Below are 112,799 nucleotides of genomic sequence, written 5' to 3'. Positions count from 1 at the left end.
CAACTCGCAGAAGAGAGCAGGACTCGTCGCATAGACAGCTGCAATATTGTTGCTGTACTTGATCGCTTTGGCCGTGAAATTTTCCCGCGACAGCCGAACCCGATGCCGAGACGCTAAAGCACGCGGCACCAGTGCTCAATTGTCCGTAGGTAAGTGGCGCAGATACAAACGGATACAGCTACTATACGAAGGTTTGTGCCGAAGATCGCAACACTGTCGCAGGATCGGCAAAGGCGCACCCGCGCCGTGCCCCCCTTCTATCGGCGATCGCGCTCAGGATCGTGGGCACGCTGTCGCCTTGCTACGAAACCACTGCATCGAATCGCAATCCTCCCGCCAGCACGCGCCAGCGGAACAGCGGCGAATCCGGCGGCGGCGAAAGCTCGGGCGTCCATCCCGTGAGCTTTTCCAGCGCGTAGGTATCCATGACCACCCCGCGCCAGACGCGCTCAACCCGCGCCAGCGGCTGCCGCTTCGCCGTCGTGAGATCCCACAGCGGCAGGCGATGGTCCGGCTCGCGCGCGACGTTAAGGCCGGGATGATCCTTGACCCGATTCATGCCGGGATCGCGAAAGCCCATGAATCTCCCGCGCTCGTTGATCTGGACCACAGGCACCTGCCCGTTGAAATGCCAGCGCAGCATCGCGTAGGTGCGATAGTCCGACGTCGCGATCCAGGTCGCGCCGGTCGCCTGCAACTGCTCGCGCACGCGCGCCGCGACCTGTTCATAGCCGGCCTCGCCGCCGACGGGATCGGTCCTGCCGATCAGATTCCAGGGTGCGGCGACGTAATAGAAGAACACACCGACCACGAAGGCGATACCGGAGATAACCGCCACCCTCGCCCACCAGAACGTCGCCTTGACGATCCGGTCCGGCCAACCCTCGCGCGGCAGCATGACGAGATTGATGGCGGTCGCGGCAAAGCCGGCGGGCCACAGGAACATCGGCCATGTGTCGCCGACGCGGAGCGTCAGCGACTTCCAGAGGAAATACAGGAAGGGCACCACCACGGCGGTCGACAACAGGATCGCGACCGGCTCGCGGTTGCGATAGCCGCGCCAGGCGGTCAGCGTCACGCCGGAAAGCACCACCGGCAACAGCACGAAGCCGACGAGGCCGAATTGCAGCCCGATGAATTCGCCGACGGTGCGGAACGACAATGGATGGGTCGCGACCGCACGCACGAACTGGAAGCGGAACGACGCCCAGTCGTGTTCTGCATTCCAGATCAGCACCGGCAGAAACACAATCACCGCAATCAGCGCCGCCAGAAACGGCCAGGGGCTGAACAACCAGCGGCGGCGCCAGTCCGGTACCAGCACGAACGCCGCGACCGCCGGCAGCAGCATGATCGCGGTGAATTTCGACAGCAGCGCCAGTCCTGCGAACAGACCGGCGGCCAGCCACCAGCGCGGATTGCCGCTCTCATGCAGCCGCACCAGCGACCACAGCATCGCAACAGCAGAGGGGATCATCGCCGTGTCGGGCGAGACCTTTGCCATCAGCAGCCCGTAATACAGCGCCGCTTCCGGCAACAGCACCGCGAAGACAACGGCGCGCACATCGTGCGTCACGCGCCGAACGATGTCGGCGAGCAACAGCTGCGTGACCAGCATCGCGACAATGCCGCCGAACCGCACGCCGAGATTTGTGTCGCCGAAGATCGCGGTGCCGAACCGGATCAGCCACGCGATGCCGGGCGGATGATCGAGAAAGGAAAGCGCGCTCTCCTTCGACCAGGTCCAGTAATAGGCCTCGTCGGTCCGCAGATCGAGCACGCCGGCATAGACCAGCCGCATCGCCGTCAGCGCCGCGATCAGCAAGGCAACCCAAAGCCATGGTGGCGCGGCAGAGCGATCCGGTTTGGTTGGGCTGATATCGGGCGGGGCTATCGTCACGGCGCTTTCTCTTCGACTACCAACGGAGTGTCAACGTGCCGCGACGGAAAAATCGTCGTCCCTGCCTAGTGTGCAATAGCGCACGGGCGCAGGGACCCATAACCACCGATCGTGGTAAGGAAAATCGCGTGGGCCACAGGGTCATTGAGAGGCCGCGGAGTATGAGTCCCTGCGTTCGCAGGGACGACGGTGGTATTCAACGATGGAATAAAACACTAATATCGCCGATATAGACCCTATGGATCGCATGACCGCCCTATCCCGAGAACAGCTAACGACCTTGCTCCGCGGCATCGGCCTGCGTCAGGTCCGCCTTGTCAGCGGCCTGATCCTGTTTGCCTATCTGGTCAGCCATTTTCTCAACCACGCGCTCGGCAACGTCTCGATGGAGGCGCTGGCCGGCGGCGTCTATCTTCACACCTCGTTCTGGCAATTCCTCCCGGTCGCGATCCTGTTCTACACCGCGTGCCTGGTGCACAGCGCGCTCGGCATCTGGGCGCTCTACGAACGCCGCCAATTCCGCTGGAAGGCGATCGAGCCGCTGCAGCTCGTGCTGGGCCTGAGCGTGCCGATGCTGGTGATCGCCCATATCATCGGCGTGCGGCTCGGCCAGACGCTGTACGGACATGAGAAGCTCTATCCGCAGGTGCTTTTTCTGTACTGGATCTCGGCGCCGTACCGATTCTGGCTGATGCTCGCGGTCATGACCATCGCCTGGGTGCACGGCTGCATCGGCCTCTATCTCTGGCTCCGGATGAAAGCGTTCTTCAAACGCGCCGCGCCGTTCCTGCTGGCGGCGGCCGTGCTGATCCCCACCCTCGCCATGCTGGGTTTTTATCAGGGCGGACGAAAGGTCATTGACGACGACAGCCGCGAATGGCGGGCGGAAAACCTGACGCAGCGGCAGGTCGGGACGCGCGAGCAGCAGGCGGTGCTCGATCGCATCACCGACTACGCCCTGATCGGCTATTTCGGATTGCTCGGCATCGCGCTGCTGGCCAAAGGCGCCCGCGCCATCAATGAGCGCCGCCGCGGCATGGTCAACCTGTCCTACGGCAACGGCCGCACGGTCCGGGTGCCCAAGGGCCTCAGCGTGCTGGAGGCCAGCCTGCGCAACAACGTGCCGCATGCCAGCGTGTGCGGCGGCCGCGCGCGCTGCTCGACCTGCCGCATCCGCATCATCGGCGACTGCAGCGGGTTGCCCGAGCCATCGCAGCGCGAGGCCTTCGTGCTCGGCCGGGTCGGCACCTCGGATCCGTCGATCCGGCTGGCCTGCCAGTTGCGGCCGGCCAGCGACCTGTCGTTCTTCCAGCTCTTCCTGCCGCACACCACTGCCGACGGCCACGGCTCGAACCCGACGCGGATCGGACAGGAGCGCTATCTCGTCAACATGTTCGTCGACATGCGCGGCTCGACCAGGATGGCGGAAAAGCGCCTGCCGTTCGACACCGTCTTCATCGTCAACCGGTTCCTCGGCGCGGTGTCGCAGGCGGTGCTCGAGAGCGGCGGCATGCCGAACCAGTTCGTGGGCGACGGCATGCTGGCGCTGTTCGGACTGTCAAGCAGCCGGCAGGAAGCCTGCCGTCAGGCGTTGCGCGCGGCGGCGATGATCGCCGCCAATGTCGACGAACTGAATAAGTTTCTCGAGCATGATCTGCGCGAGCCGATCCGTTTCGGCATCGGCATCAATGGCGGCGAAGTGATCGTCGGCGACATCGGTTATCGCGACCACATGGTGTTCACCGCGCTCGGCGACGCCGTCAACGTCGCGGCGCGGCTGCAGGACATGACCAAGGGCCTTTCATGCGAGGTCGTCGTCTCGGATGAAGTTCGCGCAACCGCGGGCCTTTCCGCCGATGCATTGCCGCAGCACGACGTCGAGATCCGCGGCCGCAACGAGCCGATGATCGTGCGCGCGGTCACGGATGCGCGGATGCTGCCGGCGCTGGTTAACGAAGAGCAAAGCGCCGCAGCCTGAAATGCTTACAGCGATAGCGTTTTGGAGCCTGTGTGATGTTTTTCACACCTGAATAATCGTTCAGAAAATTGTCGGCAAACGCGGCGCCGTTTTCTCGAACCCGCATCTTTGGGCGCACGACAGATTGGCGATGGGTAAGACTGAAACTTGAAACCCGCGCCAAGACAAAACGTCGACCGCGCACATTTTGGAGAACGACCATGCTTCGCAAAGTGACTCTCGCGCTTGTTGCCGCCGCTTCCCTCAGCGCTATGGCGCTGGCTCCGACCTCCGCGTCGGCGGGTGGTGGCTTCATCTGGCCGCATCATCATCACCACCACCACTGGGGTCATGGCTTCGGCGTCGGCTTCGTCGGTGGCGGCTATGACGGCTGCTACGTGACCCGCCGCGTGCTGACGCCGTTTGGCTTCCGCTGGCGGACGGTGAACGTCTGCTACTGATCCGGCCGCAGACCGTTCGGAAGCCCCGGTCGCCCGCGCGGCCGGGGTTTTCCGTATGCGATATGCCAGGCCGGAGGCCCGCCGCCACCACCCTTCAAACGGGCAACTGGCAGCGGGTGAAACCAAGTGCCAATTTTGGGAATTGCCGCCGCCCGGCCGCGTCAAATGAGCGCAAAACCGCCAAAACGGCGGAAATCGGCGGCGAATGGGCGGTTTTTTGCCGAAACGGCCATTCCGTTTGCGCTACCCAGCCTGCCCCAACCCGCGTATCCTGATGCTTCGGGCATGCCGGTATGTGCGGGGACCGGCGGCTCGTTTACTTTTTTTGATTCCGCGGAGACGACGTGAATGGCTAAAGGTACGGTAAAGTGGTTCAACCCGACCAAGGGATACGGGTTCATCCAACCCTCGAACGGCGGCAAGGACGTGTTCGTTCATATTTCGGCAGTTGAGAAAGCTGGTCTTTCGACACTCAATGAAGGGCAGTCCGTCGAATACGAAGAGATCGCCAACCGTGGCAAGACTTCGGCCGAGAACCTCAAGGTTTAGCGCGAACGCGCGATCGGCAACGGCGCGCTCTCGGACTTAAAATCCGGGAGTTGGGCTAAAAAAATTCTCAAAAACTGTGAGCGTTCGGCGGAGCGGGCACCGCTTCTGCACGCACGATGGTTGAATCATGCGCGAAAAACCGGCCGCTCAATCTTCCGTAACCCATTTTTGAACCGTCATCACGTCGGGTGGCTGCAGATAGCCGCGCGGCCAGAGATCGACGACCCACTCGACCTTGGTGGCGCGCTCGACCAGCACCGCGGTGTTGTGCGGCGTCTGCAGCACCAGCGTATTGCCGCGATATTTCGGATCGCCGATCGCGTGATGCTTCAAGAGGCCCCACTCCTGCAGTACCAGCAACAGGCTGGTCGTATTTCGCGTCGTGTCCCAGCAATCGTAATTGTGCTTGTCGTCGAAGTAGCGGAAATCCGCTTTCGCCACGCGCTTGTTGGTGCCGAGGATCGGCCCCATGCGACGGTCGAACCACACCACCACCTTCTGCACGGCGGCGCGTTCGGCCGCGGCCGAGGCGCGCCCCGCCGCCATGATTTGTGTGATCGCGCTGCGGTCGCCGGCCGAAAAATCGAGGATTTCGCGACGCCGGCAGACGAAGCCGTAGCAGACGGTCATCGATGTGGCCGAGGGCGGATAGATCGAAACCGAGCTGTAGAGGTAAGCGATCGCAGAGCTTATCTCGACCGCCTTCGCGGTGGAGACGCCAAGCAGCGCGGCGAGGAGCGCGCCGAACACGGCCGCCAATCCCGCGCGCATCTGCCTTCCCGGTATAGGTTGTCCGGCGTCTCGCATGACCCCTGCTGTTCCCAAGCGACGGCGTGCCCGACGATTAGCGCGGCTCCCTCGCGCTGCCAACCAGCAAGCCCGCAATCTGTGGATCACGCCGTGGAAATTCCGTCTGCTGTGTTTTCCGTGCGCCAGTTGCCAGCGCTAACCGACCGGCAACGGCGCATCGCGCTTGACCTCTTCCATCACGGCGTAGGTCCGCGTCTCGCGCACGCCAGGCAGCGCCAGCAGGGTTTCGCCGAGAAACCGGCGGTAGGCCGTCATGTCGGCGACCCTGGCCTTGATCAGATAATCGAAGCCGCCCGCCACCATATGGCATTCCAGCACCTCGGGTGCTGTCTGCACCGCCTTGGCGAACCGCTCGAAGACGTCGGGCGTGGTCTTGTCGAGCATCACCTCGACAAACACCAGAAGGCCCAGGCCCAGCCGGTGCGGATTGAGCCGGGCGCCGTAGCCTTCGACAAAGCCGTCGCGCTGCAGCCGTTTCAGCCGCTCGCCTATCGAAGTCGGCGACAGCCCGATCCGTTCGGCCAGTTCGACATTGGCGATGCGGCCATCGCCTTGAAGAATGGAGAGGATTTTGCGGTCTATCTTGTCAATTTCAACCATTTATTTGGACATCCTGCAAATCTACCGAATTTCCTAAGGCAAAATTCCATATTTGTCTATCGAACTACGGTTCGACCGGCAGTAAGCTCGCAGAACGAACCAAGAGAATCGCATGCCGGCCGATCCGCCATCCCCTCCGCCCTTCAGCGCGCCCTACGCGCCTGACGATCGTGTGATGGCCGCCCGCTTGCTCGGAGCCGTGGGGCTGGATCCGGCGCAGGAGGCGCGCGTCGATCGCACGGCAACGCGGCTGATCGAGGCGATCAGGGCCAATGACGATCCGCTCGGCGGCGTCGAGGACATGCTGCGCGAGTTTGCGCTGTCGACCAAGGAAGGGCTGGCGCTGATGGTGCTGGCGGAAGCGCTGCTGCGCGTACCGGACGCCCGCACCGCCGACCAGTTCATCGAGGACAAGCTCGGCCAGGGCGACTTCATCCATCACGAAACCAGGTCGAGTGCGTTCCTCGTCAACGCCTCGGCGTGGGCGCTCGGGATGTCTGCCCGCGTGATCCAGCCCGGCGAGACACCGCAGGGGACCATCGGACGGCTCACCAAGCGGCTGGGCGCACCGGCCGTGCGGGCGGCGACACGGCAGGCGATGCGACTGATGGGCAGTCATTTCGTGCTGGGCGAGACCATTGAAGCCGCGCTGTCGCGGGCGCAGCCGGATTCCTCCCGCCATCAACGCTACTCCTTCGACATGCTCGGCGAAGGCGCGCGCACGGCCGATGACGCCACGCGCTATTTCAATTCCTATTCAAGCGCGATCGAGGCGATCGGACGCACCGCCGGTGACCGCCCCCTGCCCGACCGCCCGGGCATCTCGGTCAAGCTCTCGGCATTGCATCCGCGCTTCGAGGCCGTGAGCCGCCCGCGGGTGATGCGCGAACTGGTCCCGCGCCTGATCGGTCTCGCCCGGCAAGCCAAATCCTATGACCTTAATTTCACGGTCGATGCCGAGGAGGCGGACCGGCTGGAATTGTCGCTCGACGTGATCGCGGCAGCCCTCGGCGATGCATCGCTGGCAGGCTGGGACGGCTTTGGCCTGGCGATCCAAGCCTACCAGAAGCGCGCCTCCGACGTGATCGCTTACGTCGATCGTCTCGCACGCAGCCTCGACCGCAAAATGATGGTGCGGCTGGTCAAGGGCGCCTATTGGGACACCGAGATCAAGCGCGCGCAGGAACGCGGGCTCGACGGCTATCCCGTGTTCACCCGCAAGGCGATGACGGATCTGAACTACGTCGCCTGCGCGCAGCAATTGCTGGCGCTGCGGCCGCGGATCTTCCCGCAGTTCGCCACGCACAATGCGCTGACGGTCGCGGCCATCCTCGAACTGGCACCAGACCAAAGCGGATTCGAATTCCAGCGCCTGCACGGCATGGGCGAGGCGCTCTATGCGAAGCTTGGCGAAGACCGCCCCGACATCGCCCATCGCACCTACGCGCCGGTCGGCAGCCACCGCGATCTGCTGGCCTATCTGGTGCGGCGATTGCTGGAGAACGGCGCCAACTCGTCCTTTGTCGCACTCGCCGCCGACGAGGCGGTGTCGGTGTCGCAATTACTGCGGCGCCCGGCCGATATCATCGGCAGCGCCGAAAACGCCGCGCATCCCAACATCCCGTTGCCGCGGTATCTCTACGGACCCAAACGGAAAAACTCCCGCGGAATTGAATTCGGCGAACGCGCGGCGCTGGAGCAACTCGCTTCGGCCGTCGCCGCCGCACCGTTGCCCGCAACGGGGAGCGTTGCCGACGCGACCGGGACCGAGGCCAATGCCGCGATAGGGGCGGCGCGCGACGGTTTCAAGCATTGGGCCAGAACGCCGGCCGAGACGCGCGCGGCGGCGCTGGAGAAGGCCGCCGATCTCATGGAACGGCGCGCGGCGCACTTCGTCGCGCTGCTGCAGCGCGAGGGCGGCAAGACGTTGGACGATTCAGTTTCGGAAGTCCGCGAGGCCGTGGACTTCTGCCGTTACTATGCCGCGCAGGGACGCGAACTGTTCGGCGAAGGCAAGACGATGCCGGGACCGACGGGCGAGAGCAACATGCTCTGCCTGCGCGGCCGTGGCGCCTTCGTTGCGATCTCGCCATGGAATTTTCCGCTGGCGATCTTTCTAGGCCAGGTCACGGCGGCCTTGATGGCGGGCAACGCCGTCGTTGCGAAGCCGGCCGAACAGACGCCGCTGATTGCGGCTGAAGCCATCAGGCTGCTGCATCAAGCCGGCGTGCCGGCGTCCGCGCTGCATCTGTTGGCCGGCGACGGCCGGATCGGCGGTGCGCTGGTGGCGCATCCGGATATCGCCGGCGTCGTCTTCACCGGCTCGACCGAGGTCGCGCGAACGATCAACCGTGCACTCGCCGCCAAGGATGGACCGATCGTCCCGCTGATCGCCGAGACCGGCGGCATCAATGCGATGATCGTCGATGCCACCGCCCTGCCCGAACAGGTAGCCGACGACGTCGTGACCTCGGCATTCCGCTCCGCCGGCCAGCGCTGCTCGGCGCTGCGATTGTTGTTCCTGCAGGACGACGTCGCCGACCGCATGATCGAGATGATTGCGGGCGCAGCGCGCGAACTCGTCCTCGGCGATCCCGCAGATCCCGCCACCCATATCGGCCCGGTGATCGACGCCGAGGCCAAGCAGCGGCTCGACGCGCATATCGAACGGATGAAGAAGGAAGCCCGGGTGCACTTTGCAGGCAGCGCACCACAAGGCAATTACATCGCGCCGCATATCTTCGAATTGTCCGATGCAGGCCAGCTCACGGAAGAAGTGTTCGGCCCGGTGCTGCATGTGGTGCGCTACCGCGCCGATAGGTTCGACGAGGTGCTGAGATCGATCGAGCGTTCGGGCTACGGGTTGACGCTCGGCATCCATTCCCGGATCGACGATACGGTGGAGGACGCGATCGAGCGCCTCCATGTCGGCAACATCTATGTCAACCGCAACATGATCGGCGCCGTCGTCGGCGTGCAGCCGTTCGGCGGCCATGGTTTATCCGGCACCGGGCCCAAGGCCGGCGGGCCGCATTACCTGACGCGTTTTGCAACCGAGCAGACGGTGACCATTAATACGGCTGCAGCCGGCGGAAATGCAGCGCTGCTGTCTGATGGGGAGTAGTTGCATCGCCCACCCGAGATGGGTCAAATGGCATCCGAATTCCAGCTTTTTCGCTGGCGGTAATTCCGACCCACGAAAAAAAATCAACGAGCCACACGGAGCGGCGGCACTATGGAAAAAGGTATTTTTGACGGCCTCAGGGTTCTGGACTGCGCGAGTTTCATCGCAGCGCCTGCGGCCGCCACCGTGCTGTCGGATTTCGGCGCCGACGTCATCAAGATCGAGCCGCCCGGTACCGGCGATCCCTATCGCAACCTGCCGAATTTGCCGGGCTACCCGCATAGCGAGCACAATTTCGCGTGGATGCTGGAAGCCCGCAACAAGAAGAGCCTCGCACTCGATCTCTCGAAGCCCGAGGGTCAGGCGGTGCTGCACCGGCTGGCCGCGCAGGCCGACGTCTTCATCACCAACTATCCACCGCAGGTGCGCGAGCGGCTCGGCATCACCCACGCTCATCTGGCGCCACATAACGAACGCCTGATCTACGCGTCCTTCACCGGCTATGGCGAAAAGGGCGAGGAAGCCAACAAGCCGGGCTTCGACAGCAACGCCTACTGGGCGCGCTCAGGCCTGATGGACCTGGTGCGGGCGGATGAACACACCACGCCGGCGCGCTCGATCGCCGGCATGGGCGACCACCCCTGCGCGATGGCATTTTACGGCGCGATCGTTACCGCGCTCTACAAGCGCGAGCGCACCGGCAAGGGCTCGCATGTCAGCTCCAACCTGATGGCCAATGGCGTCTGGGCGGCTTCGGTGCTGGCGCAGGCCAAACTGGTCGGCGCGAAATTCGGCGAACGCCGCCCGCGCGAGCGCGCGCTGAACGCGGTCACCAATCACTACCAGTGCAAGGACGGACGCTGGCTGATCCTCTCTTTGCTCAATGAGGACCGGCAATGGCCGACGCTGGCGCGCTGCCTCGGCCGCGAGGATCTCGTCACCGATGCGAGGTTCGAGACCAAGAAGGAGCGCCATGCGCGATCGCTCGAACTGATCAAGATTTTTGACGAGACGTTTGCAACCCGGGACCTTGCCGAGTGGCGCAAGATCCTTGATGGCAACGGCCTGGTGTTCGGTGTGGTCGGCATCCTCGACGACATCCCGAACGACAGGCAGATGATCGAGAACGAGGTGCTGGTGCCGTTCGAGAACGACACCATGCTCACCATCAGCAGCCCGATCTGGGTCGACGGCAGCAAAAAAGTTCAGCCGCGCAAGCCGCCCGGCCTCGGCGAGCACAGCGACGAGATCCTGCGCAACGCCGGCTATGACGAAGCCGCGATCGGCCAGTTGCGCGCGTCCGGCGCGGTGGCGTGAGGATGCAAGCCATGCCCAGCTATCGCCTGCATTACTTCCCGGAATCGGGAAACAGCTACAAGCTCGCGCTGATGCTGACCCTGTGTGGCCAGAGCTTCGAGCCGGTCTGGACCGATTTCGGCGGCGGCGTGACGCGGACGCCGGAATGGCGGCGCGACGTCAACGAGATGGGCGAAATACCGGTGCTCGAGGTCGATGGCGAACGCCTCACCCAGACCGCGCCGATCCTGCTGAAGCTGGCAAAGCAATTCGGCCGGTTCGGCGGCGAGACCGAGCAGGAGCAGTTCGAACTGCTGCGCTGGCTGTTCTGGGACAACCACAAGCTCACCGGCTACATGGCGACCTACCGCTATTACCGCGCGTTCACGCCGTCACCGGACGAACATGTGCTGAAACATTTCCGCAGGCGTCTCGACGACTTCCTGTCGATTCTCGACCGGCACATGCAGAAGAATGCATTCGCGATCGACGAGCGGCCGACGGTGGCGGATATTTCGATGATGGCCTATCTGCATTATCCCGCCGACGAGACCGGGTACGACCTCGCGGCCAGCCATCCCGCGATCAACGCCTGGCTCGGACGAATGGCGCAATTGCCGGGCTGGAAATCAGCCTATGATCTGCTTCCCGGCAAGCGCCTGCCGCACTACGCCAAGTGATCACCCAGGCAATTTTCAGCGGTTGAGCCACGCCCAGGCGATGCCGAACACAACCAGGCCCGCGATGACCGCGACAGCAATCGCCCAGACGCTGACCCTGATATTGCCGATCACCTGCCGATTGGCTTCGTTCTCCGCGATCTCGCGATTGCGTTGCCTGTCCTGGTCGGGAGAGCTCATCGCCAATCTCCGCATCAGCTCGCTGATGCCCTCACTTAGCACAGTTCGCCAAGACCTTCAGCGGCTTTTGACGAAGCACATGCCGATGCGCGAGATTTTTCCGGCGGCCTGACAGCTCAGGCCCTCGGCGCAGCTCCAGTCGCGGAAACTTCCATCATTGCTGGCAGCTGGCTTGCCCTGCACATAGCAATGCGCGCCCCAGCCGTCGTAATAGTTGGTGCCGGCGAGTTCGGTACTGCCGCGCAATTGCGGACGGCTGGCGAATCCGCGCGAGTAGTCCGGTGATCTGCCGTCGCGCAGGCTTACGAGAATATCGCGGCGGCGGATCTGGTCCCCGAAGAAATGCGGCGACGCCGGCACGACGGTCGAATTCGACGGCTTTTGCGCGAACCAGTCGACGCCGGGGAAGTGAAAGCCGCCGATGCCCCGCGTCTGGTGGCAGCCGGAACAGGTCACGTCGTTGAGCCTGCGCTCGAAGCCGGCAGGAGAGCGGATGTTCTGCAGCTTCACGCCACTTTCCACAGCCTTCTTCAGCGCAGCCACGACGTCAGCCTCGCTGAACACGGCGCCCTCGCCTTGCACCAGTCCGAATTCGGGCTCCAGGTCCGATGGATCGAACCCGACCGGCGTTGGCGCAATCGCGCCGTTGGCGAGGAATTTTTCCGGGATCAACGCGGTGCCGCGATCGAACGCGGCGAGATTGACGGGATCGAGCAGCCACTTCCTGAACTCGCGCTTGAGGCCATCGTCCGCCAGAAGGCGCGCGCGGTCGATCTGGTTCTCCATCGGAGATTCCGCGAAGACGCGCGCGTCCCGATCGTAACGAAACACCTTCAACAGATAGTCGGTGCGGAAATCACGAACCGCAGATTTCGGCGCATGCGCGATCTGGAGATTGGTCTCGATGCGGTCGATGTTCTGATAGTCGATCAGGTCGAGTGGGCCATCCTTTACCGACAGTGCTTCGCCGATCGGCGCAGCGAGCCAGCGATTGGCGATTTCGGGACAGGTGACCGTGGATCCCTCACCTTTCGCTTTCAGCACGACGTTCAGCGTCATCGGCAGCCGCGGTGGCGAAGCGTCGTCACCGGCCGCCTTGTTCATCCGCGTCAGGCGGTAGATCAGACGAATCTCGCCGCAGCTTGCTTCCGCAACGTAAGTGCGGTCCATGCGGTTGACGATGCCGGCCAGCACGAACCGCGTCTGTGCCGAATAGAGCAGCGCGCGATCGAACAATTGGAAATCAAAGCCCTCGCCGACGCCGATCGTCTCCTTTGGCAGGTTCGCGCCGTGCCGCGCGATATAGCGATCGAACTCGCCATCGATGGCCTGCCGGACCGGCGCCATTGACGGCGCGACGAACAGCGCGCTGTTGGCGAGCGGGAGATCCGCCGACCGCTCCGGCAGCAGCATGCGATCGAGGCGGAATCTTCCGCCATCGAGTTCGCGCAGTGTCGTGGGATCGGTGATGGCTGTTCCGCGCTCCAGCGCGGCATCCTGTGCCGCGCGCGCCGGCAGAGCGCCGCACAGCAGAACAAGTACGATAGCAAGAATTCCTGGCACGCGGCTCATGCCCCAACTAACACCGCGCAATGAGACCTATTCAAGAAAAAAGGCGCTTCACATCGCCGTGAAGCGCCCTGCTGTTCGTATGTCGTCGCGCTAGCGAGCGACGATCAGGCCTTTGCTGGTCACGACCACCCAGCGGCCGTCCTGCTTGCGAATGGCGTCGACACGGCCGAGGCCGGGAATGGGATCGCCGGCATAGACCTCGTACATACCGCGACGGCTCTCGATCAGGGCACTGCCATTGGCGACGTCCCGCAATACCCAGCCTTCGACGGTCGGCAGCCGGGCAACCTCGGGCTTGGGCGGAGCAGCTGGTGTGGGCGCTGGCGCGGCCGCAGCCTGCTGCTGCGGTATCGAGCCCGTCACTTCCTTCGCGGGAGCCGGCGTGGCGGCAGCCGTTGTCGCGGACGCCTGGGCGGTGCGGAGCTTCTCGACGGTCTCGCTCAGCTTGGCTAGTTTCGCGGCGGGCTCGGCCTGCGCCTTCTCGACCTTGTCGAGGCGGTCGCTAGCCTTGTTGATCTGGCCTGTCGTCGTCTTGGAATTATGCTCCAGGCTTGATTTGAGCGCGACGATCTCGGCATCGATTCGCGCCACCGAAGCTTCGAGCGCGCTGTCCTTCACTGATGCTTGCACTGATGCTTGGGTCGAAGCCTGGGCCGAATCTCCGGCCATCAGCTTTCCAACGCCAGCGGTTGCCAGCGCGCCACCCAGCGCACCTGCCACCGTCGCCAGCGCCACAACAGCGGCCATCGCGCCGATCCTGCGCTTGCCAGACGATCCCTCCGCCGGCGCGGCCTTGGCATCGGCACCAGCGCGGTCGCCGGGCGACATGATCGTCACGTTGCCGGGAAAGCGCGGCGCTTCCGGCTTTACGGCGTCGATCTTGGGAAGCTCAGCCTTTGAGGCCTCGACCTTTGGCGCTTCCATCTTGACGGCATCCACCTTGGGAGCGTCCACTTTGGGAGCGTCCTTGGCCACATCGGGCTTCGGCGAGGTCTCGTCCTGCTCGGGCGCGAGTTTTGCCGCCTCGACCTCCACCGCGGCCGTTGCCCGCTCGGTCGACGCAGACATGTCGGGAGTGGCCGGCGCGGCGCCGAGGGCTCCGGTTTCACCGCTGGCGGGCTGGGGCTGCTGATCGCTCACGTTGGATTCTCCAGAATTGATTGACCATTTGGTAACTTTTAATGCTTGCCAAATCCTTACCGGCGGCGGCCTTACCGAAGTTTTAGGAACTCATCCGGCCTGTTTTGGGCCCCCGAATGTCGGCCACCCCAGTCCGATTCCCCATGCTGCCCTGCGGCATCCTTGCCGGTTCCGTTTGCGCCGGTCGGTTTCCCGATTAACATGGACCGACCAGCCAGAAAGGCAGGGTCACCATGACCATCGAGAAATGCATCAACGAGTTTGATGTAGATGACGTCATTTTTGAGGAAGGCTCGAGCGGGCGGGAACTGTTCGTCGTGCTCGACGGTCAGGTCGAGATCGCCAAGATGAACGGCGCCAGCAAGATGGTGATCGTCACGCTCGGCAAGGGTGAGTTCTTCGGCGAGATGGCGGTCATCGACGGCTCGGCCCGTTCGGCAACGGCGATTGCGGCCGCCCCGAACACCCGCGTGATGCGGATCAATCACGCCCGCTTCGTCTACCTGGTCAGCCAGCAGCCCGCCTTTGCGCTGATGATCATGGATGCGCTCAGCAAGCGCTTGCGAGCCTCCAACACGGTCGCCTTCAAAGCCGCGGCCACTTCATGAGCGAGCGCAGACCGAGCCCCTTCAAGACGCTGTTCGACAGCGACGTCTGTACGCTGATCGAGGCGGCCGAGGACGTCTATCAGATCCGTTTCAAGAACCGCGCGGCGAACGCCTATCTGGTGCGCGGCAGCTCGCGCACGATCATGGTCGATGTCGGTCTGTCCTCGAACTATCCGCATCTGCTGACATGCCTCAACCATATCGGCGTGAAGCCCGACGATATCGACATGGTAGTGCTGAGCCACGAACACCTCGACCATATCGGCGCGGCCTATCATTTCCACGGCAGCGCCTTCATCGCCGCGCATCGGCTCGCCGCCAACAAGATCATGCTGCGCGACGACTTCTCGATGCTGCGCAAGATGTTCAACGAGCCGAACGTGCCGATCAACGTCGATCTCTGGCTGGAAGAAGGCAACCTGATCGACCTCGGCAATTTCCGCCTCAACGTGATGTACACGCCCGGCCACACCTCGGCCTGCATCACGCTGTTCGACCAGGACAAGGGGCTGTTGTTCGCCGCCGACACGCTGATGCCGGGCGGCGTGATGGGCGGCGTGTTCGGCTCCGGCAGCATCGCCGACTACATCCAGTCGCTGGAACGGCTGAAGGGCCTGAATTCGAAGATCCTGCTGTCGGGCCACGGGCGACTATCCGACACCCCGCAGGACGACGTGCGGATCGCGATCCAGCGCTCGCACGGACTACTGTCGGACACCGCGCAATTGTTCGACGCGCTGGATGCTCGATCGAATTTCGAACCGATCATGCAGTCGGTGCGTGACCTCAACAAGCTCGACGACAGCTAGACTGATCAGGCTGCCGCGACAATTCGGACTACCGCAGCAATGGTGGCCTCCGGTTTTATTCCCGCGCATTTACATATCTAGTGTGATTCCTGAATCACATTCGGCAGCGTCAAAATGTGATCCGCCCATTTGACAAATCCGGCGGTGGCCTGTTCAACAGCTCCCAACAACCATGCCTCAACAAGACACCAGGGAGAGAAACACCATGAAGTTGTACGACTCGGTCGGGCCGAACCCTCGCGTGGTCCGCATGTTCATGGCGGAAAAGGGCATCGAGGTGCCGAAGCAGGCGGTCGATCTGCGCAAGGGCGAAAATCGCGAGGCCGAGCATTTGAAGCGTAACCCGCACGGCCAGATGCCGACGCTCGAACTCGACGACGGCAACTATCTCTCCGAAATCACCGCGATCTGCGAATATCTCGAAGAGAAGCATCCGGCGCCGCCGATGATCGGGACGACGCCGGAAGAGCGCGCCGAATGCCGGATGTGGACGCGCCGCGTCGATCTCAACATCTGCGAGCATATGGGGAACGGTTTTCGCTTCGGTGAAGGTCTGAAGTTTTTCGAGAAGCGGATTCCTTGCGCGCCCGAGGCCTCGCCCGGCCTCAAGATGATTGCCGCCAACCGCCTGCAATGGCTCAACGGCCAGATGGCCGACGGCCGTGACTATCTCTGCGGCAAGCGCTTCACGCTGGCCGACATTCTGCTCTATGGCTGGCTCGATTTCGCCGGTCAGGTCGGCCAGCCGCTCGATACGGCCAATGCCAATATCGTAGCGTGGATGGCCCGCGTAGGCGAGCGGCCTTCGGCGAAGGCGTGAACCCACACTTGCATCACGCGCAGCTCAAGGCATTCCGGCCGGTGCATGATGCGTTCGGGCAATTGGACCCGAGCAGTGGCAGGCATTGAACCTGGTCCGTGACTAGCACATCCGAAGATGGCGACCTTGATTGTAGACAAGCTCCCAAAGTTCGCTCGCGTTCCAATGCTCACTTTTCCCGTTGAGCTTTTCTGCAACCGCAACCGCGAAATCATCGGCATCTGGAGGCTCTCTTGAAATGATCCGGCAGCAACCCAATGACGGGTTCGTCGGCATCGACGTCGCAAGCCGCCGACAAATACGCGCAGCCAACGCGACTGCATCGGCTGGATGCACGCCCTGCTCGTCGCGCAACATCTGCGTGATTATTCGTTCTGCTTTGCCTGCATTAATACGAATTTCTGTCATTTTAGCCTCCTCTCTGACGAAGCCACTCTGCTCGCCGCTTGGCGCTGTCACCGGAGGTGCCTGCCAGTATATCCCACAGCCGTAGTAGGCTCATCGGCAATAGTATCAAATGCGGCAACAGGACGGGCAGAAGGCACATCACGATACTGAGGATGACAACCGCCACACGACTGAGCATGCCGAGTGCGCGTAAACTCATCTCCCTCGTTAGCAAGAGCACCATCATCGGGGCTGCGTATCCGACAAGATCGATCACCCTGATCATGGCTTGCCCTCCTCTGGCTGGCGGACAACGGATAATGCTCACCAGTAACCTGCGCCTCGCGACTACCCATGTCGCGAAGCACTCCCGAAAAGGTTGCAAAATGAATCCGAATTGAGCCGCTCGCAGCGAGCGTCCAATCAGAGCGAAGTCATTGTTATCGCGTTGACTTCGACCTGATGAAGGAGTTCACTTCCGAGATATTATTTTTATTGACGGGCAGGCATCGATGGTCATTGAACGATCGGAGCCCAATCTTTCCCATCTGCATGGCGAAGCGCCCCCCGCGCGCGCCGCTAACCTTGAGTGGCGGATGGGGTCGCTCGTGCTGGACCCGGTCGCGCGCATTCTAATTCATGACGGCACCCCCCTACCCCTGGGTGAGCGGGCTGTTTCCATTCTGCTAATGCTGGTCGAGCGATCAGGTCAGCTGGTCAGCAAGGAAGACCTGATCGCGTTTGCCTGGCAGGGCCTGGCTGTCGAGGACAGCAATCTCACGGTTCAGGTTGCTGCGCTGCGGCGGGCTTTGGCGCTGGTCTCCGGAGGGAGATCCTGGATCGAGACTTTGCCGCGGCGCGGCTATCGTTTCGTCGGTACCGCCGTACGATCCGGGGACAACGATCCCCCGACACCGGATGAACCACGGGCAGCCCGGTCGTCTTATGAAATGGCAAACCTACCCTCGTCCAAACCCGTGGACGATCAACAAGACCTGCCGACAGTGTCCGGGCTCACCGATGCACGCGCGCACCATATGGTTGGACGCGCCGCCCCGCTCGATATGCTGGACCGGATGGCACAGCGCATGCTGAGCGGCCAAAGACAGATTGCGTTTGTCACCGGAGAGGCCGGCATCGGAAAGACGGCCTTTCTCCAGATGGCGGTGGACCGACTGTCGCAACAGGGCGTCGATTTATTGTGCGGGCGCTGCACCGAGAGGTTCGGCACCGATGAGGCCTTTCTGCCATTGATCGACGCGCTGGTGACACGTTGTCGCAGCACGAATGGCGCAGAACTGCAGACAGCAATTCGTACCCACGCGCCAACCTGGATGCTGCATATACCAGGACTGATTGGTGCGACGGAGCGCGCCGCATTTCAGCGCGAAGTATTCGGTGCGACCCGCGAGCGCATGCTCCGCGAATTTTGCGATCTTGTAGAAGCACTGAGCGCCGATCGTCCATGGGTAATCGTTCTCGAGGATCTGCATTGGAGCGACCTGGCAACGCTGGACGCCCTTTCCCGCTTCGCGCGAGGAGATAGCAAGGCCTCGGTGCTGATCCTCGGTTCCTATCGACCGGCAGACAGCATCATCGGCCAACATCCCATTCGGCGCCTGCATCAGGATCTGGAGATACACGAGCGCTGCGGCGAGTTGCGCCTCGATCGATTGTCTCGAATGGAGGTGGAGCGACATCTCGCACTGCGGTTCCGCGATGATGCAGTGGCGTCCGCATTGTCCGACCCCGTGTTCGAGCGAACGCAGGGACAGCCGCTGTTCATCGCATCGTTGATCAAGTTTTTCATCGATCAGCGAGTGGTCGTCGAAACTGACGGTGCCTGGCGCCTGTCATCGGAGGCGGCGATTCCGCAAGATGGCATACCGACCGACCTGCTGAACATGATCAATTATCAGGTAGGCCGCCTCACGGAGGATGAACGGCGTCTTCTCGAAGTCGCCAGCGTAGCGGGCGGAGATTTTTCTGCCGCCCTGGTGGCAGCCGGCTTGTCACGCGATGCCGTCGAGGTTGAGCGTGAGCTGGAAGCACTAACCCGCAAGGATCACACGCTGGTCCCCTCGGGTGTGTCTGAATGGCCGGATGGCACGTACTCGGGATCGTATGCTTTCCGGCATATCCTGTATCAAAACGTCGTTTATCAGCATCTCGCGCCGGGACAGCGCGTGCAAACGCACAGGCGCCTGGGCAAGAGGCTGGAACAGGCATATGGCGATCTGACCTCGGAAATCGCGCCGGTGCTCGCGCTTCATTTCGAACAGGGCCGGGATTTTCCGAGCGCCTTGCGCTACCTGGGACAGGCGGCAGAGAGTTCTGCGAAGCGCCTTGGCCACGCGGAAGCGGCCAGCTATCTAACGCGTGGGCTTAGTATTCTCGATCGCCTTGATGCGCCGGATAAGTTCAAACTGCGCATTTCTGTGTTGCGCCATCGTAGCCTTGCGCTTCGCTCATGTGGCGATCTTGCTGGTTCGGTTCGTGATCTCAAGGAGATGATTGTCTACGCTGGACACGCCGGCGAGCTTCGACAGGAGGTCGCCGGCCTTGTTGCCGTTAGCCGGTTCTGCTTGCACGCAGATCGACGCCTCTGCCTTCAGGCGGCCGAAGAAGTGCTGATTAAAAGCCAAGCCCTGGAGGACGACACCTTCAAGGCCCTGGTACAAGGCAGCAGCGCAAGCATCAACCTGTATCTCAAGGGATGGCACGAACAGGATGCCGCGCGTTGCATGAGAGCAATGGAATTGAGTGCCGGCGCACAGGACCACGGCACGTTGATCAGGCGTTATGGAATCGAGGGAATTCTTGACTGTTGGCGCTCGCGGTACCGGGAGTGTCGTCGCTCGGCGACGCATGGAAAGCGATTGGCCAGCGAAGCCGGGGATATTTACGTCTTTGTCCTTTTCAATGTGCTGGAGTCCACCGCGCTCCTCCATCTGGGCGAGTGGCGGGATTTGCAGCGCGAAACTGCAGCGGCCCTGGAATTTGCGAGAAAAAACGGAAATAAACAGGCTAGCGGATTGTGTCGATTGACGCTCGCATGGTTGCACGTCGAAGCAATGGATTTTGAGGGAGCCCACGCCCTCTGCGAAGGCGTCGACGAGAACACTCTCAAAGAAAACCAGTTTGCTTATTTCTTTCAGCGAGCGGTCCTGGCGAAAGCTTTCGTGGGATTGCGCGATCCGCAACGAGCAAGCAAACAGTTCAATGACGTTCAGCGCCGCCTCGAACAAGATGGAATTCCGCTGGATTTTACAATATCCACGCAGCTTTATCACTGTTTGGGGGAATATTGCCTGCAGATTGCCGAATTTGATCAGGCGAGAAGATGGGCAATCCAGCTGCGCGACTACGCCGCCCCGGCGCCCGATCAGAACCATCTCGCGCTCGCCCATGGTCTGTTAGCACGGATCGCTTTTACTACCGGCGATCGGGACGAAGCTCGGGAACACTTGTCGCGCGCTTTGTCGATCGTTGACAATGCCAACTTCCCTCTCGCTGCATGGCGAGTTTATCTCGGTGCCGCGAAGATATTCGAAAGTATCGGTGAAGCTAACGATGCTACCGCCTGTCGGATGCGTTTTGAGACCGTGATCCGAACTCTGGCTCGAAATTTTGAGCCAGATGATGCCTTGCACAGGTCACTGTTGAACGCTCTGACGAATTGAACGGCATGATCGATCTCGGCGTCTGCGGGCAAGATTTGGGCGGCCAGGACCTGCCGCCGGCCTGCGCACGAAAAACGAGTTTTCCCGGGATCTTCTGAGCAGGAAATCACTATTCGCCGGTGACGGCTTTCACCACTCTGCCAATTTCGACCACGCGGCGGGCAGTATCGTCCGATGCTTCTGGAAGAGCCGGGTCGCCCATGCCGAGATTGAGCACCGCGGTTTTTCCGCCGTACTCAATGGATATCTGGCGGGAATTGACCGGAGCGGGCTCGCCGATATGCGAGGGCAGTGTCTCAACCGCCGCCGCGGACAGCGCGGCGGCGAGCTGGGACTGCTGCTCGGGTGTGAGTTGCCCCTTCAGATGGGGCGGACTGACCTGGCCGCCGCGCAGGCGTGCAACGTCGTAGCTGCAGTCTGGCTTGATGGTCCAGATCGTGCCGGTCGTACCTGCAAATCCGTCCTGCGTGTCTTTGACAGTCAGCATTGGTTTCACCGGACAATCCGCCGACTGCGCTTGATGCGGCAGCGCCATGCAAGCAAGCGCCGATGCGAGCAACCATGACGCTATTCGTGCGGTTCGAAGTTGCATCCTTGAACTCCTGAGCGTCGGATGGGGCGATTGTAAGGCTTGCGTCCTTGTCGTTGTGACGGGGCGGACGGACCGTCCGCCCCGTCATTGGTTTACTGTCGCACCGTGGTGATGCCCCGCCCGGCTTCGTCACGCGACGTCCCGATGGTTGGCGCAGCAGGCGCGAGATTGGCGCCCACCGTAGTCGGTTCGTTGATCGCCGCGCTCTGTCCACCGGCCTCTGTTACCGCCGCCGTGAGGGCCGACGGACCACCGGAGGGTTCGAAAGCCTCGACCATGAGTGTCCCCGCGCTCAGGGATAGCGACCCGCCGGCAATCCATATCTTCCAGTAGATCGTATGGTCACCTGCCGGGAGATCGATCGCAAACATGGTGCCGACCTGAGCCCATTGGTTCGCCGTTGGCAGACTGAGGCTGCGGAATGAATCAGTCCACACAATGTTGACTGGTGCTGCGTTGTAGACCCCGGTCTGGAACTGGACCGGTGCCGCACTGCGGGCGCTGGTGTTTGCCGAGATATGCACCTTGCCGGGTTTATCGAGATGAATGCTTGCCTGCAGTATGTTGGAGTTGGCTGGCACGACCTTCACCGGCGTCCAAGGGAACGAAGCGTCGGCGCTGACCGAGGGTCCCCCGACCTTGGGATCTTCGGGCCGCGGAATCTTGCGAGAATCTGCGGCGTTCGCCAGCGCGCGGAAATGCGGCGTGCCGTTGGTCAGATTGCCGTCATTGTCGTCGACGATGAAGCTCAGACGGACGGCGTCGGCGATGTCGGACGGATTGGCCGCCGCAGCGCCGAGCACCAGCCGAGTTGCGATGGCGAAGGATTCATCCTCCGAGAAGGTCTGCTTGAGCTGCTGAACCAGCTCCCAGGTGAAGCCGCCATACGGCCGGCCTTGCGTATGCACGTTACCGAGCGACGGCCACAGGATCACGTCGCTCGCCGACCGCAGGCAGGTGCCCGCCCCAAAGAAGTCGCGGCCGACGCAGGGTTGACGTGTGGCGAGAACCGCCATCGCGTCGCCGAACCCTTCGCTGTAGCCGCCGTTGACGATACCGCCTTTCACGGCATCGATGCCGTGGCCGTACTCATGCATCACCACGTCGGCATAGGCGGTGTTGGGACAACCGTTGCCGGCCTTGAAGAAATTGATGGATGACCCGTTCCAGAATGCGTTGCAGGTATCATTGATATTCGTCAGCACCGGCAAACCGGGAAGCTCGGCCGGTCCGAGGATGTTGCGGGCAAGACCACGGGCAAAATTAGCCCAATAAAAAGCGGAGTCCTGCGCCAGTTGATCCTCGTTGCTGGCGCCCAGATGAAGATTGATCGGTTGAGCCGCTGGCCCTGTCTGGGCGCTCTCCAGTCCAGCACCCGATTGATTGTTGACGATGAACCACGGTCCGCGAAGCTTCGCCCTGATTTCGGTGCTGCCTCCTGGCGTGGTATAACCATAGCGGCCTTCGGCGTTGGTGATTGCCTTCTCATTTGGGAGAAGACGAGAAACCTCAAGCGACGGAAACGCTCGGCTCTCGGTCGCCTGGAACGGGCTCGCGGCCCAGATGTTGCCGCTCACCACGCCGTTGTGCGTATGATAGACCTCGCTTTCCCAGTTCAGGACGCGAGGCTCGCCAACTGCCGCAACCCAGTATTTGCGAACGTTGGGATCGCCCGCGGCTCTCGGCCCGAGCGTAAACGTCCACGACAGATTGCCGTTCTGCTGGTCGTCGACCCATATCTGCAATTCAGGCTTGGGATCTGGCCCGGCGGAGGCGGCACCGGCATCCCTGCGGGCAACCTGAATGGCTTCCCCGGTGGAAACGGTCGGCTGGGTAGCGTCGACCTTGCTCGGCATCGCGCGCTTGCGCGTCGCCTGGATCTGCCCGTTGCCATCCACTATGGTGAGATAGTCGCTGCCCTTGGACAACGGCACACCGCGGTATGCCAGCGGGAACACCGTGATGAATTTTTCGGTCGAACTCGCGACGCGATCTGCGGCAGTTGCCGGAGCCACGTTCGCGCCACCCGGTTGATCAGTGCCTCCAACATGACTGGTTGGCGCTGCCAACAGCGAGAACCCTTCCGGCAGATCGGTTTGAACCGCTGCTGCCGATGCAAAGCCAGCCGAATTTGCGCGCACGCTGGGAGCAGCCGACGGCAAGACGACCGATCGCTGCGCCGAAGAATACTGGCTCTGAAGTTTGCTTCCATCGGGATAGCGATTCTCCGCGGGGGCTGCCGCAACCGGACTCGTCGGCCGCTGCTGCGCTGAAGCCGGGATGACTGCCGCAGCGATTACAGAAATCGTTCCTATGAACTTGGCGGAATTCCAGATCACATCACGTTGAGACATAACGGGCCTCCTTTGATGCCTGTTGCTGGTTATCGCGAGATGTAGCCGGGAGTATTCTCGAGCTGGCACAACGCCAAACCAGAGCTGCTGAACGATATGCGAGTTGATGAAGCAGGTAGAACACAGCGCATACTGCATACTCCCTCAATGATCAGCCTATTCCTTCGTTCAGAGGTTGTAGTATGAGCTGCTTCACAATCGCGGGCGTACTCGGTTTTTTGCCGGCACATGAACGTCACGCTGGCCGAATACCGCAAGCACGCCTACTCGAGCTGGCCCCGCGCAGGTAAATCTGCGCAAGACGATCTATTCGCGAATTACGCATCGTGGCTGGCCGGCGGAGTGCTCGTGAAAATTATAAGAGCAACTATCCAGGTTGCTGGATAGCGATACCTGCAGCGCAACTTGATCGCGCGAGGCTCATCACGAGTCGTACAATATCGAGAAGTTCAAGAGAAAGGCCGGCGGGCGTTACGCCGCCGACCTTGTCTTGCAACTGCCGGCTCGTGGGTCCGGTTCCGTTGCTTGCATTGCGGTTACCTGAACTATTTTGATCAGTGACACACAGAGCCGGCTGACGCCATTGCGCGTAGGTATTGCCGAGGCGTACCGTGGTAGGCCCACACCATGGCAACGGATGAGCCGACTTATCCATTGGTTTAGGCTGGTGGTGAGTTACATCACCACCGGCGCATCCGGCAATTCATTCGGCCCTGCGCCCTGCGCCGGGAAGTGCGTCGCCAACTCGCGCGACACCGCCTCGATTCCCTTGATCACGCCGCCTTCAAAATTTCCGCCCCTGAACTGCGTCTCCATCTCGACGCAGATTTTTTCCCAGCCGGCGTGGCCGACCCTGGCGTCTATGCCACGGTCGGCAACGATCTCGAAGTCGTGGTCGGCGAGCAGCAGGTAGATCAGGACGCCGTTGTTGTGGAGGGTGTCCCAGATCCGCAATTGCGAAAAAATATCCACCGCCCGCTCCCGCGCGAGCTGATTGCGAAACAGCGGCGCGCCGTCGAGCGCGCCTTCCACCACGAAACGCACCTGTCCGGAATGGGTGGCTTCGCCTGACTTGATCGCCTGCTCGATCCTCGCCAGCGCTTGCGGCGGAAAGATCCGCCGCAGCCGCCAGCGGTGTTCGAGGAGATGCCTGCCGATACGCCTGATGCTCATGTTACCAGCTCCCCGATGCGCCGCCGCCGCCAAAGCTGCCGCCGCCGCCACTGAAGCCGCCGCCCGAACTGCCGCTACTGCTGCTGCCCCAGTCGCTGCTGCTACCACCTGACCAGCCGCCCCGCGTGCCGCGGCTGCCGCCGGAGGGCATCAGATCGATAAACGCGAAAACGAGGAAGGCAAGCACGCCGACGACCGCAGCCACTCCCAGGCTGCCGAGCAAGAGCCACGCCAGGACTCCGACGAACCCGCCGGTCGCAGCCGAGCCGACCAGACGCCCGAGCGCCGCCCTCAGCGCGCTTCCGACAATGAACACGAAGGCGAGGACGAACGGATTGAACGGATCGATACCATTGAGGAAACCAGTGTCCTGCCAATGCGGCGGTTCCGGCTCCGGCAGTTTCTCGCCCTCGGCGACCCGGACCATCCGGCCGACGCCCGCGGAGACGCCGCCGGCGAAATCGCCGGCCTTGAATTTGGGCGTGATGTCTTCGTCGATGATGCGCTTGCTGGTGACGTCTGTGAGCGCGCCTTCGAGGCCATAGCCGACCTCGATGCGCAGGCGGCGGTCGTTCTTGGCGATGACGAGCAGCGCGCCATCGTCAATCTTCTTGCGGCCGATCTTCCAGGCCTCCGCGACCCGGAGCGAGTACTGCTCGATGGCCTCGCCGTCGGTCGTCGGCACGATCAGCACCGCGACCTGGCTGCCTTTTCGCGTTTCGAGATCCTTGAGCGTCTGCGTCAGCGCTGCGATGTCGCCGGCACTGAGCGTGCCGGTCTGATCGACCACCTGACCGCTCAGCGGCGGCACCGCCACGAGCGCAAGCGCCGAGCAAGCCCAGCACAGCAGCAGCGCAAGAATGGAGGCTCTTGCAGCGTTCATCGCGGGTCGTCTGCTCACCCCGTTACTTCGCGGGCGCCGGCGTCGGGTTGAAGTCCACCTTCGGTGCCGTCGAGATCGACTTCTCGTTTTCGACCGTGAAGTTCGGCTTCTCCTTGTAGCCGAACATCATCGCCGTCAGGTTGTTCGGGAAGGTGCGGATGCCGACGTTATAGTCCTGCACCGCCTTGATGTAGCGGTTGCGCGCCACGGTGATGCGATTCTCGGTGCCTTCGAGCTGTGACATCAAATCGCGAAACAGGGCGTCCGATTTGAGCTGCGGATAGTTTTCGGTCACGACCAACAGCCGCGACAGCGCGCTCGACAGTTCGCCCTGGGCTTCCTGGAATTTCTGGAACGCGGCGGGATCGTTCAGCACCTCCGGCGTCGCCTGGATGCTGCCCACCTTGGCGCGGGCATTGGTGACCCCGAGCAGGACGTCCTTTTCCTGCTGCGCGAATCCCTTCACCGAATTGACGAGGTTGGGCACCAGGTCAGCGCGGCGCTGGTATTGGTTGACGACCTCCGACCAGCCCGCCTTGACTTGCTCGTCAGTGGTCTGAATAGCGTTGTAGCCGCAATTGGTCAGGCTCAGTGTCGCCAGCGCCGCCAGCACGGTCCATAATCTGCGCATCGAACTCTCCCTAAAGGAAATCAAACGCGAGTCTATCAGATTGGTTGCGTCAGGTATGCAGGCGTGAGACGGCCTTCGGTCTATTTCGCAGGCGACGGCCCTTGCGTATCATTTGCCGAAATTACAACATGGCCGCCAACGATAAGGGAAACGCGAGGGCGTCATGGAGTTCGAGACCATCGTCGTGGAACGACCGGAGCCACGCATCGCTCGGATCGTAATGAACCGGCCCGAGGCGCGCAATGCGCAGAACCTGCAGATGACCTACGACCTCAATGCCGCCTTCGACCAGGCGGTGCAGGACGACGCGATCAAGGTCATCATCCTCGCCGGCCGCGGCCCGCATTTTTCGTCAGGGCATGATTTGCGCCCGGGGGCCAAGAACACCGCCGGCGTCGATTTTCCGCCGGTCGGAAATTGGGGCGGGTTCGCCGAACCCAATGCCCACGGCCGTTTCGCGCGCGAGCAGGAAATCTATCTGCAGATCACACGGCGCTGGCGCAATCTGGCGAAACCGACGATTGCCGAAGTGCACGGTAAGTGCATTGCCGGCGGCCTGATGCTGGCATGGGCCTGCGACCTGATCGTCGCAAGCAGTGACGCCGAGTTCTGCGATCCCGTCGTGACCATGGGCGTCTGCGGCGTCGAATGGTTCGTGCATCCATGGGAGCTTGGTCCGCGCAAGGCCAAGGAATTGCTGTTCACATCAGACGTGTGGAGCGCCGAGGAAGCGCACCGGCTCGGCATGGTCAACCACGTCGTACCGCGTGACGAACTTTCCTCCTTCGTGATGAAGCTTGCTGAAAGGATCGCAGCAAAACCTTCGTTCGCGCTGAAGCTTACAAAAGAAGCGGTCAATCGCTCCGTCGACGTGATGGGGCAGCCGGCGGCGATCGAGCAGGCGTTCGCGCTGCATCAGCTCTGCCACGCGCATAACCTTCAGGAATTCGGAATGATCGTGGATCCCGCAGGCCTGCATCCCTCCGTCAGAAAACCGGCGCAAGCAAAATAGAACGAGCAAAGCAGATCATATGGACCTTACCCCAAGTGACGAGCAGCGGTTGCTGCGCGAAAGTGCCGATCGCTTCGTCAGCGAGACCTATACCGCCGATCACCGCCGCAAGGTCGCCAGCGATCCGCTCGGCTTCAGCGCGGACATCTGGAAACAGTTTGCCGATCTCGGCTGGCTGGCGCTGCCGATTTCGGAGGCCCATGGCGGGCTAGGCGGCGGCGCCATCGAGATCGGCATCCTGATGGAAGCGTTCGGGCGTGGCCTGGTATCCGAGCCATATCTCTCGACCGTGGTGATCGGCGCGTCGCTGGTCTCGGAATGCGGCACAGAGTTCCAGAAGCAGGCGCTGCTGCCAAAGATCGCCGACGGCTCGCTGTATCTGGCGTTCGCGCATTCGGAACGCCAGGCGCGCTTCGATCTGGCCGATGTCAGAACCACGGCGAAGAAAACGCCGGACGGCTGGCGCCTCGACGGACACAAGACCGCCGTGCTGGACGGGCAACGCCGCCGGACAGATCATCGTCTCGGCCCGCGTCGATGGCGGCAACGGCAAACCGGGCGAGCTCTGCCTGTTCCTGGTACCGCAAGGCGCGCGCGGCCTCGCCTTACGCGACTTTCCGCGGCTCGGCGGCGGGCGGGCCTGCCAGCTCGAACTCCGGGATGTACAGCTTCCTGCCGACGCCCTGCTCGGCAATGGCAGCGACGCGCTGCCCGCGATCGAAGCCACGATCGACCGCGCGATGGCTGCGCTTGGGGCTGAGGCCGTCGGCATCATGCAAACGCTGCTCGACCAGACGCTCGAATACACCAAAATTCGAAAACAGTTCGGACGGCCGCTGTCCGCCAACCAGGTTATCCGGCATCGCCTTGCCGATGTGGCGATGCAATGCGACGAGGCGCGTTCGATGGCACTGCGTGCCGCACTGATGGCCGACGCCGAGCCGGTCGTGCGCAGCCGCGCCGCCTCGGGCGCGAAAGCCAAGATCGGCAAATGCGCGCGCTTCGTCGCCGAACAGTCCGTCCAGCTTCATGGCGCCATGGGCGTCACAGAAGAGCTCGACATCGGGGCCTACTTCAAGCGGCTGCTCGCCTTCGACACGTTGTTCGGCGGCAGCGCCCATCACTATCGCCGTCATGCCGCCCTCGGCGGCCGCGCCGTTCAGGCCTGAAGGGAGCCTACCATGGATCTTGCTTTCAACGCCGAAGAGCGCGCCTTCGAGAAAGAGGTGCGCGACTTCATCGCGGCAAACCTCACGCCCGAGATGAAACGCGCCACCGCGCTGACGCCCTCGGTGTTCTCCGACCCTGATATCGGCATGGCGTGGCAGCGCGCCCTGCATAAGAAAGGCTGGGGCGCGCCGGGCTGGCCGGTGGACCATGGCGGACCGGACTGGACATCGGCGCAGCGCTGGATTTTCGAGACCGAATGCGCCCGCGCCGGTGTGCCGAATGTGAATGTCATGGGCGTCAAGATGGTCGGCCCCGTCATCATCGGCTTCGGCTCGTCCGAGCAGAAGAATTTTTACCTGCCGCGAATTCTCTCCGGCGAGGACTATTGGTGTCAGGGTTATTCCGAGCCAGGCTCCGGCTCCGATCTGTCGTCGCTGAAAACCCGCGCGTTGCGCGACGGCGACGACTACATCATCAACGGCACCAAGATCTGGACCACGCATGCCCATCACGCCAACCGGATGTTCGCGCTGGTGCGCACCAGCGAGAGCGAGCGTCAGCAGGACGGCATCTCCTTCATCCTGATCGACATGAAGAGCCCGGGCATCACCACGCGGCCGATCCTCACCATCGGCGGCGACCATGAGGTCAACCAGGTGTTCTTCGACGATGTGCGCGTACCCGTCGCCAACCGCGTCGGCGAGGAAGGCAAGGGCTGGACCTACGGCAAATATCTGCTCGAATTCGAGCGTGGCGCCGGCATCGCCTCGGCCAAATTGCGCGACGCACTGAAGACGATTTCCGACCTCGCCGAATCCGACTTGACCGGCCGCGCCATCGACGATCCCGATATCGCATTGCGGATGTCCGAGATCGAGGTCGATATCGATACGCTGGAGATGACCGAACTGCGGGTGCTCTCTGCGCTGCAGACCGGACAAAATCCCGGCGCGGTGTCGTCGCTGCTAAAACTGCGCGTCAGCGAAATCCGCCAGGCGGTGACGCGGCTCGGCGTCGACGTGATCGGCAATGACGGCCTCTATGTCGAGCCGGTGCGGCCGCTCTACCGGCTCAACGAGGCGCCGGGCATCCCTGAGGAATTGCTGCCGATCGTTCCGGAATATCTCAATGGCCGGGCGTACACGATCTTTGGCGGCTCGTCGGAGATCCAGCGCGAGATCGTGGCGAAGATGGTGCTGGGGATCTAGGCAGCCGGGTAGGCATTCAGGGAGCGGATACCTCGACGGGAGTCGGAGCCCCATTTTCGTCGCTGTCGAACATGATGAGGACGCGCAGCTTCGAGCCGTTCTTGTCCAGTGGCAGCAACGCCTCCGGCTTCCGCTTGGATGCGAATTGCGTGAGCTCGGACAGCGGCTCTACGTTTTCGCTTTTCCCGTCCCACGAATAGATCGCATAGGTGCCAGGCTCAGATGCTGCGGGGCCGGCGAGAATGAGGATACCGCCTTCAAAGGCGGCGAGATCGCGCACCCCGCGACCTTGCCCGAGCGGCAGGCGGAACGCCTCGTGTCGCTCCCTGCCACCGTCGAACAACGCATCGAGCGGAGCCGACAGCACGACGGCCCTGCTCTTGCCTTTGTCGTCCTTAAGCACCGGCCCGCGAAATCCGGCGAACAGCGTGTCGTCCTTGATCGCGATGCCCTCGATCGTCACCCCGTTCTCATCCAGCCGCTCGTCGACGAACCCCTTGAAGGCAGACTCGGCAGCGATGATCTTCTTCAGCTTTGACGTTCGCTCGACTTTCGCGTCGTCGCCATGTTTGGCGCGAAAGCGGACGATCTGGCTGCTGGCGGCGATCTTTGCATCGATCTTGTCGCGATGCTTCTCCGGATCAAGCTTCTTGTCGCTGTCGCGCGGATGGCCGTGCGAGCCGATGACGTAGAAAAAGCCCTTCGAAAAGGCGACGCCTTCGCCGTCGAGTTCGAGTTTCTTCTTCTTGAACTTGTTGCCGATCAGTTTGATGGCTTTGCCTGGGACCAGTCTGCCTTCCCAGAGTTCAACGAACTGCGCGGCTTGCAGATTGTCGTCGATGACGAGGCAGGAGCGCGGAAAGTCCTTCGGCGTCGTACACGCAATACCGCTGACGTCTTCGGATGGCTCGTCATCCTTCCCGATCACGTCGGGCTTGACCTTCCAAGAGTCATCGTCCTTGCCGGCAGCCGGACCAATCAACAGCATCGGCAAAACACAAACGATCGCGGCAATCCTGCCCAAATTTGCAAGCGACATCGTCGTTCTCCCCGAGGTGAGCCCGGCACATCGACAAACGTAAAGGTTGTATTCCTCTTTCGCGAGGAATGAAACCGAAAAATACGGCGAGGTTCGCGGGCGCTACGCTCCCGCTTTCGCATCCCGGATCGCCTGCCACACCTTCGCGGGCGTCAGTGGCGTGTTGAGCTGCCTGATGCCGAGTTCGCTCAACGCATCCATCACGCCATTGGTGATGCAGGGCGGGCCGCCGATGGCGCCGGACTCGCCGCAGCCCTTGGCGCCGAGCGGATTGGTGCGGCAGGGCGCGGAATCATCCAGCGTCACGGCGATCGGCGGAATGTCGTCGGCGCGCGGCACGCAGTAATCCTGGTAGCTCGCGGTCAATAGCTGCCCTTCCTCGCTGTAGGCGACGCCCTCATAGAGCGCCTGGCCGATGCCTTGCGCGACGCCGCCATGGACCTGGCCGGCCACCAGCATCGGGTTGACGGCGATCCCGACGTCGTCGACCGTGGTATAGCGCACCACCCGCGTGATGCCGGTTTCGGGATCGATCTCGACCTCGCAGATATGCGTGCCATTCGGCCAGCTTGGCCCGTCGACCTCGCCTTCGGAATCGACTGACAGCCGCGCGCCGTCTTCCTTCTTCGCGATTTCGAACAGGTTGATGCGCTTGTCGGTACCGACCACACTGAGCCAGCCATCGCGATACTCGATATCCTCAACGGACGTTTCCAGGACGTTCGAGGCTTTCTCGCGCGCCTTCTGGATCATGTCATTGCTCGAGACCGCGACCGCCGTCCCGCCGACGAACAGCGAGCGCGAGCCGACGCTGCCGAAACCGATGGCGAGGTCGGTGTCGCCCTGCACCACGTCGATCTTGTCCATGGCAATGCCGAGCGTATCGGATATCATTTGCGTGTAGGCGGTCTGCAGGCCCTGCCCCATCGCCATGGTGCCGGAGTGCAGAACGATGCGACCTTCTGCGGTCGCGTGCAGGCTGACCTTCTCGGTATGCGCGCGCCCGCCGGTCCATTCGATGTAGCTGGTGAGGCCGCGGCCGTAGAGCAGGCCCTTCTTCTTCGCCGCCTTCTTGCGCGCGGCAAAACCGTCCCAGTCCGAAAGCTCCGAGGCGCGCGACAGCATGTGCGCGAAGGCGCCGGAATCGTACACCTGGCCGACGGCATTGGTGTAAGGCAGTTGCGCGGGCTTGATGTAGTTGACCTTGCGGATGGTGCGCGGGTCCATGCCGATCTGCCGCGCGGCGGCATCCATCAGCCGCTCGACGATGAACACCGCCTCGGGGCGCCCCGCACCGCGATAGGCGCCGACCGGCGCGGTGTTGGTCATCACCGACTTCACTTCGAAATGCACCAGCGGCAGGTCGTAGACGCCGGTTTGCACGAACGGGCCGAGCACCAGCGGGATAATGTTGGCGGTCCCCGACGAGTACGCCCCGGTGCCCCCGATCGAGCGCACGCGGTAGGCGAGCACGCGGCCTTTGGCGTCGAGCGCGAATTCGCCGGTCGAAGTGAGATCGCGGCCATGGGTGCCACCGACGAATTCGTCGGTGCGGTCGCCGCGCCAGCGGATCTTCCTGTTCAGTTTGGTCGCGGCGTAGGCGACGATGCCGTCCTCGGGATAAAGGCTCGTCTTCTGGCCGAAGCCGCCGCCGATATCCCCGACCAGCACACGCACGCTGTCTTTCGGCCGCTTCAGAATGGATTCCGCGAGCAGGTCGCGGGTCGAGCCGGGCGTTTGCGACTGCACGTGCAGGATCAGCCGTCCGGTCTTCTTCTCGATCTCGGCAATCGTCGAACGTGGCTCCATCGCCGAAGGCACCAGCCGCTGGCTGACCAGATCGAGCGAGACCGTGTGCGCAGCCTTGGCAAAGGCTTCCTCGACCTTGGCGGCGTCGCCATAGCTCATGGCGGCCACGACGTTGTCGGGCGCCTCCGGCCACACCGCGGGTGCACCTGATTTCACCGCCTCGACCGGATCGACCACCGACGGCAACACCTCGTAATCGACCGCGATCGCTTCGGCCGCCGTCTGCGCCAGCACCCGCGACGTCGCGACCACAGCGGCCACCGCCTCGCCGGCATACCGCACGACTTCATGCGCCAGCAGGCGCCGCGGCGGCACCGTCATCGGCTTGCCGTCCGGCCGCTGGAAGATCGCAAGGGTCGGGAGGGTGCCGATATCGTCCTTCACCAGGTCGGCACCGGTATAGACGGCCTCGACCCCGGCCATTTCAAGCGCGGCCTTGGTGTCGATCGACTTGATCCTGGCGTGCGCATGGGGCGAGCGCAGCACGTACAGCCACAGCGCGCCCTCCTCCGGCCTGTCGTCGATAAACTGTCCCTTCCCGGTGAGCAGTCTCTGGTCTTCCAAACGCTTGACCGGCTGGCCCGCACCAAAACGCATATTGCCGGGAAGAATATTCATCAGTTTGTCCTTCGAGCTTCTTGTCGGATTGGGCGGGGTTTTAGCGGGTTTTCAGGTCGAGACAACTCGGCCCGGCCGGATGAGGTAATGCGGTTTATGCAACTCGCAAGCCAGTTACCCGAGGTCCAGCAATGCCTGTTCGACCACCTTGCGCTGCTCGGCGGTCAGAGGTGCCTGCGGCGGGACGGGATCGCCGACCGCGTAACCCTGGATGTCGAGGCCGGCCTTGATGCAGGCGGCGAGGTTGAAGCGGGCAAAGGCCTCGTTGATACGCCACAGCCTGCGTTGCAGCCCCATCGCCTCATCCCAGCGCGCCGCCCTGCAGAGGTTGTAGAGTTCGACGCTCTGCCGCGGGATGATGCAGGCGGGGCCGGCCATCCAGCCCAACCCACCGATCAGCATCACCGCCGCCGGGATGTGGGCGGACGCGGAGAAAACTTTGATGCTGTCGCCGCAGCGGTTCATGATCGACAACAGCCGACCGGTATTGGTCGAGGCATCCTTGATGTAGCCGATGCGCGGATGGCTTGCGAGCCGCGCGATCACATCGAGCGTCAGATCGGAGCGCTGGAATTGCGGGTTGGTGTAGATCACGACGGGAATGTCGACGGCGTCGGCAATGGCGCGGAAATAGGATTCCACCTGCGCGTCGGCGACCGGGAAATACGCCTCCATGATCGCGAGGATGCCGTCCGCGCCGAGCTTTTGATGCGCCTTTGCCTGCGCCACCGCGTCCGCTGTCGACGTCGAGGCGACGCCGGCGATCACGGGCACACGGCCATCAGCGGCTTCGATGGTCGTTCGTACAACGATCGCGCGCTGCGCCTGGTCGAGATAGGCGAACTCGCCGGTCGATCCCAGCGGCGTCAGCCCATGCACCCCCGCCTTGATGAGGTCATCGCAGAGCCGGCCCAGCACCTCGTTACGGATCTGGCCTGACGCATCGATGGGCGAGACCAGATAGGGAAAGACGCCGTGGAAATCAGCCATGGTAGGAAATGTGCCCCGCGCGGGAGAGTTTGTCCGTCATGGCTATCCGGAATGCCCGGGCAAGGCAACGTTCCCTGAAAAGCCGCGCGTTGCAGTCATTTGCGCTCCCTGATCCAGCCCTCGACCGCCGGCAGCGCACGGGCTTTGAGGTCGGCAGAGATCGCAATTACTTCCTGCGCCCGGCCCGCCATCATGCGGCCGCCTGAAGTCGCCTGAGCCGGCACGAAAGCTGCGATTTCGGCAGCATGGCGCTCGTCGCTGAAGTTCGTCATGAAGTTTGGGATAAACAGGTCGCGAAATTGCGCACCCTGCTTTGCGAACAGCGCGTCGTAGTTCTTCTGCAGAAAATCCCAGGCCAGGTCAGGCTGCTCTCCGGAGGAAGCAACCGAACCGATCAGGCCGGTGACGATCGTGCCCGGCACTTCGTCGCCAAGAGTCAAGTCCAGCGTGGCGCGCGCCAGCCCCGGATCGCGCGCGGCGGCGGCTGCAAAATAATAGCGCAGCCGCTCATTGGTGACGGTGCTCTTGCGCGCCAGCGTCAGCAGCGTGTCATACATCGCGCGATCCGCCGTGATACCGACGACATGGGTGACGGAATCGCGCAAGGCCGCCGGCAGCGATTGCGGATCGCGTAAGAATCCGGCGAACCGCCGCTTTGCCTCCGCAATGACCGCTTCGTCGCCGAGTTCACCGAGTGTCCAGATCAGGCTGCCGCGCAGCAGGGTATCGTCGTCGTCGCCCGAGCCGCTGCCATCCCAGCCGAGCCGGTCGAACACGGGACGCAACTTGGCGCCGACATAGCGCTGCAGCGCCGGACGCTCGGGCCGATCGCGCGACAGACGATTGAGCGCGGAGAACACCGTGATGACCTGATCCCATACCGGGCGGCCGTCATCGACGCGGACGTTGTCGACCAAAGCGAGATAGGACGACGGCTCGGCGCGGCCGGCCTGTACCATCGCCCAGCCGTCGGCGAGGAAATTGACGCGGTCTGCGGCCGGCATCTGCGGCAGCGCCTTCGCCAGCGCGGCCATGCTCGCCGGCCCGTACTCGACGCGGTAGTAACCGATGTCACCGAGATTGACCTTGATCGCCTCGCCGCAGGATCCGGCCGGGACTTCGGTCGAGCCGTTCAGCAGCACGACATCGGCCGATTGCGCCATGGCTACCTTCCCGACCGCAACCGGTATTGGCCAGTTGCGCGACGGCAAGGCGGCCGTCCCCGCCGGCGCGACCACGAAACGACCCTGCCGCAGCGTCAGCCGCTGCGCATCGCCATTGCAGGGGGTTTCGGCCGATATCAGCGGCACGCCGTCCTGTTCGGTAAAGGACGCAGCGATTTCGGCCACGGGCTTGTGGCCCGCGCGCTCCACCGCCCGCCAGAGATCGGCGGTGGTAGTGTTGCCATAGGCATGCGCGGCCATGTAGGCGCGGATGCCGTCGCGGAACGCCGCTTCGCCGAGGTAATTCTCCAGCATGCGTATCAGCGCCTGTCCCTTGTTGTAGGTAATGGCGTCGAACGCGATCATGGCCTCGCTCTCGTTGGCGATCGGCTGCTGGATCGGGTGCGAGGTGCGCCGGGCGTCGAGCGCCATGGCGAACTGCTTCTGGCCGTAACCGTTCAGCCAGCTTTGCCATTGCGGATAAAACTGCTCGGCCGCTTTCGTCGCCATCCAGGTCGCAAAACCTTCGTTGAGCCAGAGATTGTCCCACCAGGCCATGGTGACGAGATCGCCGAACCATTGATGCGCCATCTCATGCGCGATGATGGAAAAGATGCCGCGCCGCGCGCTGTCCGGATTTGTTGCGGGATCAAACAGCAGCCGGCTCTCGAAGAAGGTGATGCCGCCCCAGTTCTCCATCGCGCCGCCGAAGCCGCCGGGCACCGCTATCAGGTCGAGCTTGGGCAGCGGATATTTGACGCCGAAATAGTCGTTGAACCAGACGAGCAGTTTCGCCGCGCTGTCGAGCGCGAACTTCCCCTGCGCGGCCTTGCCGGTGGTGGCGACGACACCGATCGTCACGCCTTCGGCTTCCGCCGTGATGCGCTCCAGTTCGCCCACCGTCAGCACGAACAGGTAGGTCGACATCTTCGGCGTCGGCGCGAAGGCGACATTCTTCAGGTTCGGCTCGAGCGGCTCTTCGCGCACGACCGGCATGTTGCCGACCGCGAGGAAATGGCGCGGCACCGTCACGGTCAGGGTGAAGCTCGCCTTGAAGGCGGGCTCGTCCCAGCACGGAAATATCCGCCGCGCGTCCGCCGGCTCGAGTTTGCTCGTCAACAGCCGCTTCGCGCCGCTGTCGGTCGGATAATCGACGAAGAAGAAACCGCGATCGAACTTGTTGATCCGCGCCGTAAACTCGATGCGCAGCCGATGCGCGCCCGCTGCAAGCGGCCGCGCGAAAGTAAAGGTCGCCGTCTCGGCCGCGGCATCGAGCGCGACATCGGCGCGCTCGAGGCTATCGTCGGCAGTTACGGAAGCAAACGTCGTGTTGACGGCGTTGAGCGTCAGCCGCGCCGTCGGCTCGCGCACCTCGATGTCGATCACTTCGACGCCGGGAAGCGCGAGGCTCTCCGCGTCGGGTCTCAGCTCGATGGAATAGCTGATCGGAACAACTGTCTTCGGCAGCTTGCCCGGCGTGGCGTCGAAGGAGAAAACCGGCTCGGCTCGCACGGCGCCTGTTACGACGATCATCATCACGATCATTGCGCCGCAATAGCGCGCCAAGGGTGCCGTCACGATAAGCTTCACACGCGCTCCTGTCGCAGTCGCCGCTACAAGGACAAATCATACCGCAGCGTCGCCGATCGTGAAACAGACGTGACCGGCCGCCAGAAAGACCCAAAGATGTCCACAGATGTTCACAGGTTCTAACGATTTAACTCACGATTATTTCACGACTTTCTTCCCAATCTCGCCGCATTGGCCAACCGCGAAAGCAGTTTTTATGGCTATGCAGACAGTTGCTGACGCATCCGCTTTCCGAACTTCCGAGTTCAATACGCGCGACTCTGCTCGAACAGCAGCTCCCGGCTTTCGTCACTTCCTCGGGACTCCAAATCCATCGCAGCGCTTCCGCGCGTTCGGGATCGACCCGCTCACTTCACCGGAATATCTGCCGAAACTCCGCGCACTGATGCATCGCCTGTCGCGCCGGATGGATGCCGAAATACACTGGCCACCCCACCGCAGTGGACCGGCGGAGCACTGGGAAAACCCTCTGATCCCCTCAGGTTACACCTATCTGTTGCAGTTTGTGGCGCACGATCTGGTTCATTCAGCGATCCCGCTTTCAGTTTCGGGGGGCCTCGGCGCCGGCACCGCCAATGCACGCCGTTCGCCGCTTCGGCTGGAAACCCTGTACGGAAGCGGTCCTGTCGGATCGCCGCATATCTACGCGCTCGACGCGCCGAGTGACGACCGGCGCACCAAGCTGCGGCTCGGGCGAATGCGCTGGAAAGAGAACGAGCCCGCGACCGGTTGCCCGTTTCGCGACATCGCGCGGACCAGGGCCGAGAATGTGACGGGGATCGACCGCAGCATCGCAGGCGTCCGGGTTGCCCTCACCGAAGCCCTGGTCGCCGACCCGCGGAATGACGATCACGCCGTGATGTCGCAACTGACTGCGCTGCTCGCGCTGCTGCACAACGCCCTGATCGATCTCATACGCCGACAGGAACGCAACAGCGGGCCGAACGGCCAGTTCGGCGCCGCCTATAAGCGCTTCCTGTGCGCCCGCGAGGCCGTCACGCTGATCTACCACAACATTCTCCGCAACGATCTGATGCGGCGGGTCATTCACCCCGCGATCTATGCCGCCTATAGCGGGCCGGATCCGCACTTCATCGATCGGCCTGATGAAGCCGGCCAGGGTATTGCGACCGGCGACTGGGAAATTCCGTTCGAGTTCTCGCACGGCGCGTTTCGCTTCGGCCACGCCATGGTCCGACACGAATACTGCATCAATGATCTGTCGATTCAGGACCTCTACAGCACGCTTGAAAAGACTTCCGCAAACGATCCGGTCAACATGCCGCTCGATGAAACCTGGATGGTGCAGTGGTCGCGCTTCTTCGAGATCAATGAAACCAAGCCGAACTTCAGCCGGCGCATCGGACCGTATCTCAGCGACGGGTTGGGCAACGACCAGATCTTTCCGGCGTTCGACGAGACCGAGCGGGTTGGCCTGCTCTACCGTGACCTGCTCGGCGCCGGAATCGCCGGCATGTGGTCGGTGGACGCGCTGATTGCCGAGATAGCAACGCGGAAACCGCAGTTCATCGCCACGTCACGCCTGCTTGCCGACCGCGCCTATCGCGTCAGCCAGCTCCGCGATTGGCTGGTCGCCGCACCGGCGTATGGCGCGCTGACGGCCGAAGATATCGAAACCCTTTCGAACGATCCGCCGCTGCCCTTCTTCATCCTGTTCGAAGCGATGCAGCAACCGCAGGCAGCGGGCCAGCGCCTTGGACCGCTCGGCTCGATCATCGTATCGGAAGTGATCTTCGGCGCGCTCGCAGGTGATCCTCGCTCATCTCGCGACGACGCGCTCGCAGGTCAGCTTGCCGATTTGTCGCGCGAATACTATCCGACGAATTTTTTCCAGGAAATTCCCGACATCTCAACCATGGCGCAGTTGGTAAAGTTCACCACCGAAATTGCCCAACTGCAGCAGGCCGTGCCTGCATTCTTGTGAAACGGAATTGTTCCGTCTCACTCAACCGGAGGAGTATGACCATGCAGCGTATCGAAAGGCTACAGGTGACCAACCATGAGCGTTGGGGCAAGCTGGTGAAGACCTGGGCGACCGGCACGAACTACCTCGAAGACGACAACGTCTATCCGCTGCCGGAGACGATGGACGAGTTCAAGGAGCAACTCGCCAAAGCACAGGTATTCGCCACCGTGCCGGATCGCTTCAAGCACATCACGTTCGTGAAGCAGGAACAGGACACGATCACGGTAAAGCTGCCGCCGAAGGTGATGATCGAGGATTCCGAGGCGCTGCTCAACCAGCCCGGAGCTACTTATCCGCTTCCGCCGTTCTACAAGCGCCTGTTCAACGGTATGGATCCCGTGATCCCGGAGAGCGAGAAGTTCAGGGTGCATGCCGAACGTATCGGCGACTACACCATAAGCGCCTGCGCCTGAAGTCCACGAGCGGCCTTTTCACCAGTACAATGGCGCAATGCCTTCGACCGGAAACCCGGCGCCGCGCAAGCTGCGGCGCAGGGTTTCCCACCGCACCTTGATGTTGATGGGGTGCGCTTGCAGAAGCCAGCGTGTGATGGCCACGTCGGTCGGCGCTTCTGACCCAACCCAAAACGAGCGAATGCCGTTCAGAAATCGCTGTGCTTCCTCGCGCGCCAACTCGGGCTGCCCCAGTTCGAACAGCGCGGCCGCACGCCATGCGGGCAGCGTCTGAATGACATTGTTGGCGCGGTCGCAGGCCTCTATGGCGCTCGCATAGTCGCCGCACAGGCAGTGAATGATGCAGTGATAGCCCCATTCGAGCCGTGAGGGCGCCAGCGAAAGCGCAAGCGATTGGCTGGCGCGCAGCTGAGCTTGTTCGATCGAGCCGCAGAAAGCGCAATAGTGAGCGCTGGACAGCAGCGTCCACGGATCGTTGTCGTTCAGTTCGCACGCGAGGTCCATGTGCGGCGCCGCCTCGGCCTCGCGCAGCGCAAACGCATAAGACCAGCCGCAGCATAGATGCGCCCTGGAATCGACCGGATCGAGTTCAACGGCGATTTTCGCCAGTTCAAGCGTCGCCTTTGCCTTGTCGAGATTGCGAATGACCCCGGGATGCACGAGATGCTCGATGTTGTTCATCTGCACAAGGCTGCTGTAGAACGGCGAGAAAGCAGGATTTTCCCGGATCGATTCGCGAAAGATCGCGACCGCCCGCTGCCAGCTTTCCTTGTCGAACTTCGCGATGAGATTCTGGCCGCGCAGCCAGCGGTCGTGAAGATCGAGCGAAACGTCGGGCTCGCCTGCCAGCCGCATCAGCCGCTCGGTCGACAACTGCACGTTCAAGGAAGTCGCGATGCGGCGGATGATGCGCTGCTGGGTTTCAAACCAGTTGCCGAGACCGAGCCGGAAGCTTTCGCTCCAGACATAGATCCCCATGGTATCGTCCCGCAACACCATCACGATATTGATTTCGGCGCCCGCCTGGTAGGCGGTGGTTTCGATGCAGTATTGCGGCGCCGTGCCCGAGGCGGGAAGCACGACAGCCGCGGGCGGGCGATCAACCACGCTCCATTCGCGGAAGCGCACGAGACAGGCGGCGAGATGCTGGGAGAACCCCTGCACCAGATGGCTGTGGTCCTCGTCGACGCCATGCATCGCAAAGGGCAGCAGCACCAGGCGCGTCCTGGCCGATGCATTGACCGACGGCGTCATCGGGGCCACCGGCTGGAGGGCCATCCCCCTGACCATCCTGACGGCGAATTCGTCATTCGCCGCCGAGGCGGGCCGTTCGGGCGGCGTGCGCTCCAGAATGCCGAGCTTGATGTTCGCGACGAGCTCTTCCGTGGCCGACGACGGCTCCATCGCGTAGTCGCGGTCCAAGAGGTCCCACAGCGCCTTGTAAAGGCGCAGCGCGCCGGCGACATCGCCCTCTTCCGCATGCGCCCGCATCAGATAGCGGCAGGCATATTCATGGGTCGGGTCGAGATTGACGATCGCGGCCGCAATCCTTTTTTTGGAGTCGGCGGGAACGCTTGCGGAGGTCAAACCTTCGTCAAGATTTCGCATCAGCCGTTCATGGATGGTCTGCCGCTTGGCCAGTACCCAGACCCGGAACGACGGATCGAGATCGTCCATCCCTTCGAGCAGCCGGCCGTCGAGCTGCGGAGTATCGAGCAGCAGCGGGTGAACGTGCCCACCTTCGGCGAGCTGAATCACGCTTTCAATGTCGACTTCAATTCGTCCGACGGCGATGCCGATCATCAGCCGCTCTGCGACGAAGCCGTCATATCCAGCCTCTTCCAGCATCGAACGCAACTCACGAACGACCTGGCGCAGCGAGGCGCGCGCCTTTTCTTCGTCCGAACGACTCCAGAGCAGGCCAACCAGCCGCTCGCGGCTCTCCTGCTTCATCTCCGACAGCGCGAGGTAACTAAGGACCGCGCCGGCCTTGCGGGTTCGCAGTTCGATCGGCCGGCCGTTGAACCGCACCCCGAGCCGTCCGACCAGCGACACCGAAATACGCGGAGCATTTTCGGGCGCTGCCGTGGCCTTGTCTGCTGTCATGGCGTTTGTAGTGGCCGGCATACAACGGGTTTCCGAGACCGGTTAATTAGTTCCAGCCAGTCTATATCAAAGAGACACCCCCGGTATAGGTTGCGCCGCCGCCGGTTCGCCCAATCGTATCCTGCAACCGGGCCGTGACGATTTCGGATGGCTCGAGTTGCAGCCCTGGGGCAATCACGCGGACTACCGGAACGGCGAAGCGCTGGCGCGTCAGATCGAGGCAGAACGTCTCGATCCCCAGCTTCTCCAAACGCTGAACGATCAATGCAAATATGACGCCCGCTTCAGTTGTACGAAGGGGCAGATGGTCCGCGTACTCCGCGACCGGCTGCAACAGGCTGCACTGATCGGCATTGATCGCCGCGCGCTGCAGGTGGATGCGATCCTGGGCGTTGAGCGCGTCATCGCCGCGCTCGCTGCGTTTGGTTGCGACGACGGCGTCGGCGAGTTCGTGCTGACACATTTCGAGCGTAGCCGAACGGACCGCGGCCTCGAGCGCCGGCCGCGCGGCGAGGCCGAAAGCAAAACCGAAACCGTCCGCCCGGCAGGAGACGGCCGCGACGCAGGGCACGCCGATATCGGTCGTGATATCGAGCAACCATGTCCGGCGCTGCACCGAGGCACCATGCCGGAGCTGCCGCAACAATCCTTCCGCCACGACGCCGGCTTCATGCTGCGGCGGAATCGATCGGGCCAGTTGACCGCCCCGCCACCACAGGCTGGCCGCATCGCGCTCGATCAATTCCAGCAGGCCGTGTAGTGCTGCGGCATCGCGTGACGGAGCGGCGGCCGATCCGATGCTCAAGGGGAATGGCGGCGCGAAGTCGCGCTGCGCCGGCGGGCGGCGCAGGCAGATATCGGCCGGAAGCCACACTTCACCGCCGTCGGTCAGCCTCGTTGCGCGGCACCAGGAAAGCACTCGCTCTGGTTGCATGCGGCGTTCCGAAACGGCAGCCACCAGCTCCAGCGCCTTCGGACCGAGTTTTCCGGCCCGGTCGTCGATGCCGAGTTTGAGCAACACGTCGGTCCCGGCCTGCAATTGAGACAGATACTCGATTCCCTCGCCGATGCAGCCCTGAAATGCATCCCGCAATGTCAGACCGACGCCGGAAACGCCGACCATCGGGCTTCCGTCATGCAAGGAATCGGCAAGCGCTGGATCGAATTGCGCGCCAAAGCTGAACAGGCCGGGCGCGTCGGGTGACGCCAGTTCGAACACCCGCGCGAATCGGGACGCTGCGATGAGCAGATGAGCGCGATTCGCGGTCTCCGGATCAACCGGGTTGCTGGATTCCGAGTCATATTCCAGCGCCTGCAGAATATGTCTGGCATCGTGATCGCCGACGGCGTCCGCTTCGTTGCCAATAAGCAACGATGCCGCGCGAGCAAACAATTCCTGCATCGAATTTTCGCTACCGCTCACGGTGACCTCACGACTTGACGTGCATTCTCCGAACGAGAGGCCAGCCCGCCCTCGCCCTGGAGGAACTTATGCTCGCGAAAGCCTTAGTCATAGCCATGGCTGCGGATATTGCCCGTTCAGACTATGCCAAGCCGACCTTGATTCGTAGCCGCAGCCGCGAGTGGCTGATCGCCTGCCGTTGGGGACCGGAGGGCGAATATCTCTCGATTGCGACGGCCGGCCCGATCACGGAGCCTCTCGCACTGGTTGCACCGCAGGGAATCGCGCCGATCCACAGCCTGATCGGCGTGCTGGTTTCCGAATCGGAATCGCAATCCACCAGCACGTTCCTGTTGGTGCGCCAGTTGCCCGGCGCGATCGAGCTTGCCGGTACATTTTTTCCGGCCGATGGCTACCTGCTGCTGCAGAACCACGGCGACATCCATCTCGTCGGCAAGGCGCGCTACTCGCACAGCTGCGGCTGGCTCGACGGCAAGGAGATCCGCAAGGACATTCCCGATCCCGCACCCTATTCGGCCGAGGCAATGTCCTGGCATATCGAAGCCACGCGCTGTGACTGGATCGGCGAGTTCATTCCTGGCGTGAGGCCGCCGGAGCGGCTTGCGATTCGCGCGACCGGCTGACGACGCCTCCAACCGGATGGCGGGACGCCACGAGATCGCCGTTCGACTTCGTGCCGAAGACTATCTTCGCGAGGGAAACTTACGCCGCTCACCAAGATCGACAGTATTGAACGGCGTGACCGTGGCCTTCGCTACGGGAGTTCGACTGGCGATGCTCTCAACCAGCTTCGACGAATCCAAGCCGGGAGATTCGGCCTGGGAAGATTCGAACAGTGCGCCGACGGAAACACCCAGCACGGAGGCGACTTGCGACAACCGGCGGGCGCCAACCCGGTTGGCGCCCCGCTCGTATTTCTGCATCTGTTGAAAAGTAACGCCGATGCGTTCCGCGAGCATTGCTTGGCTCATGCCACGGTTGAGCCGCAACATACTAATCCTCGTGCCCACCATCGCATCGAGCGGGCCAGACTTCCTCGTCGACATGGGCAGGCTCCCAACTGTTCAAGCGGGAACCTTAACACAACCTCAGAGAGCTTCTGGTACTAATTTGCGCTCACAGGAAGCATTTTTACGGGCTGCTCGACATCGACGTGGTCTATCGTCAACCGGCCCTTCGGGTCGATCGCCGCCTTCATGGCCGGCGGGTGGCCGGTTTCGAGAAAATGCTGAAGGAGGGCACGGCTCTCGTCCGAAAGCGCGAACACCCCGCGCATCAATTCAAAGAACCCCGGCTCTTCCGCTACATAGAGCAGTTCACGCAGTTCCGCGCCGGTATATTGCCCCAATGCCGTCAAAAGCCATTCGGTTTGGTCATTCGGATCGCTCTCAGGCACTCGATTCAGGTAGTAGACGACCGATTCCGCACTCATTTCATCCCCCGGTACCTCGTGATAGCTTACAGGCCCCCCGTTCCCGGACGGCTTTCTGGCAGCTAGCTCCCGAGGCTAACACTGCGTGGAGCTTCGTGATTTCAGCGTGATCGCAGGCGCGATGCCCCCGCGACTCCGTTACGCGGTTCCCGTCTGGTCAGCGATGTACCGAACTGGTGCAGCTGGGCGCAGCCTGGCGCAACATTCTCCCATTGCACGATGAGCGGTCGGGATTTCCCGTAGCCTCAACCGCCGCACCACGAACTCAGAAAGCCTTCGCGATGGCGCGCTGGGCGTCCTGCTGAATCGTTTTCAAATGGTTCTGGTCTCGGAAACTCTCGGCGTAGATCTTGTAAACGTCTTCGGTGCCCGATGGCCGCGCGGCAAACCATCCCGCCTCGGATTCGACCTTGATGCCGCCGAAGGATTGATCGTTACCGGGCGCCCGGGTCCGAATCGCGCTGACCGGTTCACCGGCAAGCTGGCGCATATCGAGTTGCTCCGGCCCGAGCGCCTTCAGCGCGCTCTTCTGCTTCGGCGTCGCCGGCACGTCGATCCGCTCGTAATAGGGCACGCCGAGTTCGGCCGTGAGGGTGGCGAACAACTGGCTTGGGTCGCGGCCGGTTCGGGCGAGGATTTCGGCGGCGAGCAGCCCCATTACCATGCCGTCCTTGTCGGTCGTCCAGACCGAGCCGTCGTGCTTGAGGAACGAAGCGCCGGCGCTTTCCTCGCCGGCGAATCCGAACGCACCGCTGCCGAGGCCTTCGACGAACCATTTGAAGCCGACCGGGGTTTCGACCAGCCTGCGGTTCAACTTGCCTGCGACACGGTCGATGATCGAGCTGGAGACGATGGTCTTGCCGATCGCGGCCTCGCTGCCCCATTGCGGCCGATGCTCGAACAGATACGCGATCGCGGCGGCGAGAAAATGATTCGGGTTCATCAGCCCGCCCGTGCGCGTCACGATGCCGTGCCGGTCGGCGTCGGTGTCATTGGCAAAGGCGACGTCGAACCTGTCGCGCATCGCAATCAGGCTTGCCATCGCGAACGGCGAGGAACAATCCATGCGGATTTTTCCATCCCAGTCCGCCGTCATGAAACGAAACGTCGGATCGACGGCGGTGTTCACAACACTTGCATTGATTCCGTAATGCTCGATCAACGGCTGCCAGTAATGAACGGCGGCGCCGCCGAGCGGATCGATGCCGATTTTCACTCCCGATGATTTGATCAGCGCCATGTCCACGGCGCTGCCGAGATCGGCGACATAGGGGCGGATATAATCGTGCAGATGCGTCGAGGGCGCCTTGCGGGCGCGCTCATACGGCACCCGCGCAATGCCCTTCATATCGGCTTCCATGTAGGCGTTGGCGGCCTTTTCGACCTTGGCCGTCACATCCGTGTCGGCCGGGCCACCATGCGGCGGATTGTATTTGTATCCGCCATCCTCGGGCGGGTTATGCGACGGCGAGATGACGACGCCATCGGCAAGTCCGCTGGTCCGCCCCTTGTTGTAGCTCAGGATCGCATGCGAGATGACGGGCGTCGGGGTGTAACCGCTGCGCTCGTCGATCATGATGTCGACGCCGTTGGCGGCAAACACTTCCACGGCACTCACCAGCGCCGGCTCGGCGAGCGCGTGGGTATCGATGCCGACGAACAGCGGACCGGTGAGCCCGGTTTCGCGGCGGTGGTCGCAGATCGCCTGCGTCGTCGCCAGAATATGATTTTCGTTGAAGGAGGTCTTCAGCGACGTCCCGCGATGGCCCGAGGTTCCGAAGGCAACGCGCTGGGTGGGATCGGACGGATCCGGCTTCGACGCGAAATAGGCCGTTACCAACTGGGGCACGTTGACAAGGGAGGCGGAATCGACCGGTTTGCCGGCAGCGGGATTGGGGGCAGTCACATGACCTCACGGAATGGGTGGTTCGCCGGATTATACGTAGAAGCGACGGCGTGGGCAAAATTGGGCATGACCCCTCCCAAGCAAGCCGATGCAGTCGCCTCCAGAGCCTTTTTCCGTTCCAATGGAATCCGAAAGGAGCTCCAGATTTTTGATTTGACGCGTTTTCCTGACGCGAACCGGTCTCCACCCCGGATCAAATCCGGGGCAGGCTTTCGCTGGAAAACGCTCTAGTAAACGCCGCGGTGCCGAGACAGTTTCCTGTCGCCCGGCGCGAAATACGGATTGTTCAGGCACAGCCCCCCGCGGCCCGATGCCGACGCCGCGCATTGCGCCAGCGAAGTAAAGCTGCAGTCGTAATAGCCGCCGCTAATACCGTAGACTTGCTGGCAAACCGGGTAGTTTGGATCATAGGTTTGGGCGCGCGCGGGCGCGGCGACCAGCATCGTTCCGATCGTCAGAATCGTGCAAGCCAATACGCGCATTGGGGACTCCTTCGGGGCAGGTACAAGACAATGTGAAGCTTGATTGCTTCCTGTCCGCCAATAGATAGGAAATGATACAGAAGGCTGCCACCTCAGATGAGGCAGACGATTGACGCTCCCCACACGGCCGCGCCGTCGGCATCGTGGTCGGCGAGCTCATATGAGCGGACCGCGCGCTCGATGCGTCCATCTTGGTAACGGCAGTCACGCCGGCAGGCTGCTCGATCCGTATCGCAGTCTTGTTGAGGCAGGGCTGGCCGGCTCGTCGCAGCGCGCCTGGTAATTCTTCAACGCGAGGCGCATGTCATCGGGCAGCGCAATCGCTTTGTGATCCACCAGCGAGGTCGTCACGGTGACGAAGGTGGCGCGGACGCACTCGGCGCCATCCTTGAACGCGTGAACCGTGAGCTTCAGCGAGGTGCGTCCGATATCGCGCACGATGACCGCGACGTCGAGCACCTCACCCATGCGGCTGGGCTTGGCGAAATCCGCCGAGACGTGCGCATAGCCAAGGCCGGTTCGCCGTGTTCCGACCAGTTCATGATAGGGCAGTCCGAGCGCATCGCCGTACCAGTCCTCGATCACGCCGTTGAACAGGTTGAGATATTCCGGCGTGTAGACGATTCCGGCCGGATCGCAGGAGCCGAAGCGCACCGGAAGGCGCGTGCGCCAGATGCCGCCCGGTAGTTCGGAGAGTGTCATGGATTCAAAACGGGCCATGCGGGGCGCTCATTTTAGTTTAGGTATAAAGTATTATTCTATAACCGGGCGGACGCGCAAAGTCGAGCGTTGAAGTCTCCCTACGCCGTGCCCCGCCCCTCAATCGAAAGTTCAGCGTTGAGACGCATAGCCCCATTTTGAAGGAAATTTGGGTTGTTTCCCGCACAAGCGGGCCCCCGCGCCGCTTGCCCAGCCGCGATGTCCTCCGCTACGGTCGAGGTGCGGGCAGGCAACCGAATCCGGCGACGAGATCGTTCATACCACTCTCGTTCCGGGACTTGATTTGGTCCTAAAGGATTTACACGTTCGTTTCGGAACCTTTGATGCCGATCCGCTCGGCTGCACTGGGAGTTTCGGAGGCATGGATTGATGGCCGGCAGGGAGATCGCACTGATCGACGAAGAGAACATGGCCGAGGAAGACTCGGACAACCGCGCCCAGGTCAGGGTATGGCTTCGCCTCCTCGCCTGCACGTCCTTGATCGGGGCCGAGCTTCGCCGTCAGTTCCGGGAAGAGTTCGACTTCACGATGCCGCGCTTTGACGTGCTGGCACAGCTCGATCGCGAGCCTGTCGGGCTGGTGCTGGGTGAGCTGCCAAAACGCCTGATGGTCACGGCCGGCAATCTGACCCCGATCGTGGATCGCCTGGTCGAAGACGGCTTCATCACGCGGTCGCCGTCGCCGCTCGACCGTCGCGTGCAGATCGTTTGCATGACGGCGGAGGGCAGGAAGGCGTTCAGGCGGATGGCAAAAAAACACGGCCTCTGGCTGGCCTCCCTGCTTGCCGAAGTCCCGAAGGGGCGGCTCGACGGATTGGTCAGGGAACTCGACGACCTGAAGAACGCCGTGAAGCGTGCGACGGATCAGGCCCGCGCCTGATTCTGGAGCATGATCTCCGCGCAAACGCGTTCAGCGTTGGTCGCGAGGGAAAACCGGTACCCACTTTTCCGGATCATGCTCTAACGGCGCAGTCTGTATCCCGCGGCATCGCGATCCCAGATGTCGGGCGTCCTTCCGGCCTCGCGTAGCGCGACCTTCCGGATCTTGCCGTTCTCGGTCAACGGCATTTCGGCGACGATCCGGACAAAGCGCGGCACGGCGAAATACGCCATCTTGCCCTCGCAATGCCTGACGACATCGATTCCCTCCAGCACATGGCCGGGTTCGAGCTGGACGGCCGCCGCAACTTCATCCTCGCCGAGTTCGGACGGCAGCGGATAGATCGCGCAGGCCGCGATCGCCGGATGCTTTAGCAGCACCTGCTCCACCTCCCAGGATGAAACATTCTCACCGCGCCGGCGGATCGAATCCTTCATCCGGTCGACGAAGCGGTAGTGGCCATCCGGATCGCGCACGACGCGATCGCCGGTATGAAACCAGCGATTTCGCCACGCCTCGGCCGTCTTTTCCGGCATTCCGAAATAGCCCGTCGAGAACGCAAGCGGCTCGGGCGTACGCAGCAGCAGCTCGCCGGCCTCCCCGTCAGGCACAGGCTCGTCGTCGGGGCCGGCGATGCAGGCCTCCACGCCCTCGACGAGATGGCCCATGGTGCCGGGGCGATCGGACGGGATGGAGCTTGCGAACACGAAATTCGTTTCGGTCGAACCGTAGCCGTCGAGCAGCGGCACGCCGAAGCGTTCGAGAAACGGGCCGTGAAATTGCCCCGGGACGCCACCGCCGAGCGCGACCCGCAGGAAATGCGCAGTGTCGTCGGCGGATGTCGGTTGCGCCAGCAGCATCACGGCCATCGCGCCGAGGAGATAGCCGACGGTCGCCTGATGCCGGCGCGCCGCCGCCCAGAAACCGGAGGCAGAAAATTTCGGCTCGAGCGCGTAGGTGCAGCCGTTCAGGAGCGCCTGATAGAACGCATTCAGCGCATTGGTGTGGAACAGCGGCAGCGTCGTGAACAGCACATCGCCTTCGCGGATGCCGAGCGCGCGCGCCGAATGGACGCCCCACCAGAACATCTGCGCCTGCGGGCAGCAGACACCCTTGGAGGGACCGGTGGTGCCCGACGTATAGAGGATCGCAACCGTGTCGTCCGGCCGCACGGGCGCGGGCGGGGCTCCCTCGCCGAGTGCAGGCAGTGGCGAGACCGATCCTGATATTGCCGGGGGCACGGCGCCCTCTCCGATCATCCAGACAATATCCGGCGGCGCGACGTCGCTTTCCAGCGTTTCGATCGCCGGCATGAAGCCAGACTCGATCACCAGCAGTTTTGGCGTGGCGTTACGCAGGATGTGGCTGAGCTGGATGCCGCGCAGCGCGGTGTTGATCGGCACGGTCACGGCGCCCATCCAGGCGCAGCCGAGATAGACTTCCAGGAATTCCGGCCGGTTCGAACATATCAGCGCGACGCGGTCGCCGGCCTGAACTCCGGCGCGCATCAGGCGGGCCGCAGATGCGGCGGCGATCGCAGCCGTTTCGGTATAGCTCCATCGTGTTTCGCCGAACACGAATAGCGTGCGGTCGCGGTATCGCGCGGCCTGCCGCGTCAGAATGGTCGAGAGAACCCGGTCCGCCGGTGGGAAGCGTTCAGCCGCTTGCGACCAGATCGGCACACCCGACCGCTGCCTGGCCGTGCCGCTATTGCCTGCCTGCACACGTGCCTCCTAAAGGTTTCGCCGGGCAGATCTGCAATAGATCGCACTTGGCCGACGAGATAGTTTAGGCTTAAAGTATTCACGAAAGCTGCCGCCGCGGCAAGGGCTGCGTGCGGGTTCCGGCCGCCATCCCTTTGCGGCGGCTGGAGGCCTCAACAGGAGCTGTGTCCGCATGAGCCTCGATACGTATCGATCGCCATCCGATGCCTTTGCCGCCACGGCCAAAAAGCGTCCGGACGCACCATTCCTGCTGGCGCCGGCAAGCGCGGGACTGCCCTACGCGCCGCAAGGATTCAGAATCGAATACGGCGCCTTCAAGACCGAGGTCGATCGGCTAAGCGCGGAATACGCGGCCGCCGGCTACGGACGCGGGGCGCGGGTTGCCTTGCTGCTCGAAAATCGCCCGGTTTTCTTCCTGCATTGGCTCGCGCTCAATGCGCTCGGGGTTTCGATCGTTCCGATCAACCCCGACGTCCGGCCCGACGAATTGTCCTTCCAGCTTGAGCTCTCGCAGGCCGATCTGCTGGTGGCGGCATCTGATCGCATGCAGGTGACGAACGGAGCGGCACTCGGACGCGCGCGCCTGATCGATACCGACAGCCGCATTCCGTCGTGCCAGACGGACGTCGTCGCGCAGCATGCCGAGTTCAACGGCGAATGCGCGCTCTTGTTCACCTCAGGCAGCACTGGCAAGCCAAAAGGCTGCATGCTTTCGAACCGCTATTTCCTGCAGGTCGCAGACTGGTATCTCGCGCAAGGCGGCGTGGCCGCGCTGCAGCCGGACCGCGAGATCAACCTGACGCCGCTGCCGATGTTTCACATGAACGCGCTCGGCTGCAGCGCGGTCGGCATGATGGTGCTCGGCGGCGCCGTGGTTCCGCTTGACCGCTTTCATGCCAACCGCTGGTGGCAGTGCGTGGCCGATAGCGGCGCGACCGTCGTGCATTGTCTCGGCGTCATCCCGGCCATTCTGCTGCAACTGCCGGTGACCGAGGTGGAACGACAGCACCGCGTGCGTTTCGCCTTCGCGCCCGGCGTCGATGTCCGCCACCGCGCCACCTTCGAGGAGCGCTACCGCATCCCGATCGTCGAGGCCTGGGCGATGACCGAGACCGGCGGTGCGGCAGCCACCACCACCTCGCGCGAACCGCCCGGCTTTGGCGCGCGCTGCGTCGGCCGGCCATCCGAAGGCATGGAGTATCGCCTCGTCGACGATCTTGGCGCCGACGTCGCGCCTGGAAAGCCCGGCGAATTGTTGGTCCGCGCCAAGGGCGAAGATGCCCGCGCGGGATTCTTCAGCGGGTATCTTAAGGACGAGGAAGCCACCGAAGCGGCGTGGCAGGACGGCTGGTTCCATACCGGCGACCTCGTCTTCGCCGACGAAGACGGGCTGATGTATTTTTTCGATCGCAAGAAGACCATCGTGCGGCGCAGCGGCGAGAATATCGGCGTGCTCGAGGTCGAAAGCGCGCTGTACATGGATACGCGCATCGGCGGCTGCGCGGTGACCCCCGTTCCCGACGACATCCGCGGCGAGGAGGTTTTCGCTTTCATCGTGCCGAATGCCGAGATCGACGACGCAGATGCGCTCGCGGCCTCTATCGTCAAGACCTGCGCCGAGCGCCTCGCCTATCACAAGGTGCCCGGCTATATCGCCATCGTCGACGAACTGCCATTATCGTCGACGCGCAAGCTCGCCCGAGGCGAGATCAAGACGCTCGCGGCGGCGTCCGTCAATGACAAGCGCGCAATCGACATGCGCGCGCTCAAGGCCAAGCTGCGTCACGGCTGAGCCGCGGGCCTGCCGCCGTCACGGCAGCAGCTTGTACTTGCCGTTTTCGATCTGGACCAGAATACGTGAGCGGCTGTCCACACCGTGACGATCGGCCGGCGTATAGGTATAAACGCCATGTGTACCCACGACTTCCTTGGTCGTGAACAGCGCCTCGCGCAGCGCGTTGCGGAATGCCGGCGTGCCGGGCACCGCACCCGCCGCCTTGGCGCGCTTGGCGGCATCCATGAATACCAGCCAGCCATCGAAGGCATAGGGCGAAAACCCGTCGGTCGGCGCCTCGCCATTGGCCTTCTCATAGGCAGCGCGGAATGCAAGCCCGACCTTGCGGATCGGATTGCTCTCGGCAAGCTGCTCGGCTGCCGTTATCGGTCCCGTCGGGCAGATGATGCCCTCGGCCGATTTGCCAGCAAGCCGCAGCAAGTCGGCGCTGATCATTCCATTGTTGCCATAGAGCGGTCCCTTGTAGCCACGTTCGGACAACGTGATCACCGGCAGCGCGCCCGGCGTCCCGGTGCCACCCAGCATGATCGCATCGGGCCGCGCCGAGATCGCACGCAGCACCTGCGCGGTGACTGAATTGTCGGAACGCGCATAGCGCTCATTCGCGATCACCTTGATATTGGCCGCTTCAGCAGTTTGTAGCAGGGCGTTATAGAACAGATCGCCGAGAGCATCGGAGAAGCCGATGAAGGCGACGGTCTTCACGCCGCGGCTCTTCATGTGATCGACGATGCCTTGAACGAGGAGCGGCATCGGCTGCGGCGTCTGCACCACCCAGGGCCCGCCGTCTCCGGCCGGGACCGGCGCGATCGGCGAAACCGCCACCATCGGGACCTTCATCTCGATGGCAGCGGTAGCCATCGCCAGCGTCTGCGGTGCGCCTGACGTGCCAATCAGGAAGTCGACCTTCTCCTGTTCAACGAGCTTGCGGGCGTTTCGCGTCGACGCGGCCGGATCCGAGCCGTCGTCGAGCTGGATGACGCGGACTTTCTCGCCATCGATCTCGCCGATATAGGCCTGACCCGCGGCGAGCCCCTTGGCGTTCGGCACGCCGATCGAGGACACCGGGCCGCTTAGGCCGGTTACGAAGCCGACAAGGATTTCGGCACGCGCCGGCGCCATGGCGCCGAGCAGGAGTGCTGCGCCGATCAACAAGGTCTCTTTCATTTTCATGATGTCACTCGATGTGGATGATGGGACTTAAGACTATCCCGCGGGGACCAGTGCAAGGACGCGCAGCGGGCTGCCGGAGCCATTCTGAATCTTGAGCGGCGCGGCCACGATCACAGCACCAGTCGGCGGAAGCTGGTCGAGATTGCACAGGCATTGCAGGCCGTAGCGTCCGCCGCCGTGCAGGAAATGGTGCGCCGGATAGGGCGGATCGAGATGACCGGCCTGGCCGGCATCGGTCCCGATCGTCTCGGTGCCGAGGCCGATGACACCGCGCTCCTCGACCAGCCAGCGCATCACGGCGGCGTCCGGCCCGGGCGTGTGCGCGCCGTCGTCTTTCAAATTGGCGTAGTCGCGCCAACCCTTCTTCGACCAGTCGGTGCGCAGCAGCACCCAGTGTCGTTCCGGAATCCGCCCGTGGCTTTTTTCCCAGGCCTCAACGACCGGGATCGTCAAAAGAAAATCCGCATCCTTTGCGGCCTGCGCCGAACAATCGATCACGCAGGCCGGCGCGATCATGTCGCGCACCGGCAGCGTGTCGACCGAATTGTTCGGCAGGTCCTTGCCGGTGAACCAGTGGATCGGCGCGTCAAAATGCGTGCCGGTGTGCTCGCCAAAAGTCAGGTTGTTCCAGTACCAGGCGGGACCACTCGCGTCGTAGCGCGAAATCTGCTGGATGCGGACCGGCGCGGCCTGGCCGAACTCGGGCGGCAGCACGATGACGGGGAAGTCCGGGCTGAGCGTAAACGTCAGATCGACGACGCGCACCGCGCCGGATGCCACCGCGCCGGCAAATTGCATGAGATCATTGCTATCCATTGCGCTTCTCCCGTTTCTGGCAAACCCGCCTACGCCCCGAGTTCACGTTCGACCGCCTTGGGGTTGGCCGCAAGGCGCTGGCGAATGTCCTCGGCGACATCGCCCACGAACACATCCTCCAGTCCGCGCTTCAGCGCCGACACGATTGACGACGCAACCGCGCGCGGCGCGACCTTCGGCGGCGGCACCGTCTGGAACCATTCGATATCAAGCGGCCCTGTGAACACGTTCACCACCTTGACACCGCCGGGCCGAAGCTCCGCCCGCAGGCAGTGCGACAGCGACAGACAGGCGGCCTGCGACGCCGAATACGCGCCGAACACCGGCCAGTTCGCCAGCGCATAGACCGACAGGATATTGACCCAGGCCGCGGCGCTATTGACGCCATCGGAGCCCCGCATCCGCATCGCCGGCCCAAACGCCTGTGCCAGATGCACGAAGCCGAGATAGCTCTGGTCGATCTCGTCGCGCACGACGCTGGTGCCTTGCCGATCGAGCAGCCCGCCGGAGCGGACATGTTCGGTGGTGTTCACGAGAATATCGACCTTGCCGCCGATGTCGGCCGCGAGATCGGCAACGGATTTTTCATCGCCGATATCGAGCGGCACGATCTGGACACCCTCCAGCGCGCGCAGCGCATCCTCGCCGCGGAAAGGCTTCCACGGTTCGGCGACGCCGACGAACACGATCGATGCGCCGGCCGCCTTCAGCGCGGCCACGACTTCCTGACCGACGATGCTCCGCCCGTTCGTCACCAGAACGCGCCGGAATTTCGGATCGGACGTCATCTCACGCCACTGCCTGTCGTCAGCCATGTTGGTGGTCTCCCGTTCGGGATGCGCGAAGGCTACCGCCTGCCCGCTTTTGTCCAGTTGAAACGACATCACGACCGGCCCGCCCTCTTCGCAATCGGCATGCAGGTGCGTCACCAGCCTGGGCCCGCATTCCATCGCGACCAGCCCGACGCGCCACGGTGCACGCTCGCGGAAGTGCACGTCGGCCGGGATGTGCAGTGTGGTTTCGGACAGAAGCGTGCCCCGCCGCGGCGCGTCCACAAAGGCGAGATCGGCGGAAAGGCACGTGGGGCACGCATCGCGCGCCGGATAGCAGAACGTCCCGCAACCGCCGCAGCGCTGCAGCATGAAACGGCCTTCGGCCGCGGCCCGCGTAAAACCGTGCGAGGCGCGGCTGCGTGCGCGCGGCGGCGACGTCGGCAGCCTCGTCCGCTTGAGCGGATTCTTCCGGCGCGGCTTTGCGATCGGTTCGATCATGCGCCTGGTCCTGCGAGGATCGCCGCACCCGAGGCGAGGCCGCGATCATAATTGATCATTCCGAAGCCCGACGCCAACCCGATGCGCGCATCCCTAACCTGCGTCGGACCGGCCTGCCCGAGCACCTGGCGCAGCGCCTCAACCACCCCGAGGTAGGCGCCGCCCGCGCCGGCCTGCCCGACCGAGAGCTGCCCACCGGATGTGTTGTGCGGGAAGTTGCCGTCGATCGTGAGATCATGCTGCCGGACGAAGTCCGGCCCCTCGCCCTTCCGGCAAAAGCCGAGATCCTCGAACTGCATCATCGAGATGACGGGGTAATCGTCGTAGGTCTGGACGAAGTCGAGATCGTCAGGCTTGACGCCGGCCATCGCGTAGAGCTCGTCGACATCAACAGCCCATCCGCCCCGCACCTGAACGGGATCGTCGCCAAACGCGTTGTGGCGCTCGATGGTTGAGAGAATTTTGGCGGCAGGTAGCTTCAACGAAGCGGCGACGTCCTCGCTCATCACCAGGAAGGCCTCCGCGCCCGCGCACGGCATCACGCAGTCGAACAAATGGATCGGATCGGCGATCGGTCGCGCCGACATATACTGCTCGATGGTCAGCGGTGCCTTCATCAAAGCATGGGGATTGCGAAGCGCGTTGCTGCGCTGGGCCACGGCGAGCTTGCCGAAATCCTCGCGCCGCGCGCCGAACGTCCGCATGTAGTTGCGCGCGATCAGTGCAAAACTCGCATTGGCGCCGCCGGCTCCATAGGGATAGACGGCATCCTGATTGAAGCGCGAGAAATTTTCGAGCGTGTAGCGGAAGGAATCAACGTGGTTGGTATCACCCGCCACGCAGGCCACGATGCGGGCGTCGCCTGCCTGCACCGCCCGCGCGGCGCGGCGGAGCGCGGCAATCGCGCTTGCGCCCCCGAGCGGAATGGTGTCGATCCAGCGCACGCACAGGCCGAAATGCTGGGTGAGGCTGATCCCGCTGTCGAGCCCCGCCGTGAAACTCGAAACACAGAACCCGTCGATATCGCGCGGCGTGATTCCGGCGCCGTCGATCAGCGACTTCAGCGCGCGGCCGATCCACCATTGCGCGCTCTCGATCGAGTAGCGCACATAGGGAATCGTCACCGGAACCGCCATCACGACCCGATCATAAGGTGTTCGGACGGAGCTCTGCATCGGACTACCGGTTCCTGTGGGCCGTTCAGAGCACGGTCAGCTTGACGTCGATATTGCCGCGCGTTGCGTTGGAATAAGGGCAGCGCTCGTGCGCGCCGGCAACGACTTCCTCGGCGACGGATTTCTCCAGCCCGGGGAGCAGCACCTTGAGCTCGACGGTGAGCGCGTAGCCGACCGCGACCGGCCCCATGCCGACCTTGGCGGTGACGGTCGGCTCCGCCGACGGCGTGATCTTGCGCGTGCGGGCGACGAGTTTTACCGCACCGAGAAAGCACGCGGCGTAGCCTGCGGCAAAAAGCTGCTCCGGATTGGTTCCCGGTCCGCCCGGCCCGCCCAGCGATTTCGGCAGCGACAGCGACACTGACAAAAGCCCGTCCTCGCTCGCGGCCTTGCCATCGCGCCCGCCGGTCGCGGTCACTTCGGCTTCATACAGAATCTTGTCTGGCTGCAGCATGTCTTGTCCTCAAGGGCGCTTTGGTTTGTCGGCTTGCGTGCGCGCCACGGTGGCGCGGAAATCCTGGCGGGCGCGGTCGTTGGCCAGCGCGAAGCTCGGCCCCCGGCTCGGCTCGGTGCCGTTGAGACGCTGCAGCTGTACCCACATCTCGGCGCTCTTCAGCGCCACCGCCGCGCAGTTCACCACGGGTGCATGACCAATCTTGAAGCCGTGCTCGCTCGCAATGAGCAAACCAGGCAACACGCCGGCCGGGATGATGACATCAGCGCCGCGATCGACCAGCGGCTGCGCGCAGGCCGCGAAGTCGGTCAGCATGCGCGCTTTTGCCGCCGCGTCGCCAGCGAACGCCGCGCTGAAATCCTCCGGACGGCAGCCCATCCCGGTGACGTGCGCCACGCGGCCGGACAGCCCGTACCGGTCGGCCTGCTCGTAATGCCAGACCTCGAAAGCTGAATCGAGCGTGACCAGGCCGAGCCGCCGCCCAAGCTGCGAGGCCGCGAGCAGCGTCGCCTCTCCCGTCCCGACCACCGGAATCGTGAGCGCCGAGCGCAGTTCGTACAATCCCGGATCCTGGAAGTGGCCCATGACATAGGCGTCGAAGCCGCTCTCCTGCGCCGCGAGCCCGTTGTCCACCGCCTGGATCGCGCAACGAAATTCGCTCAGGCGGCCAAAGTCGCGGTCGGCGGGCGTGATGCCCTCGACATGCACGCTGGTGCCGGGCGCCGCGATCTCGTTCAGATAGGCCGCAAGCCGCGCCATGTAAGGCGCGCTCGTAGCCTGATCGACGAAGCTCTGCCAGAAGATGCGCACAGCGGGTATCCTGTTCAGAGGTGCGCGTGCCGGTCCTCGAACCTCCGCAGCCTGAGAGGGCTGACGACACGCACATGCCGGTCGCTGCGAAAGCGCGCCGCAGCGTAGCGCCATTCCATCGACCGAAATATTTCAACCACAAAATAATTTTGGCGTCAATTGAACCGCGCGCCGATGCGTTCAGCGCGCCACAAGATCGGGTGCCGAAAGGACAGGCAGGTAGCGCCTCACCCTTTTGCACAGGCGAATTCAGCCTTCGCAGCCGCACGCGCCGCCGCAAATTTTTTCCCCGGAGCACGAATCTGGCGTATTGACCTGCGGCCAAGAAATACTTTAGGCTTTAAACAATTGGCAGGCAGCGGCGCTTGGGCGGGCGCGCGTCGCATTGGTAGTTGCGTTGATAAAGGCTCATCACTCGTGGCTGAGATCATCAACCTCGGAACAGCAGGTGCTGCGGGCGAATTCCCATTCGCCGCGGTTGAGCGGGGCGTTTCAGTTTTTGGGCATGTGAGCGGCGATAAAATCGCGGACCAGGCCGGCGAAAGCCGCCGGCATCTGATCGGGAAGCGGCACCATGCCTCCTGAGAGCTCGCGCAAGATGCTGCCCTCGATAGCTCCAGCGACCTTCGGAGCCACCGGATGAACGTGCGGATCGCCCGTCGGAGCAATGACCAGCGTGGGGCAGTGGATCTGCCCCAGACGGTCCTCCATCCGATAGCGATTCACCACCCGGTGGCCTTCCGCCGCCATCTCGCCGGCCCGCAGCGCATCGATCATGAAACGCTGCAGCAGATCAATGTCATCAGTGGGATAGAACGGCTGCCGGCGCGCCCAGAGCTCAGCGAGGTGAGCGCCGTCGGACCGCGCCTCCACATCGTCGATGACGCGCGTGCCGTGGTGTTTGGCGCGGCGGGCCGCATCGACGAAAGGACAGGCCGAGAGTACCAGCGCGCCGACGCGCGCAGGCGCCGAAGCGGCCATCTCGACCGCGATCGCCGCACCGGTATGATGGCCCACGATCGCGGCGCGCGGTTGTTCCAGCGCATCGAGCAGCGCGAACGCGCCCTCTGCCCACAGTTCAATCGAGGGGTCGCCGGCAGGCCGGTCGGAATCCCCGAAGCCGAGCGTGTCCATCGCGATCGCGCGGAAATCGCAGCCGAGCAGCGGCAGCACATCGCGGTACTCGTCCCACGAGCGCGGCGTCTGATGCAGCAGGAGGACGGGAAAACCGGTTCCTGCCATGGCGACGTGGATGCGGCCGAGAGGCGTCGTGACGAAGCGGCGCTCGACGCTGGAACCGGTTCTGGCGTTCATCTCATAACTCCCATGCCGACGCGGGGATCATGCCCGCGCCGGGTTTCGCCGACAACTGCGGCATCGATCGTGCTGGTCCGACCTCGATCCATGCTGACATCTCGCTCAGGTCGCGGCTGTTTTCAACCAAGGGGAATGCAATGCGCAAGATGTTGAGTTTGACTGCCCTCATCGGCGGCCTCGTGGCGGCCTCGACCGCACAGGCCGACATCACGATCGGATTCGTGACGTCCCTCAGTGGACCCGGCGCCTCGATTGGCATCCCGTACGGACGCGGCATCCAGGCCGCCATGGAATACAAGAACGAGGTCAACGGGGAGAAGATCAAGCTGATCCAGCTCGACGACGGCTCCGATCCCTCGGCCGCGACCCGCAACGCGCGCAAGCTCATCGAGGAAGAAAAGGTCGATCTCCTGATCGGCACCGCAACGGCGCCTTCGACCATCGCAATGCTGGCGGTCGCGACCGAACTGAAGGTTCCGATGATTGCGGTCTCCCCGGTAATCGGTCAGCCGAATCCGGCCGACCAATGGGGCATTTCCGTTCCGCAGCCCGCCTCGCTGCTGGTCAAGGTCGTCGCCGACCGCATGAAGCGCGATGCGATGAAGAACATCGGCTATATCGGCTTCTCCGATGCCTGGGGCGATCTGGTTTATAACGGCGCCAAGGCGGTAGAAACCGAGGACGGCATCAAGGTGCTGACCAACGAGCGCTACGCGCGCGTCGATACGTCGGTCACCGGCCAGATCCTCAAAGTTCTTGCGGTGCGTCCGGATGCTGTGCTGATCGGCGGATCGGGCACGCAGGGCGCGCTGCCGCTGCTGGCGCTCGGCGAACGCGGCTTCAAGGGTAAAACCTACGGCACGGTCGCGCTGGTCAATCCTGATTTCGTGCGCGTCGGCGGCAAGGCTGCGGAAGGCATTCAGGTCTCGGCAGGCCCGGTCATTGTGGCCGAGCAGCTTCCCGACAACCATTTCGCCAAGAAGCTCGCGCTCGAGTTCCGCGCCGCCTTCCTGAAGGCCAACAATGTTCCGACCACGGACGGCTTCTCGGCCTACTCCTTCGACGGCTGGAAGATCTTCACCTCTGCCGCCGAGCGCGCGCTGAAGACCGCAAAACCCGGCACCGTCGAATTCCGCAAAGCCCTGCGCGACGAGATCCTCAACACCAAGGAGCTCTCGGGCGTGCACGCGGTCTACAACTTCAAGGCTGGCGCCTACCACGGCGTGGACGAGCGCGCGCTGGTGATCGTCCGCCTGAACAACGGCGCCTGGACCTACGAGCCCTGAGCGAAGCCGAAGCGTAACACGGAAGGACGGCCGACAGCATGACGGCAGACATCGCAGCGATCCTTGCGATCGACGGAATAGCCACCGGGGCGGTCTACGCCCTGGTGGCGATCGGAACCGTGCTGATCTTCACCGTGACGCGGGTGATCTTCATTCCGTTCGGCGACATCGCGGCCTTCACCGCGCTCACCCTCGCGGCGATCGACGCCAGGCAGCTTCCCGGAACGGTCGGGCTGGTCGTCGTGCTGGCCTGCATGGCCTGCGCGATGGAGGTCGTCTCGCTGGCGCGCGCCGGCGAACTCCGCGCGGTGCCGAAGGCCGTCTTCGGCTATCTCGCATTACCCTTGATTGTCGTCGGGATCGTCTGGCTGACGATGCGCTTCAATCCGCCGATGCCGGTCCGGATCGTTCTGGCGCTGCTCCTGATCATGCCGATCTCACCGCTGCTGGACCGGATCGTGTTCCGCCCGATCGCGGACGCCTCGGTTCTGTTGTTGCTGACGGTCTCGGTCGCGCTGCACTTCGCGCTGGTCGGACTTGGCCTGCTGTTCTTCGGCCCCGAAGGCGTTCGGACCGAGCCGCTGACGTCGATGGCGCTGGAGATCGCCGGCGTGCACGTTTCCGGACAGACGGTCCTGATCCTGGCGGCGGCGCTGCTGTTCAGCGGCCTGCTGTTTCTCTTTTTCGATTTCACGCTGGTCGGCAAGGCGCTGCGCGCGACCGCCCTGAACCGCACCGGCGCACCGGCTGATGGGAATCAGGCCTGCGCGCGCCGGCACCATCGCCTACCTGCTGGGGTCGCTGATGGCCGGCGTCTCCGGCATCCTGATCGCGCCTGTGAACACCATCTTCTACGATTCCGGTTTCCTGCTCGGCCTGAAAGCCTTTGTCGGCGCCATCGTCGGCGGCATGGCCAGCTATCCAGGTGCTGCGCTCGGCGCCTTCGGCGTCGGCATTATCGAGAGCTTCGCTTCGTTCCAGAGCAGCACCTTGAAGGACGTCATCGTTTTCTCGCTGCTGATTCCCGTCCTGCTCTGGCGCTCGCTCGCCTCGCAGCATTCCGAAGAGGAAGTCGAGGAATGACCCTGCAGCAGATCCGTCTCATCATGGCCGCGGCGGTCGCCTGCCTCGTGGCGGCGCCCTTTGTGCTCAATCCGTTCAGCATCACGTTGTTGAACTATATCGGCATCTACTCGCTTGCGGCCATCGGGCTCGCGCTATTGACCGGGGTCGGCGGCATTGTGTCGTTCGGCCAGGCCGCCTTTGTCGGCGTCGCAGCTTACTCAACCGCCTGGGTCACGGCGGTGAACGGCTACTCGCCCTGGCTCGGACTGTTGCTGGCCGTTGTCCTGACTTGCAGCATCGCGGCGATCCTGGGCTTCGTGACGCTGCGCCTTGGGGGCCATTTCCTGTCGCTGAGCACGGTGGCCTGGGGACTGGCGATCGCGTTCCTGTTCGGCAACATCGATGGCCTCGGTCAACATAACGGCATCTCGGGCATTCCGCCGATCTCGATCGGCCCGATCGCCCTTGTCGAAAGCCGGCAGATCTATTTCCTGATCTGGGCCATCGTCGTGGCGGTCCTCCTCCTCTGCTACAACCTGCTCGACTCCCGCATCGGCCGCGCCATGCGCGCGCTTCGCGGCGGCAATACGCTGGTCGAAAGCCTCGGGATCAACGCATTCCAGATCAAGCTGGTGACGTTCGTCATCGCTGCGTTCCTTGGCTCGCTGTCCGGATGGCTCTATGCCCATCTCGGCCGTTTCGTCAGCCCCGGCCCGTTCGAGGCCGGCATGGGCATCGAATATCTCATGATGGCGATGGTCGGCGGCGCCGGCAGCATTTTGGGCGGCGTGGTGGGTGCTGCGATCGTTACGCTCCTGAAGAATACCGTGCAGGACTACCTGCCGCTGATCGCCAAGGGCGCCTCCGGCCAGCTCGAGATCGTGGCGTTCTCGGCGCTGTTCATCCTGTTCCTGCAACGCGCCCGGCAGGGCATCGTCCCGTTCCTCGCGGGTTTTCTCCCGGACCTGAAGCAGTCCCGTCCGCAAGCGGCGACGGCGTTGCCGCGCCGCGAGCAGCCGGCGCCCGGCACCCTCCTTCTTAAAGTGAGCGACGCGCAGCGGCGATTTGGCGGCCTCGTCGCCGTCAATAATGTCAGCTTCGACGTGAAGTCCGGCGAAATTCTCGGGCTGATCGGACCGAACGGCGCCGGCAAGACCACGATGTTCAACCTGCTCACGGGGGCGCTGCGCGCCAACAGCGGCGAGATCGCGTTCGCGGGCCGCTCGATCGCCCGTGACCAGCAATTCCACATCGCACGGTCCGGGATTTCCCGCACCTTCCAGCACGTCAAGCTGCGCCCGCGCATGACGCTGCTCGACAACGTCCTGCTCGGCACCTATTCGCGCACCAGGACAGGACTGCTCGCCGGCGCCCTGCGCCTGAACCAGGCGGAAGAGGCCAGTGCCCGCTACGAAGCGCTGCAGCAGCTCGAACGGGTGGGCCTCGGCGACAAGCCGTTCGAGCTTGCCGGCAATTTGCCGCTCGGCAATCAGCGCGTGCTCGAGATCGCGCGCGCGCTCGCCGCCGATCCGACGCTGCTCGTCCTCGACGAGCCGGCGGCCGGCCTGCGCCGCCAGGAGAAGCTCAAGCTGGCCGAGCTGCTGCGGTCGCTGCGCACGGACCATCTGACCATCCTCCTGGTCGAGCACGACATGGAGTTTGTCATGTCGCTGGTCGACCGTATCGTCGTGCTCGATTTCGGCTCGAAGCTCTGCGAAGGCGAGCCGGCGGCGATCCGCAGCGATGCCCGCGTCCAGGAAGCCTATCTCGGAGGTGTCGCGTGACACAGATGTTCTCGATCGAGAATGTGTCGGTCGCCTACGGCAAGGTAGAGGCCGTGCGGAACGTTTCGCTTTCCGTCGAGCAAGGGCAGATCGTGACCGTGATCGGCCCGAACGGCGCCGGCAAGACGACGCTGCTGATGGCGGCGATAGGTCTGCTGAAGTCCACGGGCCGGATGATGTTTCAGGGCGCCGATCTTGCGCGGATCGACGTCGAGGGCCGCGTCGAGCGAGGACTCTGCCTCGTGCCCGAGAAGCGCGAACTGTTCGCCGACATGTCGGTCGCCGACAATCTGTTGCTCGGTACCTACAGCCTGCGCGATCGCTCGACGACGCGCAAAAGCCTCGACGATGTGTTCGACCGCTTCCCGCGCCTGAAAGAGCGCAGCCAGCAGGCTGCCGGCACATTGTCGGGCGGCGAGCGCCAGATGCTGGCGCTCGGGCGCGCGCTGATGGCGAAGCCAAAGCTCCTCGTGCTCGATGAACCCAGCCTCGGCCTCGCGCCGCTGATCGTCCGCGAAATCTTTCGCACCATCGCCTCGCTGCGGAGCCTCGGCGTATCGGTGCTCCTCGTCGAGCAGAACGCCCGCGCTGCGCTGGAGACCGCGGATTACGGCTATGTGCTGGAAACCGGCGAGATCATCCAGTCCGGTCCGGCGGACACGCTGATCCACGACCCGAAACTGATCGCAGCCTATCTCGGCGGCCACTGAAGCAAGGCGCAGCCTGCTTCAAGCGACGGGCTCGCGCGCCAGCCCCATGGCCCGCAGCGCCGACGCAAAGGCGGCCAGGCGCTGTTCACGATAGGCGGCCTGGTCGACGCCTTCATAGTTCATGAAGCCCTGCCCGGTCTTCATGCCGATGCGTCCCTCGCGCATATTCGCCGCGATGATGTCAGGCGCGGCGTAACGGCTGTCGCCGAGCGCCTCGACCAGATAGCGGCTGGCGTGATGCAGGATATCGCCGCCGCCCCAATCGATGAACTCGAGCAGACCCAGCACCGCGAAGCGGAATCCGAAGCCATAGATCACGGCCTTGTCGATGTCCTCCGCCGAGGCGACGCCCTCCTCCACCATGCGGGCGGCTTCATTCATCGCCAGCGTCTGGATTCGGGGAACGATGAAGCCCGGCCGCGCCGCGCAGACCACCGGCACCTTGCCGATGCCTTCGAGCAGCGCCTTCATTCGCACTGTCACTTCCGGCGCGGTGAGCCGCCCGGGCGACAATTCGATCAGCGGCACCAGATAGGCCGGATTGAGCCAGTGCGCATTGAGGAAGCGGCCGGGCTGCTCGATTGATCCGGCGAGATCGTCGACCAGTATCGTCGACGTGGTCGAGGCGATGATCGGGCCTTCGCCCGCCAGCCGCGAAGCTTCGGCCAGCGCGGCCTGCTTCAAGCCCAGGATTTCCGGCATTCCCTCGAAGATGACATTGCAGCGGGGCAGAACAGCGGCCGCGTCCTGCCGAGGCACGATTGTGACTCGTTCGGCGATTGTGGCCACAAGTTCTGCCGGCAACAGATCGATGCGTGAAAGAATCTCGAGTGTCGATCGAATTTCAGCTTTCGCTTCGACCGCAAGCGCCTCAAATGCCGCCGCTTCTCGTTCCTTGAAGTCGACGACGACAACCTGGTGACCGGCGAACGCGAACACCACCGCAATCCCACGGCCCATTCGGCCGGCGCCGAGGCATCCAATGATAGGTTTCATCGAAAACCCTCGGCGAGGTGATTTTGCAAGGCGGCGCGGTCGAGATCGCCGAGGCCGACCGAAGCCAGGCTCCGGCCCGTCACCGCGAAATCCTGTCCCGTGATGGCCGAGCCGATCGCCAGGAACGCCTTGACGAGTGGCGTTTGCACGCCCGCCAGGCCCGCCACCGATGCCAGGAACGACAGGCCGAGGCGCAAATCCTCCAGCATGTAGCGATGCTCGACGAGGATAAGGCGTTCGGACCAATCGCCGGAATCCGTGAGCTGGTCGTGCGCGTCGCGCGCATACATCCAGGGTTCGCCGTCCTTCGAATAATGGTCGGCGAGTGGAAAGTGCGGCCCGCCGTAACCAAGCGCCTCGCGGATAGCGATGCGTTCGGCATCGAGCGCGTCCGTCACGCGGCGGATGGCTGGCTGGGTTCCTTCCTTGTGGATGTCCCATTTTTCGAAATGCTCGATCGGGCCGGCGTTCATGGTGATCAGCGGCGGATGAATGATCGGGCCGGCGTTCATCAGCGCGCCCGAGAGCGCATCGCCGCATGGCTCGATGGCGTTCGGAAAGGCTCGCTCGATCACATCCAACGCGTGCGGGGCGAGACGCAATGGAAACACGCCGGTCGGCAGCCGCGCGCCCCGGCCCGAGATGCGAACGGCATAAGGCCCCTGCTTGCGCGCCAGCCACGGCAGCGTTCCTGTCTCCGCGGTTGCGATCTCGGCGCGGTTGCCGGCGTCCCTTGCCGCGCGGGCGAAGATGTGGGAGCCGAATGTGCCGGGAGGCAGGAACACGACCTGGCCGTCGCGCAAATGTGGCGCAGCCAGTTCGGCGATCGCGGCCTGCGCGAAAGCCGGCGCTGGACACAGGATCAGATCGGCGGCTTCGATAGCTTCCGCGATCGACGACGTGATTGTCGCCAGCTTGACATCACGTCGCCCCGATCGATCGATGACCGTTATCGTGCCGCCCTGCGTGCGATGCGCCTCGACATCTCCGGGATTTCGACGCCATAGCCGCACCTCGTGACCGGCCAAGGCGAAGTCGCCGGCGGCTGCGAACGAACCGTTGCCCCCACCCAACACTGCAATTTTCAAGATATCCTCCGCTTCAGATGCCGCTATGCAGGTTTCGCCTTGACGTTCTTTTCCTGCCTCATCGCCCAGGTCGGCCGATCGATCTGGAACAGGTCGGTGGAGCGCGCATACCAGCCGCTGCCGTGCATGCGGGCGATCAGACGCAGCGCCTGCGTATCGATGTGGCAGCGCTCCTTGTCCAAAATCACCGCGTCATCGACATGGGCGCGGACCACGCGGCCGATAACGGCGGTCTGCCGTGGCCCCGTCACCAGCGAAGCGAGCACCCGGCATTCGAACGACACCGGCGATTCCGCGATGCGCGGCGGGCGTACCGCCTGCGAGGCGGCCGGCGTCAGCCCGGCCAGCGTCAACTCGTCGATCTCGGGCGGCGCGTCGATACAGGTGATGTTCATTGCCTCGGCGTTGGCTTCGCCAACCAGGTTCACGACGAATTCCCCGGTATCGAGGATGTTCGCCGCGGTGTCCTTGAAGCGCTCCGAGCCCGCCAGAAGCCCGATTGCGACCGTGGGCGGCTCATGCCCCATCACATTGAAGAAGCTGAAAGGCGCGGCATTGATCACGCCGCTCGCGGAAAGCGTGGTGATCCAGGCGATCGGCCGCGGCGTCACCGTGGCCGTTAGTATCTTGTAGCGGTTCTGCGCTTCCAGCGTCTCCATGTCGAAGATCATGCCGGCCTCTCAGATCGCGACCACCGGGTGGCGCAGCCGGCCGATGCCCGTGACTTCGGCTTCCACCACGTCGCCCGGCCACAGCCATTCCTGCGGAGAGCGCCCGGCGCCGACGCCCTCGGGCGTGCCGGTCGCAATGATGTCGCCCGGTTCCAGCGTCATCGCCGCCGAAATGTCCGCAATCAAAAGCGGTACCTTGAACAGCATGTGGCGCGTGTTGGAGCGCTGCTTCTCGACGCCGTTCACCGTCAGCCAGAGATCGAGCGCGTGCGGATCGGTGATTTCATCCGCCGTGACGATGCACGGCCCGAACGGCGCGTACGTGTCCTGCCCCTTGGAGTAGATCCATTGGCCGGCGCGGCGATTGTCGCGGGCGCTGATATCGATCATCACGCTGTAGCCGAACACGAAGCCGAGCGCTTCGGCCTCCGACACCCGCCGCGCGGTCCGTCCCATCACGACGGCAAGCTCGACTTCCCAGTCGAGCTGCTGCGTGATCGCCTTGTTGTGATGGATGGCCTCGTCCGGCCCGATCACGCTGGTCGGCGGTTTTGAGAAGATGATGGGCTGCTTCGGCAAGTCCTTCGCGGTGTCGAGGGCGCGCGACGATTCCGCGACGTGCTCGACGTAATTGAGGCCGATGCCAAAAATGTTCTTGCGCGGACGCGGGATCGGCGCCAGCAGCCGGACGTTCGCCAGCGGCAGCGCCGCACCTACCGGCCAGTTATCCTTGCCCTCGTTCAATATCTTTTTGAGCGCCGCCAAGGCCGGTGGGCCCAGATCGATGAAATCGAGCATCGATGAGGGAAGGGAAACGCCGGCATGGTGGCCCGCCTCCTCGACGTCCACGACGATATCCTCGACGACAGCACCTAGACGGGCTGCAGCCTCAACGGTGCCGCGATAGGTAACAAGGCGCACTGTTTTCTCTCCCATGTAGCGTTTTCAAGCGAAGTGGTTCGCGTGAAGAAAACGCGTCAAACAAGAATCTAGAGCTTTGGTTCTGATTCAATCAGGACCGAACCTCTAGGATACGAGGGGCTGCCGGCCGCCATTGTCGCCAAAGGCTTCCTCGCGGTAGAGCCCGAGCGCATGCATGACCGGCAGGTCGTTGAACGTGAAGAGGCAGGCGTCCTCGGTGGCCGACGCATTCACATGCTCATGCCAGGCCCAGGACGGGACGCAGAAGATGTCGCGCTCCTTCCAGTCGAAGCGCTTGCCGTCGATGATCGAGTGACCGCTTCCCTTGGCGACCTGATAGATGAAACTGCCGGTGTGACGATGCGCCCGGGTGCTCTCGCCCGGCCGCAGCATCTGCATCGATGCGCCGATCGTTTGCATCACCGGCCCGCCGGTTACCGGATTGACGTAGTTCATGAGAACGCCGTCATAGGGCGAACCGTCGGTGGCCTTGCCGTAACGCTGCAGCGCCTCGTAGGTCGGACCCCACTCATACTTCAGCAGCGGCGAATATCCCTTGGACCATTCGGCGCCCGCCGGACGCAGGCCGGGATTGCCCCAGGTGTGCGTCATGTCGTCGACGGGATAGCCGACGCTCTGCTGCAGATCGGGATGGACCACGTAGAAATTGGCTTCGAGCGTGTTGACCAGGGGAATGTCGAGACCGTCCTGCCAGATGCAGGGCGTACCGTCGCTGGAGACGCCGTGTTCGTGCCAGGTGCCGTTCGGCGTCAGCACGAAGTCGTTGGCGCCGAGCGTCATCTTGTGGCCGTCGACGATGGTATAGGCGCCCTCGCCTTCCATGATGAAGCGAAGGGCGGAAGCCGAATGGGCGTGGGCGGACGCGACCTCGCCCGGATGCATGACCTGCAGGCCGGAATACAGCCAGCCGACCGCGGCTGCGTGGTCGCGGCGGCCGGGATTGTTCAGATAGATGACGCGGCGGCCGGCCTTCTCGGGCGACACCAGTTCGACGGAGCGCAACACATGCGCGCGAAGGTCCTCGTAGCGCCACAGCACCGGAACGGAGGACGATTTGGGCGCCCAAGGCTCGATCTTGTTCGCGACCGTCCAGAGCGCGCCGGCTTCCAGCCGTTCGAGTTCGTCGTAATAGGCGAGCAGTTCAGGGGTATCCTCGACGTTGGCCCGTCCGGCCACGTCTTCCCGGTGGTTCTCACGAGCTTTCGTTGCCATGTCGCCCTCCTGTACCGGCGCCGTGTCCGGCGTCGCGTTGTCAGTTCATCTAGTCAGGTATCATCGCAATCGCCTGGATTTCGACCTTGGCGCGATCCTCGATCAGCCCCGATACCTGCAGCGCCGTCATGGCCGGAAAGTTCCGACCCATGACGTCGCGATAGGCCACGCCGATTCCTTCAGGCGCGCCGAGTATTCCTTGCGATCGAGCAGGAACCACGTCATCGACACGATATGCTCGGGCCCGGCGCCGCCGGCGCGCAAGACGGCTGCGACGTTTTTCAGGGTCTGGCCGGTTTGCTCCACCAGATCGTCCGTTTCGAACTTGCATTGTTCGTTCCAGCCGATCTGGCCCGCGACGAAGATCATCTTGCCGCGGGCGGCGATGCCGTTCGCATAACCGCTCGGCTTGGCCCAACCGGGCGGCTGCAAGAACTCGAACATTTCATACTCCCGTAGCAGGACGCGACCGGACGCCCGCGGCTAGGCCTTCAGGACGTCGCGTCCGATAATGAGTTTCTGGACTTCGGTCGCGCCTTCATAGATGCGCAACGCACGTATCTCGCGGTAGAGCTGCTCGACCATCTCGCCGGAGCGCACGCCGCGGCCGCCGAACATTTGCACGGCACGGTCGATCACCGTCTGTGCAGTTTCGGTCGCGACCATCTTCGCCATCGCGGCTTCGCGCGTCGTGGAAGCTTTCTGCACGTCGCGCCGCCAGGCCGCGCGGTAGGTGAGGAGAGCGCTGGCATCGACGCCTGCGGCCATGTCGCCGAGGGCCGCCTGCGTCAATTGCTGGTCGCCCAGCACGCCGCCGAACATTTTCCGGCTCCGCGCATGCGCCACGGCCTCATCCAGCGCGCGGCGGGCAAAACCAAGTGCGGCGGCTGCAACCGACGCGCGGAAGATATCGAGCGTGCGCATCGCGATCTTGAAACCTTCGCCCGGCGAGCCCAACAGGCGCCCGGCCGGAATTCGGCACCCCTCGAACCGCAACGTCGCCAGCGGATGCGGCGCCATCACGTCGATGCGGTCGGCGATCGAAAATCCAGGATCGTCCGGAAGCACCACAAAGGCCGAAATGCCGCGCGCGCCCGGCGCCTCGCCGGTGCGCGCAAACAGCGTATAGACGTCGGCGATGCCGCCGTTGGAAATCCAGGTCTTCTCGCCATCCAGGATATAATGGTCGCCTTCGCGCCGGGCGCTGCAGGCCATGGCGGCAACGTCGGAACCGGCTTCCTTCTCCGACAGGGCGAAGGCCGCGACCCAGTCGCCGCGCCGCGCCTTCGGCAGGACCAGCGCGCGCAATTCCGGCGAACCGGCAATCGCCACCGCTCCGGTTCCGAGTCCCTGCATTGCAAACGCGAAATCGGCAAGCCCGCTGTGCCAGGCCAGCGTCTCGCGGGCGAGACAAATCAGCCGGGAATCGATCACCGCATCGGGCTGGTTGCCCGCGACCGACGCCTCCAGCAATCCCGCGGCGCCAAGCCGGCGAACCAGCGAACGGCAGGTCTCATCGACGTCACCGCCGTGCGTATCGCCAAGACCGGCGGCAAATGCATCGAGCGCCGCCGCGTATTCGCTGTGGCGGGCATCGAAGAACGGCCACGCGAGATGTTCGCGAGACGGCCCGCGTAGTTGCGAAACCGGGGTCATGTCAGTCTCCCGCAAAGGGGCGCCTTGGCGTACGTCACCAGGCGCGACGCGCCCCAATAATGTTTCATGGCTAAAATATCCTGTCAAGCAAGCCGATCCGGCGCCAGGGCCGGCCGGCTGGGCATGAAGCCCACGAAATAGGCTGAAAAATTGCACATAGACGTTCGCGAGGTGGTTTTGCCATGCGCAAACCCGCAAGTCCGATTGACATCATTTTTGTTTGATGTCTAAAATTATATTCGGTCGTCCGGAGTTCCCCGCAAGGCCGAGGAGGCGAGCATGGCAGAACGCTCTTTCGCGCGCGAGGTGGAAGACCTGAAGCTGGGAGCCGGCCAGGAATTTCGGGGCGAAGGTATCCTCGCGATCACCAAGGCCTTGCTCGAATGCGGCGTCAGCTATGTCGCCGGCTACCAGGGCGCGCCGATCTCGCATCTGATGGACGTGCTGTCGGACGCGCAGGACATTCTTTCCGATCTCGGCGTCCATTTCGAATCCAGCGCCAGCGAGGCGACGGCGGCGGCGACGCTTGCCGCCTCCGTGATGTATCCGATCCGTGGCGCGGTCACCTTCAAGGCGCCTGTCGGCATCAACGTCGCGTCGGATGCGCTCGCCAACCTGTCCTCGGGCGGGGTGACCGGCGGTGCGCTCATCATCATCGGCGAAGATTACGGCGAAGGCTCCTCCATCATGCAGGAGCGTTCGCACGCGTTTGCGATGAAGTCGCAGCTCTGGCTGGTCGATCCGCGGCCCAACGTGGCGTCCATCGTCAAGGCCGTGCACGATTCCTTCGAACTATCCGAGGCATCGAATACGCCCGTCATGCTGGAGGTGCGGATACGCGCCTGTCATGTGCACGGTCGCTTCGCCACCCGCGACAATGTCCGCCCCAGTTTTCCGCTGGCCCGCGCGCTCGATGCGCCGTCGCGCGATACCAACCGGATCGTGCTGCCGCCGGCCTCGTTCCTCCATGAAAAGGAAAAGATCGAGCAGCGCTGGCCGGCGGCGGTCGAATTCATCCACGCCCGCGGCATGAACGAGACGTTCGACGGCGATATCGACGATATCGGCATCATCATGCAGGGCGGCATGTATAACAGCGTCATCACCGCGTTGCGCGAGGCTGGCCTTGCCGACATCTGGGGCGAGACGCGGGTGCCGCTCTATGTGATGAACGTGACCTACCCGATCGTTGACCGCGAGGTGATCGAGTTCTGCCGGTCCAAGAAGGCGGTGCTGATGGTCGAGGAAGGCCAGCCCGAGTTCATCGAGCAGGCGCTGCACAAGATCCTGCGCAACGCCGACATTCCGGCCAAGCTGCACGGCAAGGACCTGTTGCCGATGGCCGGCGAATATACCGCGCAGGTGATGGGCGCGGCGATCGGCGCCTTCATCCGCCGCTGGCGCGCGGATGCGCTGCCGGATGCCGCACGCGCGCCGAATATCGACCGCGTCGAGGTCGATGACAGGATCCGCGCATTGGCCGACGTGGTGCCGCCGCGGCCGCCGGGTTTTTGCACCGGCTGTCCGGAGCGGCCGATCTTTTCCGCGATGAAGCTGGTCGAGAAAGAGCTCGGCCCGCATCATATCGCCGCCGATATCGGCTGTCATCTGTTCTCGATCCTGCCGCCGTTCAATATCGGCGCCACCACCATGGGCTACGGGCTGGGTCCGGCGTCCGCCTCCGCCTTCAACGTTCCGGCGAGCAAGCGCTCGATCTCGATCATGGGCGACGGCGGCTTCTGGCATAACGGGCTGACCAGCGGCGTCGGCAACGCCGTCTTCAACCAGCACGACAGCGTGATTGTCGTGGTCGACAATTATTATTCCGCCGCAACCGGCGGCCAGGACATCCCCTCCTCGCGCGCCGACAACCGTTCGCGCTCGACCAAGCATCCGATCGTCGAAGCGGTGAAGGGCGTCGGCGCCAAATGGGTGCGCCAGATCGACCGCACCTACGACGTCTCGCACATGCGCGACACCCTGCGCGAGGCGCTGACGACGGAGGAAAAGGGGCCGAAGATCATCGTCGCCTCGTCGGAATGCATGCTGAACAAGCAGCGGCGCGTGAAGCCGCTGGTGGCGGCCGCCGCCAAGCGCGGCGAGCGCGTCGTGCGCGAGCGCTTCGGTGTCGATGAAGACGTCTGCTCCGGCGATCACGCCTGCATCCGCCTGTCCGGCTGCCCATCGCTATCGGTGAAACCGACGACCGACCCGTTGAAGGACAATCCGGTCGCGGCGGTTGACAACACTTGCGTCGGCTGCGGCCATTGCGGCGAGGTCGCGGACGCCGCCGTGCTGTGTCCCTCGTTCTATCGCGCCGACATCGTTTCCAATCCGAGCGCCTTCGAAGCTCGCCTCGACCGCATCTGGCGGCGTGTGATCGGCGCCTTGCAGCGCTGGCGGGCGGGACGGCGGATCATGTTCGAACAGGAGGCGGCATGAACGTCTCTATAGCCCCCTCTTCCGTCGCGCTCAGTCAGGCCCGACCCATTACCGTCGCTGTGCTCGCGATGGGCGGCCAGGGCGGCGGTGTGCTGGTCGACTGGATCGTGGCGCTGGCTGAACAACGCAGCTGGTTTGCGCAATCGACCTCGGTGCCGGGCGTCGCCCAGCGCACCGGCGCCACGATCTATTACATCGAGATGATCGCGCCCGACTTGAGCAAGCCCGAGCGTTACCCCGTGCTGTCGCTGATGCCGGCGCCGGGCAAGGTCGACATCGTGATCGGCGCCGAATTGATGGAAGCCGGCCGCGCCATCCTGCGCGGGCTGGTCTCGCCCGACCGTACGCTTTTGATCGGCTCCTCGCACCGCTCCCTGGCCGTGATCGAGAAAACCGCGCCCGGCGATGGCACTGCCGACGCCTCGCAGGTTTACGAGGCAGCGAATGTCGCGGCCAACCGCTTCATCGCGTTCGACATGGCCGAGATCGCAGACGCCACCGGCAGCGTGGTTTCCTCGGTGCTGTTCGGCGCGCTCGCGGGCTCCGGCGCATTGCCGTTTACGACAGAGGATTTCGAAGCCACGATCCGCTCCGCGGGCGTCGGCGTCGATGCCAGCCTGCGCGCCTTCACGGCCGGCCGCGAGCGGGCCGTCGCCGAACTCAAGCAGGATCCAAAGATCAAGCCAGCGGCAAAGCCGCCACTCGCAAAACGCTTTCCCCGCCTCGAGCCGATTGGCCATGCCGGTTATGACGCGCTGGTCGCGCGGGCGCGGCAATTGCCGGCTGAACTGCACGGCATCGTCGCGGCCGGCCTGCAGCGCGTGGTCGATTATCAGGACGTCGCCTATGGCGGCGAGTATCTCGACCGGCTGGAAGCGATGCCGCGCGACGCGACCGGCCTGATGCAGGCTTTTGCCAAATATCTCGCCATCGCGATGGCCTATGACGACGTGATCCGCGTAGCAGATCTCAAGACCCGCGCCGGACGATTCGACCGGGTGCGCCGCGAGGCGCGGGCCGGCGATGACCAGATCCTCGGGATCACCGAATTCTTCCATCCAAGGATCGAGGAAATGGCGGGACTGCTGCCACCGAGCCTCGGCGAGAGGATCGAGCGCAGCGAGCGGATCGCCCGGCTCATCGATCGCGGAAGAAAGCTGCGCACCACTGCGCCGTCGGCTTTCCTCATGCTGTACTTCGTGGCGGGCCTGCGGCGATTCCGCCGTCGCACGCTGCGGCACGCCCGCGAGATGCGCCATCTCGACGCATGGTCGCAACGCGTCCGGAAATTCGCTGCGAGCGATGCAGTGCTCGCCACCGCCGTATGCGAGGCCCGTCGTCTCGTCGCCGGCTATTCCGACACGCATTCCCGCGGTGAATCGAAATTCGACAAGGTCATGCAGGCGTCCGAGCGCCTGGCCGGCCGGCCCGATGCCGCCGAATGGGTGCAGCGGCTGACCAAGGTCGCGCTGAAGGACGCCGATGGCACCGAGCTCGATGGCGCGTTGCGCACCGTCGAGACACTGTTCGAGGACGCCTGAGGATGGATCAATTCGAAGTCGTGGTGTCGAAAGCCGAGGCGCTCACGCCGCGCATTCGCGAATTCGTGCTTGCGCGCGCCAATGGTGCCCCGATGCCGGGCTGGGCCGCGGGCGCCCATATCGACGTCCATCTGCCCGACGTCGGCCGGCGCTCCTATTCGCTGATCGAGACGGCGTCACCGCGCGCGGCCGCTGAGCATCCGACCGCCTATCGGATCGCCGTGCTGCAGGAGAGCAAGAGCCGCGGCGGCTCCACTTTCATGCACGGCCTCAAGCCCGGCGATCGCCTGACGATCTCGCAGCCCGCAAATAATTTTCCGCTCGGCGCAGGCGCCAGCGAAGTCGCACTGGTTGCGGGCGGTATCGGCGTGACGCCGCTGCTCGCGATGGCCTGCGAATTGAGTGCGGCGAAGCGGCCGTTCTCGTTCTATTACGCCGGACGCAGCCGAAGCGAGCTTGCCTTCCTCGGCGAGATCGAGCGGCTGGCCAACACAAGCGCGACGATCCACGCCGACGATGAAGCCGGCCGGTTTTTCGACCTCGAAGGCCTGATGAACCGGCTCGCGCCCGACGTGCCGCTTTACCTCTGCGGGCCGCTGCCGATGATCGAGGCCGCGATCGCGCTGGCCAAGCAGATGAACTGGCCGCAGGGGCGGCTGCATTTCGAAATCTTCAGCGCGCCCGAAGAGAAATCCGGCGACGCCGGTTTCGAGGTCGAACTCAAGAGCAACGGCCGCGTCTACGAGATTCCGGCCGGCAAGACCATCCTCGACGTGCTGCTCGAGGCCGGCGAAGACCCGATGCATGACTGCAAGCGCGGCGATTGCGGCATCTGCCAGACCACTGTCATCGAGGGCATTCCCGATCATCGCGACTACATCCTGAGCGAAAGCGAGAAGGCGTCGAACAAGGTGATGCAGATCTGCATTTCGCGTGCGAAAACCAAAAGACTTGTGCTCGACCTGTGAAGGAGGAACGCATGACCCGATATGCCGGCAACGCCGAGGCGCTTCGCGCGCTGGTCCGCGAGCAGGAAGTTCACCGTGACGTCTATGTCAGCGAAGAGGTGTTCCAGCTCGAGATGGAACATATGTTCCCGAACAGCTGGGTCTATGTCGGTCACGACAGCCAGGTCCCCAATCCCGGCGACTACTTTGGCACCACGATCGGCACGCAGCCGGTACTGCTCGTGCGCCATACCGATGGCAAGGTGCACGTGTTGCACAATCGCTGCCCCCATAAAGGTACGCGCATCACATCCGAGACCTGCGGCAACACCGGAAAGTTCTTCCGCTGCCCGTACCACGCCTGGAGCTTCAAGACCGACGGCTCGCTGCTCGCGATCCCCTTGAAGAAGGGCTACGAGAACACCGGCTTCGAACAGAGTCGCGCCGCGACCGGCATGGCGCCGGTGCGCCATGTCCGCAACTACCGCGGCTTCGTATTCGCCAAGATCAACGACGTCGGCCTCGACTTCGAGGAGTTCTTCGGCGAAAGCCTGTCGAGCTTCGACAACATGGTCGACCGTTCGCCGGTCGGCCAGCTCAAGGTCGCCGGCGGCGTGCTGCGCTACATGCACAATTGCAATTGGAAGATGCTGGTGGAGAACCAGACCGACACCTGCCATCCGATGGTGGCGCACGAGTCCTCCGCTGGTACTGCGGTCGAAGTCTGGAAGAAAGCGCCTCCCGGCACCAAGAAGCCGATGGCGGTCGAGATCATCGCGCCCTTCATGAGCCCGTACGAGTTCTTCGAAAACATGGGCATTCGGATCTGGGACAACGGCCACGGCCACACCGGCGTGCACCACTCGATCCACTCTGATTATTCGGCGGTGCCCGGCTATTTCGACAAGATGACGGCGGCGTATGGCGAGGCCCGCGCCAAGGCGATCCTGGACGAAAACCGGCACAACACGGTCTATTTCCCCAACATCATGATCAAGGGCCCGATCCAGCTGTTGCGGCAGTTCAAGCCGATTGCGGCCAACAAGACGCTGGTGGAATCCTGGACGTTCCAGCTCGTCGACGCACCCGACATGCTGCTCGAGCGCACGCTGATGTACAACCGGCTCATCAATGCGCCGACCTCCATCGTCGGCCATGACGATCTCGAAATGTACGAGCGCGCGCAGGAAGGCCTGCACTCGAACGGCAACGAGTGGGTAAACCTGCAGCGCCTCTACAGCCCCGACGAAGCCGAACAGACCAACGTGGCGATCAACGGGACCAGCGAGTGGCCGATGCGCCATCAGTTCCGGGCCTGGACCAAGTTCATGACGATGGGGATGTGACATGAGCATGGTCACCGAAGCTCCCCTCAAGAATGCGGTCCCCACCGACCAGGAATTGATCGACTTCGTCGTTCGCGAGGCGCGGCTGATCGACCAGCAGCGTTTCGACGAATGGCTCGACATGTACGCCGACGACGCCTTCTACTGGATGCCGCTGGAATGGAATCAAACCGATCCGCGGCTGACCTGCTCGCTGATGTACGAGGACAAGCTGTTGCTCTCGATCCGGGTCGAACGGCTCAAGGGCGCGCGAACCTTCAGCCAGAAGCCGAAGAGCCGCTGCCATCACGTGTTGCAGACGCCGCAGATCGATTCGCGCGACGCCGCTGCGAATAGCTACGTCACCTGGACCCCGATACATTATGTCGAGACCCGCCTCGATGAGCAGGCGCTCTATGCGGCCTGGGTTACGCATCATCTCAGCGTCGAGAACGGCAAGCTCAAGATCAAGCTGAAGCGTGTCGACCTGATCAATTGCGATGCTGCCTTCGGCAACATCCAACTCTTCATGTGAGGTAAAATGCCCGCGCTTCCCTACACGGCGATCGTCAGCGGCGGCAATACCGGCATTGGTGCTGCGATCGCCCGCGGCTTCCTGGCCGACGGCTACGACGTGATCTCGCTGTCACGGCGCAAACCCGACTGGAGCCATCCAAGATTCATATCGCACGAAGTCGACCTGCTCGATGCGGCGGCGACGCGGCAGGTGGCGTCGGAAATCGCGGCGAACGTGCCGATCACCCATGTCGTGCATAATGCCGGCGCGATCCGCGCAAAGCTGCTGGAAGAGGTTGCTGACGAGGATGTCGGCGCCTTGGCGCAACTGCATTTCGGGGCGGGGATTGCGCTGGCGCAGGCGGCGCTGCCGAGCATGAAGCTGGCCAGCTTCGGCCGCATTGTGCTCCTGTCTTCTCGCGCCGCGCTGGGAGCCGCCACACGCACGGTGTATTCGGCAACCAAGGCCGGCATCATCGGCATGGCGCGGACCTGGGCGCTGGAGCTTGCTCCATACGGCATCACCGTCAACGTCGTGGCCCCCGGCCCGATCGCGGACACCGAGATGTTCGAAAGCGTGATGTCGCCGGACTCCGAGCGCGCGAAGAAACTGGCGCAGGCGATCCCGCTCGGCCGCCTCGGCAAGTCCGAAGACGTCGCGCGTGCCGTCAGTTTCTTCAGTTCGCCGGATGCCGACTTCATCACCGGGCAGACGCTGTATGTCTGCGGCGGAGCCAGCATCGGATCCATTTCCATTTAGCCTCGGTGAGACGCCAGCCATGGATGCCACAGTCAAACGAAAGGCCCGATCCCCGAAGGGTGCGCGCGGGCAAGCGTTGCGGCCGGTCGAGCCGGCGCACGAATCCGACGGCGCCCATCTGGAATTGCGCATCTGGCTGCGGCTGCTCTCCTGCGCCACCCGGATCGAGAAGGCGCTGAACGCCCGGCTGCGCAAGGAGTTCAACACCACGCTGGCCCGCTTCGACCTCTTGGCGCAGCTCACGCGCAAGCCTGAAGGCGCGACCATGTCCGAGGTTTCCGAACTCCTGATGGTTTCAAACGGCGCGATCACCGCGCTGGTGCAAAAGCTGGAAGCCGATGGCTTTATCCATCGCGAAGTCGATTCCGAGGATCGCCGCACCTTCCGTTTGAGCCTGTCGCAGGAAGGCGCCAAGGAATTCGGCCGGATGGCGCGCCGGCATGAGGAATGGGTGATTGCGCTAATCGGCGAACTGTCACATGTCGCGCAGTCGGACCTGCTGCAACATTTGACGCTGCTCAAGCGCCGCCTCGACAAGCACTCCTGACGTTGCAATCGCGTTAACGATGGCGCTGAAGCAGCATGCAGTCTCGGGTTGCATATTGGCAGAAACCGGGCTATTGGGGCGCACCGCAACTGCATTACTGGAGGCGACCATGTTGACGACTGCGCGCTTCCCGGGTTCGACGCGCGATATTTAGTGCGCGCTCCGGGATACGATCCCGGACGAAATCAAAACCTTCAACGGAATCGAATCTGCCGCGGGCCTCCTGGTCCGCGCTTGCGGAACTATTGTCATGACCTCGAATCTAGTGCTGGCCCCTCGCCGGGGGGCCGGGCGTTCCGACCTGCTGGAACGTCGGCTTCGGCGATATCATCCCCGCTTCCAGGGAACGGTGCGCGTCGTGGCGATGCGGCACTCGCGCCTTGCAGACCTCGCGGCGCTTTCCCGCGCTGCTCTTCGCGCTCGCCGTCCCACGGCCCGGGCTCGATCCTGCGCCCGCACTCGCGCGCGTGATCGACGGTGTCGCCCTCGCAGAAGCGGCGGCGGCGGCCGACCTGCCGCTGTGGCTGCGAAAGCTGTCTCCCGAAGCGTTCGCGCGTCCGATTGCGCGACTACCCGACGGCGAACGATTTCGTCGACAGATCGCGAACCACCTGCCGCGCTCTCCCAAGCTTGCGCCGACCTGGCTACAAACCGTGGCTGATGTTGCCGAGCTCACGCATGAGCCGGCAGCGCTGTGGATCGCGCGCGAGCTTGTCCGCGAGCCTCGGCGCGTGAATCCTGCTCGATTGCGGCTCATCAGTCTCTGGACATGGTTTTCCGGTCAGCCAGCAGCATTCGGGCACGAGTTGATCGGCCGCCCGTGGACGCCGGAAATACGCATTGGCCAGGCCCTTGAGGCCGCGGACGACTGGCGAACAATGATCGCGTTGCATGTGAACCTTGGCCATCAGCCAATCGCCGACATGGGGCTCCAGCCCGCGCAGGTGGCTGGGTACGATTTCCTGCCTTTGACCTCGATCGCCGCCATCGCCGAAGAGGCGGAAGCTATGAAGAATTGCCTCAAGACCTATGGCTACAACTTGGCACACAATCGCTCGCGGGTCTGGAGCGTGCGGCGGAACGGCGAACGAGTGGCTACGCTGAACGTTGCCTGCCGCTATCGTGATCCGCTGCCGAACATCGTCGAACTCAAAGCCGCTGGAAACGCAGACGTCACGCGCGAGCTGTGGTGGGCGGCGCGCCAGTGGCTGCACTTGCATGAGTTGTCGCAGATCGACCTGAAGCGGCGCAAATGGGGCACGGCACCGCTCGACCGCGCCACGTGGCTATCTCTTTGGCGGCCATATTGGCTCGCCAAGCGCCGCATCCCTGATTGGCTGCCGATCGCGCCGTCGCGCGATGCGCTTGAAGCGTTATGAGCTACGTCCACTTCCCGAAGGCGCCAGCCTGTGCCTGAAGAACGCCAAAATCTCGTCGCGTGCTGCGATCGTCGGCTGGCCGGCCTCGTCGATCAGGTGTGCGGTGACGACGCTGTGCGGGGTCGTGACGTGACGCTCGAAGAACGGCGCAAGATCGGTATTCGCCGCGCTGTCCGGAAGCACGCGTCCGATGAAACGATCGCCGAGCGCGCCCCTATACGCCGCGAAGCGTTGCGCCATGCAGAACTTGTCGCCCGCGAAACGATAGGCCAACACCGTCAGATCTTCCCGCTCGAGCCGCTCGCGGACGGCCTTGACTTCGTCGGGCGCGATCTCAATGCCTGCCGGATTGTTCAGCGGCAGCGACGGCTGCGAGAGCACCGGCGCCAGCATCGACGGCTCGAGCATCATGGTCAGCGCAAAATTTCCCGTAAAGCACATCCCGATCGCGCCGACGCCGGGACCGCCGCATTCGCCATGCGCAAATCGCGCCAGCGAGCGGAGCCATTTTGTCACGGGACTGGATTCGTCTGAGGCCAAAGCGCGAAACTCGGCGCTCACGCAGGCGCGCTGAAAGATCGCGGCGCCCTCCTCCGCGCCTGGAACGGCGCCGTCACGGCCGAACAGCGACGGCATGTAGACGGTGAAGCCGGCGTCGCGGGCCCAGCGGGCAAACCGCGCGACATGCGGACTGATGCCCGGCATCTCCGTCATCACGATAACGGCCGGCCCTGCGCCCGCCACGTAGACGACCTTGCCGACGCCATCGAGGGTGATCTCGCGACGCGCAAAATCCTCGAGCGGATCGTCCTGTTTCATGGACCGTTTCGGCATCGGCGCAATCCCTTGCTGGTCGACGGATACTCACAAGCCGCGGCGCGGGGGCCGACGTTTCGGGGATATCGTTGCGATTTCGCGGCCCGCGCGCTAGTGTCAAAATTGACATTAATAGTGGATTTTTTGACATGACCAAAGTCGCGGTTATCGAGATCGACGGATGCATGGCCTCAAGTGCGGCCATCACCCACGATGTATTGGCAACCGCCAACCGCATCAGGGCTGCGAAGCGCGTTCCGCCGTTCAAGGTTACGACGGTGCGTTGCGGATCCCGCCGAAGCGATGTCGATCTGCGCGGAATCGAACTCGTCATCGTCCCCGGCCTTGGAACGGCGTCGGCGGACGAACTGGGCACGAAGTTAGCGAGCCCGATGTGCCGGCGCGCGGTCGACATGCTGACGCGGGCGCACGCAACCGGGGCCATGCTCGCCGCGTCCTGCGCGAGCACCTTTCTGCTGGCGGAGGCGGGCCTGCTCGACGACCGGCGGGCGACCACGACGTGGTGGCTCGCGCCGCTATTCCGGCAGCGCTATCCCGCGGTCGAACTGCTGACGGAGCAGATGGTCGTCGCCGATTGGCCGATCGCAACCGGTGGCGCGGCCATGGCACAGATGGACCTGATGCTTGCGGTCGTCGGCCGGTTCGCGGGGCCGCACCTGGTGAAGGCCTGCGCCAACTATCTCCTGCTCGATGAACGGCGCTCCCAGGCGCCATTCATGGCGATCACCTATCTGGCGAGCCAGGACGCGAGGATTGCCAAGGCCGAAAAATGGGTGCGCGACAACATCGCACGCGACTTTGCGATCGAGGAGCTGGCCGAAGCCGTCGCGCTGGCGCCCCGGACATTTGCCCGGCGCGTCTCGGCGACCTGCGGCGTTTCACCGATTCAGTTTGTGCGACGGATCAGGCTGGAGACCGCGCGATTCCTGCTTGAGACCACGCGCCTGTCGGTCGAGCAAATCGCGCAGAGGATCGGATACGCGGAGCCTTCCACACTGCGCCGGCTGATCCGCCGCGATACGAAGCATCCGCCGGGACATTTCCGTCCCGCCGCCTGAGCATCTCCCCTCGCCCGCGATACCGCCAGCCTCAGTGACCCAGTATGGCCTTCACCTCGAGATATTCTTCAAATCCAAAAACCCCGAACTCGCGCCCATTGCCGGACTGCTTGTAGCCACCAAAGGGCAGGCTGCGGTCGAAAGGCGCACCGTTGAGATAGACGCGCCCTGCGCGGATGCGGTTGGCGACAGCGCGAGCGCGTTCAGTATCCCTGGACTGCACGAAGCCTGCCAATCCGAACGGCGTGTCGTTGGTGATTTCGATCGCCTCGTCCTCGGTGCCGTAACTCATGATCGACAGCACGGGTCCAAAAATCTCCTCGCGTGCAATCTTCATTTGCGGCGTCACATCCCCGAAGACGGTCGGGCGAACATAGTAGCCACGGTTGAGTTCGGCCGGCCGTCCCGTTCCGCCGGCCACCAGCGTCGCCCCCTCGTCAATGCCGGACTGGATCAGATCCTGCACCTTCTCAAACTGCGCCTGGCTCACCAGCGGCCCCATGGTGGATGCCGGATCGAGCGGGTCGCCTAGGCGAATAGTCTCCACAGCCTCACGCGCTGCCGCGAATGCCGCATCCCGATGCGCGCGAGGGACAAGCATGCGCGTGGGAGACTGACAGTTCTGGCCGCCGTTCGTATAGCAGGCGTGAACACCCTGGATCACGGTGGTTTTCAGGTCTGCATCTGCAAGGATGATGTTGGCGGATTTTCCGCCCAGTTCCTGCGCGACGCGCTTGACGGTATCTGCCGCGAGCTTGGCTACCCTTACGCCGGCCATCGTCGATCCGGTGAAAGACACCATGTCGATCTCGGGATGGGCGGCGATCGCCTCGCCCACTGTGGGCCCGTCGCCGTTGACGAGATTGAAGACGCCGGCCGGGAGACCGGCGTCGTCGACGATCTCCGCAAACAACATCGCGCTGAGCGGCGCGATCTCGCTGGGTTTCAGGACGACGGTGCAGCCGGTGGCGAGCGCCGGCGCGACCTTGGAGGCAACCTGGTTCAGCGGCCAGTTCCACGGCGTGATCAGTCCGCAGACGCCGATCGGTTCGCGGCGGATGATCCCGCTGCCCATCCGCTCCTCGAACTTGTAATTCGCAAGCACCCGCGCGGCTTCCTCGAAATGAAACAGCGCGACGGTTGCCTGACGCTGGGTCGCAAACGTGATCGGCGCGCCCATTTCGAGAGTCATCATCCGCGCCAATTCCGGCAGGCGCGCCCTGAAACCATCGATGATCTTCTGAAGCCAGGACAAGCGTTGTTCGACGCTGGTTACGGAATAGGTTGCGAAGGCGCAGCGCGCTGCCCTGGCGGCCCGATCCACATCAAGCCTCGAGCCCAGGCTGATCTGCGCAAAAATCTCCTCCGTCGCGGGGTTGACTATTCCGAGCGTTGACGGCGTGGCGGGATCCACCCAGGCGCCGTCGATGTAGAATTTCAATTTTTCCATAATTCCTTATCCATGACGTCCGCACCCCGGTGTGGTTGTCACATCGTGATCTTTGCGGCCTCGATCACAGGGCGCCATTTGGTGCGTTCGCCGTCGATGAACGCCTTGAGGTCATGAGGAGAGCCGCCGACGCCTTGCAGCGAATTTTGCTCGAGGATGGTCTTGCCCCTGTCGCTCCTGAGGAAGGCGTTCACCGCGTTGTTCACCTTGCTCACGATGTCCTGAGGTGTACCGGTAGGAGCTACGATCGCGTACCACGCGGTCGCTTCGAAGCCCTTGAATCCCGCTTCCTGCACCGTCGGCACATCGGGCAGTTGCCCGACGCGCTGGCTCGTCGTCACCGCCAGCGCGCGGATCTTGCGGTCGGACACCAGCTGAAGATAGGTCGGCATGAAATCCATGGCGACGTTGACTTGTCTCCCCAGCAGGTCCGTGATCAGTGGCGCTGAGCCGCGATAAGGCACATGTGTCATTTCCACGCCGGCAAACTGCTGGATCAGCGCAGAGGTGATGTGTCCGAGCGTGCCGTTGCCGGGATGGCCGACATTGACCTTGCCCGGGTTCTGCCTGGCATAGGCTATCAACTCGGGCAGCGTTTTCGCCGGAAAGTCTGGTGTCGCCGTAATGATCAGCGGAGACTTGGCGACGAGTATGACCGGCGTGAAATCCCGCTCGGAATCGTAGGCCAGGCCCTTGTACATGAACTTGTTGAGCGCGATCGGCGCTGGCGTTCCAAACAGCCACGTATGGCCGTCGGCAGCCGCTTTGGCGACCGCCGTGCCGCCGAGATTGCCGCCCGCGCCCGCACGGTTTTCGACAATGAACTGCTTGCCAAAATCTTCGCTCAGCGCGTGCGCAACGGCGCGCGCCAGCGTGTCGACGGCGGCGCCGGCCGGGAACGGCACCACTATGGTGACCGGGCGGTTCGGCCATTCCTGCGCGACGGCGCGGTGACATGGCGCAAGGGCAAGTGCGAGGCCGAGCAGGCCGAGAGACAGCACGCGCATGTTTCCTCCGAATGGTGTACGGGTCCGCGTTGGCGCCAAGGCTTATTCTGCAGCAAACGTGTCCAGGCCCTTGCGGCCCAACCATTTGGATAATTCGTCCGCAACGGCTTCGTTGTTGAGATCGGCAAAAGCGATGTGCGTGTTGCCACGAAGACCCGCATCAGGAAGCAGCAAGACCTCGCAATCTCCACCGTGACGGTTGACGATACCGCAGAAGGTCTTCGCCACTTCAACAGAGGTTTTCCAGATCGGGCGGGAGTCGGTGTAGTCGCCGAATACCATCTGGATCGGAAACTTCGTCAGCTTTTTGAACTCGGCCAGCGGCACGGAATTGGGACCGTATGGCGCATCCGGCTTGGGTTCAGGCCCCTCGCCCTCCGGGAAGACGAAGCCCGGGGTTTCGTAGGCAACGATGCCCTTCATGTTGTCGCTCTTTGCCTTCAGGGCCGACAACAGCGCGCGCCAGCCGCCCGCGGAATTGGTGACGGCAATAACGGGGCCGATCTTGTCGATCGCCTGCCCGCCGGCCTCCGCCTGCAGCAACGCATTCTCGAGCGTATCGAACTCGTCGTAACGGGCGCGCGTCGCCTGGTTCCAGGCTTCCTTGTCGGCGGTCGGGAACTGCAGGCCCGGATGCCAGTTGAGATAGGTCAGGCCGAAACGCCAGGCGGCAAAGTTGCGTTGATCGAAATAATCCGGCGTGTAGGTGATCGGCTCGCAACTCCAGTTCGCGCGACCGACACGCGGGCCGTCCCAGAGGTAAACCGGATATCCCCTGCGCAGGAAAATGCTCTTGTAGCCTTCGCCACCGTCCCAGCGGTTTTCCCACACCTTGGTGCTCGAGCTGTGCCACATGATCAGGCCGACGCTGCGTCTTTTCGCGGGGATGAAGTATTCGACGTAACCATGGTCGCAGGAGAGCGTCTGGCTGGGGTCGCCGGGCTTGGCGATGACCTTGCCGCCCACTTCATACGCGCCCGTCGATTCCAGGATAATCGGCGGCTTCGGGGGTTTACGCCCCTCTTGAGCGAACGCCGTACTGCCAAGTCCGGCAAACAACAATGCCGCGGCAAGCGGCAACTGCTTCCAGCCTTTCAATTGGCTGCTACCGCGATTCATGATCAACCTCCTTCCCGAATAATGCGCGGCCGCTTTTCGCGGTCTTTGCGCTCGTCTTAGCTCAAGCGGCGTCCTGCGCCGCCGACTGGCTCACCGGGAGATTCAGGAACCGTGCGGCGTTGTCGCTGATCAGCTTCCTGATCGAAGCGCGCGGCATCTGCAGATCGAGCAGGATTTGCGTGACGCTGCGGAAACCATCGACCGGACGCTGCGAGCCCTGCAGCCCGAGGTCGGACGACAGGATCGTGTTGTCGACGCCAGCCACCTCGATCAGATGCGCGAGATCCTCCGGGCTGTACTTCAAGGATTTGCCTTCGATGAACATGCAGATCGAATGTTCCATCTTGACGCCGCGCGCGACCAGCTGGCGGATGTCGGTGTCGGTGCAGCCGACGATGTAGGTCGGATGGTTGACCATCATCTTCTTGACGCCGCGCCGCGCCGCCTCGTCGAACAGGATATGCAGTTCGCTGGCCGGCAGATGACCGCCGGCGAGGATAATGTCCGCCTCCGCAATGAGATCGATGACCTTCCTGGTGTCGTCCGTGAGCTTGCCGTTGGCATCGAGCGCGGAAAGCGGGATCGGATCGAGCATTCTCTGCGAGGTCTTTGGAAAGGTCGAGTTTCCCTTCGCCATCGCTTCGATATGGTTCGCGGCTGACAACGTCGGCATCCAGACGATCCTGGCGCCGAGCTTGACGGCATGGTCGACAGCGTGGGGGTTGATGCCACCCGACGCATTATTCAGCACAATGCCCGAGAACAGTTTTACATTGGTTTCGGGGAACAGTTTCTCCAGCAGGATCGCATGCGCCATGCCGGCATAGAAGTGATCCTTGTAGAGCACGGCGCGGAATTTCGCCTCCGCCGCATCGAGCAGCTCCTCGTGATGATCGAGGATGCGCGGCATGGCCGCCGGACCGCTATGGCAGTGCAGATCGATCGCGCCGACCAGCAGTTCGGCGACTTCGGCCGCCCGCGACAGCGGCGGCAGCGGCACGGTGGTCGGGTAGGATGCTTGCTTGTCGGCCATGGTCGGGGCCCTTTCGGTTGAAGGCGTATCAGGCGGCGGATTTGCCGGCGGCGCTTTGCGCCGGCATCGGATAATCGTCTTCGTTCAGCACCCAGCCCGGCTTGGCCGAAAAATCCATGCGCGGCGGGCAGAAGATGTCGACGAGAACGTTGAGCTTGGGATCCATGGCCTGCGAGGTGTGAATGGAGGGCGGCGGAATCACGGCGATCGAAGGCGAACCGCAGCTTTCGTGGTCGTCGTTGCGCCACTGGGCCATGTCGGTCGTCCATGGCCAGCGCAGGTGATGAATGAAGGTGCCGGCCAGCGCCAGTGAGCATTGTTCGAAGTCGTCATGGTGGTGCGGCGACATCTTGCTCGGATCGCGCGGACCGTTTTTCGGCTCGAGGAAATTCACCATGAAGGTCGAGCAGCGGAAGATCCGCCCGAACCGGCCGGGCGTTGCCGCGACGTCGAGACTGTAGGTGCGGATCTTCGCACCCGCGGCCGCCTCCGGCCACGGCTCGAACGGCGGCAGATTGGGATGCGGCGTCGCGTAGGACGGCGCATTTGAGCACCGACTTGCGAGATCTTCCGATCGCGTCGTCATCATGCGCACCACCTTGGCGGCGCCAAGCAGCGTGACGGAGCTTGCGCCCGCCGGTACGAAGCTGATGGAGTGACCGCTGACAACCTTGCGCTCGTTGCCCCACACGATCTCGGCGCCCGCCCCGGGATCGGGAAGCAGCACGACATATTCGTCGGGCTGGTCGGCCCGGCTCAGTACGGCACCCTTGTCGGCGTCGCTATAGGCGATGATGAAGTTCTGGCCGCGGGCATACCAGGTGCGCGCACCGTTCTGATTCTCAGTCGGCGGCGTTTCGTAGAATTTCGCATACTCGGCGCCCGCGAAATGGGTGGCGGCGGGTTTGGTGCCGACCGGAGTGGCGGCGAGCGCGGCGCGGGGATCAGAGCTGTGATACATGTGAGCCATCCGTGGTTTGCACGAGGGTTTTGAAATCGGTGAGGGTTTGCGCCGCGGCGCGGCGCATCTGGCCCTGATCCGACGAGATGATGAAGGCGCTGGCGCCGAGGCCGGCGAAATCCTTGGCTTCCGCCGCGCTCGCCACCATCACGCAGACCGGCTTGGCGACTTTCTTCGCCGCCGCAATGATCCTGATAACCGCATCCTTCACGGACGCGTCCGCCGACGATTTGGCGCCGAGGGCGACGGTGAGATCGCCGCGACCGATGAAGAGCCCGTGGATTCCGTCGACCGCGGCGATGGCGTCGATCTGATCCAGCGCTTCGGGATCCTCTATCATCGCGATCGCGCAGACCGACGCATCCTGTTCATCGACAAGGGTCCACATCGGCGTGCCGCCATAGCTGCCGGCGCGGGCCGAACCGGAATAGCCGCGCCGTCCACCGCGATATCGCGCGGCCGCCGCAATCGCCCGCGCCTTCTCGACGGTTGCGACATGGGGCACCAGCACACCGGTAGCGCCGCAGTCGAGGCAAGACAGCATCTTGGCCGGATCGTCCGACGACACCCGCACGATGCCGGCGAGGTTGCTGGCGCGCGCGGCCAGCAGCATGACATCGGTCATCGCGCGATCGATCGGCGCGTGTTCCTCGTCGATCACGACGAAATCATAACCGAGCGCGCCGAATATCTCGGTCGCGTGCGTGGTCGGCGTCTTGATGAACGAACCGACGACGGTCTGCCGCGCTACGAGCCGGCGGCGGAACGACGAAAAATGCGGCCTGACGACGTCTCCGGACACGGCTGTTCCTCCCCGGCCATCTGCACAGGCTGCCTTCAGAAGGCAGACTCCGGCGTGGCGCTTGGTGAAAACCATTGCAGGGAGGGCGCCGGTCGGCCATAGCTATTCCTCCGCGTTCCACCTGGTGGAATTTCATGCATGCCGCTCAAATCCGACACCGTTGAATCCGCGTCTCGCACGCTCCTGCTGCTGGAGGAACTCAACCGCCACCGCGTCACCTCGATCGATCGCCTGCACAAGGCGACGGGGCTGCCGAAATCGACGGTGGTGCGATTGATGAAGTCGCTATGCGCGATGGGCTATGCCGCCAACGACCGGCGGCAGGGCGGCTACGCGGTTGCCTCGCGAGTCAAATCGCTGAGCAACGGCTTTCACGGCGATCCGCTGGTGGTGGAGGCCGCGCGTCCGTGGGCGATCGCCTTCACGCGGCAATATCACTGGCCGATCGCCATCGCCGTCCTCGACGGGAGTTCTGTCGTGGTCCGCTTCAGCACCATTCCGGACAGCCCGGTCTCGCCATTTCACGGCACCCTCAACATGCACCTCAGCCTGCTCGGGCGGGCACTGGGGCGCGCTTATCTGGCGTTCTGCCCCATGAGCGAACGCTCGATGCTGCTAGATATGCTGGCGCGATCGCAAGTGGCGGAAGACAAACTCGCCACCGAGCGAAAGCGGGCGTTGTCCTTGCTGGCGACGATCCGCAAGCAAGGTTTTGCCGAACGCGACCCGATGGTCGAGCCGCGCTCGTCCGGCACGATCGCGCTTCCCATCATCGTCAACCAGCGCGTGCTCGCCACCGTCGGAATGACCTATTTCACCTCGGCGCTCGACCGCGCGGACGTCGTCCAGCGCTACGTGCCGCTTGTAAAAGCGCTGGCCGACAATATCGCCGCAAGCGTCTCATCATTGCAGCAATAGAGGCTATGGCCCGGCATCGTTTGACCCCGTCTTTGGTATAGCGTCTTGCGGGATACAGGCTGTGAACGGCCTCTTGACGGTCCGGAGCAATTCCGAAACCCTGCCTCCTTCTGGGGACTGATTTCGGTAGTCCACTTTTGCCCACGGCAAGGATCGATAGAATCTTTCCGGAGGCGGACGGCTATCGGAAGTGGCACCACTATTGCTTGCGCAGCAATAGGTGTGCGAGGGGAAGGTACAGTATGATCCGCGTGTTTCTTGATCGAATCTACCTTTTCTCCGGCTATCTCGCCGGGCTTTTCCTGATTGCGATTTTTGTGCTGATGATGCTGCTGTCGGCTGGCCGGCCGCTCGGCATCAATATTCCGGCGGGCGATGATTTCATTTCCTGGTGCATGGCGGCAACCGCCTTCCTCGGGCTCGCGCACACGTTCAGACATGGCGAGATGATCCGCGTCGGCCTTTTGATCGACCGCCTCAACGACAACTTACGCCATTATGTCGAGATCGCAGCCCTCCTCGTCGGCGTTGGCTTCATCGGCTTTTTCGCCTGGCATGCCGCGGTCATGACGTGGCAGTCGTGGAAGTTTTCCGACATCTCGCAAGGCGTGATCGCGGTGCCGCTGTGGATTCCGCAGCTTGGCTACAGCGGCGGCCTCGTGATTCTGTTCATCGCGTTCGTGGATGAGCTGGTTCATGTCGCGCGCGGCTTCGCCCCGCGCTACGAATTGCCGAAGCCGCAGAGCGCCGAGGAAATCGTCGAACGCGCCATGCAGAGCGGGGTCTGACATGGAGCTTCTGTCCATTGCAGCGATCCTGCTCGGATTCCTGGCGCTGCTGCTCGGTGCCGGCGTCTGGATCGGCGTCGCCCTGATGGCGACGGGATGGGCCGGCATGCAATTCGCCGGCGGCGGCATTCCAGCGGGCAGCGTGCTGGCGACAACGGTGTGGGGCAACAGCGCGTCGTGGTCGCTGGCGGCCTTGCCGCTCTTCATCTGGATGGGCGAAATCCTGTTCCGCACGCGCCTGTCGGAGGAAATGTTTCGTGGCTTTGCGCCCTGGCTGAACTGGCTGCCGGGCCGGCTCATGCACGTCAACGTGCTCGCCTGCGGCGTGTTCGGTTCGGTCTCGGGATCGTCAGCCGCGACCTGCGCAACGGTTGCCAAGATCGCGCTACCGGAATTGAAGAAGCGCGGTTATGACGAGAACTTAAGTCTGGGCTCGCTGGCTGGCGCCGGTACGCTCGGCATTCTCATCCCGCCGTCGATCACCATGGTGGTCTACGCCGTGCAGGCGAACGTCTCCATCATTCAGGTTTTCCTCGCCGGATTTTTGCCGGGCCTGTTGGTGATGGCGCTCTATTCCGGCTACATCGCGATCTGGTCGCTGGCCAATCCGACGCGCACGCCGCCGGCCGAACCGCCGATGAGCCTTCGCAAACGCATTTCAGAGTCGCTCAATCTCATTCCTTGCCTGCTGCTGATCGTTTTCGTCTTCCTGTCGCTCTTGATGGGCTGGGCGACGGCGACGGAATGCGCAGCCTGGGGCGTGCTGGGCTCGCTCGCGATCGCGTGGTGGCAAGGCGCGCTAAGCTGGGAATCCTTCTGGGCGAGCGTCATGGGCGCTACCAGAGTGAATTGCATGATCCTCTTGATCCTGGCGGGCGCCTCCTACATGGGGACGTCGATGGCCTATACCGGCATCCCGCTGGCGCTCGCGACCTGGGTGAACAGCCTGCAGCTCAGTCCCTATGCGCTGATCGCGGCGCTGACCGTCATGTACATCGTGCTCGGCACCGCACTCGACGGCATCTCCATGATCGTGCTGACCACCGCCATCGTGATTCCGATGGTGAAACAGGCCGGCTTCGATCTGGTCTGGTTCGGCATTTTCCTGGTGCTGGTGGTGGAAATGGCGGAAGTCTCGCCGCCCGTCGGCTTCAATCTGTTCGTCCTGCAGACCATGAGCGGCAAGGATTCCAACACGGTCGCCAAGGCGGCCCTGCCGTTCTTCTTTTTGCTCGTTCTGGCGGTTGCCATCATCACGGTCTTTCCTGCTATCGTGATGGTGCTGCCGCAGATGGCGTTTCCTGGCTAGAGAAAGGTATTGTGATGTTCAGGCTTATCAAGACGTGCGCTTTTGCTGCCTGCGTCGCGGCGCTCGCCGCTCCCGCACTTGTCGTTCCAGCGGCGGCGCAGACCAAATGGAATCTCCCGGCGGCCTATCCGGCGGACAATCCGCATTCGGTGAACCTGATCGCGTTCGCGAAAGACGTCGGCGACGCCACCGGCGGCAAGCTGCAGATCACCGTGCATGCCGCCGCGTCGCTGTTCAAGGCGCCGGAAATCAAGCGCGCGGTCGCCACCGGACAGGCGCAGGCGGGCGAAGTTCTGATCTCGCTGCATGAGAACGAAGATCCGATGTTCGGCATCGATGTTGTCCCGTTCGTGGCGACAAGCTATCCGGCGGCCAAGAAGCTGTGGCTCGCGTCGAAACCCGCCGTCGAGAAGAAGCTCGCATCGCAAGGCCTGATGCTCCTGTTCGCGGTGCCGTGGGGTCCGCAGGGCATTTATGCCAAGAAAGACATCAACACCCTTGACGACATGAAAGGCTTGAAGTGGCGCGCCTACAATGTCGGTACCTCGCGCATCGCCGAGCTTGTCGGCGCGCAGCCGGTCACCATCCAGGCGGCGGAACTGCCGCAGGCGCTGGCGACCGGCGTTGTGAACGCGTTCATGACCTCGGGCTCGACCGGCTACGACAGCAAGGCCTGGGAAAGCATGACGCACTTCTACGATACGCAGGCCTGGATTCCGAAGAACGTCACCTTCGTGAACAAGGCGGCGTTTGATGCGCTCGACAAGCCGACCCAGGAAGCGATCCTCAAGGCGGCGGCGGTCGCCGAAGAACGCGGCTGGAAGCTCGCGGAAGAAAAGGCGAAGTGGTATCTCGAACAGCTTCAGGCCAACAAGATGAAGGTGCTGCCGCCGCCACCCGCGCTGAAGACGGGCCTTGAGAAAGTCGGCGAGCAGTTGACGGCCGATTGGCTCAAGAAGGCCGGCCCCGACGGTGAAGCCGTGATCGCCGCTTACAAGAAGTAAGATGGCGTTATCTCCACTAGCGTCCGACGCTCGGTTGGCGGACGCTAGTGCTCACATCGCCCGGCTTCGACACACGAAGCCATGATGCCGTCGATCTCGGCGCGCGAGAGAACCCCGATCTCGGCAATGAAGACGATCCGTGTCCGCGGTACCCCGGCCGCCAGTGCCCCGCCCGGTGCCAGAGTCGCGCGCCCGCCGGCGAGCTGAAACACCGTCAGCCGCCCGGGCTGCTCCATTGTCTCGAACAATCCCTTCGCCCGCGCGAGCTTCGGCGCCAGCCGGCCGATCGCCTGCTGCAGCCGGGGCAGCGACACCGGCCGTTCCGATGTCCAGCTCAGCGTCTCGAACCGGTCAGCCGCCGGCCGTCGCGGCCCGACCTCGCGCGACGCCGGCACGCGGTCCACGTCCGCGGGGAACAGCAGCGCTGCCGGGACTTCGCCATGCAGGGCATCGACCACCACCGCACCCGGACGCAGCGCGCGGACGACATCGCACAGCGCTGCGCGACCTGCCGCGTCCACCAGGTCCACCTTGCTCAGCGCCACCACGTCGGCTGAACACAGCTGAGACCGCAGCAACGCGTCGTTCAACATCTCCGCATTTGTCGTCGCGTCCACCACGCACAGCACCGTTTCCAGCGGCGCCTCCTGCCAGATCAGGGGATCCATCAGGTTGCGCACGATATCGGAGGGGTCGGCGACCCCGCTGGTTTCGATCACGATGAATTCCGGCCGCGGATCACGCCGCAGCAGGGCGGCGAGCGTGCGCAACAGATCGCCTTCCAGCGAGCAGCAGATGCAGCCATTGCTCAGGCTGACCACCCCATCGCTGGCGCCCGCGATCAGCTCCGCATCGATGTTGATCGCGCCGAAATCGTTGATCACGGCGGCGATCCGCCGCCCCTCCGCATGCGCCAGCAAATGATTCACGACCGTGGTCTTGCCCGCCCCGAGGAAGCCGGTCACCAGCAGGATCGGGACCGGCACGATCAGCTCTCGACAACGGGCCGGCGCACCGGCCGGCCGGGCCTTGCCGCCACGTCCAGCACGCCATCCGATATCAGCGGCTGGCCGCTGACCACCAGATGCCGCACGCCTTCTGCCGGACGGTTCATCGCCGAGAACGTCGCCCGGTCGGTCAGCGCCTCGAAATCGAACACGACAAGGTCGGCATCCGCGTCCGGCTGCAGCCTGCCCTTGGCGCGCATGGCGGGCGTGCTGTGGGAAAGGATCTCCGCCGGGATCAGGGCGCATTTGCGGACGCCTTCCAGCAGCGACAGCTTCTTGCGCTCACGCACCCACTCGCGGATGAAGCGGGTGAAGCAGCCCGCCGAACGCGGATGCGAGGTGGCGTCATCCGGCAGCGGCCAGGCGTCGCCGGTGTAAGCGCGGCCGTCCGACAGCGTCCAGGGCATCGCGTCGGAGGCGATCGCGCCGCCAGGATACAGCACCGAGATGTCCAGGAGGTCGCGGTGGTGCGGATTGTTCTCGGTATCCAGGATATGCCACAGCACCAGCGTGGAAGGCTCCTCCGCCTGCGCCGCGAGCAATTCCTTGCGGTCGCGGAAGCGCCGCCCGTCGGTCACGCGCTGCACGGAATCGTAGCCTAGTCCATTGCGCGCCTCGAACTCGGGATCGCTGAAGAAGGCCGCCGCCAGCACCGTCGAGCCGGTGCCGTAGGGATAGGCCTCCACCGTGATCGGCAGGCCCTGCGCCTGCGCCTTGGCGATCAGCACCGCGCAACGCTCCACGTCCGTCTTGCTGGAAGAGTTGAAGTGGCAGATGTGCATGTGCGCGCCGGTGGCGCCGGCATAGCCGATCAGGCGGATATAGGCTTCCGCAGCGCTTTCCGGATCGATGCGGGACATGTAGGCGACGTGGGTGAAGGTCGCGACATCATGCGACGCCGCCAATTGGCACACCGCGGTCAGCTCCTGCACGCCTGCGCCCGGGGCATAGGCGTTGAGGATGCCGATTCCGATGCCGCCCTCGTTCAATCCAATGGCAAGGCGGTCGAGAATGCCGGCCACCTCGGTATCGCTGGCGACGTTGTCGATCCAGCGGCGATCGCGCATGGCGTTGCCGAACGCCTCCAGCGAGCTTTCGGCATTCGAGCCGGTCATCGCGCCGATGCGCGCAAAGGCCCAGTTGGCGGCGGCGCCGTAGTTCAGCACGCGTCCCTTCGCGGCCTGGCGCCGATACCAGGATGCGACCGGCAAGACGCCCGCCTCGAGGTCGAGCGTCGTCGTCACCCCGTCGAACGCCTGCATGCGGTCGGCCGGGAGCGACTGCCCATGCGCATGCAGGTCGATGAAGCCGGGCGCCACCACGAGGCCAGTCGCGTCGATCACCCGTTCGGCGCTGCCGAGCCCGGTGCCGACAGCGGAGATCCGGCCATCCACGACGGCCACATCGCCAATGGCGTCCATCCCGCTTGCCGGATCCACCACCCGGCCGCCACTGATTATCAAGTTAGTCATGTCACCACTCTCCACACCGGGCCTTCAGGTCTGGCAGTGTCCCGATTAAAATATCGAAAACAACCCCATGCAAAGTAGCCCTGGGGTCGACGGCCTGCATACGCGAGGCGGCCTCAAAGACCTTTTTTGACATGTCGGGCAAATCAGCGGCAGTATTCCATCATCGCACCCCTGCCCGACTATGGCCTGCCGTTCCCAGCGAGCTTTCTGCGTTGGAGCCCGGCAATCCCGTCCATCCGCGCCAGGTTGCTCAGCCCGTAAAGAAGCTCGCTTTCGCGGCTTGACGGTGCGAGGACACGTCAACAGCGACAGCTACGGATACACGCGAATGAAGAAGATCGGCTTTCTCTCGTTCGGGCATTGGACGCCTTCGCCGCAATCGCAGACCCGCTCGGCCGCGGACACGCTGCTGCAATCGATCGACCTCGCCGTCGCCGCCGAGGAACTGGGTGCGGACGGAGCCTATTTTCGCGTCCATCATTTTGCCCGCCAGCTTGCCTCGCCCTTTCCGCTGCTGGCGGCCGTCGGCGCCAGGACGAGCCGTATCGAGATCGGCACGGCCGTGATCGACATGCGCTACGAGAACCCGCTCTACATGGTCGAGGATGCGGGTGCCGCGGATCTCATCGCCGGTGGACGGCTGCAGCTCGGCATCAGCCGCGGTTCGCCCGAGCAGGTGATCGATGGTTGGAAGTATTTCGGCTATCGCCCTGGCGAGGGTCAAACCGACGGCGACATGGGGCGCCGCCACGCGGAAATCTTCCTCGACCTGTTGCGTGGCGAGGGCTTTGCGCAACCGAACCCGCAGCCGATGTTTCCCAATCCACCCGGCTTGCTTCGCCTCGAGCCGCATTCGGAAGGCTTGCGCGAGCGCATCTGGTGGGGCGCCGGCTCGAACGCCACCGCGGTCTGGGCAGCCAAGCTCGGGATGAACCTGCAAAGCTCGACGCTCAAGAACGATGAAACCGGGGAGCCTTTCCATGTGCAGCAGGCCACGCAAATCCGCGCGTACCGCGCCGCCTGGAAAGAGGCGGGCCACAAGCGCGAGCCGCGGGTCTCGGTCAGCCGCAGCATTTTCGCGCTCATCGAAGATCGCGACCGCGCCTATTTCGGCAATGGCGGCGAGAGCGAAGACCAGGTGGGATTCATCGACCCGCGGACCCGGGCGATCTTCGGCCGAAGCTATGCCGCCGAGCCGGAGGTGCTGATCGAGCAGCTAAGGCAGGACGAAGCGATCGCCGAGGCGGACACCTTGCTGCTGACGGTGCCCAACCAACTGGGCGTCGCCTACAACGTGCATGCGATCGAAGCCATCCTGACCCACATCGCGCCTGCCTTGGGGTGGCGCTGACATGTCTTAGACGTACGTTAAGAAAACGTGCGGTAACTTGATCTCAGGGCTGGCGGGCGACGCGCCAGGGGGACCCTATGTCATTTGCAATTCGCGGCAGGCATCTCTCGATGCTTGGCCTGCTCACGGCCATCTTTGCGGCCGGCTGCGCTTCATTCACGACATACGGCAACGGTATTCTAAAGGGGCGCGTGCTTGTCCTGTGGGACCGGCAAGACGAGTTCATTTATATCAAGGGATCGAACCCTGTCAGTTTCCGGCCATCGTTCTTCAAGGGCAGCGACAACATCGTTCCTGAAACGATGTACACCGACGGCGGGTCTGTTCCTCAGATATTCTGGGGCATTCCGGGACTGTCTCCCTGGGCATTGGGACCGGCGTACATCATCCATGACTGGATTTTTCTGGTTCATCGGTGTGATTTGCCGGCACCGCCGGAAGTAAAAGCAATCACCTTCGACCAGTCAGCACAGATATTGGCGGAGGTCGGAAAATCGCTGGTGGACGCGGGCCTGATCAAGGACAACAAGCTCGAGGAAATCGTTTGGGCCGTCCGCACCAAATACGCTCTGAGTCTATGGGAGGGGCGACCGACGCCAAAGGAATGTGAAACTCCCGTCGTCACGACGGCCGCACGAAAACGGCTCGGCCTGCGTCAGTCACAAACCATCGTAGATTTCGTTATTCCGCCACCAAGGCGATGACAGTCCGACGCGGCTGCATCCGAAATGGTGCAGCCGCGTCGGTCGAGAGCCAGCGGCCGCCGCCATCCGAAAAGGCAACTTGACTCGTCGGGCAAATCAGCGGCATTCCTTCATCATTCCGCAATCTTGTAAACGCCCCCTCGCCCCGCAATAGCGGGCGCGTCGTTATGATTGCGGCTCAAACCCTCATCCCCAATTGAAATTGCAGGGATCACCGCGGCGAACGATCGCCTGCGCGTGGCCGAACCGCGCGCGTTTCCTAGGGAATCTCGACATGAACACCGCTCCTGAACTCACGATGTCAACGACAACAGCTGCAACTGAGCAGACCAAAGCTGCCGCAGCCCCGCGAATAAAGCTTCTGTCGCACGGATTCTCCATCGACCATCCAGACCCTGAAATCGGCGAACAGCTCATGGCTGATACACTGGGGGTCGCCGATCGCGAAGCGATGCATGGCATTATCAGACAATTGGTGAAGGCCAGCGTGAGCGGCGAGAGTCCCGACGAGGTCAACCTCGCTTTCATGATTTCGATGGTGAAGAGCATCAAGCCCCGGGATGCCGTCGAGGCCATGCTGGTGGCGCAGATGGTTTCGGTTCACGTGATGGCGATGCGATGCGCCCATCACCTCGCCAATGCCGACGATCTCGCTCAGCACGACAGCGCCGCCCGCGCCTTGGGCAGGCTCGCCCGCACGTTTCCCATCCAGATCGAGGCGCTCAACCGCTACCGCAGCCATGGCGAGCCCACCATCACCGTGCAGAACGTGTCGGTAGGCGACGGCGGCAAGGCCATTGTCGGCAACGTCACGCAGCATGCGCGCGTGATCGTATCGGACAAGAACCCGGCATCCGCGGCGCGGAAGGCGCCGAAGGGCTCGGGCTCCAGGCGAAAGCGCGAGTCCGCCGAGACCAAGCGGGAAGCACAAGCTTGAGCGATCACATCAGAAATATCGGCCCGATGCTGACGAGCCGACGTTGTGGCGCCAAAACCCGTTGGGGCGCCGCGTGCCGCTCGCCGGCGGTGAGCGGCAGGAAACGCTGCCGCATGCACGGCGGCGCACCGGGATCCGGCGCGCCAAAGGCAAACCGGAACGCGCGCAAGCACGGCCTGTTCACCAGGGATGCGATCGCCGAGCGAAGGCAGATTCAGGCATTGTTGGGTGAAGCGCGGAAGCTGCTGGAAGAGATGAAGTGATTGGCTTTCGCAGCCTCGCTCGCCACCTACGCCGCGGTCAACTTGCGAGCCCTCTTCGCTCGCACCGGCAACCTGCTTTCGACTGAAAACCCGACATTCAGCGCCCGCATGATGGTGGCAATCGTTTCGAAACGCGGCTTGGCACCCGGTGCCAGCGTCTTGTAGAGGCTTTCCCGGCCGAGACCGGACGCCTTCGCGACCTCCGCCATGCCGCGCGCCTTGGCCACGTCACCAAGCGCCTTGAGCAATACGCCGGGGTTTTCGTCGCGGGCAGCGAGCGAAAGATATTCCGCAATCGCTTCCTCACTATCGAGATAGTCAGCGACCTCGAATGGCGCGTATGTGACCTTTGCTTTTGCCTTCGCGTTTTCCTTGACGTTTGCCTTGGCTTTGGCCTTCTTCATCGCCCGCTCTCCTTCAATTCCCTCGCCATGCGCTTTGCCCTGGCGATATCGCGGCGCTGGCTGGACTTGTCGCCACCGCAAAGCAGCACATAGACGGCGGCACCATGACGCACGAAATAGATACGGAATCCCGGACCATGATGGATACGCATTTCCGAGACGCCTTCGCCTACCGGCTCGCAATCCCCGAAATTGCCCAGGGACGCTTGCGACAGCCGGTGCAGTATCCGCGCCTTGGTCTTCTGATCTTTCAAGCCATTCAGCCAATCGGAAAAGACAGATGACCGAATGAGCGTGTTCATGGCCGAATGTATCTAATTGGATACAATCTGTCAAGAAGATGCCGCGTACAGGCTACATTCCGCTTTGGGCTCCAGACTGCGCGCCGATGTGCGGGAGCAGTCGGTCGAACGCGCATCAGCATTCTCGGGATGTTCTCAGGGACCGCTTTCTCGCCCCCCGTCGTGTCGTCGGCGCGATGCGCAGGATTGTCGCCCGTGTGGCGCCGCCGCCACTATGACCCCACGATTTTGCCATACGCATCGTGTTGTTCGTCCGCACGACCCTTCCCGTCAGGCTGGCCTTCGGAAACAAGACATGGGCGGTGATTTCATTGGCGGCTGGCGTGCAGGTAGCGGCAGGAGAACGGCACGGCAAATGAAACCCGGGCGGTACAGCGCGAAGGTGCTTGCTTGCGGCTCATGGCTGCTCTCGTGTGTCATCGTCGCTGGCATGGCGACGCAAACGGCATTGGCGGAAACAGCCACGCCGGCCGCGACAGGCGTCGCTGATACCGAAAAAGAACAGAGTGGGCCTGGCGCCGCGCAAGCATCCCGCACGCAGAGGTCGGAACCCGAAACAGTCCTGCGGCAGAATGAGGTGCAGAAGCCGGCGCCGGAAGCTGCCGTTCAAATGCCGGACGCCCGGAAATCGAGCCCCGAGGCCAAGAATTCAGAGGTCAAGGATTTACCTGTACCCCAGCTCGTCCTGCCGGGCGATCTGGCGAAGAAGATCGGCCAGAAGATCTGGCTGAACGAAACAGGCGGAAGAATTGATGCGATCACGTCATGGAGTGCGAACGAGGAATTCGCTTCCCTAGGGATCGGTCATTTCATCTGGTTTCCTGTCGGCAAATGGCTGCCCTACGAAGAGAGCTTTCCGGCCCTGCTCGAATTCATGCGCAAGAAGAACGTGCGTTTGCCCGCCTGGCTGGACCAGACGCAGATTCCGGCCAACCCGTGGACAAGCCGGGCCGAGTTCAGGAAGGACGCCAACTCACCGCAGATGAAGGAGTTGAGGCAATTTCTGCTCGACACCACGGCGGAGCAGACGCAATTCATGATGGCGCGGGCGCAGGGTGCGATGGAGAAGATCCTCAAGACGACGCCCGGTGGCACGGAGCGCGAACATATCGTTACCCAGTTCACGCGCGTCGTTCGCGCCTCCGAAAATCTTTATCCGCTGATCGACTACATCAATTTCAAGGGCGAAGGCACCAACCCGAACGAAGCCGCCATGAACCGGGAGACCGGGCGGCGGCAGGGTTGGGGTGTCAAGCAGGTGCTGCTCAGGATGAACGGCGATGCCAGCGATCCGAAGGCCGTGCGCGCCGAATTCGCCGATGCGGCGCAGTTCGTCCTGCAGCAGCGGGTTCGCAACCTTCCATCCAACCGCGTCTTCGAGGTCGGCTGGCTGCGCCGCGTCGCGACCTACCGCCGCCCGATCGCGGATCCGGAATCGAGCCCCGAACGGGCCCTGAGGAAATCGTTGCGAGTGACGGCGGCGCGATAGCTTTCCGATGAAGGGGACAGTTGCCGTTTTTGCGTGTGCGTGAAGCTGATTGTCCCGCGACGTTCGTCAGGCAATCGCGGGCTGCGCCTCGCTGACGTCAGCCTTTGGCCCTCTTCGCCATCACCTTCTCATAGGCCGCCTGCAGCCGTTCGCCTACGCTTGGGCCGGTTCGACGCTTCGGTTTCAAGCCGAGATGGATCTCGCGCAGCTCGTCCATCAGGACCATCCCCCGGATGTCGCTGCGCTCATCCGGGCTACGCTTGCTAGCGCGAGTTCGTTGGAGCTACAGGCCTGGAGCCGCTCGAAGCAAACGCGTTTCTAACGGTAGACGCCAACTTCACCCAAGTACACGACAACGAGCCTTCTATCATGCACGACTCCAACCTCGACCGCTTTGGACGGCGCAGGTTGGGCATCGACAATGCGAGGACGCGAGGCTCTTCGGCGACCGGCTGTTGAAGTTCGGCCAAAGCTGCTTCGCGACGTTGCACATCAAGAAAGCGCTTATACTCCGCATAAATCCGTGCGTGCTCGTTCGCGGTCGGGTTCGGACCAGCGATATCGAAGCTGCGGTACTGGAATAGATCGTAATAGGCATAACCTCCACCCATCTTTCGGCGGCCGGCAAAGCGGGCGCCGCAATCCATAATCCGCGCGACGTGCTCGGCGCCCAAAAACATCCTTCGGCTCCACTCCGCACATTCCTCAAAGTCGCTCCCAATTGCGGACGAAGGGACGCTTAGCCTCAGCGTGGCAATCACAAGTGCTGTCACCGCAACAAAAGTTGCAGGAAACCTTTTTGGCTTGGGCCGCGCCGCAAACATGCCAAAATATCTTCCCCGTTGAGTCGCAATTACAACGTTTAGGGAATTTTTCGCCTCAATCCTGTGGCGCGCGAGTCACAGCAAGCTTTTTTAAGTGGACCGTTGGGTTCCCTGCGTGCATCCGAGGAGGCAGCGGCAGCATTGCTCAAAATGGCAAAAACAACTTTCCGATCCCGACTTCGCGGCCGGGCTTGTGCAAGCCGCCGCCGGTCGGAGGCAGCGCTGGACTGAAAGTTCGGGCCTAGTGGCCGGTGGAGCGTCGGTCCATTTCCTCCAGGAGCTCGCGCATTGCATCGAACTGCGTGCCGAAGCCTTTCCAATCTCCGGACTTCAATCGCTCCACGGCTTGATTGTAGCGATCAAGCGCCTCTCGTGCCTGACTTGCCGCCGGGCCTGTGGCGGGCCTCTCCTCTGTCGAAGTTGAAGCTGCAGGCGCAGCGCCGGGCTCGATGAACAGTGCTGACAGGGCCTCGGCGAGCGTCTCCTTCATCACCACATGTTCGCCGTAGGCTGCGATCACGCGCTTCAACTCCGGCAGGTGTCCGTGCTCCGCCCGCAAATAGAGCGGCGTTACATAAAGGATCGAGTTCTCGATCGGGATCACAAGCAAGTTCGCACCGCGTATCACCCGCGAGCCCATCTGATTCCACAGCGTGATTTGTTGGGATATCTCGGTGCTCTGATTGATCCGTGCTTCGATCTGGAATGGTCCGTAGACGAGCTTCTCCTTGGGAAACTCGTAGACGATCAGCTTGCCGTAGTCAGGTGCGTCACAACGCGCAGCGAGCCACGCGATCATGTTGTCGCGGTGGCTCGGCACCATGGGGAGCATGAGGAAGAACTCGGCCTGCGGCTCACCGGGCAGCCGCATGATGATGTAATACGGGGCCATCGTTGCGATGCCGCCGCCGCCCGGCTGGCGCGGGAACTGCCAGAGATCCTCGCGATTGTAGAAAACGTCGGCCGCCTCCATGTGGTAGGTCTGATACAGCTGCGCCTGAATCAGGAACAGGTCCTCCGGATAGCGAATGTGCTTCTGCAGGTCGGCCGGCATGGCCGAGAACGGCCTGAACAAGTTCGGAAAGATGCGCTGGTAGGTCGCGGCGACCGGGTCGCCGGCGTCCATCAGATAAAAGTCGACGGTTCCATTATAGGCATCGACGATGACCTTTACTGAATTGCGAATGTAGTTGATATCCACGTCTTGGGCCGGCTGCGCAGAGGGGAAATAGGAACTCGTCGTGTAGGCGTCCTGCATCCAGAACATCCGCCCATCGCTGATGACCAGATAGGGATCGTGGTCGAGCCTGAGGAACGGAGCGATCGTTCGTACCCGTTGCTGGATATTGCGGCGGATCATGATCCGGCTGTCGGTGGTGATGTAACTTGAGAGCAGCAGGTTTGGGTCGTTGAAGTAAAAAGCAAACAGGCCTCTCCACACCATCGCTCCTATCGGAATGCCACCCGTGCCGTCATAAGCCACGTAGACATTGTCTTTTCCCTTCGGATAGTCGAACTCAGGTGTGCTCCCCTTGACGATGACGTAGCTGTCGCGCTCTTCGCCGTAGTAGATGCGCGGTTCATGGATCTGGGGGCCTCCGTCGGCGACAGGAGGAATGTCGCGCAAATAGAAGAATGGCAGCCCTTCGCTACTCTTGCGGGTGACCGGGCTCATTACCGCGCCGGTGCCGTGAGTAAACAGCACGTGGCGGTTGACCCATGTCTGGGCATTCGGCGGCAGCAAGGAGGGCCGCAGTTCGCGAGCCGAAATCATTACGCTTTGGTAGGAGCCATCGAGCCAGTAGCGATCAACGTCAAGATGATGGAATTTGTAGTAAGTGCGGATCTCTTGCAGCTGCGCATAGGTGTCCGACAAGGGCATCCAGTCCCACAGCCTGATATTCTCGATTGTCGCCTTGTTGGCGTCGAGCGCTTTGAAGGTAAGCTTCTGTTCGGCGGCAAAGGGCTTGGCTGCGATCTTATCGAGATTGTACGCCTGCCGGGTGAGCGCGATGTTGCGTTCGATGTAGGGCTTCTCCAGCTCCAACTCGCTTGGTTTGACGAAGAACTGCCGGAACAGCACGGGGACTGCGCCGGACAGCACGAAAGAGCCGATGACGACAAGCATGACCGCGGCGGCAGGAAGCCGGTAGGTCCTCACCCGCAGGTTTGCCAACGCAGCAAACGCCGCGCTGATCGACAGCCCGATCATCAGCCACAGGCCCGGCAGCCCCACATGCACATCGGTGTAACTGGCGCCGACGACGACGCCGTTGTCGCCATAGAGCAGCAGATAACGGTCGAGAACGTACGACCAGACCTTCACGACGAAGAGGAGAGCGAGCAGCGCCGAGCCGTGAGCGATTGCTGTCGGCGACATCGACCGATGATGAATGTCGTACTCGATGTCGCCGTGCACCCAGTAGATCGCTGCGGCAAAAAGCCCGCTCAGAACGAGTGTGAGCAGCATCCAGTTCTTGACGAGGATATAGGCCGGCAGCACGAAGAGGTAGAAACTGATGTCCTTGTTGAAGAGCGGATCGTCTGCACCATAGGGAACGTGATAGAAAAACTGCAGGATGGTGCCCCAATTGCCCACTTCTCCCACAGCAACCAGCAGAGCGAGCAAACCTGCACCGCCCGCGATGACCCGGGACCATGGCAGCCGATCGCGCACGACCGCCAGCAGGTCGGGCGGCGGCGCATTGCCCGCAAAATCCCACACGAAGATCGCGACAGATTGTGTCGGCTGCCGTCGGGCCAAACGCACCGCGAGCCATCCGTTCAACCAAAGGACGACCGCAGTTCCGGTCCAGACTGCAAAAAGGACGATGGCTTTAGCGCCGATTGTTGTCCAAAAAACCTGCAGATAACCGATCGAGGAAAACCACAGCCAGTCAACCAGGAAATCGCTCGCGAGCCAGAGCAGGATCAGGCAAATCCCGGCGAAGACGGCCGCAATGATGAACCCTACCACGGCGCTTTGCCTTGGTACCTTCCGCTCGGGTCCGGTAATCCCGATCGTCATGGTTTGATCATAGCGGAAATGAGGGACGCCTGCCGCTTGATTCGTGGTCGGGATTGCGTGGCAAAGCGGGGCGCGGATGCTCGAAGCTCCGTCGCCGGGACCGCGCAACGAGTGAAGCTGTTTCGTACTTTTGGGCGCAGGGCCGGACCCGCCGATCCTTCCGTCAGCGCGTATTCCGATGCCAACTTATGCAGGCGGCGCTTAAGTTGATGCCTGGGCCATGGCGGAAACCCACTGACATTGACGGCATCCGTGCCGCCATGGGTTCGAAGCTTTGTTCAAAGCGGCGGCAAATGGCGCTCCCTAGGGGAATCGAACCCCTGTTTCAGCCTTGAGAGGGCCGCGTCCTAACCGCTAGACGAAGGGAGCGTACGGGAGAGGGAATAGCCGCGAAATGTGCGGTGGGCAAGGCACGTCTGAGGGCCTGCTGCCAATTGGGTAAACCTGTTGCTTGGCGTACCCGCCCCAGGCCCGGGGCACTTTAAGCCGAGCGCGCAGGCTTCAGGGTTCGCTGACGAATTTGAGCTTTCCGGCCGGTTTCAGCGTCTTGGCGTCGAAGGTGCGGATTTCGGTCACCCCGCTTATATCCAGCGTCAGCACCAGCCGCTCGCCGGCGACCGCCGTCGAGACGATGCGGGCACCCTTGGGCAGGGTTGCGATAATGTCCGCGCTGGCTGCCGCGGGGCTTCCCTCGCCACGGTAAAGACGGTACCCGACGGCGATCAGGACCACGGCCACCGCCAGCGCCGAGGTCAGGCCCGCGATCAGCATCATCCGCCGCACCCGCGCCATCAGCGCGGCCTGCTCGGGGGTCGGTTCGGGCGCAACGGTATCGGTCATGCAAGGCTCTCAACAAGGCGCGTCATTGGAACAAGGCTCATCTAACGGCGGTCAAAGGCTTGAGGTCACCGTCGGCGGCGACGAGGGATCGCCCCGCCTCGACCGCGTGCTCGCGGTGCTCCGCCCCGAACTGTCGCGCTCGCGGCTGAAGGCGCTGATTCTGGCCGGTTCCGTCACCGCCAAAGGCGCTCCCATCCGCGACCCCGCTTATCATGTCGCCGCCGGAGATTCGATCACAATCGACGTCCCCGAAGCGGTGGCGCCGGAGCCCAAGGGCGAAGACATTGCGCTCGACATTATCTATGAGGACGACGACATCATCGTCATCGACAAGCCGAAAGGGCTGGTCGTCCATCCGGCCGCCGGTCACGAGAGCGGCACGCTGGTCAACGCGCTGATCGCCCATTGCGGCGCGAGCCTTTCCGGCATCGGCGGCGTCCGCCGGCCGGGCATCGTGCACCGGCTCGACAAGGACACGACCGGGCTGATGGTGGTCGCCAAGAACGACCAGGCGCATCAATCGCTGACCGCGCAATTCGCCGATCACGGCCGCACCGGCCCGATGCAGCGCGGCTACATGGCGTTCGTCTGGGGCGTGCCCGGCCGGCAGCGCGGCACGGTCGACGCGCCGATCGACCGGCATCCCTATGCCCGCGAAAAAATGGCGGTGCGCCCGGGCGGACGCGAGGCGGTCACGCATTGGGAATTGCAGGCGGCCTATCAGGGGCGCGACGGCAAGCCGGTCGCCTCGTTTCTCGCCTGCCAGCTCGAGACCGGGCGGACGCATCAGATCCGGGTGCACCTTTCCCATATCGGCCATCCCCTGATGGGCGATGCCGTCTATGGCCCGCACTTCAAGACCAAGGCCGGCCACCTCGGCGCGCAAGGTAAGGAAGCGCTCACCTCGCTCGGCCGGCAGGCCCTGCACGCCTATCTTCTTGCCCTGGAGCACCCCCGAACCGGAGAACTTTTGCATTGGGAGGCGGCTTTGCCTTGGGATTTGCTTCTCCTCCAACGGGCGCTGGAAGCGGCGCAATGACGCAGCCCTTTTAGAAAAGACAAGCTATACCAACAGGTTATGGCTGCCACACGGGGACGTGACGTCAGCATTCCTTCCCTATTTGTTCGTTTTCCGCTATGTTGCACCTGCGCTGAATATCCAGCGCGGAACATCGCAGCCTGGTCGGCTTTAACACAGCGATCACCTGCCGGGCCCGCCGCTATCGGGGGCCTGAACCACTGGAGGGCGCTCAATGGCCCGTACAGCTACGCTGCCGGTTCTCAATGGAGAATCCGGCCTTTCTAGATACCTCGCCGAGATCCGCAAATTTCCGATGCTGGAACCCCAGCAGGAATACATGTTCGCCAAGCGTTGGCGCGAACATGACGATCGCGACGCGGCACATCACCTTGTCACCAGCCATCTCCGGCTCGTGGCCAAGATCGCCATGGGCTATCGCGGCTACGGCTTGCCGATCTCCGAGGTCGTCTCGGAAGGCAATGTCGGCCTGATGCAGGCGGTCAAGCGGTTCGAGCCCGAGAAGGGTTTCCGTCTCGCTACCTACGCCATGTGGTGGATCAAGGCCTCGATTCAAGAGTACATCCTGCGTTCGTGGTCGCTCGTGAAAATGGGAACCACCGCGAACCAGAAGAAGCTGTTCTTCAACCTGCGCAAGGCGAAGAGCAAGATCTCCGCGCTGGACGAGGGCGACCTGCGCCCCGACCAAGTGGCGATCATTGCCAAGCGCCTCGGCGTGACGACTCAGGACGTTGTCGACATGAACCGCCGCCTCGGTGGCGACGCGTCGCTCAACGCACCGATCCGCGACGACGGTGAAGCCGGCGAATGGCAGGACTGGCTGGTCGATAACTCGCCCAACCAGGAAGCCGTGATGGCCGAGCACGAGGAGTTCGATCATCGCCGTCAGGCGCTGAACGGCGCCATCGGTGTGCTCAACCCGCGCGAACGCCGCATCTTCGAGGCGCGGCGCCTGGCGGAAGACCCGATGACGCTGGAAGACCTCGCCGCCGAATTCGGCGTGTCGCGCGAACGCGTGCGGCAGATCGAGGTCCGCGCTTTCGAAAAGGTGCAGTCGGCCGTCAAGGGCACGATTGCCCGCCAGGAAGCGGAAGCGCTCGAAGCCGCGCACTGATCGCGTGGGTCGAGGTAACAGGTAACGAAAGCCGGCGGCAACGCCGGCTTTTTGTTTTGAGCTGTTGTTTTGCAGGAAGCTGTCTCATTACCTCCGCTGTCGTCCTCCGCGAAAGCGGGGGACCCAGTACGCCGCGGCTTCTCGATGCAATCATTGACGTCTCTGGAATACTGGATCGCCCGGTCAAGCCGGGCGACGACGAACTGGTTTGTGTAAGGTCGAGCGTGCTCCAAGCGAAGCATCAAGACCGACCACCCTACTCCCCCCACGCCCGCGCCATCGTCGCCAGCTCACAGCCCTCGCAATAGCGCGCGTCCTTGTAGTCGATCCAGTTATGCGCATAGACGCGATCGAGCGGGATGCCGTAGCGCGCGCGCAGCACGTTGACGAGAATTTTCCACGCCGCGACCTGCGCCTCGGTCGGCCCGCGCGTCACGTCGGGATAGTTGCCGGCGAATTCCACGCCGACCGAATTGTTGCCGACCACCTGCCGATAGGTCGGGCCATTGTCGATATACTTGTTGTCGTTGCGGTTGGCGCCGTCGCCATGGGTCGGAACGAGATGTTCGGCGACCGCCCAGTACACCGTGCCGTCGGTCTCGACCCAGACCATGACGCCGCGCCGGGTCGGGTTCTTCGACTGCGCCTGCGCGCCGCCGCGTGCCGAGCCCGCCGGTCCTTCGGTCTGGTGCACGATGATGTTGCGCCAGGGATGCGACTTCGCAACGTCGCCCCATGGCGCGAGCCAGACCATCTTCAGCCCGGGAATGTCCGGCGTGCCCGACGCGCGCGCGATTGTCGCGAGGTCAGGCGTTTGCGCGGAGGCGCAAGCGGGAAACAGGATGGTGAACAGTGTGGCCGCGACGAGACGAAAGTTCATGCTCGAGGTCCAGTGACGGACCTGAGTAGCACGCCTCACGCGCGCTTGCGCAGCCCCATATCCGACAGCCCCTGCGTTGCGGGTTCGGGCGCCAGCGGCGGCGCCGGGTCGTAGGTCGCAAAGCCGTTGCGGCCGGCCTTCTTGGCGTCGTAGAGCGCATGGTCGGCGGCGGCAATCAGGCGGTCGGGATAGGCGCCCATCTCGCGGGCCCATTGCGCGACGCCGATCGAGACCGCGATCGGAATGTCGTTGCCGGTGCATTGTTCGGCGTCCGCACGGCAGACCTCCAGCACGCGGCGCGCGATCATGGCGCCTTCGCGCAGCGTCGAGGACGGCAGCACGATGCAGAATTCGTCGCCGCCGGTCCGGGCCAGCATGTCGCCGGGCCCCAGGCGGGTCTGCGCCATCAGGGTGAAATGCTGCAGGCAGGCGTCGCCCGCGGCGTGGCCATGGGTATCGTTGATGGCTTTGAAGCTGTCGAGATCGATCACCAGCAGCGCGAAGGGCTGACCTGAGCGTTCGGAGCGCGCGCATTCTTCCGTCAGGCGCTGCAGCAGATAGCGGCGGTTGCCGACGCCGGTGAGATCGTCCAGCAGCGCAAGATCCGCGACCTCGTTGCGCAGGCGGTCCATCGCCATCAGCAGGAAGCCGAAATTCAGCGACATCGACAGGAACACCAGCACCAGGATGACGACCGATTGCGCCGGGCTGAAATGCATGTAGGAGACGACGCCGCCCGTACCGGTCAGCGCGCCGAGCAGCCGGGCTGCGAAAATGACGAGGATGACAATGGTGACGATGCCGGCCAGCCGGGCGCCAGGATTGACGTGCCCCTCATGCCCCGACAGCAGCAGCTTCAGGCTGTGCAGCATCGGCAGCGCCTGGGCGATCGTAAAGACGGTCATCCGCGCCGGCACGCTGTCGTGGACGAACGTGAAGACGCACAGGCCGGCCGCGCCAAGCCCGGTGACCAGCAGGGTGTCGAGCCAGGAAACCGGCTGATTGAAGAACTTGCGGATGCCCATCGCAGCCAGGCAGATCGCCAGGATCAATGCGGTGCCGGCAAACAATAGCGGTACCAGCGAATCCGGGAAAACCACGCGCAGCATCGCGAGCGCCGCGCCGGCCGCCGCGACGAACGCCGAACCGGTCCAGAACCGCGCGGCTTCGAACGACGGATAGCTGCGCATGACGTAGGCCCAGATCAGGCCCAGCGCGAGAAAATTGATGACGAACACCGTCCAAAGCGTCGGAACGCTCAGCATCGCGAACCCGGGACGCGCACGTCGCGTCTCCCCTGTTGTTTAACGACCGTTCAAGACTTCCGCCTTGCGGCTTTCTCCCACGACGATCCCCGTCGTCTTGCAGGACAAAGGTGCATCCGCGACGCTTAACGGACCCTGACTGTCGCCAGCCAATCCAAACCGTGGTTTTGAATTGATGAAGATCGCAGACGTCAGGACATCGTTAAGCATGACGCGCGCGAAGCGAACGGCGGTGACGAGGCTCGTTTCGACGAAAAATCGCGTCAAAATGCATAACAACTGTGGATAACGTGATGACAACGCCATGACGGCACGCGGCATCAGCCTGCGAATCTGGTGGGATTGTCATCGAGGATGTTGTGAGGCTGGCCCTCCGCCAAGCATGCCTCGGTGTCGCGTTTCAATCCATGAAAACCTTGAGAGGATACTATGGCTAAGAAAGCGAAGAAGGCGAAAAAGGCCAAGGCGAAGAAGGCCAAGAAGTCGAAGAAGAAGTGAATTTTGGCCCGGGTGGAGTGCTCAGCTCCGCCCGGGCTCCCAACTCCGGGTGCGATTTGGAGAATGGCGGGCCGCGTGGTCCGCCTTTTTAATTCCGGGGGTCATAACACCCTTCCCGTCATTGCCTGCGACAAACGCGAAGCGTTTGCGCAAGGGAGCGTAAGCGACGAAGCAATCCACGCTTCCGGTGCGGCCGGATGGATTGCTTCGCTTCGCTCGCAATGACGATAAGCAGTCAGCGCTCCGCGAACGCCAGCTTGGCGCCGAGTGCTGCAAATCCCGCCGCAAAACTCCGGCGCAGCCAAGCCATCGCCTTTGGGCGGGTGATGACGCGGTCGCGCAGCGAGGCTGCGAACAGGCCGTAGACCGCGAACACCGCAAACGTCATCGCCATGAAGGCTGCGCTCAATTCCAGCATCCGCGCCAGGGGATGCGGCTCGTCGACGGCGATGAACTGCGGCAGGAAGGCGAGGAAGAAGATCGATAGCTTCGGATTGAGGATGTTGATCAGGACCGCGGTCACGATGACGCGGCGGCTGGAACGCGCCGAAGCCGCGGGGCGCGTGTCGATCGACAGCGCGCCCGTCTCGCGCAACGCCTGCCAGGCCATGTAGAGCAGGTACACGACGCCGCACCATTTCAGCGCGGCGAACGCCAGGGCGCTCGTATGCAGCACCGCCGCAAGCCCGAGCATGGCGGCCAGCATCTGCGGCACGATACCGAGCGTGCAGCCAAAGGCCGCCGCGATGCTCGGCCGCGCACCTGATGTCAGCGCCACCGCCAGCGTATAGAGCACGCCGGTGCCGGGGGAAGCGACCACGATCAGCGAGGTCAACAGGAACGACAGCGTCATGCCCTGCCATTAGCACGGCGGCATCCGGCGGGGAAGCATGGCGCCGCCCCTCACATACGCGACGGCGCCTCGTCGTCGCGGCGCCTTTCATGAATCATCCGTTCCGCCTCGCGGATCACGTCGAGCGGCGCCCATGGCTTGGCCCAGAACTGAACGCCATCGGGCAATTCCTGATGCAGCGGTTTGCCCGAGGTGATGATCACCCCGATCTCGGGATTGTACTTTCTGGCGATGTGGGCGAGCTCGACGCCGTCCATGTTGCCGGCGAGTTGCACGTCGGTCATCATCAAAACCAGGCTGCCGGCGGCGCGCTCCAGAACGAGTTCAGCCGCTTCGGCGCTTTCGCATTCAATGACATCGACCTCGCTCTCCTCCAGCAGCAGGCAAATCATGTCCCGTTGCATCGGGTCGTCTTCGACAATGAGGGCCGTCGCACGAAGGGGTCTTGATTGTCCCATATGAGCCTCCTCAGCATTCGCGCCGGTTTGGCGACGTCTTTCTGTCGGGTAGTCGACGTTAAGCGCGGAAACCGCTTTATGGTTCGGTTCCAATTTGCGAAAGTTGGCGGGAACCTGCCCGTTTTTTCGTCAATGGAGTCCCCAACATGACTGCGATACCTGGAAGCGCGGCCGCCGTGACCGGCGCCGCCAGCGGCATCGGCCGTGCGCTCGCGTTCGAACTGGCCGCGCGCGGCTGCGACCTGGCGCTCGCCGACCGCGACGAGGCCGGGCTGCAACAGGTCGCCGCCGAGATCGGCAAGGGAGGCACGCGCAAGGTCACGACCCACCGCGTCGATGTCGGCGAGCCCGCCCAGATTCAGGAATTCGCGCAAGCGGCCACCGCCGCCCACCCCTCGCTGAACATCGTCATCAACAATGCCGGCGTCGCCCTCCTTGGCGCCTTCAACGAGGTCGACCAGGCGCAGATGGAGTGGCTGATCAACATCAATTTCTGGGGCGTGGTGCACGGCACGCGCGCGTTCCTGCCGCATCTGTCGAAGCAGCGCGAGGCCCATATCGTCAACCTCTCCTCGATCTTCGGCATCATGGCCCCGCCCGGCCAGACCGCCTATTGCGCGGCGAAATTCGCGGTGCGCGGCTTTTCGGAAAGCCTGCGGCATGAACTGGCGATGGCGAACAGCCCGGTGAAATTGTCGGTGGTGCATCCCGGTGGCGTGCTGACCAACATCGTGCGCAACTCCCGCACCGGAGCCGGTATCACCGACAATGCGCGCCGCGCCGAATCGATCGACCGCTTCGATGCGATCGCCAAGACCACGCCGCCGGCCGCCGCGCAACGCATCATCACAGGCATCGAGAAAAACCAACCGCGCATCCTGATCGGCAACGACGCGTGGTTCATGGATTTGCTGCAGCGGTTTCGCCCGGCGACGTATTGGGCGGTGCTGGCGAAGCGGATCGCGCGGACGGCGGAGGAGAAGAAGTGAGGGCGTTGTTGCAGGAGCCCGCACAACAGGTTGTCATCCCCCGCGCAGGCGGGGGATCCAGTACGCCGCAGCTTATCGATTCAATTACAACCGTCTCTGGAATACTGGATCGTCCGCCTTCGCGGACGATGACGACGGAGTATAAGAAAGCGCAGCGTGCCCACCATCTATCGTCGAGCATGCCTTGAAATGGTGGGCACGCTTCGCTTTGCCCACCCTACGAAGCCACTCAGCTTCACCGCCCCGCCAGCCTGTCCGCAAAATACCCGATCGTCTTGCGATAGATCGTGGCCCTGTTCCACTCGCGCATCGCTTCGAAATTCGCGGTGCCCTCGCCGTAGGGCGCGCCGCCCTTGAAGCCGCTGGTGTGCAGCAGGTTCGCGGTGGAGGCGAGCACGTCGGGCACGCTGTGACGCAAATCGACGTGGCCGTTGCCGTCGAAATCGACGCCGTACTTGATGTAGGACGACGGCAGGAATTGCGTCTGGCCGATTTCGCCGGCGAAGGCGCCGATCAGGTCGCGCAAGGGGAGATCGCCGCGCTCCACGATCTTGAGTGCCGCCAGCAGTTCGCCCTGGAACAGCTCGGTGCGGCGGCAATCATGCGCCATGGTGGCAAGCGTGCGGATGACCGGCATCTTGCCGATATCGCCCTTGCCAAAATCCGACTCCAGTCCCCAGATCGCCACCACGATTTCCGGCGGCACGCCGAACTTCTGCTCGATGCGGGAGAGCAATGATCCGTGCCGCAGCAGCATCTGCCGGCCGATGTTGATGCGCCCGGGGCCGACGCGGGTGGAGACATATTGCTCGAACGACTTGTTGAAGGTGCCGCGCTGGCGCCGGTCGAAGGCCAGCACCGCCGGATCCTGCGTGATGCCCGAAAGCGCCTGGCTGATCACCGCTTGCGAGATGCCGGCCGCTGCCGCCTCCTGCGACATCGCCGCCACGAAGGTGCTGAAATCGCCGCCGCAGCGGGCGGCGTAAACGGGGGTGGAGGAGACGACGGCGCCGAGGAGAATGGACAGACGAAGTATGCGCATGCGAATCCCTTGCTAGCTCTCGTGCCGATCATGCCATGGGAAAGCGGCGCGCGGCAGGTGCTTCTTATCTCGTCATGGCCGGGCTTGTCCCGGCCATCCACGTTCTTTGGTCCAGAAGCAAGGAAGGACGTGGATGCCCGGGACAAGCCCGGGAATGACGGTGGAGGGAGACGGGACAAGCGTTGCCGAGCAACCG

General features: G+C 63.2%; 102 protein-coding genes, 1 tRNA gene and 2 pseudogenes. 43 read left to right on the top strand and 62 right to left on the bottom strand.

The window, feature by feature from the left end:
• Positions 1 to 301: 301 nt before the first annotated feature.
• Positions 302 to 1,801 carry a glycosyltransferase family 39 protein gene (locus ACVWVY_RS12820; protein WP_456632188.1) on the bottom strand — a complete coding sequence of 500 codons (1,500 nt, stop codon included), beginning with the start codon at positions 1,799 to 1,801 and terminating at the stop codon, positions 302 to 304.
• Positions 1,802 to 2,147: 346 nt separating this feature from the next.
• Between ACVWVY_RS12820 and ACVWVY_RS12815 the strand changes: the two genes are divergently transcribed.
• The 3 genes from ACVWVY_RS12815 (at position 2,148) to ACVWVY_RS12805 (ending at position 4,867) form a co-directional block, all read left to right on the top strand.
• Positions 2,148 to 3,878: an adenylate/guanylate cyclase domain-containing protein gene (locus tag ACVWVY_RS12815; RefSeq protein ID WP_456626707.1), complete on the top strand. Its 1,731-nt coding sequence runs from the start codon at positions 2,148 to 2,150 to the stop codon at positions 3,876 to 3,878.
• 200 nt (positions 3,879 to 4,078) lie between these two features.
• Complete coding sequence (locus ACVWVY_RS12810; protein WP_212419957.1) at positions 4,079 to 4,318, top strand: hypothetical protein; 240 nt, start codon at positions 4,079 to 4,081, stop codon at positions 4,316 to 4,318.
• Positions 4,319 to 4,666: 348 nt separating this feature from the next.
• Positions 4,667 to 4,867 carry a cold-shock protein gene (locus ACVWVY_RS12805; RefSeq protein WP_212419956.1) on the top strand — a complete coding sequence of 67 codons (201 nt, stop codon included), beginning with the start codon at positions 4,667 to 4,669 and terminating at the stop codon, positions 4,865 to 4,867.
• Positions 4,868 to 5,014: 147 nt separating this feature from the next.
• On the opposite strand, the gene ACVWVY_RS12800 is transcribed toward ACVWVY_RS12805, so the two are convergent.
• Positions 5,015 to 5,638, bottom strand: coding sequence for a hypothetical protein (locus tag ACVWVY_RS12800; RefSeq protein WP_456626706.1), 624 nt, complete (start codon positions 5,636 to 5,638; stop codon positions 5,015 to 5,017).
• A 174-nt stretch (positions 5,639 to 5,812) separates the two neighbouring features.
• Positions 5,813 to 6,277 carry an Lrp/AsnC ligand binding domain-containing protein gene (locus ACVWVY_RS12795; RefSeq protein ID WP_456626705.1) on the bottom strand — a complete coding sequence of 155 codons (465 nt, stop codon included), beginning with the start codon at positions 6,275 to 6,277 and terminating at the stop codon, positions 5,813 to 5,815.
• Positions 6,278 to 6,389: 112 nt separating this feature from the next.
• Here ACVWVY_RS12795 and putA point away from each other — a divergent pair, with 112 nt between their 5' ends.
• From putA to ACVWVY_RS12780, 3 genes are all read left to right on the top strand, one after another.
• Positions 6,390 to 9,401 carry a bifunctional proline dehydrogenase/L-glutamate gamma-semialdehyde dehydrogenase PutA gene (gene putA, locus ACVWVY_RS12790; protein WP_456626704.1) on the top strand — a complete coding sequence of 1,004 codons (3,012 nt, stop codon included), beginning with the start codon at positions 6,390 to 6,392 and terminating at the stop codon, positions 9,399 to 9,401.
• 111 nt (positions 9,402 to 9,512) lie between these two features.
• Entirely contained in the window at positions 9,513 to 10,718 is a 1,206-nt protein-coding gene (locus tag ACVWVY_RS12785; RefSeq protein ID WP_456626703.1) for a CaiB/BaiF CoA transferase family protein, read from the top strand.
• A gap of 11 nt (positions 10,719 to 10,729) precedes the next feature.
• Complete coding sequence (locus tag ACVWVY_RS12780; RefSeq protein WP_456626702.1) at positions 10,730 to 11,377, top strand: glutathione S-transferase family protein; 648 nt, start codon at positions 10,730 to 10,732, stop codon at positions 11,375 to 11,377.
• Between the two features lie 15 nt (positions 11,378 to 11,392).
• On the opposite strand, the gene ACVWVY_RS12775 is transcribed toward ACVWVY_RS12780, so the two are convergent.
• From ACVWVY_RS12775 to ACVWVY_RS12765, 3 genes are all read right to left on the bottom strand, one after another.
• Positions 11,393 to 11,557, bottom strand: a complete 165-nt coding sequence (locus tag ACVWVY_RS12775; RefSeq protein ID WP_456626701.1) for a hypothetical protein — start codon at positions 11,555 to 11,557, stop codon at positions 11,393 to 11,395.
• Positions 11,558 to 11,614: 57 nt separating this feature from the next.
• The gene (locus ACVWVY_RS12770; protein WP_456626700.1) at positions 11,615 to 13,129 is read right to left on the bottom strand and encodes a hypothetical protein; all 1,515 of its coding nucleotides are present in this window, start codon (positions 13,127 to 13,129) and stop codon (positions 11,615 to 11,617) included.
• A gap of 90 nt (positions 13,130 to 13,219) precedes the next feature.
• The gene (locus tag ACVWVY_RS12765) at positions 13,220 to 14,269 is read right to left on the bottom strand and encodes a hypothetical protein (RefSeq protein ID WP_456626699.1); all 1,050 of its coding nucleotides are present in this window, start codon (positions 14,267 to 14,269) and stop codon (positions 13,220 to 13,222) included.
• Positions 14,270 to 14,502: 233 nt separating this feature from the next.
• On the opposite strand from ACVWVY_RS12765, the gene ACVWVY_RS12760 reads away from it, so the two are divergent.
• The 3 genes from ACVWVY_RS12760 (at position 14,503) to ACVWVY_RS12750 (ending at position 16,506) form a co-directional block, all read left to right on the top strand.
• Positions 14,503 to 14,877, top strand: a complete 375-nt coding sequence (locus tag ACVWVY_RS12760) for a Crp/Fnr family transcriptional regulator (RefSeq protein WP_456626698.1) — start codon at positions 14,503 to 14,505, stop codon at positions 14,875 to 14,877.
• On the top strand, positions 14,874 to 15,686 hold the full coding sequence (locus ACVWVY_RS12755; protein ID WP_456626697.1) for an MBL fold metallo-hydrolase: 813 nt from the start codon (positions 14,874 to 14,876) through the stop codon (positions 15,684 to 15,686). Before ACVWVY_RS12760 ends, ACVWVY_RS12755 begins: the two co-directional genes overlap by 4 nt.
• Positions 15,687 to 15,891: 205 nt before the next feature.
• Positions 15,892 to 16,506: a glutathione S-transferase family protein gene (locus ACVWVY_RS12750; protein ID WP_456626696.1), complete on the top strand. Its 615-nt coding sequence runs from the start codon at positions 15,892 to 15,894 to the stop codon at positions 16,504 to 16,506.
• Between the two features lie 102 nt (positions 16,507 to 16,608).
• On the opposite strand, the gene ACVWVY_RS12745 is transcribed toward ACVWVY_RS12750, so the two are convergent.
• The gene (locus ACVWVY_RS12745; protein ID WP_456626695.1) at positions 16,609 to 16,914 is read right to left on the bottom strand and encodes a hypothetical protein; all 306 of its coding nucleotides are present in this window, start codon (positions 16,912 to 16,914) and stop codon (positions 16,609 to 16,611) included.
• 1 nt (position 16,915) lies between these two features.
• Positions 16,916 to 17,179 (bottom strand): hypothetical protein, encoded by a 264-nt coding sequence (locus tag ACVWVY_RS12740; protein ID WP_456626694.1) that lies wholly within the window; start codon positions 17,177 to 17,179, stop codon positions 16,916 to 16,918.
• A gap of 226 nt (positions 17,180 to 17,405) precedes the next feature.
• Between ACVWVY_RS12740 and ACVWVY_RS12735 the strand changes: the two genes are divergently transcribed.
• On the top strand, positions 17,406 to 20,576 hold the full coding sequence (locus ACVWVY_RS12735; RefSeq protein ID WP_456626693.1) for an AAA family ATPase: 3,171 nt from the start codon (positions 17,406 to 17,408) through the stop codon (positions 20,574 to 20,576).
• Positions 20,577 to 20,685: 109 nt separating this feature from the next.
• On the opposite strand, the gene ACVWVY_RS12730 is transcribed toward ACVWVY_RS12735, so the two are convergent.
• The 5 genes from ACVWVY_RS12730 to ACVWVY_RS12710 all read right to left on the bottom strand — a co-directional run bounded on the left by ACVWVY_RS12730 (position 20,686) and on the right by ACVWVY_RS12710 (position 26,209).
• On the bottom strand, positions 20,686 to 21,111 hold the full coding sequence (locus ACVWVY_RS12730; protein WP_456626692.1) for a hypothetical protein: 426 nt from the start codon (positions 21,109 to 21,111) through the stop codon (positions 20,686 to 20,688).
• Between the two features lie 149 nt (positions 21,112 to 21,260).
• Entirely contained in the window at positions 21,261 to 23,183 is a 1,923-nt protein-coding gene (locus ACVWVY_RS12725; RefSeq protein WP_456626691.1) for a hypothetical protein, read from the bottom strand.
• Between the two features lie 1,014 nt (positions 23,184 to 24,197).
• Positions 24,198 to 24,695, bottom strand: coding sequence for a TPM domain-containing protein (locus ACVWVY_RS12720; protein WP_456626690.1), 498 nt, complete (start codon positions 24,693 to 24,695; stop codon positions 24,198 to 24,200).
• A 1-nt stretch (position 24,696) separates the two neighbouring features.
• The gene (locus ACVWVY_RS12715; RefSeq protein WP_456626689.1) at positions 24,697 to 25,578 is read right to left on the bottom strand and encodes a TPM domain-containing protein; all 882 of its coding nucleotides are present in this window, start codon (positions 25,576 to 25,578) and stop codon (positions 24,697 to 24,699) included.
• Between the two features lie 22 nt (positions 25,579 to 25,600).
• Positions 25,601 to 26,209: a LemA family protein gene (locus tag ACVWVY_RS12710; RefSeq protein ID WP_456626688.1), complete on the bottom strand. Its 609-nt coding sequence runs from the start codon at positions 26,207 to 26,209 to the stop codon at positions 25,601 to 25,603.
• A 163-nt stretch (positions 26,210 to 26,372) separates the two neighbouring features.
• On the opposite strand from ACVWVY_RS12710, the gene ACVWVY_RS12705 reads away from it, so the two are divergent.
• The 3 genes and pseudogenes from ACVWVY_RS12705 to ACVWVY_RS12695 all read left to right on the top strand — a co-directional run bounded on the left by ACVWVY_RS12705 (position 26,373) and on the right by ACVWVY_RS12695 (position 29,599).
• The gene (locus ACVWVY_RS12705) at positions 26,373 to 27,221 is read left to right on the top strand and encodes an enoyl-CoA hydratase (protein WP_456626687.1); all 849 of its coding nucleotides are present in this window, start codon (positions 26,373 to 26,375) and stop codon (positions 27,219 to 27,221) included.
• A gap of 19 nt (positions 27,222 to 27,240) precedes the next feature.
• Positions 27,241 to 28,390: pseudogene (locus ACVWVY_RS12700) on the top strand (acyl-CoA dehydrogenase family protein).
• A gap of 12 nt (positions 28,391 to 28,402) precedes the next feature.
• Positions 28,403 to 29,599 (top strand): acyl-CoA dehydrogenase family protein, encoded by a 1,197-nt coding sequence (locus tag ACVWVY_RS12695; protein WP_456626686.1) that lies wholly within the window; start codon positions 28,403 to 28,405, stop codon positions 29,597 to 29,599.
• A gap of 16 nt (positions 29,600 to 29,615) precedes the next feature.
• On the opposite strand, the gene ACVWVY_RS12690 is transcribed toward ACVWVY_RS12695, so the two are convergent.
• The 4 genes from ACVWVY_RS12690 to ACVWVY_RS12675 form a co-directional block, all read right to left on the bottom strand.
• Complete coding sequence (locus ACVWVY_RS12690; protein WP_456626685.1) at positions 29,616 to 30,638, bottom strand: DUF3616 domain-containing protein; 1,023 nt, start codon at positions 30,636 to 30,638, stop codon at positions 29,616 to 29,618.
• 102 nt (positions 30,639 to 30,740) lie between these two features.
• Complete coding sequence (locus tag ACVWVY_RS12685) at positions 30,741 to 33,065, bottom strand: xanthine dehydrogenase family protein molybdopterin-binding subunit (protein WP_456626684.1); 2,325 nt, start codon at positions 33,063 to 33,065, stop codon at positions 30,741 to 30,743.
• A 114-nt stretch (positions 33,066 to 33,179) separates the two neighbouring features.
• Positions 33,180 to 34,055 carry a dihydrodipicolinate synthase family protein gene (locus ACVWVY_RS12680; protein WP_456626683.1) on the bottom strand — a complete coding sequence of 292 codons (876 nt, stop codon included), beginning with the start codon at positions 34,053 to 34,055 and terminating at the stop codon, positions 33,180 to 33,182.
• Positions 34,056 to 34,150: 95 nt separating this feature from the next.
• Positions 34,151 to 36,808 carry a M1 family metallopeptidase gene (locus tag ACVWVY_RS12675; RefSeq protein ID WP_456626682.1) on the bottom strand — a complete coding sequence of 886 codons (2,658 nt, stop codon included), beginning with the start codon at positions 36,806 to 36,808 and terminating at the stop codon, positions 34,151 to 34,153.
• A gap of 196 nt (positions 36,809 to 37,004) precedes the next feature.
• Here ACVWVY_RS12675 and ACVWVY_RS12670 point away from each other — a divergent pair, with 196 nt between their 5' ends.
• Positions 37,005 to 38,753: a hypothetical protein gene (locus ACVWVY_RS12670; protein WP_456626681.1), complete on the top strand. Its 1,749-nt coding sequence runs from the start codon at positions 37,005 to 37,007 to the stop codon at positions 38,751 to 38,753.
• 41 nt (positions 38,754 to 38,794) lie between these two features.
• A complete protein-coding gene (locus tag ACVWVY_RS12665) occupies positions 38,795 to 39,208 on the top strand; it encodes a hypothetical protein (protein WP_456626680.1) in 414 nt (137 codons plus the stop codon).
• Between the two features lie 18 nt (positions 39,209 to 39,226).
• On the opposite strand, the gene ACVWVY_RS12660 is transcribed toward ACVWVY_RS12665, so the two are convergent.
• Both ACVWVY_RS12660 and ACVWVY_RS12655 read right to left on the bottom strand, forming a co-directional pair.
• Positions 39,227 to 41,335, bottom strand: coding sequence for a BTAD domain-containing putative transcriptional regulator (locus tag ACVWVY_RS12660; RefSeq protein WP_456626679.1), 2,109 nt, complete (start codon positions 41,333 to 41,335; stop codon positions 39,227 to 39,229).
• 40 nt (positions 41,336 to 41,375) lie between these two features.
• The gene (locus ACVWVY_RS12655; RefSeq protein ID WP_456626678.1) at positions 41,376 to 42,737 is read right to left on the bottom strand and encodes a YcaO-like family protein; all 1,362 of its coding nucleotides are present in this window, start codon (positions 42,735 to 42,737) and stop codon (positions 41,376 to 41,378) included.
• A gap of 68 nt (positions 42,738 to 42,805) precedes the next feature.
• Here ACVWVY_RS12655 and ACVWVY_RS12650 point away from each other — a divergent pair, with 68 nt between their 5' ends.
• Positions 42,806 to 43,360 (top strand): hypothetical protein, encoded by a 555-nt coding sequence (locus ACVWVY_RS12650; RefSeq protein WP_456626677.1) that lies wholly within the window; start codon positions 42,806 to 42,808, stop codon positions 43,358 to 43,360.
• Between the two features lie 60 nt (positions 43,361 to 43,420).
• Here the strand turns inward: ACVWVY_RS12650 and ACVWVY_RS12645 are convergent, their stop codons facing one another.
• The 5 genes from ACVWVY_RS12645 to ACVWVY_RS12625 all read right to left on the bottom strand — a co-directional run bounded on the left by ACVWVY_RS12645 (position 43,421) and on the right by ACVWVY_RS12625 (position 47,277).
• Complete coding sequence (locus ACVWVY_RS12645) at positions 43,421 to 43,783, bottom strand: helix-turn-helix domain-containing protein (protein WP_456626676.1); 363 nt, start codon at positions 43,781 to 43,783, stop codon at positions 43,421 to 43,423.
• Positions 43,784 to 43,842: 59 nt separating this feature from the next.
• Positions 43,843 to 44,169: a hypothetical protein gene (locus tag ACVWVY_RS12640; RefSeq protein WP_456626675.1), complete on the bottom strand. Its 327-nt coding sequence runs from the start codon at positions 44,167 to 44,169 to the stop codon at positions 43,843 to 43,845.
• 265 nt (positions 44,170 to 44,434) lie between these two features.
• Positions 44,435 to 46,075, bottom strand: coding sequence for a phosphoglucomutase (alpha-D-glucose-1,6-bisphosphate-dependent) (gene pgm / locus ACVWVY_RS12635; RefSeq protein ID WP_456626674.1), 1,641 nt, complete (start codon positions 46,073 to 46,075; stop codon positions 44,435 to 44,437).
• A 227-nt stretch (positions 46,076 to 46,302) separates the two neighbouring features.
• On the bottom strand, positions 46,303 to 46,557 hold the full coding sequence (locus ACVWVY_RS12630; protein ID WP_456626673.1) for a DUF3551 domain-containing protein: 255 nt from the start codon (positions 46,555 to 46,557) through the stop codon (positions 46,303 to 46,305).
• 204 nt (positions 46,558 to 46,761) lie between these two features.
• A complete protein-coding gene (locus tag ACVWVY_RS12625; protein WP_456626672.1) occupies positions 46,762 to 47,277 on the bottom strand; it encodes an acyl-CoA thioesterase in 516 nt (171 codons plus the stop codon).
• Between the two features lie 369 nt (positions 47,278 to 47,646).
• Here ACVWVY_RS12625 and ACVWVY_RS12620 point away from each other — a divergent pair, with 369 nt between their 5' ends.
• A complete protein-coding gene (locus ACVWVY_RS12620; protein WP_456626671.1) occupies positions 47,647 to 48,156 on the top strand; it encodes a MarR family winged helix-turn-helix transcriptional regulator in 510 nt (169 codons plus the stop codon).
• Positions 48,157 to 48,236: 80 nt separating this feature from the next.
• Here the strand turns inward: ACVWVY_RS12620 and ACVWVY_RS12615 are convergent, their stop codons facing one another.
• The gene (locus tag ACVWVY_RS12615; protein ID WP_456626670.1) at positions 48,237 to 49,880 is read right to left on the bottom strand and encodes an ATP-dependent acyl-CoA ligase; all 1,644 of its coding nucleotides are present in this window, start codon (positions 49,878 to 49,880) and stop codon (positions 48,237 to 48,239) included.
• Positions 49,881 to 50,052: 172 nt separating this feature from the next.
• On the opposite strand from ACVWVY_RS12615, the gene ACVWVY_RS12610 reads away from it, so the two are divergent.
• The gene (locus ACVWVY_RS12610) at positions 50,053 to 51,672 is read left to right on the top strand and encodes an AMP-binding protein (RefSeq protein WP_456626669.1); all 1,620 of its coding nucleotides are present in this window, start codon (positions 50,053 to 50,055) and stop codon (positions 51,670 to 51,672) included.
• 18 nt (positions 51,673 to 51,690) lie between these two features.
• Here the strand turns inward: ACVWVY_RS12610 and ACVWVY_RS12605 are convergent, their stop codons facing one another.
• From ACVWVY_RS12605 to ACVWVY_RS12575, 7 genes are all read right to left on the bottom strand, one after another.
• Positions 51,691 to 52,842: an ABC transporter substrate-binding protein gene (locus tag ACVWVY_RS12605; protein WP_456632187.1), complete on the bottom strand. Its 1,152-nt coding sequence runs from the start codon at positions 52,840 to 52,842 to the stop codon at positions 51,691 to 51,693.
• A 39-nt stretch (positions 52,843 to 52,881) separates the two neighbouring features.
• The gene (locus ACVWVY_RS12600) at positions 52,882 to 53,664 is read right to left on the bottom strand and encodes a cyclase family protein (RefSeq protein WP_456626668.1); all 783 of its coding nucleotides are present in this window, start codon (positions 53,662 to 53,664) and stop codon (positions 52,882 to 52,884) included.
• 29 nt (positions 53,665 to 53,693) lie between these two features.
• The gene (locus ACVWVY_RS12595; protein WP_456626667.1) at positions 53,694 to 54,935 is read right to left on the bottom strand and encodes an SDR family NAD(P)-dependent oxidoreductase; all 1,242 of its coding nucleotides are present in this window, start codon (positions 54,933 to 54,935) and stop codon (positions 53,694 to 53,696) included.
• A complete protein-coding gene (locus ACVWVY_RS12590; RefSeq protein WP_456626666.1) occupies positions 54,932 to 56,110 on the bottom strand; it encodes a thiolase family protein in 1,179 nt (392 codons plus the stop codon). Before ACVWVY_RS12590 ends, ACVWVY_RS12595 begins: the two co-directional genes overlap by 4 nt.
• Positions 56,111 to 56,135: 25 nt before the next feature.
• Positions 56,136 to 56,564, bottom strand: a complete 429-nt coding sequence (locus tag ACVWVY_RS12585; RefSeq protein WP_108520408.1) for an organic hydroperoxide resistance protein — start codon at positions 56,562 to 56,564, stop codon at positions 56,136 to 56,138.
• Between the two features lie 9 nt (positions 56,565 to 56,573).
• On the bottom strand, positions 56,574 to 57,374 hold the full coding sequence (locus ACVWVY_RS12580) for an aspartate/glutamate racemase family protein (protein ID WP_456626665.1): 801 nt from the start codon (positions 57,372 to 57,374) through the stop codon (positions 56,574 to 56,576).
• 492 nt (positions 57,375 to 57,866) lie between these two features.
• The gene (locus ACVWVY_RS12575) at positions 57,867 to 58,688 is read right to left on the bottom strand and encodes an alpha/beta fold hydrolase (RefSeq protein WP_456626664.1); all 822 of its coding nucleotides are present in this window, start codon (positions 58,686 to 58,688) and stop codon (positions 57,867 to 57,869) included.
• Positions 58,689 to 58,828: 140 nt separating this feature from the next.
• Between ACVWVY_RS12575 and ACVWVY_RS12570 the strand changes: the two genes are divergently transcribed.
• On the top strand, positions 58,829 to 59,977 hold the full coding sequence (locus ACVWVY_RS12570) for an ABC transporter substrate-binding protein (protein ID WP_456626663.1): 1,149 nt from the start codon (positions 58,829 to 58,831) through the stop codon (positions 59,975 to 59,977).
• Between the two features lie 94 nt (positions 59,978 to 60,071).
• On the opposite strand, the gene ACVWVY_RS12565 is transcribed toward ACVWVY_RS12570, so the two are convergent.
• Both ACVWVY_RS12565 and ACVWVY_RS12560 read right to left on the bottom strand, forming a co-directional pair.
• Positions 60,072 to 60,233, bottom strand: coding sequence for a hypothetical protein (locus tag ACVWVY_RS12565; RefSeq protein WP_456626662.1), 162 nt, complete (start codon positions 60,231 to 60,233; stop codon positions 60,072 to 60,074).
• 181 nt (positions 60,234 to 60,414) lie between these two features.
• Positions 60,415 to 60,759 (bottom strand): hypothetical protein, encoded by a 345-nt coding sequence (locus ACVWVY_RS12560; RefSeq protein WP_456626661.1) that lies wholly within the window; start codon positions 60,757 to 60,759, stop codon positions 60,415 to 60,417.
• Between ACVWVY_RS12560 and ACVWVY_RS12555 the strand changes: the two genes are divergently transcribed.
• From ACVWVY_RS12555 to ACVWVY_RS12545, 3 genes are read left to right on the top strand one after another with little or no spacing between them, the layout of a single operon-like run.
• Positions 60,728 to 61,060 (top strand): ABC transporter permease subunit, encoded by a 333-nt coding sequence (locus ACVWVY_RS12555; protein WP_456626660.1) that lies wholly within the window; start codon positions 60,728 to 60,730, stop codon positions 61,058 to 61,060. The two genes, ACVWVY_RS12560 and ACVWVY_RS12555, sit on opposite strands and share 32 nt — an antisense overlap.
• Positions 61,057 to 62,826: a branched-chain amino acid ABC transporter ATP-binding protein/permease gene (locus ACVWVY_RS12550; protein WP_456626659.1), complete on the top strand. Its 1,770-nt coding sequence runs from the start codon at positions 61,057 to 61,059 to the stop codon at positions 62,824 to 62,826. The genes ACVWVY_RS12555 and ACVWVY_RS12550 overlap by 4 nt, the downstream gene beginning before the upstream one ends.
• Positions 62,827 to 62,831: 5 nt before the next feature.
• Complete coding sequence (locus ACVWVY_RS12545; RefSeq protein ID WP_456632186.1) at positions 62,832 to 63,536, top strand: ABC transporter ATP-binding protein; 705 nt, start codon at positions 62,832 to 62,834, stop codon at positions 63,534 to 63,536.
• An 18-nt stretch (positions 63,537 to 63,554) separates the two neighbouring features.
• On the opposite strand, the gene ACVWVY_RS12540 is transcribed toward ACVWVY_RS12545, so the two are convergent.
• The 7 genes and pseudogenes from ACVWVY_RS12540 to ACVWVY_RS12510 all read right to left on the bottom strand — a co-directional run bounded on the left by ACVWVY_RS12540 (position 63,555) and on the right by ACVWVY_RS12510 (position 70,101).
• Positions 63,555 to 64,532: a 3-hydroxybutyryl-CoA dehydrogenase gene (locus ACVWVY_RS12540; RefSeq protein WP_456626658.1), complete on the bottom strand. Its 978-nt coding sequence runs from the start codon at positions 64,530 to 64,532 to the stop codon at positions 63,555 to 63,557.
• A complete protein-coding gene (locus ACVWVY_RS12535) occupies positions 64,529 to 65,620 on the bottom strand; it encodes an NAD/NADP octopine/nopaline dehydrogenase family protein (protein ID WP_456626657.1) in 1,092 nt (363 codons plus the stop codon). Before ACVWVY_RS12535 ends, ACVWVY_RS12540 begins: the two co-directional genes overlap by 4 nt.
• A gap of 23 nt (positions 65,621 to 65,643) precedes the next feature.
• Positions 65,644 to 66,291, bottom strand: a complete 648-nt coding sequence (locus ACVWVY_RS12530; protein ID WP_456626656.1) for a flavin reductase family protein — start codon at positions 66,289 to 66,291, stop codon at positions 65,644 to 65,646.
• 9 nt (positions 66,292 to 66,300) lie between these two features.
• Positions 66,301 to 67,212 (bottom strand): fumarylacetoacetate hydrolase family protein, encoded by a 912-nt coding sequence (locus ACVWVY_RS12525; protein WP_456632185.1) that lies wholly within the window; start codon positions 67,210 to 67,212, stop codon positions 66,301 to 66,303.
• A 105-nt stretch (positions 67,213 to 67,317) separates the two neighbouring features.
• On the bottom strand, positions 67,318 to 68,445 hold the full coding sequence (locus tag ACVWVY_RS12520; RefSeq protein ID WP_456626655.1) for a cupin domain-containing protein: 1,128 nt from the start codon (positions 68,443 to 68,445) through the stop codon (positions 67,318 to 67,320).
• Between the two features lie 49 nt (positions 68,446 to 68,494).
• Positions 68,495 to 68,889, bottom strand: a pseudogene (locus tag ACVWVY_RS12515) (RidA family protein).
• Positions 68,890 to 68,928: 39 nt separating this feature from the next.
• Positions 68,929 to 70,101, bottom strand: coding sequence for an acyl-CoA dehydrogenase family protein (locus ACVWVY_RS12510; protein WP_456626654.1), 1,173 nt, complete (start codon positions 70,099 to 70,101; stop codon positions 68,929 to 68,931).
• Positions 70,102 to 70,380: 279 nt separating this feature from the next.
• Between ACVWVY_RS12510 and ACVWVY_RS12505 the strand changes: the two genes are divergently transcribed.
• The 8 genes from ACVWVY_RS12505 (at position 70,381) to ACVWVY_RS12470 (ending at position 79,558) form a co-directional block, all read left to right on the top strand.
• Positions 70,381 to 72,543: a thiamine pyrophosphate-dependent enzyme gene (locus tag ACVWVY_RS12505; RefSeq protein WP_456626653.1), complete on the top strand. Its 2,163-nt coding sequence runs from the start codon at positions 70,381 to 70,383 to the stop codon at positions 72,541 to 72,543.
• The gene (locus ACVWVY_RS12500; RefSeq protein WP_456626652.1) at positions 72,540 to 74,084 is read left to right on the top strand and encodes an indolepyruvate oxidoreductase subunit beta family protein; all 1,545 of its coding nucleotides are present in this window, start codon (positions 72,540 to 72,542) and stop codon (positions 74,082 to 74,084) included. Before ACVWVY_RS12505 ends, ACVWVY_RS12500 begins: the two co-directional genes overlap by 4 nt.
• Positions 74,085 to 74,086: 2 nt before the next feature.
• Entirely contained in the window at positions 74,087 to 75,052 is a 966-nt protein-coding gene (locus ACVWVY_RS12495) for a PDR/VanB family oxidoreductase (RefSeq protein WP_456626651.1), read from the top strand.
• An 11-nt stretch (positions 75,053 to 75,063) separates the two neighbouring features.
• Positions 75,064 to 76,377, top strand: coding sequence for an aromatic ring-hydroxylating dioxygenase subunit alpha (locus ACVWVY_RS12490; protein ID WP_456626650.1), 1,314 nt, complete (start codon positions 75,064 to 75,066; stop codon positions 76,375 to 76,377).
• A 1-nt stretch (position 76,378) separates the two neighbouring features.
• Complete coding sequence (locus ACVWVY_RS12485) at positions 76,379 to 76,891, top strand: aromatic-ring-hydroxylating dioxygenase subunit beta (protein ID WP_456626649.1); 513 nt, start codon at positions 76,379 to 76,381, stop codon at positions 76,889 to 76,891.
• 6 nt (positions 76,892 to 76,897) lie between these two features.
• Positions 76,898 to 77,632 carry an SDR family NAD(P)-dependent oxidoreductase gene (locus ACVWVY_RS12480; protein WP_456626648.1) on the top strand — a complete coding sequence of 245 codons (735 nt, stop codon included), beginning with the start codon at positions 76,898 to 76,900 and terminating at the stop codon, positions 77,630 to 77,632.
• 19 nt (positions 77,633 to 77,651) lie between these two features.
• A complete protein-coding gene (locus ACVWVY_RS12475; RefSeq protein ID WP_456626647.1) occupies positions 77,652 to 78,179 on the top strand; it encodes a MarR family winged helix-turn-helix transcriptional regulator in 528 nt (175 codons plus the stop codon).
• 380 nt (positions 78,180 to 78,559) lie between these two features.
• Positions 78,560 to 79,558 carry a hypothetical protein gene (locus ACVWVY_RS12470; protein WP_456626646.1) on the top strand — a complete coding sequence of 333 codons (999 nt, stop codon included), beginning with the start codon at positions 78,560 to 78,562 and terminating at the stop codon, positions 79,556 to 79,558.
• Here ACVWVY_RS12470 and ACVWVY_RS12465 read toward each other — a convergent pair.
• The gene (locus tag ACVWVY_RS12465) at positions 79,553 to 80,392 is read right to left on the bottom strand and encodes a dienelactone hydrolase family protein (protein WP_456626645.1); all 840 of its coding nucleotides are present in this window, start codon (positions 80,390 to 80,392) and stop codon (positions 79,553 to 79,555) included. The genes ACVWVY_RS12470 and ACVWVY_RS12465 overlap by 6 nt on opposite strands.
• Before the next feature lie 131 nt (positions 80,393 to 80,523).
• Here ACVWVY_RS12465 and ACVWVY_RS12460 point away from each other — a divergent pair, with 131 nt between their 5' ends.
• On the top strand, positions 80,524 to 81,453 hold the full coding sequence (locus ACVWVY_RS12460; RefSeq protein ID WP_456626644.1) for a GlxA family transcriptional regulator: 930 nt from the start codon (positions 80,524 to 80,526) through the stop codon (positions 81,451 to 81,453).
• 31 nt (positions 81,454 to 81,484) lie between these two features.
• Here ACVWVY_RS12460 and ACVWVY_RS12455 read toward each other — a convergent pair whose 3' ends face one another.
• The 6 genes from ACVWVY_RS12455 to ACVWVY_RS12430 form a co-directional block, all read right to left on the bottom strand.
• Complete coding sequence (locus ACVWVY_RS12455) at positions 81,485 to 82,906, bottom strand: aldehyde dehydrogenase family protein (protein WP_456632184.1); 1,422 nt, start codon at positions 82,904 to 82,906, stop codon at positions 81,485 to 81,487.
• Between the two features lie 35 nt (positions 82,907 to 82,941).
• Entirely contained in the window at positions 82,942 to 83,910 is a 969-nt protein-coding gene (locus ACVWVY_RS12450) for a Bug family tripartite tricarboxylate transporter substrate binding protein (RefSeq protein WP_456626643.1), read from the bottom strand.
• A 42-nt stretch (positions 83,911 to 83,952) separates the two neighbouring features.
• Positions 83,953 to 85,029: an alpha/beta hydrolase gene (locus tag ACVWVY_RS12445; protein WP_456626642.1), complete on the bottom strand. Its 1,077-nt coding sequence runs from the start codon at positions 85,027 to 85,029 to the stop codon at positions 83,953 to 83,955.
• A gap of 61 nt (positions 85,030 to 85,090) precedes the next feature.
• The gene (locus ACVWVY_RS12440; protein ID WP_456626641.1) at positions 85,091 to 86,062 is read right to left on the bottom strand and encodes a DUF6282 family protein; all 972 of its coding nucleotides are present in this window, start codon (positions 86,060 to 86,062) and stop codon (positions 85,091 to 85,093) included.
• A gap of 28 nt (positions 86,063 to 86,090) precedes the next feature.
• Entirely contained in the window at positions 86,091 to 87,023 is a 933-nt protein-coding gene (locus ACVWVY_RS12435) for a hypothetical protein (RefSeq protein ID WP_456626640.1), read from the bottom strand.
• Positions 87,007 to 87,825, bottom strand: a complete 819-nt coding sequence (locus ACVWVY_RS12430) for an HpcH/HpaI aldolase family protein (protein ID WP_456626639.1) — start codon at positions 87,823 to 87,825, stop codon at positions 87,007 to 87,009. The genes ACVWVY_RS12435 and ACVWVY_RS12430 overlap by 17 nt, the downstream gene beginning before the upstream one ends.
• A 138-nt stretch (positions 87,826 to 87,963) precedes the next feature.
• Here ACVWVY_RS12430 and ACVWVY_RS12425 point away from each other — a divergent pair, with 138 nt between their 5' ends.
• From ACVWVY_RS12425 to ACVWVY_RS12410, 4 genes are all read left to right on the top strand, one after another.
• Entirely contained in the window at positions 87,964 to 88,743 is a 780-nt protein-coding gene (locus ACVWVY_RS12425; RefSeq protein ID WP_456626638.1) for a DNA-binding transcriptional regulator, read from the top strand.
• A 242-nt stretch (positions 88,744 to 88,985) separates the two neighbouring features.
• Positions 88,986 to 89,531: a TRAP transporter small permease gene (locus tag ACVWVY_RS12420; RefSeq protein WP_456626637.1), complete on the top strand. Its 546-nt coding sequence runs from the start codon at positions 88,986 to 88,988 to the stop codon at positions 89,529 to 89,531.
• A gap of 1 nt (position 89,532) precedes the next feature.
• A complete protein-coding gene (locus ACVWVY_RS12415; protein WP_456626636.1) occupies positions 89,533 to 90,840 on the top strand; it encodes a TRAP transporter large permease in 1,308 nt (435 codons plus the stop codon).
• A gap of 11 nt (positions 90,841 to 90,851) precedes the next feature.
• Complete coding sequence (locus tag ACVWVY_RS12410) at positions 90,852 to 91,844, top strand: TRAP transporter substrate-binding protein (RefSeq protein WP_456626635.1); 993 nt, start codon at positions 90,852 to 90,854, stop codon at positions 91,842 to 91,844.
• Positions 91,845 to 91,888: 44 nt separating this feature from the next.
• Here the strand turns inward: ACVWVY_RS12410 and ACVWVY_RS12405 are convergent, their stop codons facing one another.
• On the bottom strand, positions 91,889 to 92,830 hold the full coding sequence (locus ACVWVY_RS12405) for a CobW family GTP-binding protein (RefSeq protein ID WP_456626634.1): 942 nt from the start codon (positions 92,828 to 92,830) through the stop codon (positions 91,889 to 91,891).
• A 2-nt stretch (positions 92,831 to 92,832) separates the two neighbouring features.
• A complete protein-coding gene (locus ACVWVY_RS12400) occupies positions 92,833 to 94,323 on the bottom strand; it encodes an amidohydrolase family protein (RefSeq protein ID WP_456626633.1) in 1,491 nt (496 codons plus the stop codon).
• 328 nt (positions 94,324 to 94,651) lie between these two features.
• Here ACVWVY_RS12400 and ACVWVY_RS12395 point away from each other — a divergent pair, with 328 nt between their 5' ends.
• The 4 genes from ACVWVY_RS12395 to ACVWVY_RS12380 all read left to right on the top strand — a co-directional run bounded on the left by ACVWVY_RS12395 (position 94,652) and on the right by ACVWVY_RS12380 (position 97,578).
• A complete protein-coding gene (locus ACVWVY_RS12395; RefSeq protein ID WP_456626632.1) occupies positions 94,652 to 95,674 on the top strand; it encodes an LLM class flavin-dependent oxidoreductase in 1,023 nt (340 codons plus the stop codon).
• Positions 95,675 to 95,751: 77 nt separating this feature from the next.
• A complete protein-coding gene (locus ACVWVY_RS12390) occupies positions 95,752 to 96,378 on the top strand; it encodes a hypothetical protein (RefSeq protein ID WP_456626631.1) in 627 nt (208 codons plus the stop codon).
• 415 nt (positions 96,379 to 96,793) lie between these two features.
• A complete protein-coding gene (locus tag ACVWVY_RS12385; protein WP_456626630.1) occupies positions 96,794 to 97,315 on the top strand; it encodes a hypothetical protein in 522 nt (173 codons plus the stop codon).
• A 26-nt stretch (positions 97,316 to 97,341) separates the two neighbouring features.
• Complete coding sequence (locus ACVWVY_RS12380; protein WP_456632183.1) at positions 97,342 to 97,578, top strand: HGGxSTG domain-containing protein; 237 nt, start codon at positions 97,342 to 97,344, stop codon at positions 97,576 to 97,578.
• Positions 97,579 to 97,604: 26 nt separating this feature from the next.
• On the opposite strand, the gene ACVWVY_RS12375 is transcribed toward ACVWVY_RS12380, so the two are convergent.
• A complete protein-coding gene (locus ACVWVY_RS12375) occupies positions 97,605 to 97,982 on the bottom strand; it encodes an addiction module antidote protein (RefSeq protein ID WP_456626629.1) in 378 nt (125 codons plus the stop codon).
• Positions 97,979 to 98,284 (bottom strand): type II toxin-antitoxin system RelE/ParE family toxin, encoded by a 306-nt coding sequence (locus ACVWVY_RS12370; RefSeq protein WP_456626628.1) that lies wholly within the window; start codon positions 98,282 to 98,284, stop codon positions 97,979 to 97,981. The genes ACVWVY_RS12375 and ACVWVY_RS12370 overlap by 4 nt, the downstream gene beginning before the upstream one ends.
• A 355-nt stretch (positions 98,285 to 98,639) precedes the next feature.
• Here ACVWVY_RS12370 and ACVWVY_RS12365 point away from each other — a divergent pair, with 355 nt between their 5' ends.
• On the top strand, positions 98,640 to 99,773 hold the full coding sequence (locus ACVWVY_RS12365; protein ID WP_456626627.1) for a hypothetical protein: 1,134 nt from the start codon (positions 98,640 to 98,642) through the stop codon (positions 99,771 to 99,773).
• A gap of 263 nt (positions 99,774 to 100,036) precedes the next feature.
• Here ACVWVY_RS12365 and ACVWVY_RS12360 read toward each other — a convergent pair whose 3' ends face one another.
• From ACVWVY_RS12360 to ACVWVY_RS12345, 4 genes are all read right to left on the bottom strand, one after another.
• Positions 100,037 to 100,453, bottom strand: coding sequence for a hypothetical protein (locus tag ACVWVY_RS12360; RefSeq protein WP_456626626.1), 417 nt, complete (start codon positions 100,451 to 100,453; stop codon positions 100,037 to 100,039).
• Between the two features lie 385 nt (positions 100,454 to 100,838).
• The gene (locus tag ACVWVY_RS12355; RefSeq protein WP_456632182.1) at positions 100,839 to 103,625 is read right to left on the bottom strand and encodes a UPF0182 family membrane protein; all 2,787 of its coding nucleotides are present in this window, start codon (positions 103,623 to 103,625) and stop codon (positions 100,839 to 100,841) included.
• Positions 103,626 to 103,919: 294 nt separating this feature from the next.
• A tRNA-Glu gene (locus tag ACVWVY_RS12350) sits at positions 103,920 to 103,994 on the bottom strand.
• 132 nt (positions 103,995 to 104,126) lie between these two features.
• A complete protein-coding gene (locus ACVWVY_RS12345) occupies positions 104,127 to 104,465 on the bottom strand; it encodes a hypothetical protein (RefSeq protein WP_456626625.1) in 339 nt (112 codons plus the stop codon).
• On the opposite strand from ACVWVY_RS12345, the gene ACVWVY_RS12340 reads away from it, so the two are divergent.
• Positions 104,464 to 105,504, top strand: coding sequence for an RluA family pseudouridine synthase (locus ACVWVY_RS12340; RefSeq protein WP_456626624.1), 1,041 nt, complete (start codon positions 104,464 to 104,466; stop codon positions 105,502 to 105,504). The two genes, ACVWVY_RS12345 and ACVWVY_RS12340, sit on opposite strands and share 2 nt — an antisense overlap.
• A gap of 214 nt (positions 105,505 to 105,718) precedes the next feature.
• On the top strand, positions 105,719 to 106,618 hold the full coding sequence (rpoH, locus tag ACVWVY_RS12335) for an RNA polymerase sigma factor RpoH (protein WP_456626623.1): 900 nt from the start codon (positions 105,719 to 105,721) through the stop codon (positions 106,616 to 106,618).
• Between the two features lie 256 nt (positions 106,619 to 106,874).
• Here rpoH and ACVWVY_RS12330 read toward each other — a convergent pair whose 3' ends face one another.
• The 5 genes from ACVWVY_RS12330 to ACVWVY_RS12310 all read right to left on the bottom strand — a co-directional run bounded on the left by ACVWVY_RS12330 (position 106,875) and on the right by ACVWVY_RS12310 (position 110,572).
• Positions 106,875 to 107,498, bottom strand: a complete 624-nt coding sequence (locus ACVWVY_RS12330) for a peptidoglycan recognition protein family protein (RefSeq protein WP_456626622.1) — start codon at positions 107,496 to 107,498, stop codon at positions 106,875 to 106,877.
• Between the two features lie 35 nt (positions 107,499 to 107,533).
• A complete protein-coding gene (locus ACVWVY_RS12325) occupies positions 107,534 to 108,763 on the bottom strand; it encodes a GGDEF domain-containing protein (protein WP_456626621.1) in 1,230 nt (409 codons plus the stop codon).
• Positions 108,764 to 108,802: 39 nt separating this feature from the next.
• A complete protein-coding gene (locus ACVWVY_RS12320; RefSeq protein WP_456626620.1) occupies positions 108,803 to 109,084 on the bottom strand; it encodes a hypothetical protein in 282 nt (93 codons plus the stop codon).
• A gap of 412 nt (positions 109,085 to 109,496) precedes the next feature.
• A complete protein-coding gene (locus ACVWVY_RS12315; protein WP_456626619.1) occupies positions 109,497 to 110,114 on the bottom strand; it encodes a LysE family translocator in 618 nt (205 codons plus the stop codon).
• A 50-nt stretch (positions 110,115 to 110,164) separates the two neighbouring features.
• Positions 110,165 to 110,572 (bottom strand): response regulator, encoded by a 408-nt coding sequence (locus tag ACVWVY_RS12310; protein WP_456632181.1) that lies wholly within the window; start codon positions 110,570 to 110,572, stop codon positions 110,165 to 110,167.
• A 146-nt stretch (positions 110,573 to 110,718) separates the two neighbouring features.
• Here ACVWVY_RS12310 and ACVWVY_RS12305 point away from each other — a divergent pair, with 146 nt between their 5' ends.
• Positions 110,719 to 111,561 (top strand): SDR family NAD(P)-dependent oxidoreductase, encoded by an 843-nt coding sequence (locus tag ACVWVY_RS12305; protein ID WP_456626618.1) that lies wholly within the window; start codon positions 110,719 to 110,721, stop codon positions 111,559 to 111,561.
• Between the two features lie 235 nt (positions 111,562 to 111,796).
• On the opposite strand, the gene ACVWVY_RS12300 is transcribed toward ACVWVY_RS12305, so the two are convergent.
• On the bottom strand, positions 111,797 to 112,603 hold the full coding sequence (locus tag ACVWVY_RS12300; protein ID WP_456626617.1) for a lytic murein transglycosylase: 807 nt from the start codon (positions 112,601 to 112,603) through the stop codon (positions 111,797 to 111,799).
• Positions 112,604 to 112,799: the final 196 nt, after the last annotated feature.

The sequence above is a fragment of the Bradyrhizobium sp. URHC0002 genome, assembly GCF_054059515.1.
The sequence above is the reverse complement of the archived record's forward strand: the minus strand, read 5'-3'. Positions and strand labels throughout refer to the sequence as shown.

What these genes read in the sequence shown, in the direction of transcription:
- ACVWVY_RS12785 (WP_456626703.1), top strand. Translation starts at nt 9,513, where the DNA reads ATGGAAAAAGGTATTTTTGACGGCCTCAGGGTTCTGGACTGCGCGAGT.
- ACVWVY_RS12715 (WP_456626689.1), bottom strand. Translation starts at nt 25,578, where the DNA reads ATGAACGCTGCAAGAGCCTCCATTCTTGCGCTGCTGCTGTGCTGGGCT.
- ACVWVY_RS12590 (WP_456626666.1), bottom strand. Translation starts at nt 56,110, where the DNA reads ATGCAGAGCTCCGTCCGAACACCTTATGATCGGGTCGTGATGGCGGTT.
- ACVWVY_RS12630 (WP_456626673.1), bottom strand. Translation starts at nt 46,557, where the DNA reads ATGCGCGTATTGGCTTGCACGATTCTGACGATCGGAACGATGCTGGTC.
- ACVWVY_RS12360 (WP_456626626.1), bottom strand. Translation starts at nt 100,453, where the DNA reads ATGTTTTTGGGCGCCGAGCACGTCGCGCGGATTATGGATTGCGGCGCC.
- ACVWVY_RS12480 (WP_456626648.1), top strand. Translation starts at nt 76,898, where the DNA reads ATGCCCGCGCTTCCCTACACGGCGATCGTCAGCGGCGGCAATACCGGC.
- ACVWVY_RS12800 (WP_456626706.1), bottom strand. Translation starts at nt 5,638, where the DNA reads ATGCGCGCGGGATTGGCGGCCGTGTTCGGCGCGCTCCTCGCCGCGCTG.
- ACVWVY_RS12315 (WP_456626619.1), bottom strand. Translation starts at nt 110,114, where the DNA reads ATGACGCTGTCGTTCCTGTTGACCTCGCTGATCGTGGTCGCTTCCCCC.
- ACVWVY_RS12605 (WP_456632187.1), bottom strand. Translation starts at nt 52,842, where the DNA reads ATGAAAGAGACCTTGTTGATCGGCGCAGCACTCCTGCTCGGCGCCATG.
- ACVWVY_RS12815 (WP_456626707.1), top strand. Translation starts at nt 2,148, where the DNA reads ATGACCGCCCTATCCCGAGAACAGCTAACGACCTTGCTCCGCGGCATC.
- ACVWVY_RS12600 (WP_456626668.1), bottom strand. Translation starts at nt 53,664, where the DNA reads ATGGATAGCAATGATCTCATGCAATTTGCCGGCGCGGTGGCATCCGGC.
- ACVWVY_RS12650 (WP_456626677.1), top strand. Translation starts at nt 42,806, where the DNA reads ATGCTCGCGAAAGCCTTAGTCATAGCCATGGCTGCGGATATTGCCCGT.
- ACVWVY_RS12645 (WP_456626676.1), bottom strand. Translation starts at nt 43,783, where the DNA reads ATGTCGACGAGGAAGTCTGGCCCGCTCGATGCGATGGTGGGCACGAGG.
- ACVWVY_RS12685 (WP_456626684.1), bottom strand. Translation starts at nt 33,065, where the DNA reads ATGAATATTCTTCCCGGCAATATGCGTTTTGGTGCGGGCCAGCCGGTC.
- ACVWVY_RS12730 (WP_456626692.1), bottom strand. Translation starts at nt 21,111, where the DNA reads ATGGCGCTGCCGCATCAAGCGCAGTCGGCGGATTGTCCGGTGAAACCA.
- ACVWVY_RS12810 (WP_212419957.1), top strand. Translation starts at nt 4,079, where the DNA reads ATGCTTCGCAAAGTGACTCTCGCGCTTGTTGCCGCCGCTTCCCTCAGC.
- ACVWVY_RS12665 (WP_456626680.1), top strand. Translation starts at nt 38,795, where the DNA reads ATGCAGCGTATCGAAAGGCTACAGGTGACCAACCATGAGCGTTGGGGC.
- ACVWVY_RS12625 (WP_456626672.1), bottom strand. Translation starts at nt 47,277, where the DNA reads ATGGCCCGTTTTGAATCCATGACACTCTCCGAACTACCGGGCGGCATC.
- ACVWVY_RS12435 (WP_456626640.1), bottom strand. Translation starts at nt 87,023, where the DNA reads ATGTATCACAGCTCTGATCCCCGCGCCGCGCTCGCCGCCACTCCGGTC.
- ACVWVY_RS12420 (WP_456626637.1), top strand. Translation starts at nt 88,986, where the DNA reads ATGATCCGCGTGTTTCTTGATCGAATCTACCTTTTCTCCGGCTATCTC.
- ACVWVY_RS12520 (WP_456626655.1), bottom strand. Translation starts at nt 68,445, where the DNA reads ATGGCAACGAAAGCTCGTGAGAACCACCGGGAAGACGTGGCCGGACGG.
- ACVWVY_RS12300 (WP_456626617.1), bottom strand. Translation starts at nt 112,603, where the DNA reads ATGCGCATACTTCGTCTGTCCATTCTCCTCGGCGCCGTCGTCTCCTCC.
- ACVWVY_RS12540 (WP_456626658.1), bottom strand. Translation starts at nt 64,532, where the DNA reads ATGAAACCTATCATTGGATGCCTCGGCGCCGGCCGAATGGGCCGTGGG.
- ACVWVY_RS12610 (WP_456626669.1), top strand. Translation starts at nt 50,053, where the DNA reads ATGAGCCTCGATACGTATCGATCGCCATCCGATGCCTTTGCCGCCACG.
- ACVWVY_RS12305 (WP_456626618.1), top strand. Translation starts at nt 110,719, where the DNA reads ATGACTGCGATACCTGGAAGCGCGGCCGCCGTGACCGGCGCCGCCAGC.
- ACVWVY_RS12670 (WP_456626681.1), top strand. Translation starts at nt 37,005, where the DNA reads ATGGCTATGCAGACAGTTGCTGACGCATCCGCTTTCCGAACTTCCGAG.
- ACVWVY_RS12390 (WP_456626631.1), top strand. Translation starts at nt 95,752, where the DNA reads ATGTCATTTGCAATTCGCGGCAGGCATCTCTCGATGCTTGGCCTGCTC.
- ACVWVY_RS12770 (WP_456626700.1), bottom strand. Translation starts at nt 13,129, where the DNA reads ATGAGCCGCGTGCCAGGAATTCTTGCTATCGTACTTGTTCTGCTGTGC.
- ACVWVY_RS12705 (WP_456626687.1), top strand. Translation starts at nt 26,373, where the DNA reads ATGGAGTTCGAGACCATCGTCGTGGAACGACCGGAGCCACGCATCGCT.
- ACVWVY_RS12750 (WP_456626696.1), top strand. Translation starts at nt 15,892, where the DNA reads ATGAAGTTGTACGACTCGGTCGGGCCGAACCCTCGCGTGGTCCGCATG.
- ACVWVY_RS12560 (WP_456626661.1), bottom strand. Translation starts at nt 60,759, where the DNA reads ATGGTGCCGGCGCGCGCAGGCCTGATTCCCATCAGCCGGTGCGCCGGT.
- ACVWVY_RS12760 (WP_456626698.1), top strand. Translation starts at nt 14,503, where the DNA reads ATGACCATCGAGAAATGCATCAACGAGTTTGATGTAGATGACGTCATT.
- ACVWVY_RS12415 (WP_456626636.1), top strand. Translation starts at nt 89,533, where the DNA reads ATGGAGCTTCTGTCCATTGCAGCGATCCTGCTCGGATTCCTGGCGCTG.
- ACVWVY_RS12320 (WP_456626620.1), bottom strand. Translation starts at nt 109,084, where the DNA reads ATGCCGCGTGCCGTCATGGCGTTGTCATCACGTTATCCACAGTTGTTA.
- ACVWVY_RS12495 (WP_456626651.1), top strand. Translation starts at nt 74,087, where the DNA reads ATGGATCAATTCGAAGTCGTGGTGTCGAAAGCCGAGGCGCTCACGCCG.
- ACVWVY_RS12460 (WP_456626644.1), top strand. Translation starts at nt 80,524, where the DNA reads ATGACCAAAGTCGCGGTTATCGAGATCGACGGATGCATGGCCTCAAGT.
- ACVWVY_RS12780 (WP_456626702.1), top strand. Translation starts at nt 10,730, where the DNA reads ATGCCCAGCTATCGCCTGCATTACTTCCCGGAATCGGGAAACAGCTAC.
- ACVWVY_RS12620 (WP_456626671.1), top strand. Translation starts at nt 47,647, where the DNA reads ATGGCCGGCAGGGAGATCGCACTGATCGACGAAGAGAACATGGCCGAG.
- ACVWVY_RS12710 (WP_456626688.1), bottom strand. Translation starts at nt 26,209, where the DNA reads ATGCGCAGATTATGGACCGTGCTGGCGGCGCTGGCGACACTGAGCCTG.
- ACVWVY_RS12805 (WP_212419956.1), top strand. Translation starts at nt 4,667, where the DNA reads ATGGCTAAAGGTACGGTAAAGTGGTTCAACCCGACCAAGGGATACGGG.
- ACVWVY_RS12465 (WP_456626645.1), bottom strand. Translation starts at nt 80,392, where the DNA reads ATGCCGAAACGGTCCATGAAACAGGACGATCCGCTCGAGGATTTTGCG.
- ACVWVY_RS12490 (WP_456626650.1), top strand. Translation starts at nt 75,064, where the DNA reads ATGACCCGATATGCCGGCAACGCCGAGGCGCTTCGCGCGCTGGTCCGC.
- ACVWVY_RS12575 (WP_456626664.1), bottom strand. Translation starts at nt 58,688, where the DNA reads ATGAACGCCAGAACCGGTTCCAGCGTCGAGCGCCGCTTCGTCACGACG.
- ACVWVY_RS12660 (WP_456626679.1), bottom strand. Translation starts at nt 41,335, where the DNA reads ATGCCGGCCACTACAAACGCCATGACAGCAGACAAGGCCACGGCAGCG.
- ACVWVY_RS12695 (WP_456626686.1), top strand. Translation starts at nt 28,403, where the DNA reads ATGGATCTTGCTTTCAACGCCGAAGAGCGCGCCTTCGAGAAAGAGGTG.
- ACVWVY_RS12325 (WP_456626621.1), bottom strand. Translation starts at nt 108,763, where the DNA reads ATGCTGAGCGTTCCGACGCTTTGGACGGTGTTCGTCATCAATTTTCTC.
- ACVWVY_RS12425 (WP_456626638.1), top strand. Translation starts at nt 87,964, where the DNA reads ATGCCGCTCAAATCCGACACCGTTGAATCCGCGTCTCGCACGCTCCTG.
- ACVWVY_RS12720 (WP_456626690.1), bottom strand. Translation starts at nt 24,695, where the DNA reads ATGAGCATCAGGCGTATCGGCAGGCATCTCCTCGAACACCGCTGGCGG.
- ACVWVY_RS12340 (WP_456626624.1), top strand. Translation starts at nt 104,464, where the DNA reads ATGCAAGGCTCTCAACAAGGCGCGTCATTGGAACAAGGCTCATCTAAC.
- ACVWVY_RS12735 (WP_456626693.1), top strand. Translation starts at nt 17,406, where the DNA reads ATGGTCATTGAACGATCGGAGCCCAATCTTTCCCATCTGCATGGCGAA.
- ACVWVY_RS12595 (WP_456626667.1), bottom strand. Translation starts at nt 54,935, where the DNA reads ATGATCGAACCGATCGCAAAGCCGCGCCGGAAGAATCCGCTCAAGCGG.
- ACVWVY_RS12375 (WP_456626629.1), bottom strand. Translation starts at nt 97,982, where the DNA reads ATGAAGAAGGCCAAAGCCAAGGCAAACGTCAAGGAAAACGCGAAGGCA.
- ACVWVY_RS12545 (WP_456632186.1), top strand. Translation starts at nt 62,832, where the DNA reads ATGTTCTCGATCGAGAATGTGTCGGTCGCCTACGGCAAGGTAGAGGCC.
- ACVWVY_RS12400 (WP_456626633.1), bottom strand. Translation starts at nt 94,323, where the DNA reads ATGACTAACTTGATAATCAGTGGCGGCCGGGTGGTGGATCCGGCAAGC.
- ACVWVY_RS12505 (WP_456626653.1), top strand. Translation starts at nt 70,381, where the DNA reads ATGGCAGAACGCTCTTTCGCGCGCGAGGTGGAAGACCTGAAGCTGGGA.
- ACVWVY_RS12385 (WP_456626630.1), top strand. Translation starts at nt 96,794, where the DNA reads ATGGCTGATACACTGGGGGTCGCCGATCGCGAAGCGATGCATGGCATT.
- ACVWVY_RS12565 (WP_456626662.1), bottom strand. Translation starts at nt 60,233, where the DNA reads ATGCAGGCCAGCACGACGACCAGCCCGACCGTTCCGGGAAGCTGCCTG.
- ACVWVY_RS12795 (WP_456626705.1), bottom strand. Translation starts at nt 6,277, where the DNA reads ATGGTTGAAATTGACAAGATAGACCGCAAAATCCTCTCCATTCTTCAA.
- ACVWVY_RS12440 (WP_456626641.1), bottom strand. Translation starts at nt 86,062, where the DNA reads ATGGCCGACAAGCAAGCATCCTACCCGACCACCGTGCCGCTGCCGCCG.
- ACVWVY_RS12585 (WP_108520408.1), bottom strand. Translation starts at nt 56,564, where the DNA reads ATGCTGCAGCCAGACAAGATTCTGTATGAAGCCGAAGTGACCGCGACC.
- ACVWVY_RS12485 (WP_456626649.1), top strand. Translation starts at nt 76,379, where the DNA reads ATGAGCATGGTCACCGAAGCTCCCCTCAAGAATGCGGTCCCCACCGAC.
- ACVWVY_RS12500 (WP_456626652.1), top strand. Translation starts at nt 72,540, where the DNA reads ATGAACGTCTCTATAGCCCCCTCTTCCGTCGCGCTCAGTCAGGCCCGA.
- ACVWVY_RS12745 (WP_456626695.1), bottom strand. Translation starts at nt 16,914, where the DNA reads ATGACAGAAATTCGTATTAATGCAGGCAAAGCAGAACGAATAATCACG.
- ACVWVY_RS12445 (WP_456626642.1), bottom strand. Translation starts at nt 85,029, where the DNA reads ATGAATCGCGGTAGCAGCCAATTGAAAGGCTGGAAGCAGTTGCCGCTT.
- ACVWVY_RS12450 (WP_456626643.1), bottom strand. Translation starts at nt 83,910, where the DNA reads ATGCGCGTGCTGTCTCTCGGCCTGCTCGGCCTCGCACTTGCCCTTGCG.
- ACVWVY_RS12370 (WP_456626628.1), bottom strand. Translation starts at nt 98,284, where the DNA reads ATGAACACGCTCATTCGGTCATCTGTCTTTTCCGATTGGCTGAATGGC.
- ACVWVY_RS12380 (WP_456632183.1), top strand. Translation starts at nt 97,342, where the DNA reads ATGCTGACGAGCCGACGTTGTGGCGCCAAAACCCGTTGGGGCGCCGCG.
- ACVWVY_RS12820 (WP_456632188.1), bottom strand. Translation starts at nt 1,801, where the DNA reads ATGCGGCTGGTCTATGCCGGCGTGCTCGATCTGCGGACCGACGAGGCC.
- ACVWVY_RS12395 (WP_456626632.1), top strand. Translation starts at nt 94,652, where the DNA reads ATGAAGAAGATCGGCTTTCTCTCGTTCGGGCATTGGACGCCTTCGCCG.
- ACVWVY_RS12690 (WP_456626685.1), bottom strand. Translation starts at nt 30,638, where the DNA reads ATGTCGCTTGCAAATTTGGGCAGGATTGCCGCGATCGTTTGTGTTTTG.
- ACVWVY_RS12640 (WP_456626675.1), bottom strand. Translation starts at nt 44,169, where the DNA reads ATGAGTGCGGAATCGGTCGTCTACTACCTGAATCGAGTGCCTGAGAGC.
- ACVWVY_RS12570 (WP_456626663.1), top strand. Translation starts at nt 58,829, where the DNA reads ATGCGCAAGATGTTGAGTTTGACTGCCCTCATCGGCGGCCTCGTGGCG.
- ACVWVY_RS12530 (WP_456626656.1), bottom strand. Translation starts at nt 66,291, where the DNA reads ATGATCTTCGACATGGAGACGCTGGAAGCGCAGAACCGCTACAAGATA.
- ACVWVY_RS12550 (WP_456626659.1), top strand. Translation starts at nt 61,057, where the DNA reads ATGACCCTGCAGCAGATCCGTCTCATCATGGCCGCGGCGGTCGCCTGC.
- ACVWVY_RS12680 (WP_456626683.1), bottom strand. Translation starts at nt 34,055, where the DNA reads ATGGCTGATTTCCACGGCGTCTTTCCCTATCTGGTCTCGCCCATCGAT.
- ACVWVY_RS12740 (WP_456626694.1), bottom strand. Translation starts at nt 17,179, where the DNA reads ATGATCAGGGTGATCGATCTTGTCGGATACGCAGCCCCGATGATGGTG.
- ACVWVY_RS12365 (WP_456626627.1), top strand. Translation starts at nt 98,640, where the DNA reads ATGAAACCCGGGCGGTACAGCGCGAAGGTGCTTGCTTGCGGCTCATGG.
- ACVWVY_RS12775 (WP_456626701.1), bottom strand. Translation starts at nt 11,557, where the DNA reads ATGAGCTCTCCCGACCAGGACAGGCAACGCAATCGCGAGATCGCGGAG.
- ACVWVY_RS12330 (WP_456626622.1), bottom strand. Translation starts at nt 107,498, where the DNA reads ATGAACTTTCGTCTCGTCGCGGCCACACTGTTCACCATCCTGTTTCCC.
- ACVWVY_RS12510 (WP_456626654.1), bottom strand. Translation starts at nt 70,101, where the DNA reads ATGACCCCGGTTTCGCAACTACGCGGGCCGTCTCGCGAACATCTCGCG.
- ACVWVY_RS12345 (WP_456626625.1), bottom strand. Translation starts at nt 104,465, where the DNA reads ATGACCGATACCGTTGCGCCCGAACCGACCCCCGAGCAGGCCGCGCTG.
- ACVWVY_RS12355 (WP_456632182.1), bottom strand. Translation starts at nt 103,625, where the DNA reads ATGACGATCGGGATTACCGGACCCGAGCGGAAGGTACCAAGGCAAAGC.
- ACVWVY_RS12475 (WP_456626647.1), top strand. Translation starts at nt 77,652, where the DNA reads ATGGATGCCACAGTCAAACGAAAGGCCCGATCCCCGAAGGGTGCGCGC.
- rpoH (WP_456626623.1), top strand. Translation starts at nt 105,719, where the DNA reads ATGGCCCGTACAGCTACGCTGCCGGTTCTCAATGGAGAATCCGGCCTT.
- ACVWVY_RS12310 (WP_456632181.1), bottom strand. Translation starts at nt 110,572, where the DNA reads ATGGGACAATCAAGACCCCTTCGTGCGACGGCCCTCATTGTCGAAGAC.
- ACVWVY_RS12555 (WP_456626660.1), top strand. Translation starts at nt 60,728, where the DNA reads ATGGGAATCAGGCCTGCGCGCGCCGGCACCATCGCCTACCTGCTGGGG.
- putA (WP_456626704.1), top strand. Translation starts at nt 6,390, where the DNA reads ATGCCGGCCGATCCGCCATCCCCTCCGCCCTTCAGCGCGCCCTACGCG.
- ACVWVY_RS12755 (WP_456626697.1), top strand. Translation starts at nt 14,874, where the DNA reads ATGAGCGAGCGCAGACCGAGCCCCTTCAAGACGCTGTTCGACAGCGAC.